105 protein-coding genes (1 of these 105 only partly in view) are annotated in these 112,718 nt (G+C 64.7%); 46 read left to right on the top strand and 59 right to left on the bottom strand.

Translation table 11 applies throughout. The features are described 5' to 3' along the window. Positions 1-4: 4 nt before the first annotated feature. Positions 5-571, top strand: a complete 567-nt coding sequence (locus HAP47_RS10190) for a c-type cytochrome (protein WP_231168828.1) — start codon at positions 5-7, stop codon at positions 569-571. Between the two features lie 12 nt (positions 572-583). On the opposite strand, the gene HAP47_RS10195 is transcribed toward HAP47_RS10190, so the two are convergent. Both HAP47_RS10195 and bla read right to left on the bottom strand, forming a co-directional pair. Continuing rightward, positions 584-1,498, bottom strand: coding sequence for an ankyrin repeat domain-containing protein (locus HAP47_RS10195; RefSeq protein WP_173638363.1), 915 nt, complete (start codon positions 1,496-1,498; stop codon positions 584-586). Between the two features lie 304 nt (positions 1,499-1,802). Then, a complete protein-coding gene (bla, locus tag HAP47_RS10200) occupies positions 1,803-2,720 on the bottom strand; it encodes a class A beta-lactamase (protein ID WP_173638362.1) in 918 nt (305 codons plus the stop codon). A 99-nt stretch (positions 2,721-2,819) separates the two neighbouring features. Here bla and HAP47_RS10205 point away from each other — a divergent pair, with 99 nt between their 5' ends. Continuing rightward, positions 2,820-3,782 (top strand): LysR family transcriptional regulator, encoded by a 963-nt coding sequence (locus HAP47_RS10205; RefSeq protein ID WP_173638361.1) that lies wholly within the window; start codon positions 2,820-2,822, stop codon positions 3,780-3,782. A 189-nt stretch (positions 3,783-3,971) separates the two neighbouring features. Here HAP47_RS10205 and HAP47_RS10210 read toward each other — a convergent pair whose 3' ends face one another. The 8 genes from HAP47_RS10210 to HAP47_RS10245 all read right to left on the bottom strand — a co-directional run bounded on the left by HAP47_RS10210 (position 3,972) and on the right by HAP47_RS10245 (position 12,855). Continuing rightward, the gene (locus HAP47_RS10210; protein WP_173638360.1) at positions 3,972-4,940 is read right to left on the bottom strand and encodes an ABC transporter ATP-binding protein; all 969 of its coding nucleotides are present in this window, start codon (positions 4,938-4,940) and stop codon (positions 3,972-3,974) included. Next, positions 4,937-5,917: an ABC transporter ATP-binding protein gene (locus HAP47_RS10215; protein ID WP_173640560.1), complete on the bottom strand. Its 981-nt coding sequence runs from the start codon at positions 5,915-5,917 to the stop codon at positions 4,937-4,939. The genes HAP47_RS10210 and HAP47_RS10215 overlap by 4 nt, the downstream gene beginning before the upstream one ends. Then, on the bottom strand, positions 5,914-6,831 hold the full coding sequence (locus tag HAP47_RS10220) for an ABC transporter permease (protein WP_173638359.1): 918 nt from the start codon (positions 6,829-6,831) through the stop codon (positions 5,914-5,916). The genes HAP47_RS10215 and HAP47_RS10220 overlap by 4 nt, the downstream gene beginning before the upstream one ends. Next, positions 6,797-7,753, bottom strand: coding sequence for an ABC transporter permease (locus HAP47_RS10225; RefSeq protein ID WP_092116606.1), 957 nt, complete (start codon positions 7,751-7,753; stop codon positions 6,797-6,799). The genes HAP47_RS10220 and HAP47_RS10225 overlap by 35 nt, the downstream gene beginning before the upstream one ends. 237 nt (positions 7,754-7,990) lie before the next feature. Next, positions 7,991-9,781 carry a peptide ABC transporter substrate-binding protein gene (locus HAP47_RS10230; protein ID WP_173638358.1) on the bottom strand — a complete coding sequence of 597 codons (1,791 nt, stop codon included), beginning with the start codon at positions 9,779-9,781 and terminating at the stop codon, positions 7,991-7,993. A 411-nt stretch (positions 9,782-10,192) separates the two neighbouring features. Beyond that, positions 10,193-11,611: a M20 family metallopeptidase gene (locus HAP47_RS10235; protein WP_173638357.1), complete on the bottom strand. Its 1,419-nt coding sequence runs from the start codon at positions 11,609-11,611 to the stop codon at positions 10,193-10,195. 489 nt (positions 11,612-12,100) lie between these two features. Beyond that, positions 12,101-12,445, bottom strand: a complete 345-nt coding sequence (locus HAP47_RS10240; protein WP_173638356.1) for a hypothetical protein — start codon at positions 12,443-12,445, stop codon at positions 12,101-12,103. A 179-nt stretch (positions 12,446-12,624) separates the two neighbouring features. Next, positions 12,625-12,855, bottom strand: coding sequence for a hypothetical protein (locus tag HAP47_RS10245; protein ID WP_173638355.1), 231 nt, complete (start codon positions 12,853-12,855; stop codon positions 12,625-12,627). Positions 12,856-13,794: 939 nt separating this feature from the next. Here HAP47_RS10245 and HAP47_RS10250 point away from each other — a divergent pair. Further along, positions 13,795-14,088 carry an HdeA/HdeB family chaperone gene (locus HAP47_RS10250; RefSeq protein WP_173638354.1) on the top strand — a complete coding sequence of 98 codons (294 nt, stop codon included), beginning with the start codon at positions 13,795-13,797 and terminating at the stop codon, positions 14,086-14,088. Positions 14,089-14,097: 9 nt separating this feature from the next. Then, the gene (locus HAP47_RS10255) at positions 14,098-14,400 is read left to right on the top strand and encodes an HdeA/HdeB family chaperone (RefSeq protein WP_173638353.1); all 303 of its coding nucleotides are present in this window, start codon (positions 14,098-14,100) and stop codon (positions 14,398-14,400) included. Between the two features lie 200 nt (positions 14,401-14,600). Here HAP47_RS10255 and HAP47_RS10260 read toward each other — a convergent pair whose 3' ends face one another. The 7 genes from HAP47_RS10260 to HAP47_RS10285 all read right to left on the bottom strand — a co-directional run bounded on the left by HAP47_RS10260 (position 14,601) and on the right by HAP47_RS10285 (position 19,985). Next, positions 14,601-14,813 (bottom strand): hypothetical protein, encoded by a 213-nt coding sequence (locus tag HAP47_RS10260; RefSeq protein ID WP_173638352.1) that lies wholly within the window; start codon positions 14,811-14,813, stop codon positions 14,601-14,603. Between the two features lie 337 nt (positions 14,814-15,150). Continuing rightward, positions 15,151-15,525: a response regulator transcription factor gene (locus tag HAP47_RS10265; protein ID WP_173638351.1), complete on the bottom strand. Its 375-nt coding sequence runs from the start codon at positions 15,523-15,525 to the stop codon at positions 15,151-15,153. Then, positions 15,522-16,388: a S1C family serine protease gene (locus HAP47_RS10270; RefSeq protein ID WP_173638350.1), complete on the bottom strand. Its 867-nt coding sequence runs from the start codon at positions 16,386-16,388 to the stop codon at positions 15,522-15,524. The genes HAP47_RS10265 and HAP47_RS10270 overlap by 4 nt, the downstream gene beginning before the upstream one ends. A gap of 104 nt (positions 16,389-16,492) precedes the next feature. Continuing rightward, positions 16,493-16,618 (bottom strand): hypothetical protein, encoded by a 126-nt coding sequence (locus HAP47_RS41295; protein WP_256460102.1) that lies wholly within the window; start codon positions 16,616-16,618, stop codon positions 16,493-16,495. Between the two features lie 86 nt (positions 16,619-16,704). Further along, complete coding sequence (locus tag HAP47_RS10275) at positions 16,705-17,418, bottom strand: response regulator (RefSeq protein WP_173638349.1); 714 nt, start codon at positions 17,416-17,418, stop codon at positions 16,705-16,707. After that, complete coding sequence (locus HAP47_RS10280; RefSeq protein ID WP_173638348.1) at positions 17,411-19,039, bottom strand: sensor histidine kinase; 1,629 nt, start codon at positions 19,037-19,039, stop codon at positions 17,411-17,413. The genes HAP47_RS10275 and HAP47_RS10280 overlap by 8 nt, the downstream gene beginning before the upstream one ends. 343 nt (positions 19,040-19,382) lie before the next feature. Further along, positions 19,383-19,985, bottom strand: coding sequence for a hypothetical protein (locus tag HAP47_RS10285; protein WP_173638347.1), 603 nt, complete (start codon positions 19,983-19,985; stop codon positions 19,383-19,385). A 418-nt stretch (positions 19,986-20,403) separates the two neighbouring features. On the opposite strand from HAP47_RS10285, the gene HAP47_RS10290 reads away from it, so the two are divergent. From HAP47_RS10290 to HAP47_RS10310, 5 genes are all read left to right on the top strand, one after another. Beyond that, positions 20,404-22,038, top strand: coding sequence for an outer membrane beta-barrel protein (locus HAP47_RS10290; RefSeq protein ID WP_173638346.1), 1,635 nt, complete (start codon positions 20,404-20,406; stop codon positions 22,036-22,038). Positions 22,039-22,099: 61 nt separating this feature from the next. After that, positions 22,100-22,843: an outer membrane protein gene (locus HAP47_RS10295; protein WP_173638345.1), complete on the top strand. Its 744-nt coding sequence runs from the start codon at positions 22,100-22,102 to the stop codon at positions 22,841-22,843. A gap of 28 nt (positions 22,844-22,871) precedes the next feature. After that, positions 22,872-23,054, top strand: a complete 183-nt coding sequence (locus HAP47_RS10300) for a hypothetical protein (RefSeq protein ID WP_173638344.1) — start codon at positions 22,872-22,874, stop codon at positions 23,052-23,054. 4 nt (positions 23,055-23,058) lie between these two features. Then, on the top strand, positions 23,059-23,688 hold the full coding sequence (locus HAP47_RS10305) for an enoyl-CoA hydratase-related protein (protein ID WP_173638343.1): 630 nt from the start codon (positions 23,059-23,061) through the stop codon (positions 23,686-23,688). Positions 23,689-24,031: 343 nt separating this feature from the next. Then, positions 24,032-24,247, top strand: coding sequence for a hypothetical protein (locus HAP47_RS10310; RefSeq protein ID WP_173638342.1), 216 nt, complete (start codon positions 24,032-24,034; stop codon positions 24,245-24,247). A 124-nt stretch (positions 24,248-24,371) separates the two neighbouring features. On the opposite strand, the gene HAP47_RS10315 is transcribed toward HAP47_RS10310, so the two are convergent. Further along, a complete protein-coding gene (locus HAP47_RS10315) occupies positions 24,372-25,400 on the bottom strand; it encodes an AraC family transcriptional regulator (protein ID WP_173638341.1) in 1,029 nt (342 codons plus the stop codon). A gap of 264 nt (positions 25,401-25,664) precedes the next feature. Between HAP47_RS10315 and HAP47_RS10320 the strand changes: the two genes are divergently transcribed. Then, complete coding sequence (locus tag HAP47_RS10320) at positions 25,665-26,114, top strand: cupin domain-containing protein (RefSeq protein ID WP_173638340.1); 450 nt, start codon at positions 25,665-25,667, stop codon at positions 26,112-26,114. A 118-nt stretch (positions 26,115-26,232) separates the two neighbouring features. After that, on the top strand, positions 26,233-27,726 hold the full coding sequence (locus HAP47_RS10325) for a flavin-containing monooxygenase (RefSeq protein ID WP_173638339.1): 1,494 nt from the start codon (positions 26,233-26,235) through the stop codon (positions 27,724-27,726). A gap of 51 nt (positions 27,727-27,777) precedes the next feature. On the opposite strand, the gene HAP47_RS10330 is transcribed toward HAP47_RS10325, so the two are convergent. Then, complete coding sequence (locus HAP47_RS10330) at positions 27,778-28,503, bottom strand: alpha/beta hydrolase (RefSeq protein WP_173638338.1); 726 nt, start codon at positions 28,501-28,503, stop codon at positions 27,778-27,780. Positions 28,504-28,657: 154 nt separating this feature from the next. Here HAP47_RS10330 and HAP47_RS10335 point away from each other — a divergent pair, with 154 nt between their 5' ends. Both HAP47_RS10335 and HAP47_RS10340 read left to right on the top strand, forming a co-directional pair. After that, positions 28,658-29,638 (top strand): helix-turn-helix domain-containing protein, encoded by a 981-nt coding sequence (locus tag HAP47_RS10335; protein ID WP_173638337.1) that lies wholly within the window; start codon positions 28,658-28,660, stop codon positions 29,636-29,638. A 20-nt stretch (positions 29,639-29,658) separates the two neighbouring features. After that, the gene (locus HAP47_RS10340) at positions 29,659-30,726 is read left to right on the top strand and encodes a maleylacetate reductase (protein ID WP_173638336.1); all 1,068 of its coding nucleotides are present in this window, start codon (positions 29,659-29,661) and stop codon (positions 30,724-30,726) included. A 1-nt stretch (position 30,727) separates the two neighbouring features. On the opposite strand, the gene HAP47_RS10345 is transcribed toward HAP47_RS10340, so the two are convergent. Continuing rightward, on the bottom strand, positions 30,728-32,182 hold the full coding sequence (locus HAP47_RS10345; protein WP_173638335.1) for a GH1 family beta-glucosidase: 1,455 nt from the start codon (positions 32,180-32,182) through the stop codon (positions 30,728-30,730). 250 nt (positions 32,183-32,432) lie between these two features. Between HAP47_RS10345 and HAP47_RS10350 the strand changes: the two genes are divergently transcribed. From HAP47_RS10350 to HAP47_RS10375, 6 genes are all read left to right on the top strand, one after another. Further along, the gene (locus HAP47_RS10350; RefSeq protein WP_173638334.1) at positions 32,433-35,096 is read left to right on the top strand and encodes a M1 family metallopeptidase; all 2,664 of its coding nucleotides are present in this window, start codon (positions 32,433-32,435) and stop codon (positions 35,094-35,096) included. Between the two features lie 78 nt (positions 35,097-35,174). Continuing rightward, positions 35,175-36,827, top strand: a complete 1,653-nt coding sequence (locus HAP47_RS10355) for an acetolactate synthase large subunit (protein ID WP_173638333.1) — start codon at positions 35,175-35,177, stop codon at positions 36,825-36,827. A gap of 137 nt (positions 36,828-36,964) precedes the next feature. Further along, complete coding sequence (pgm, locus tag HAP47_RS10360; RefSeq protein WP_173638332.1) at positions 36,965-38,605, top strand: phosphoglucomutase (alpha-D-glucose-1,6-bisphosphate-dependent); 1,641 nt, start codon at positions 36,965-36,967, stop codon at positions 38,603-38,605. Between the two features lie 21 nt (positions 38,606-38,626). Further along, positions 38,627-39,583, top strand: a complete 957-nt coding sequence (locus HAP47_RS10365; protein ID WP_173638331.1) for an NAD-dependent epimerase/dehydratase family protein — start codon at positions 38,627-38,629, stop codon at positions 39,581-39,583. Further along, a complete protein-coding gene (locus tag HAP47_RS10370) occupies positions 39,576-40,451 on the top strand; it encodes a dihydrodipicolinate synthase family protein (RefSeq protein ID WP_173638330.1) in 876 nt (291 codons plus the stop codon). Before HAP47_RS10365 ends, HAP47_RS10370 begins: the two co-directional genes overlap by 8 nt. A 111-nt stretch (positions 40,452-40,562) precedes the next feature. Further along, a complete protein-coding gene (locus HAP47_RS10375) occupies positions 40,563-42,887 on the top strand; it encodes a xanthine dehydrogenase family protein molybdopterin-binding subunit (RefSeq protein WP_173638329.1) in 2,325 nt (774 codons plus the stop codon). A gap of 248 nt (positions 42,888-43,135) precedes the next feature. Here the strand turns inward: HAP47_RS10375 and HAP47_RS10380 are convergent, their stop codons facing one another. The 3 genes from HAP47_RS10380 to HAP47_RS10390 are packed head-to-tail and all read right to left on the bottom strand — an operon-like array spanning position 43,136 to position 46,288. Beyond that, positions 43,136-44,332 carry an acyl-CoA dehydrogenase family protein gene (locus tag HAP47_RS10380; RefSeq protein WP_173638328.1) on the bottom strand — a complete coding sequence of 399 codons (1,197 nt, stop codon included), beginning with the start codon at positions 44,330-44,332 and terminating at the stop codon, positions 43,136-43,138. Between the two features lie 14 nt (positions 44,333-44,346). Next, positions 44,347-45,492, bottom strand: coding sequence for an acyl-CoA dehydrogenase family protein (locus HAP47_RS10385; protein ID WP_173638327.1), 1,146 nt, complete (start codon positions 45,490-45,492; stop codon positions 44,347-44,349). Positions 45,493-45,496: 4 nt separating this feature from the next. Next, positions 45,497-46,288: an enoyl-CoA hydratase gene (locus HAP47_RS10390; RefSeq protein ID WP_231168963.1), complete on the bottom strand. Its 792-nt coding sequence runs from the start codon at positions 46,286-46,288 to the stop codon at positions 45,497-45,499. Positions 46,289-46,512: 224 nt separating this feature from the next. Between HAP47_RS10390 and HAP47_RS10395 the strand changes: the two genes are divergently transcribed. From HAP47_RS10395 to HAP47_RS10405, 3 genes are read left to right on the top strand one after another with little or no spacing between them, the layout of a single operon-like run. Further along, entirely contained in the window at positions 46,513-47,127 is a 615-nt protein-coding gene (locus HAP47_RS10395; RefSeq protein WP_173638325.1) for a LemA family protein, read from the top strand. 22 nt (positions 47,128-47,149) lie between these two features. Further along, positions 47,150-48,034: a TPM domain-containing protein gene (locus HAP47_RS10400; RefSeq protein ID WP_173638324.1), complete on the top strand. Its 885-nt coding sequence runs from the start codon at positions 47,150-47,152 to the stop codon at positions 48,032-48,034. A 4-nt stretch (positions 48,035-48,038) separates the two neighbouring features. Then, positions 48,039-48,536, top strand: coding sequence for a TPM domain-containing protein (locus HAP47_RS10405; RefSeq protein WP_173638323.1), 498 nt, complete (start codon positions 48,039-48,041; stop codon positions 48,534-48,536). A 206-nt stretch (positions 48,537-48,742) separates the two neighbouring features. Here HAP47_RS10405 and HAP47_RS10410 read toward each other — a convergent pair whose 3' ends face one another. The 4 genes from HAP47_RS10410 to HAP47_RS10425 all read right to left on the bottom strand — a co-directional run bounded on the left by HAP47_RS10410 (position 48,743) and on the right by HAP47_RS10425 (position 52,136). Then, the gene (locus tag HAP47_RS10410; RefSeq protein WP_173638322.1) at positions 48,743-49,357 is read right to left on the bottom strand and encodes a glutathione S-transferase family protein; all 615 of its coding nucleotides are present in this window, start codon (positions 49,355-49,357) and stop codon (positions 48,743-48,745) included. 159 nt (positions 49,358-49,516) lie between these two features. Continuing rightward, positions 49,517-50,830: an MFS transporter gene (locus tag HAP47_RS10415; RefSeq protein WP_231168829.1), complete on the bottom strand. Its 1,314-nt coding sequence runs from the start codon at positions 50,828-50,830 to the stop codon at positions 49,517-49,519. Between the two features lie 125 nt (positions 50,831-50,955). After that, the gene (locus HAP47_RS10420) at positions 50,956-51,765 is read right to left on the bottom strand and encodes an MBL fold metallo-hydrolase (protein ID WP_173638321.1); all 810 of its coding nucleotides are present in this window, start codon (positions 51,763-51,765) and stop codon (positions 50,956-50,958) included. Beyond that, positions 51,762-52,136 (bottom strand): Crp/Fnr family transcriptional regulator, encoded by a 375-nt coding sequence (locus tag HAP47_RS10425; protein WP_173638320.1) that lies wholly within the window; start codon positions 52,134-52,136, stop codon positions 51,762-51,764. The genes HAP47_RS10420 and HAP47_RS10425 overlap by 4 nt, the downstream gene beginning before the upstream one ends. Positions 52,137-52,340: 204 nt before the next feature. On the opposite strand from HAP47_RS10425, the gene HAP47_RS10430 reads away from it, so the two are divergent. From HAP47_RS10430 to HAP47_RS10440, 3 genes are all read left to right on the top strand, one after another. Further along, on the top strand, positions 52,341-53,408 hold the full coding sequence (locus HAP47_RS10430; protein ID WP_173638319.1) for a hypothetical protein: 1,068 nt from the start codon (positions 52,341-52,343) through the stop codon (positions 53,406-53,408). A 90-nt stretch (positions 53,409-53,498) separates the two neighbouring features. Then, positions 53,499-55,046, top strand: a complete 1,548-nt coding sequence (locus HAP47_RS10435; RefSeq protein ID WP_173638318.1) for a hypothetical protein — start codon at positions 53,499-53,501, stop codon at positions 55,044-55,046. A gap of 100 nt (positions 55,047-55,146) precedes the next feature. Continuing rightward, positions 55,147-55,311, top strand: coding sequence for a hypothetical protein (locus tag HAP47_RS10440; RefSeq protein WP_173638317.1), 165 nt, complete (start codon positions 55,147-55,149; stop codon positions 55,309-55,311). Between the two features lie 134 nt (positions 55,312-55,445). Here HAP47_RS10440 and HAP47_RS10445 read toward each other — a convergent pair whose 3' ends face one another. Together HAP47_RS10445 and putA are read right to left on the bottom strand one after the other, a co-directional pair. Further along, complete coding sequence (locus tag HAP47_RS10445) at positions 55,446-56,651, bottom strand: CaiB/BaiF CoA transferase family protein (RefSeq protein WP_173638316.1); 1,206 nt, start codon at positions 56,649-56,651, stop codon at positions 55,446-55,448. Between the two features lie 172 nt (positions 56,652-56,823). After that, positions 56,824-59,823 (bottom strand): bifunctional proline dehydrogenase/L-glutamate gamma-semialdehyde dehydrogenase PutA, encoded by a 3,000-nt coding sequence (gene putA / locus HAP47_RS10450; RefSeq protein WP_173638315.1) that lies wholly within the window; start codon positions 59,821-59,823, stop codon positions 56,824-56,826. 145 nt (positions 59,824-59,968) lie between these two features. Between putA and HAP47_RS10455 the strand changes: the two genes are divergently transcribed. Both HAP47_RS10455 and HAP47_RS10460 read left to right on the top strand, forming a co-directional pair. Then, positions 59,969-60,433 (top strand): Lrp/AsnC ligand binding domain-containing protein, encoded by a 465-nt coding sequence (locus HAP47_RS10455; protein ID WP_173640558.1) that lies wholly within the window; start codon positions 59,969-59,971, stop codon positions 60,431-60,433. 103 nt (positions 60,434-60,536) lie between these two features. After that, positions 60,537-61,187 carry a hypothetical protein gene (locus tag HAP47_RS10460; protein WP_173638314.1) on the top strand — a complete coding sequence of 217 codons (651 nt, stop codon included), beginning with the start codon at positions 60,537-60,539 and terminating at the stop codon, positions 61,185-61,187. Positions 61,188-61,503: 316 nt separating this feature from the next. On the opposite strand, the gene HAP47_RS10465 is transcribed toward HAP47_RS10460, so the two are convergent. From HAP47_RS10465 to HAP47_RS10485, 5 genes are all read right to left on the bottom strand, one after another. Continuing rightward, positions 61,504-61,704 carry a cold-shock protein gene (locus tag HAP47_RS10465; protein WP_163149424.1) on the bottom strand — a complete coding sequence of 67 codons (201 nt, stop codon included), beginning with the start codon at positions 61,702-61,704 and terminating at the stop codon, positions 61,504-61,506. 274 nt (positions 61,705-61,978) lie between these two features. After that, a complete protein-coding gene (gene sorB, locus HAP47_RS10470; RefSeq protein WP_173638313.1) occupies positions 61,979-62,290 on the bottom strand; it encodes a SorB family sulfite dehydrogenase c-type cytochrome subunit in 312 nt (103 codons plus the stop codon). A gap of 11 nt (positions 62,291-62,301) precedes the next feature. Next, positions 62,302-63,501: a SorA family sulfite dehydrogenase catalytic subunit gene (gene sorA / locus HAP47_RS10475; protein WP_173638312.1), complete on the bottom strand. Its 1,200-nt coding sequence runs from the start codon at positions 63,499-63,501 to the stop codon at positions 62,302-62,304. 210 nt (positions 63,502-63,711) lie between these two features. Then, positions 63,712-63,939 carry a hypothetical protein gene (locus tag HAP47_RS10480; RefSeq protein WP_173638311.1) on the bottom strand — a complete coding sequence of 76 codons (228 nt, stop codon included), beginning with the start codon at positions 63,937-63,939 and terminating at the stop codon, positions 63,712-63,714. Positions 63,940-64,101: 162 nt separating this feature from the next. Next, positions 64,102-65,838 (bottom strand): adenylate/guanylate cyclase domain-containing protein, encoded by a 1,737-nt coding sequence (locus HAP47_RS10485; RefSeq protein WP_173638310.1) that lies wholly within the window; start codon positions 65,836-65,838, stop codon positions 64,102-64,104. A gap of 226 nt (positions 65,839-66,064) precedes the next feature. On the opposite strand from HAP47_RS10485, the gene HAP47_RS10490 reads away from it, so the two are divergent. Next, complete coding sequence (locus tag HAP47_RS10490) at positions 66,065-67,624, top strand: glycosyltransferase family 39 protein (RefSeq protein ID WP_231168964.1); 1,560 nt, start codon at positions 66,065-66,067, stop codon at positions 67,622-67,624. 391 nt (positions 67,625-68,015) lie between these two features. Here HAP47_RS10490 and HAP47_RS10495 read toward each other — a convergent pair whose 3' ends face one another. Continuing rightward, positions 68,016-68,381 carry a hypothetical protein gene (locus HAP47_RS10495; protein ID WP_173638309.1) on the bottom strand — a complete coding sequence of 122 codons (366 nt, stop codon included), beginning with the start codon at positions 68,379-68,381 and terminating at the stop codon, positions 68,016-68,018. Positions 68,382-68,699: 318 nt separating this feature from the next. On the opposite strand from HAP47_RS10495, the gene HAP47_RS10500 reads away from it, so the two are divergent. Further along, positions 68,700-68,930, top strand: coding sequence for a hypothetical protein (locus tag HAP47_RS10500; protein WP_173638308.1), 231 nt, complete (start codon positions 68,700-68,702; stop codon positions 68,928-68,930). Positions 68,931-69,824: 894 nt separating this feature from the next. Here HAP47_RS10500 and HAP47_RS10505 read toward each other — a convergent pair. Beyond that, entirely contained in the window at positions 69,825-70,205 is a 381-nt protein-coding gene (locus HAP47_RS10505) for a hypothetical protein (RefSeq protein ID WP_173638307.1), read from the bottom strand. 274 nt (positions 70,206-70,479) lie between these two features. Between HAP47_RS10505 and HAP47_RS41300 the strand changes: the two genes are divergently transcribed. From HAP47_RS41300 to HAP47_RS10515, 3 genes are read left to right on the top strand one after another with little or no spacing between them, the layout of a single operon-like run. Further along, a complete protein-coding gene (locus HAP47_RS41300; protein WP_256460111.1) occupies positions 70,480-70,611 on the top strand; it encodes a hypothetical protein in 132 nt (43 codons plus the stop codon). A 55-nt stretch (positions 70,612-70,666) separates the two neighbouring features. Next, the gene (locus tag HAP47_RS10510) at positions 70,667-70,924 is read left to right on the top strand and encodes a hypothetical protein (protein ID WP_173638306.1); all 258 of its coding nucleotides are present in this window, start codon (positions 70,667-70,669) and stop codon (positions 70,922-70,924) included. A gap of 33 nt (positions 70,925-70,957) precedes the next feature. After that, a complete protein-coding gene (locus HAP47_RS10515) occupies positions 70,958-73,945 on the top strand; it encodes an autotransporter family protein (RefSeq protein ID WP_231168830.1) in 2,988 nt (995 codons plus the stop codon). A gap of 415 nt (positions 73,946-74,360) precedes the next feature. Here the strand turns inward: HAP47_RS10515 and HAP47_RS10520 are convergent, their stop codons facing one another. From HAP47_RS10520 to HAP47_RS10530, 3 genes are all read right to left on the bottom strand, one after another. Continuing rightward, positions 74,361-74,930 carry a hypothetical protein gene (locus HAP47_RS10520; RefSeq protein ID WP_173638305.1) on the bottom strand — a complete coding sequence of 190 codons (570 nt, stop codon included), beginning with the start codon at positions 74,928-74,930 and terminating at the stop codon, positions 74,361-74,363. Positions 74,931-75,078: 148 nt separating this feature from the next. Then, positions 75,079-76,110 carry a YcjF family protein gene (locus HAP47_RS10525; protein ID WP_173638304.1) on the bottom strand — a complete coding sequence of 344 codons (1,032 nt, stop codon included), beginning with the start codon at positions 76,108-76,110 and terminating at the stop codon, positions 75,079-75,081. Next, positions 76,107-77,570, bottom strand: a complete 1,464-nt coding sequence (locus HAP47_RS10530) for a YcjX family protein (RefSeq protein WP_173638303.1) — start codon at positions 77,568-77,570, stop codon at positions 76,107-76,109. Before HAP47_RS10530 ends, HAP47_RS10525 begins: the two co-directional genes overlap by 4 nt. Before the next feature lie 189 nt (positions 77,571-77,759). Between HAP47_RS10530 and trhA the strand changes: the two genes are divergently transcribed. Together trhA and HAP47_RS10540 are read left to right on the top strand one after the other, a co-directional pair. Further along, on the top strand, positions 77,760-78,452 hold the full coding sequence (gene trhA / locus HAP47_RS10535; protein ID WP_173638302.1) for a PAQR family membrane homeostasis protein TrhA: 693 nt from the start codon (positions 77,760-77,762) through the stop codon (positions 78,450-78,452). A 246-nt stretch (positions 78,453-78,698) separates the two neighbouring features. Beyond that, entirely contained in the window at positions 78,699-79,493 is a 795-nt protein-coding gene (locus HAP47_RS10540) for an SDR family oxidoreductase (protein WP_173638301.1), read from the top strand. Positions 79,494-79,529: 36 nt separating this feature from the next. Here HAP47_RS10540 and HAP47_RS10545 read toward each other — a convergent pair whose 3' ends face one another. After that, the gene (locus HAP47_RS10545; protein WP_173638300.1) at positions 79,530-80,150 is read right to left on the bottom strand and encodes a TetR/AcrR family transcriptional regulator; all 621 of its coding nucleotides are present in this window, start codon (positions 80,148-80,150) and stop codon (positions 79,530-79,532) included. Positions 80,151-80,231: 81 nt separating this feature from the next. Between HAP47_RS10545 and HAP47_RS10550 the strand changes: the two genes are divergently transcribed. Further along, positions 80,232-81,776: a 4-hydroxyphenylacetate 3-hydroxylase family protein gene (locus HAP47_RS10550; protein ID WP_173638299.1), complete on the top strand. Its 1,545-nt coding sequence runs from the start codon at positions 80,232-80,234 to the stop codon at positions 81,774-81,776. 118 nt (positions 81,777-81,894) lie between these two features. Here the strand turns inward: HAP47_RS10550 and mdlC are convergent, their stop codons facing one another. The 7 genes from mdlC to HAP47_RS10585 all read right to left on the bottom strand — a co-directional run bounded on the left by mdlC (position 81,895) and on the right by HAP47_RS10585 (position 89,716). Next, on the bottom strand, positions 81,895-83,523 hold the full coding sequence (mdlC, locus tag HAP47_RS10555; protein WP_173638298.1) for a benzoylformate decarboxylase: 1,629 nt from the start codon (positions 83,521-83,523) through the stop codon (positions 81,895-81,897). 279 nt (positions 83,524-83,802) lie between these two features. Beyond that, a complete protein-coding gene (gene blaBJP, locus HAP47_RS10560; protein WP_173638297.1) occupies positions 83,803-84,690 on the bottom strand; it encodes a BJP family subclass B3 metallo-beta-lactamase in 888 nt (295 codons plus the stop codon). A gap of 129 nt (positions 84,691-84,819) precedes the next feature. Beyond that, the gene (locus HAP47_RS10565; RefSeq protein ID WP_173638296.1) at positions 84,820-85,203 is read right to left on the bottom strand and encodes a tautomerase family protein; all 384 of its coding nucleotides are present in this window, start codon (positions 85,201-85,203) and stop codon (positions 84,820-84,822) included. A 187-nt stretch (positions 85,204-85,390) separates the two neighbouring features. Then, positions 85,391-86,443 carry a histidinol-phosphate transaminase gene (gene hisC / locus HAP47_RS10570; protein ID WP_173638295.1) on the bottom strand — a complete coding sequence of 351 codons (1,053 nt, stop codon included), beginning with the start codon at positions 86,441-86,443 and terminating at the stop codon, positions 85,391-85,393. 103 nt (positions 86,444-86,546) lie between these two features. Next, on the bottom strand, positions 86,547-87,407 hold the full coding sequence (locus HAP47_RS10575; protein ID WP_173638294.1) for an FAS1-like dehydratase domain-containing protein: 861 nt from the start codon (positions 87,405-87,407) through the stop codon (positions 86,547-86,549). A 27-nt stretch (positions 87,408-87,434) separates the two neighbouring features. Continuing rightward, the gene (locus HAP47_RS10580; protein WP_173638293.1) at positions 87,435-88,535 is read right to left on the bottom strand and encodes a CaiB/BaiF CoA transferase family protein; all 1,101 of its coding nucleotides are present in this window, start codon (positions 88,533-88,535) and stop codon (positions 87,435-87,437) included. An 11-nt stretch (positions 88,536-88,546) separates the two neighbouring features. Further along, on the bottom strand, positions 88,547-89,716 hold the full coding sequence (locus HAP47_RS10585) for an acyl-CoA dehydrogenase family protein (RefSeq protein WP_173638292.1): 1,170 nt from the start codon (positions 89,714-89,716) through the stop codon (positions 88,547-88,549). Positions 89,717-89,868: 152 nt separating this feature from the next. On the opposite strand from HAP47_RS10585, the gene HAP47_RS10590 reads away from it, so the two are divergent. Beyond that, complete coding sequence (locus tag HAP47_RS10590) at positions 89,869-90,792, top strand: LysR family transcriptional regulator (protein ID WP_173638291.1); 924 nt, start codon at positions 89,869-89,871, stop codon at positions 90,790-90,792. Positions 90,793-90,805: 13 nt separating this feature from the next. On the opposite strand, the gene HAP47_RS10595 is transcribed toward HAP47_RS10590, so the two are convergent. The 4 genes from HAP47_RS10595 to HAP47_RS10610 form a co-directional block, all read right to left on the bottom strand. Continuing rightward, complete coding sequence (locus HAP47_RS10595) at positions 90,806-91,399, bottom strand: thiamine pyrophosphate-dependent enzyme (RefSeq protein WP_173638290.1); 594 nt, start codon at positions 91,397-91,399, stop codon at positions 90,806-90,808. Continuing rightward, the gene (locus tag HAP47_RS10600) at positions 91,399-91,959 is read right to left on the bottom strand and encodes a thiamine pyrophosphate-binding protein (protein WP_173638289.1); all 561 of its coding nucleotides are present in this window, start codon (positions 91,957-91,959) and stop codon (positions 91,399-91,401) included. The genes HAP47_RS10595 and HAP47_RS10600 overlap by 1 nt, the downstream gene beginning before the upstream one ends. A gap of 139 nt (positions 91,960-92,098) precedes the next feature. Continuing rightward, positions 92,099-92,902 (bottom strand): isocitrate lyase/PEP mutase family protein, encoded by an 804-nt coding sequence (locus tag HAP47_RS10605; RefSeq protein ID WP_173638288.1) that lies wholly within the window; start codon positions 92,900-92,902, stop codon positions 92,099-92,101. 65 nt (positions 92,903-92,967) lie between these two features. Then, positions 92,968-93,867 carry an alpha/beta fold hydrolase gene (locus tag HAP47_RS10610; protein ID WP_173638287.1) on the bottom strand — a complete coding sequence of 300 codons (900 nt, stop codon included), beginning with the start codon at positions 93,865-93,867 and terminating at the stop codon, positions 92,968-92,970. A gap of 108 nt (positions 93,868-93,975) precedes the next feature. On the opposite strand from HAP47_RS10610, the gene HAP47_RS10615 reads away from it, so the two are divergent. The 5 genes from HAP47_RS10615 (at position 93,976) to HAP47_RS10635 (ending at position 99,420) form a co-directional block, all read left to right on the top strand. Next, positions 93,976-94,485, top strand: coding sequence for a MarR family winged helix-turn-helix transcriptional regulator (locus HAP47_RS10615; protein ID WP_173638286.1), 510 nt, complete (start codon positions 93,976-93,978; stop codon positions 94,483-94,485). A gap of 386 nt (positions 94,486-94,871) precedes the next feature. Continuing rightward, entirely contained in the window at positions 94,872-95,174 is a 303-nt protein-coding gene (locus tag HAP47_RS10620) for a DUF485 domain-containing protein (RefSeq protein WP_173638285.1), read from the top strand. Next, positions 95,171-96,862 carry a cation acetate symporter gene (locus tag HAP47_RS10625; protein WP_173638284.1) on the top strand — a complete coding sequence of 564 codons (1,692 nt, stop codon included), beginning with the start codon at positions 95,171-95,173 and terminating at the stop codon, positions 96,860-96,862. The genes HAP47_RS10620 and HAP47_RS10625 overlap by 4 nt, the downstream gene beginning before the upstream one ends. An 82-nt stretch (positions 96,863-96,944) precedes the next feature. Further along, positions 96,945-98,747 (top strand): putative nucleotidyltransferase substrate binding domain-containing protein, encoded by a 1,803-nt coding sequence (locus HAP47_RS10630; RefSeq protein ID WP_173638283.1) that lies wholly within the window; start codon positions 96,945-96,947, stop codon positions 98,745-98,747. A gap of 1 nt (position 98,748) precedes the next feature. After that, positions 98,749-99,420, top strand: coding sequence for a 3'-5' exonuclease (locus HAP47_RS10635; RefSeq protein ID WP_173638282.1), 672 nt, complete (start codon positions 98,749-98,751; stop codon positions 99,418-99,420). A 31-nt stretch (positions 99,421-99,451) separates the two neighbouring features. Here the strand turns inward: HAP47_RS10635 and HAP47_RS10640 are convergent, their stop codons facing one another. The 4 genes from HAP47_RS10640 to HAP47_RS10655 all read right to left on the bottom strand — a co-directional run bounded on the left by HAP47_RS10640 (position 99,452) and on the right by HAP47_RS10655 (position 104,789). Next, positions 99,452-101,287, bottom strand: coding sequence for a class I SAM-dependent methyltransferase (locus HAP47_RS10640; RefSeq protein ID WP_231168832.1), 1,836 nt, complete (start codon positions 101,285-101,287; stop codon positions 99,452-99,454). Positions 101,288-101,409: 122 nt separating this feature from the next. Next, positions 101,410-102,684 carry a cytochrome P450 gene (locus HAP47_RS10645; RefSeq protein ID WP_173638281.1) on the bottom strand — a complete coding sequence of 425 codons (1,275 nt, stop codon included), beginning with the start codon at positions 102,682-102,684 and terminating at the stop codon, positions 101,410-101,412. Between the two features lie 30 nt (positions 102,685-102,714). Beyond that, complete coding sequence (locus HAP47_RS10650) at positions 102,715-103,986, bottom strand: cytochrome P450 (RefSeq protein ID WP_173638280.1); 1,272 nt, start codon at positions 103,984-103,986, stop codon at positions 102,715-102,717. A 227-nt stretch (positions 103,987-104,213) separates the two neighbouring features. After that, complete coding sequence (locus HAP47_RS10655) at positions 104,214-104,789, bottom strand: hypothetical protein (RefSeq protein ID WP_231168833.1); 576 nt, start codon at positions 104,787-104,789, stop codon at positions 104,214-104,216. Positions 104,790-104,862: 73 nt separating this feature from the next. Between HAP47_RS10655 and HAP47_RS10660 the strand changes: the two genes are divergently transcribed. From HAP47_RS10660 to HAP47_RS10670, 3 genes are read left to right on the top strand one after another with little or no spacing between them, the layout of a single operon-like run. After that, positions 104,863-106,011 (top strand): DUF898 family protein, encoded by a 1,149-nt coding sequence (locus tag HAP47_RS10660; protein WP_173640554.1) that lies wholly within the window; start codon positions 104,863-104,865, stop codon positions 106,009-106,011. Positions 106,012-106,015: 4 nt separating this feature from the next. Beyond that, positions 106,016-107,140, top strand: a complete 1,125-nt coding sequence (locus HAP47_RS10665) for a M48 family metallopeptidase (protein WP_173638279.1) — start codon at positions 106,016-106,018, stop codon at positions 107,138-107,140. Between the two features lie 30 nt (positions 107,141-107,170). Then, positions 107,171-107,416, top strand: coding sequence for a hypothetical protein (locus HAP47_RS10670; RefSeq protein WP_173638278.1), 246 nt, complete (start codon positions 107,171-107,173; stop codon positions 107,414-107,416). A gap of 109 nt (positions 107,417-107,525) precedes the next feature. Here the strand turns inward: HAP47_RS10670 and HAP47_RS10675 are convergent, their stop codons facing one another. Continuing rightward, entirely contained in the window at positions 107,526-108,674 is a 1,149-nt protein-coding gene (locus HAP47_RS10675) for an ABC transporter substrate-binding protein (protein WP_173638277.1), read from the bottom strand. Between the two features lie 384 nt (positions 108,675-109,058). Here HAP47_RS10675 and HAP47_RS10680 point away from each other — a divergent pair, with 384 nt between their 5' ends. Together HAP47_RS10680 and HAP47_RS10685 are read left to right on the top strand one after the other, a co-directional pair. Next, positions 109,059-109,271, top strand: a complete 213-nt coding sequence (locus tag HAP47_RS10680; RefSeq protein ID WP_173638276.1) for a hypothetical protein — start codon at positions 109,059-109,061, stop codon at positions 109,269-109,271. A 115-nt stretch (positions 109,272-109,386) separates the two neighbouring features. After that, positions 109,387-109,827: a hypothetical protein gene (locus HAP47_RS10685; RefSeq protein WP_173638275.1), complete on the top strand. Its 441-nt coding sequence runs from the start codon at positions 109,387-109,389 to the stop codon at positions 109,825-109,827. A gap of 19 nt (positions 109,828-109,846) precedes the next feature. Here HAP47_RS10685 and HAP47_RS10690 read toward each other — a convergent pair whose 3' ends face one another. The 3 genes from HAP47_RS10690 to HAP47_RS10700 all read right to left on the bottom strand — a co-directional run. Beyond that, positions 109,847-110,842 (bottom strand): LysR family transcriptional regulator, encoded by a 996-nt coding sequence (locus HAP47_RS10690; RefSeq protein ID WP_173638274.1) that lies wholly within the window; start codon positions 110,840-110,842, stop codon positions 109,847-109,849. A 77-nt stretch (positions 110,843-110,919) separates the two neighbouring features. Beyond that, positions 110,920-111,951: a MerR family transcriptional regulator gene (locus tag HAP47_RS10695; protein ID WP_173638273.1), complete on the bottom strand. Its 1,032-nt coding sequence runs from the start codon at positions 111,949-111,951 to the stop codon at positions 110,920-110,922. Positions 111,952-112,381: 430 nt separating this feature from the next. Continuing rightward, positions 112,382-112,718: the end of a DUF2927 domain-containing protein gene (locus HAP47_RS10700; RefSeq protein WP_173638272.1), read on the bottom strand. It continues 464 nt past the right edge of the window; only the last 337 of its 801 coding nucleotides appear in the window; its start codon lies off the right edge, out of view — the gene reads right to left on this strand; its stop codon occupies positions 112,382-112,384.

Here is a 112,718-nt window from a genome sequence, read left to right on the forward strand (position 1 = left end):
GCCAATGTTCGGTAAATTGATGATGTGCGGCGCCGCGCTGCTGCTGATGGCGGCGCAAGCGCGCGCGGAGACGATCGAGGAGAAGGTGCAGGTCTGCACCGGTTGCCACGGCGAGGATGGCAAGCCCGTCGACAAGACCATTCCGACGATCTGGGGCCAGCAGGCCGGCTACCTCTATATCCAGCTCCGCGATTTCAAGCGCGGCGATCGCAAGAGCGAGATCATGCAGCCGATCGCGACCCAGTTCGAGCGCGACGACATGCTGGCGATCGCGGAATATTTTTCGCAGAAGCAATGGCCCGATCTCGGCCAGCCGCGCGCGCCCAAGGATGTCACGGAGAAGGCGGTCAGCGCCAGCCGCTCGGTCGGCTGCCCGGCCTGCCATCTCGATCGCTTCCAGGGCGACGGCACGGTGCCGCGGCTTGCCGGGATGGGACGGGACTACCTCGCGAAAACCATCGCCGATTTCCGCACCCGCGCGCGCGGCAACAATCCCGGCATGTCCGACCTGATGCTGGCGACATCGCCGGATGACCTTGCCGCGCTGGTGGACTATCTGGCGGGACTATAGCGGCGGGCCGCCTCAGCGCGGCGTCAGCTCCTCGCGCAGCGCCGACAGGATGGTGAGATCGGCGGCGTGCTTGCCGGCCTTGTCGGCCAGCGCCGCATCGGCGCCGTGGGCGAGTAGCGCTTTCGCGATCGTCGGATGGTTGCCTTCGGCGGCGATCATCAGCGCCGTGCGACCGCGGGCGTCGCGTTCGTCGACCCTGGCGCCTGCGTCCAGGAGATAGGAGACGACCTCGAGCGCTTGTGCCTCCGGCACGGTCTCATCCGGTCCGGCCGCCCACATCAGCAGCGTCAGATCGTTGGCATAGCGCGCGTTGATGTCGATCTCGAGCCCGAGCAGCTGTTTCAGGATGCCGAGCTGGCCGCCGGCCGCCGCATACACCACCGGCGGCTTGCCGGTGTCGTCGGCCTTGCGGCCGTCGGCGCCGTGCGCCAGCAGCACGCGCACCACCATGTCCCGACCGGCATAGGCGGCGGCCGCGACCGCCGAAGCGCCGCTGCGTCCGGTGAGATTGACGTCGGCGCCGCGGTCGATCAGGCGCTGCACGATCGCGACATGGCCGCGCTCGGCGGCAAGATACAGCGCGGTCGATCCCGCGAGGTTGCGTGCATCGACCGGCGCGCCGCGGGCCAGCAGCAGATCGACCATGTCGAGATGGCCGGAGCGGGCGGCGTGGCTCAGCGGCCTTGCGCCGAGCCGGTCCCGCGCATCGACCGAGGCGCCGCCATCGAGCAGCGCGGTGGCGAGATTGATGCAATCGGCATTGGCCGCCGCAAACAAGGTCAGCGAGATTTCGACTGCGCTGAGCTGCGCCTTGTCGGTCTCGTATTTGCGGATCAGTTCGCGACACCGTGCCGGGTCGGCCGCCGCGAGGCTGCCGTGAACGTGGCCTGCAGCAAACAGCGCGGCGAGGGCGATGCGGCGATACAAGACGTGTCCTCCGTATGGCCTGCTATCAGCATCGCCATTCGGATTGAGCGTCGCATGATCCTTGGTTGATGCCAAGCCGCGCAGCCGCGCGAGAACACGATGACATTATGTGGAATAGCGAGCGCGACCGCGCTGCGCTCCCTCGCCCCGTTCTTACGGGGAAAGGGTTGGGGCGAGGGGTCTCTCAGCGCATGCGAAGCCAGACGGATGCGCGGAGGCTCCCCCTCACCCGGAACGCATCTAGCGATGCGTTCCGACCTCTCCCCGCGTGCGGGGCGAGGTGCAGCGGAGCCCGTTGCCTGCTCTAGCCGGTCTGGCCGGTGCTCGCATGCGCGACGGCGCGCGCGACATTGGCGATCACCTCGTTGCACTTCTCCATCGGAGCACTTGCCCCGGTCAGATAGACCGTCACCACGATCGGCTTGCGGCCGGGCGGCCAGAACACGCCGATATCGTTATAGGTGCCGCGCTCGCCGGTGCCGGTCTTGTCGCCGACGCGCCAGTCGCGGGGCACGCCGGCGCGCAGCCGGGCGTCGCCGGTCTTGTTGGCCACCATCCAGTCCACGAGCTTCTGGCGCGAGGCGGCCTGCAGGACGTCGCCGATCACCACGCGCTGCAGACTCTTCAGCATCGCGACAGGGCTCGTCGTGTCGCGCGGATCGCCCGGCACGGCTTCATTCAGCGCCACCTCCCAGCGATCGAGCCGGCTGACGTTGTCGCCGATGGTGCGGAAGAAGCTGGTGAAGCCGGCGGGCCCGCCGATCTCGCGCAGCAGCAGGTTGGCAGCGGTATTGTCGCTTAGGGTAATGGCGGCCTCGCAGAGTTCGGACAGTGTCATGCTCGATCCGACGTGCTGCTTGGCCACCGGCGCATAGGCCAAGATGTCCTTGGCCTCAACCTGCACGCGCTGGTCGAGGCTGGATTCGCCGCGGTCGACCCGGTGCAGCACCGCGGCCGAGGCCAGCGCCTTGAAGGTGCTGCACATCGGGAACCGCTCGTCGCCGCGCTGGCTCGCGCGCAATCCGGTCTCCATGTCGAGCGCGGCGACGCCGAGCCGGCCGCTGGTCGCAAGCTCGATGCGTGCAAACTCCTCCTGCAGCCGCCGCGCCGGTTCGCCTGGTCCTGCTGCTGCGCTCTGTCCTGCCGCGGCGCTTGGCCTCGGCAGGGTCCAGGACACCGCAAGGCCTAGCGCGCGCAATCCGAATGTCCGTCTCGTCAGCATGTCTCGTCTCCGTTGGCGGCGCGAAACTGCCCAACGGCGTGACGGCGTACAAACAATCATTTATACAACGAGGCATGAGGAAAACTTGGTCATGACGCCGTGCGCCGGCATCTCCCGCTGAACGCCCTGCGCGCCTTCGAGGCCTCCGCGCGGCTATTAAGTTTCACCCGCGCGGGAATGGAGCTGCGCGTGACGCAGACCGCGATCAGCCACCAGGTCAAGCAGCTCGAGGAACTCCTCGGCGCGAGCCTGTTCCGCCGTCTGCCGCGCGGACTGGTGCTCACCGACGAAGGGCTGGCACTGTTGCCGGTGCTGTCAGACGCGCTCGACCGGATCGGGGCTGCGATCGACCGCATCGAGGCCAAAGGCACGCGCGAGGTCGTCACCGTCGGCTGCGTCACGACGTTTGCGACCGGATGGCTGTTGCAGCGGGTCGATCGCTTCAAGCGCGCGCATCCCTATATCGACCTGCGCCTGCTCACCAACAACAACCGTGTCGATATCGCGGGCGACGGGCTCGACCTTGCGCTGCGCTTCGGCGACGGCTCCTGGCACGGCACCGAGGCGATCCATCTGCTGTCCGCGCCGCTCTCGCCGGTGTGCTGCGCTGACGTGGCGGGCCGGCTGCGCAAGCCGTCCGATCTCGCGCAAGAGTTCTTGCTGCGCTCCTACCGCGCCGAGGAATGGCCGTTGTGGTTTGCAGTGGCCGGCGCGCCATGCCCGAAAATCCAGGGACCGATCTTCGACAGTTCGGTTGCGATGGCCGAGGCGGCCGCGCGCGGTGTCGGCGTCGGGCTGGTGCCGACAGCGATGTTCAAGAACGAGCTGGCGTCGGGCCGGCTGCTGCGGCCATTCGCGGCTGAAGTCCCGGCGGGGTCGTATTGGTTGACCTGGCTGAAGTCGCGCGAGGTGACGCCAGGCATGCGCGCGTTCCGCGACTGGCTGCTCGACACGCTGCGGGCGGAGGTGAGTGAGGTGGAGGACGCCGTAGCACCTGCGCCGCGGCGGAACATCAAGGCAAAGGCCAGACCGAAGCCACGGACCAAGACCAAGGGGCGTTAACTTCCGACGACGTGATTCCAACTACCGTCGCCACAATTTCTGAATTATCGAATAATGCCGCTGATTTGCCCGGCACGTCAAGTGCCGTGTCGAATGCCCGCGGTCGCCGGCTGCTTTGCATGGGGTTGTTTTCGATATTTCTTGGAGGTGCGCCCCCGCGACGGCTGGCTATCGCATCTGGCGAAGCACCTACGCCAGATGGCACGCCACAGAATGCCCGTTGCTGCCCTGCCGCAGCTCCGGCGCGGTCTGGCGGCAGCGCTCTTCGGCGATCGGGCAGCGGGTGTGGAAGTGACAGCCTTTGGGCGGATTCATCGGGCTCGGCACGTCGCCCTTCAGGCGGATGCGCAGCTTTTTCGCCTTGGGATCCGCCACCGGCACCGCCGAGAGCAACGCCTTGGTATAGGGATGCTGCGGATTGCGGTAGAGATCGCTGGCCTTGGCGAGCTCGACGATGCGGCCGAGGTACATCACCGCGACGCGGTCGGAGATGTGTTCGACGACAGAGAGATCATGGGCGACGAACAGGTAGGTGAGGTTCAGCTCGGCCTGCAGATCCTCGAGCAGGTTGATGACCTGGGCCTGGATCGAGACGTCGAGTGCCGAGACCGGCTCGTCGCACACGATCAGCTTCGGCTCCAGCGTCAGCGCGCGGGCGATCGCGATGCGCTGGCGCTGGCCGCCGGAGAATTCATGCGGATAGCGCCGCATGTGCTCGGCCTTCAGCCCGACCTTGACCAGAAGGCGCGCGACGCGGTCCTCGCGCTCGCTGGCCGAGGTCACGAGGTTATGGATGATGAAGGGCTCGGCGAGGATCGCGCCGACCGTCATGCGCGGGTTGAGCGAGGCGAACGGGTCCTGGAAGACGAGCTGCATGTTGCGCCGCATGGCGCGCAGGTCGCCGCCGCCAAGCCCGATCACGTTTTGGCCGTCGAACACGACTTCACCCGAGGTCGGCTCGATCAGGCGCAATACGCAACGCCCGGTGGTCGACTTGCCGCAACCGGATTCGCCGACCAGCCCCAGCGTCTCGCCGCGGTTGACCGAAAACGACACGCCGTCGACCGCATAGACCTGCCCGACCTCGCGGGACAGCAGGCCGCCGAGCACCGGAAAGTGCTTCTTCAGATTGCTGACGCGCAGCAGCGGTTCGCTCATGACGCGTCTCCGAGGTGGCAGGCCATGCGGTGGCCGGGTGCGATCTCGCGCAGCCGCGGCTCCTGGTCGGTGCAGATGCTCATGGCGTGTTTGCAGCGGGAAGCAAACCGGCAGCCGGGCGGCGGGTTGATCAGGATCGGCACCGAGCCGCCGATCGCTTCCAGCCGGGTCTTGTGCTCGGCGTCGAGATCGATGCGCGGGATCGAGCGGATCAGGCCCTGGGTGTAGGGATGGCTCGGATTGCCGAACAATTCGTCGACCGGCGCTTCCTCCACCACCTTGCCGGCATACATCACGACGACGCGCTGCGCGGTCTCCGCGACCACGCCCATCGCGTGGGTGATCAGCATCACCGCCATGCCGAGGCGCTCCTTCATGTCCTGCAGCAGGTCGAGGATCTGCGCCTGGATGGTGACGTCGAGCGCGGTGGTCGGCTCGTCCGCGATGACGAGCTTGGGCCGGCAGGCCAGCGCCATCGCGATCATCACGCGCTGGCGCATGCCGCCGGAGAACTGGTGCGGATAGTGATGCACGCGGCCGGCGGCATTGGGGATCTGCACCAGCTTCAGCATCTCGACGGTGCGCTCGAGCGCCTGCTTCCTGGTCACCGCCTCGTGGCGGCGCAGGCTCTCGGCGATCTGCTCGCCGATCGTCAGCACCGGGTTGAGCGAGGTCATCGGCTCCTGGAAGATGAAGCCGATCTCCTTGGCCCTGATGTCGTCGAGCTGATGGCTGGTCAGCGGCGCCAGATCGCGGCCCTCGAACATGATCTCGCCTGCGACGATCTTGCCCGGCGGCATCGCGATCAGCTTCAGGATCGACATCGCCGTGACGGTCTTGCCGCAGCCGGATTCGCCGACCACGCACAGCGTCTCGCCGCGGTTGATGCTGATGTCGACGCCGTCGACCGCCTGGACGATGCCGTCGTCGGTGGTGAAATGGGTTTTCAGGCCCTTGATGTCGAGCAGCGCCATCAGATCACCTTGCGCGCATCGAGCGCGTCGCGCAGCCCGTCGCCGATGAAGTTGATGGCGACGACCGCGATGAAGATCGCGCCGCCAGGAAACAGCGCCCAGTGCGGGCCGATATCGAGAAAGTCCTTGGCGTCATAGAGGATGCGGCCCCAGGTCGGCGTATCCGGCGGAAAGCCGAGGCCGAGGAACGAGAGCGTCGATTCGGCGATGATCGCGGCGGCGACGTCGATCGTGCCGGCGATGATCACGGGTCCCAGCGCATTGGGCAGGATGTGGCGCACCACCTGGCGCACCGGGCTCGCGCCGAGCGCGCGCGCCGCCTCGACGAATTCCTTTTCACGTAGCGACAGGAACTGGGCGCGCACCAGGCGGGCGACCGGCATCCAGCGCAGGCCGCCGATCACAAGCACGATCAGGATGAAGATGCCGCCCTCCGGGCCGAACACAGCCTTCAACCCGTCGCGGAACAGATAGATCAGCATCAAGAGCAGCGGCAGTTGCGGCAGCGACAGGAACAGGTCGGTCAGCCACATCAGCGCATAGCCGAGCGGGCCGCGCGACATGCCGGCGAGCGCGCCGATCAGCGTGCCGACGAACACCGAGACCAGCATCGCGGCGAGGCCGACCGCGAGCGAGATGCGGCCGCCATAGATCATGCGGGCGAGCAGGTCCTGGCCGAGATCGTCGGTGCCGAACGGATGCGCCAGCGAGGGGCCCTGCATGCCCGCCACCACGTCGATGTCGCTCATCGAGACGCGCCAGATGAACGGGCCGATCACCACGGCCGCGATCAGCAGCAGCAGCAGCACGGCGCTGACCACGGCGGGCCGGTGCCGGCGGTAGCGCCGCCAGGTTTCGCGCCAGGGCGAATAGCCGCGCCGTTCAGCGGAAGGAGATGCGAGGGTCAAGCCAGCCATAGAGGACATCTGCAATCAGGTTGAAGAGCACCACGAGACACGCGAACACGAAGGTCACGGCCATCACGACCGGCGTGTCGTTGGCGAGGATGGAGGAAATCAGCAGCGAGCCGATGCCGGGAATCCGGAAGATCTGCTCGGTGACGATGGCGCCGCCGAACACGGCGGGCATTTGAAGTGCGATGAGCGTGACGACCGGGATCATCGCATTGCGCATCACATGCTTGACGATCACCTTGGCCTGCCCGAGCCCCTTGGCGCGCGCGGTGGTGACATAGTCGAGCCGGATCACGTCGAGCATCGCCGAGCGCACGAAGCGGGTCATCGACGCCGCCTGGAACAGGCCGAGCACCATCACCGGCATGATGGCCTGCCGGATCATCTCCAGCAGCCAGGGGATGCCGCTGCCCGGCACATCGGTGTAGACGAAGGGCAGCCAGTCCAGCTTCACCGAGAACACCAGGATGAACAGGATGCCGGTGAAGAAGGTCGGCAGCGAGAAGCCGATGAAGGCGAAGGTGTTGGCGAGCTGGTCGAACAGCGAATAGGGCCGGGTGGCGGCATAGACGCCGACCGGGATCGCGATCAGCAGCGCCAGCAGCTGCGCCGAGCCGATCACGTAGAGCGTGGTCGGCAGCCGCTGCAGGATCAGCGTGTCGACGTTGATCCGGCTGACAAAGGAGAAGCCCCAGTCGCCCTGCGCCATCGCCGCGAGCCAGTGCAGATAGCGGAGGTAGATCGGATCGTCGAGCCCGAACTTGGTGCGCAGCGCGGCCTGTACCTCGGGCGGCACGTTCGGATTGGTCGCGAGCTCGCTGAACGGATCGCCCGGCGCGAGCGCCAGCACGACGAACAGCACGACCGAAATCCCGAGCAGGCTCGGGATCGCGATCATCAGACGGCGCAGGATATATTGACTCATCGAGAGATCATCTAGCTGACGCTCGCACCTTGAGCACGTTGATCTTGCTTCCAGTCGAAAGGCGAGCTTCTCCTCGCCCCGCGTGCGGGGAGAGGTCGGAATTCAAGCACAGCTTAAATTCCGGGCGAGGGGGACTCTCCACGAACTCATCTCTCACGGCATTTGCGGTTGGAGCTCCTCTCCCGCAAGAACGGGGAGAGAAGATCACCCACTCAACTCCGAACCCGTCCCCGTGTCTCAGGTTTCACGATACCAGTCTTGCAGATTGTCGGTTTGGTTGGCCCAGCCGGAGAGCGCGGGCCGCACCGTGTTGGAGCAGGCTTCCACCGCAAGCCGATGCATCACGGGGATCATCACCGTGTCCTGCCACATCAGATCGTTGCACTTGATGTAGAGATCCGCGCGCTTGATCGGATCGGTCTCGGTATCGGCGGCATCGACTGCGGCGTCGAAATCCTTGTTGACCCAGCGCGGGAAGTTCGGTCCCTGCCACTTGTTTTCCTTGGTGGCGACGTTGCGCGAATGATAGCGGCGCATGTGCAGGGCCGGATCGGGTTGCGTCATCGGGATCTGGAACATCTCGATGTCGGCATAGAAATGGGAGTAGGTGTCGGGGTTGGCGACGTCGGAGGAGAAGAACACCGAGGCCACCACCGATTTCAGCTCGACGTCGATGCCGGCCTTCTGGCAGGCCTGCTTGACGATCGCCTGGGTCTTCTGCCGCGGCCCGTTGATCGAGGTCTGGTACAGCAGCTTCAGCTTCTTGCCGTCCTTCTCGCGGATGCCGTCGGAGCCCGCCTTCCAGCCGGCCTGCTCGAGCAGCGCGCTCGCCTTCTCGACCGAGAACTCCCATTTGGTGTTCTTGGAGACGAACTCCTCGGGGCCGTTGAGATAGTTGGCGGTGGTGCGGCCGGCGCGGCCGTAGATCACCTTCTTGATGGAGTCGCGGTCGACCAGCAGCGCGAGCGCCTGGCGCACGCGCGGGTCGGACAGGATCGGATGCTTGGTCTTCATCGACGAGCGTTCGCCGTCGACCTCGGTGTTGGGGTCGGTGAAATTGATGGCGATGAATTCGATGTCGCCGCCGACGGCGTAGAGCGTCTTGCCCTTGCCGCCCTTCTCCAGCCGCAGCAGCACCTCGTCCTCGACCTGGATGTTCCAGGCGAAATCATATTCGCCGGTCTGGATCACCGCGCGGGCCGCCGACACCGCGTCGCCGCCGCCCTTCATCTCGATCGTGTCGAAATAGGGCCGGTTCGCCATGTGGTAGTCCTGATTGATCTCGCCGCGGATCAGGTCGCCCGGCTTGAATTCGATGTACTTGTAGGGTCCGGTGCCGACCGGCATCAGATTGGTCGGCGCCTCGCGCGACTTGCCGCCCTTGAATTCCGCGAACAGGTGTTTCGGAATGATGCAGCCATAGGCGCCGACGAACGCGTTGGCCCAGAACGGCGTCGGATCCTTGAACTTGATACGGATCGTGAGGTCGTCGACCTTCTCCACGGTCATGCCGGCGTAGGTCGCACTCGAGACCGCTGCCGTCGCGGGGTCGCTGGCATATTCCCAGGTGAAGACGACGTCGTCGGCGCTGAACGGTTTCCCGTCATGCCATTTGACGCCGGGTTTGAGTTTCCAGACCACCGATTTGGCATCGGCGGCGAGTCCGCCGTTCTGGATCGAGGGGATCTCGGCGGCGAGGATCGGGTTGAGATGGCCGTCGACGTCCCAGCTGGCCAGCGGCTCGTAGAAGATGCGCGAGCCGTCCTGGTCCTTGGTGCCGGTGGCGAAATGCGGATTGAGCAGGGTCGGGCCCTGCCACCACAACAGCTTCAGCGGACCGCCGCCGCCGCGCTTGGTCGGCTTGTAGGGGTTGGGGCTCTGCGCCATCGCGACGCCGCCGATCGCCAGAATCTGGTTCGCCAACGGCGCGGTGAGGCCGACGGCAATCATTCGCTTGACGAAGGCGCGGCGGTCCATCCGTCCGTCCCTTACGTCGTCGATCATCCCGCGCAGATTGTTGTCGAACATTGTCCCCTCGGTCCGGCTCACGTGTGATTGCGGCGGGCCTTGGAACCGGCCGCCGTGCTGGCGGCAGATGGCACACCGAATGACCGCGAAGGTCAACGCCTCCCGAGGTTCAGCGACTAGGTCTTTTGGCTATCGCTTGTGCAGAACCGCTCCGCGCCGCACATCGGTTCGGCATTTCGGTGCCAAAGCGCGCCTGCGCGCGCCTCGCAGTGCGGAAAATTTGTTCGTTATCCTTTGTTCCGAGATGCTTTTTTGTCACGCGCGCGCGTTTTCGAGCGAAGCGGATGCCGGTTCGCGCGACGAAACCGCGTCAAAGCAAAAATCCAGAGGCCCCGCTCCGATCCAATCGGATCAGCATAGGCGCTGGCCGGGCCTCGCATCGACGCGCAGGCCCGGCTGCAGATGCGGCGGTCAGGCGACCGACATGTCCAACGGCGGTGCAACATTCGCCGGCAGCGGACTGACATAGGGCGTCCGGGTGGTCCGCTTCTTGAGGTCGGCCTTGGCGGCCGCGATCAGCTCCGGCTCCATCAGCGCCTTGACGCCGAGGCCGGCCATCGCCTTGGCGGCCTGCACCATCGCCTTGTGCGCGGCCGGCGTCTTGCCCTGCGCCACAACCTGCCAGGTGTGGAACGGGGTGCCGATTGCAACCGTCGGTGCATGGACCTGCACCGTCGGCACCACCCAGCTGACGTCACCGACATCGGTCGAGCCGATCAGCGGATTGCGCCTGGCGTCGATCGGGACCAGGAAATCGGCCAGCGGCCGGTCGGTCGGCTCCATGCCGATCGCATAGTAGACCGAGGCGATGTCCTTGTCGGTCAGGGTCGCGCGGATCTTGCCGGCGAAATCCTTGTCGGCATCGTCGAAATGCGGCGGGCCGAGATCTTCCATGATCCGGTGCAGGGTCTGCTCCAGCGGGGTGTTGGGCAGGATGTTGGAGACCGCGGAGATGATCTTCATCTCCATCCTGGTCTCGGTCATCAGGGCTGCGCCCTGCGCGATCTTGTGCACGCGCTCGACCAGCTCGTTCATGCCGGGCAGGTCGCGGGCGCGGATCGAGTAGCGCACGCGGGCATGGGCCTGCACAACATTGGGTGCAATCCCGCCGGTGTCGAGCAGCGCATAGTGCACCCGGGCATCGCTCGGCATGTGCTCGCGCATGTAGTTGACGCCGACATTCATCAATTCCACCGCATCGAGCGCGCTGCGGCCGAGATGCGGCGAGGCCGCCGCATGCGAGGTCCGGCCAGTGAAGATGAAATCGGCACGGGTGTTGGCGAGCGACGGCGTCACCGCCACCTCCCAGAAACTGTGCGGATGCCAGGTGATGGCGATGTCGGCGTCCTCGAACGCGCCACTGCGCACCATGAAAGCCTTTGCCGCGCCGCCTTCCTCGGCCGGACAGCCGTAATAGCGCACCCGGCCCGGCACCTTGTTGGCGGCGAGCCAGTCCTTCACCGCGGTGGCCGCGAGCAGCGCGGAGGAGCCGAGCAGATTGTGGCCGCAGCCATGGCCGTGGCCGCCGCTCTCGACCGGACGAGGTTCGGCAACGCCAGCCTCCTGGCTGAGGCCGGGCAGGGCGTCATATTCGCCGAGGAAGGCGATGACCGGGCCGCCCTCGCCCCATTCGCCCATCACCGCGGTCGGAATGTCGGCGAGGTTCTCGGTGATGCGAAAACCCTGGTGGCGCAGCTCGGCCAGATGTTCGGCGGATGAGCGCGCCTCGGTGTAGCAGACCTCGGGCATCGCCCAGACCCGGTCGCTCAATTCGATGAAACGCGGCTTGATGGTGTCGACGCCGCGCCAGACGTCACTACGGTTGTCCATTTGCTTCGGTCCCTTGGCTCGCTGGAGCATGATCCGGAATAGTGTGAAGCGGTCTTCCGAAAAGATCATGCCCTAACAATGAGCCAAAGTGCGATGACGATTCATCGCGCTTTGGCCAATCTGAAGCACAAAAGGCTAGCAGCTTGGCGCGCCGCCGCCTAGCGGGTGCCGGCAGACCAGCTTTTCCGTAGCGTCACGTCTAGGTGTGTAGAGAAACTTGTCTGCCGCAGAGGCCGGCTGCAACCTTGCGTGCGCATGTCTACCTTGAGCGATCAGTCCGCCTTCCTCTATGATGCGGCTCGCGAGGACGTGGTCCGACCATGCATGATGCAATTCCGTCTCTGCTGCCGAGAAAATCGGGCCACCAGTTCGTGATCTATGCCGACGCTTGCTCGGGCGTAGCGGGCGCGCTGCACGCACCTTCGTGTCGGTGAATGATGTGGTCCGCCCGCTGCATCGCCGGCCCGAATTCATGACCGCAAACGCAGTCTAACTGCAGCCGGTGATACGCCTGACGGCTTTCATGTACTTCAGATGCAACGAATTGTCGCCTCCCTGAGAAGGGGAGTTGCGACCCGTCATACGGTCCGAGTTCAAGCAAGTCTCAAGATCGAATCTGATATGTGAGCACCAGCCCAAGGCGCTCTTCTCCGCCTCTTCTTTTGAAGTACCGAACCCGACATAGGTCTGAACGTGTCCAGCCTCGGCATCGGCTGTCGATATAAGATTGATTTCCGAAATGTAGTAGGACGAGCACTGCACAGCTTGAGGATCGGCGCGAGCCTCGAACATCCCAACGAGTAGAATAATCATCATTAGCAGCGGGCGGTTCATTCTCTCCTCCTCGTGGAGCGCAACATGAAAGAACTGATCTCGTTCTGCTCGAGCGGGATCATTGAGTGTAATATGAAGAAAGCACGGAGAGCGCTTCGTCGGCCCCTCAAGCGCACCCCGCTTCGAACTGCGAGTCGCAACGGGGTGCGAGCAACCAGAGTATCATCCAACCCGCATCGTCAGGAACTACCCATCGTCCATTGCGACCTCTCGTAAGATCGCCGCAGCAGGGCCAACAAACTACCTCCCGTGAATGCACCGAGGATGTAAACGAAAATCGCGAGTATGGCGAGACGCGTGGATCCCTTGAAGCCAAGGAAAGACACGGTAACGACTTCGAGATTTTGCATCGCGAAGATCAAAGTCACGAGGGCGAATAGAACAATCACGGCCAAATAGATCCAGCGCATGGCCTTTCTCCCTTCAAATAGTTCCTTCTCATTCTGTACGCTGTCTCGCCAATGCCACGAGAATTACTCGGCTACGTCGATCGTTGCTTTCGGATTGCTCGCCGCATTGGGCTGCGATGAATCGCAGCCGTCGCGAACTTCACTCACACTGGGCGCAAGCAACTGCAGCGCCACCAGCCGACCATTGTGACGGGAAAGTCAACCGCTCGATCAACAGTCTGGTCCAGACTACTTCGACCCGGCGGGCGCGGTCCCAGTCGGCGCCGGTTCGCCTCCACCACGCCGAGTCTCACGCCTCTCATGGCGTCGGGTACGCCTCGATTCGCGACGTTCGTGCCGACCTGCGCGCCGTTCTTGGCGGCGCTCCATCCCCACGGTCTGAGCCTCCGCTTCTGATGCAGATAGCACCATCGCCGGGACCATAGCGCTCAGCGCAGCGGTAAGTCCAAGCAGCGAAATTGCACCGCGGCGCGAAATCATCCCAGACTGATTATTCATGTGAGCCTCCTTAGTTCTGGCCAATAACGATCCCAGCTCACCCGAGCGTGAGCTTGACTCTAATCAACACTCTTCGAGTGAAAATTTTCGCCTTTTGGACAGCGGCGCTGCCCTATCGGCATCTGGTCAGCCAGCACGCGGCGCTGCCGCACCCTGGCCACCCTCGCGGTGGCCTACGCTTGGCCATTGATCCTAAATTGACCGACGGCAGGTCGCGCCGCTGACGGTTATGGAATACTGGGTGGTGGAAAAGAGGGATACAACGTCAATGTCTTCGGGATAGGGGCAGAGATTCTAGCAAAATGGTTCCCTCTCGAAAAATCGTCGCCGGTCTTGATCTGCATCAACGAACAACCTCGGAGGAACCCCGTAACTTGCTCCCGAGGGACGCCGGATTGCGCCCGGCGTAGTCGCGACAATTGTATTGGTGGGGCTTAGTTCATGAAAATATTCGCATTCTGCCTGACGGCGGCGACAATGTATTCGTCGATCGCGCAAGCACAGGTCATGATCGATATGTCACGCGTCACCTGTGCTGAGTATCTGGCCCTGCCCGAGTCGCAATCGGCAAGTTTCTCCGCCTGGATGAGCGGCTGGTTCAATCAGAAGAAAGGTTACACGTGGATCGATGTGGACGCGTACCGGCGCAACGTCTCGAACGTGAAATCATGGTGCGCAGTTAATCCCACCCAAACGGTCATGGCGGGTCTGCAGCGCGCAACGACCGGGCAGTAGAGGGTAAAAATGCTGAGAAGACTGAATTTTATAGCGGTACTCTGTTGGTGCGTCGTGCTCTTGCCGGCTGGTCCTGCGAGAGCGCAAGTTGTATTGGACATGTCTCTCATCACCTGCAAGCAGTTGCTCGAAGCCGACCTCGACAGGCAGGTTCTGATTGGCTCCTGGATGGGCGGTTACTTCAGCGCGTCGAAGAATCTAAACATGCTCGATTTTCGATACGTCGAACGAAATCGAAAGGTCGTCGGCAACTATTGCAAATCGCACAAAAGCGAAACCGTTATGAGCGCTATGCAGAGGACCTGGCACTAAGCGGCGGATGACAATTCGTCCGACGCCCGCTTTCGCGGTCATGCGAGGTCGCCAGATCATGCGGCTGCATGAAGGCCGATGAAGTGGCGATCCCATGGTGTCGTTAGTGTCCCTGGGGAAAAATCGGTATTGCCCTCACCGACCCAAGCATTTCCGCTTGGCCTTGAGGCCGAACTTCTGCGCGTTGACGCGTGCAGACCCTAGTCAGGCTCTTTCGGCTTTGCGCGTTCCGCGCTTTTCAATTCGCGATCGATCAGCGTGCAAACCCGCCGCTGCGCCAGCAGGCCGAGCCGCGCGCGCGTGGTGCCCTGCCTCATCTTGCCGTTAATTTCGAATGACCAGCTCCAGAGGTCGGGTTCGATGTTGGTGAGCGTGTATTGAATGTCCCGGTGACGATCGATCAGCTTCTTCATGCCGCTTCTTCTTGTTGGCTGAAGATTGCATAACCAGATCGAGGAGGCGTCTGTATCCGGACGACTACCTACACAATTGGTCCAGGCGTCCGCATCACGGAATCTTCTGCAATCACCGAGTTGGGGGTCGTTGTCCAGTGGTTGCGCGATCCTTGAATCGAGAACCATCCTCATCGTCGTCCTGGCGAAAGCCAGGACCCATTACCCCAAATCTCAATTGGTGTGCGACGCTGGGGCCACAGTTCGGTTCAGCATCGAATGCGGTGCTCCTTGCTTTCGCCAGGACGACGGAGGGATAGGTCTCAATCCGCCCGAATCAACCTTGTACGTCCCGACCTCACAAATTGATCACCCCGCGCCGGGCCGCATGCGCGACGGCGTCGGTGCGGCCGGTGGCGTCGAGCTTGTCGAGCAGGGAGCCGACATGAAACTTGGCGGTGTGGACCGAAATTCCGAGCCGTTGCGCGATCATCTTGTTGGATGCGCCTTCGGCCAGCAGCACCAGCACGTCCAGCTCGCGCGGCGTCAGCTCGAAGTCACTGCCGCCCGCGGTGTCCCGGTTGCGTGCGACGATCGTCGCCGTCGCCTGTTCGCCCGGCGCGGCAAGCCGCAGGCCTGCGATGCTGCCGAGCAGCGTCGCCAGCCGGTCGGCGAGGGCGGGGTCGTCGATCTCGAGTGCGATGATGATGTCGGAGGCAGGCTCACTGCTCACGTCTCGGGCCTTTCGCAGACCGTCACCTTGAAGTTCAACGGCTCGCCGCCGCGATGGACGGTGAGCTCGACGACGCTGCCGACGCTCTGCGGCCCAAGGCCGCGCGACAGCGCCCGCACGCCCGACAGCCTCTCGCCGTTGACGGCAATGATCACGTCGCCCTGGCGGATGCCGGCGGCGGCTGCGGGGCCGGCCTTGTCGACATTCATCACCATTGCGCCGAGGCCGTCGTCGAGACGGACCGGCTGCAGCCCGACGCCGAGATATCCGCGCGCGATGCGGCCGCTCTTCTCGAGCTGGGCTGCGACCCGCTCGATGGTCGCGGCAGGGATCGTCAGCACGCGGCGCGGGCCGAGCACCGCCATGCCGAACGGCACGCCCGCGGCATTCAGCGCCAGCCCGCCCTGCTGGCTGTGCCGCAGCCGGACGTCGAGCTCGATCCGCGCGTCGATCTCGCCGCCGCGCAGGCTGCGCCATGCGGCGCCGGACCGGGAGACCATGCCGAGCCGCGCGATCGGCGCGCCGCGGTCGGCCGCGACGACCACCGCGAGCGATCCGAGCGCGGGGATTTCGCTCGACAGCCTGATCGGCGCGACGTCGCCCTCGACGCGCAGCAGCGCGACGTCGGTGGTGTGGTCGCGTCCGGCGACGGTGGCTTGCCTGCGGCTGCCGTCGGCAAACTGGATTTCGATCTCGCCCTCGTCGGCGAGCGCTTCGTCCGCAGTGACGATCAGGCCGGTCTTCCAGACAAAGCCGGAGGCGCGCGCGCGATGCGAATGCACGGAGACGATCGCAGGCGCAGCGCGTGCAATAGTCTCGGAAAGGGCTGACGACAGCGAGGCGAGTGGGGTCGGTTCGGTCATGGGAAACTCCGTTGGCTTCCCCCAATCTGGGATGTTGCGGCCGGCGGTGAAACTGGCCGGATGGGCAGGGCCGGGACGCGGAACGTCCGCGGAGCCCGGACCGCTCAGCTCCGGTCGCGGGTTCTCCAGCCGAGCAGGGCGAAGCCGGCGACGAGCGCGACCACGATCAGCATCCAGTTCTGACCCTCGAAGCCGAGGAAGTGAAACGGTTGAACCAGGAACTGCACCACGTGCCCCTTTTCCCGGCACGCTAAGGCTTTCTCGGTCGGAAATATATTATTTTTGTATATACGCCGGCCGGCGGGCGTTGGAGACGTTAGCCCGCCACGCTGGTCTCCAGGCGGTTTTCCAGCCGATAGCCTACCCCGGACTCCGTTACCAGCAGGCGAGGCTGGTTGGGGTCGACCTCGATCTTCTGGCGCAGCTTGCGCACCAGGATGCGCAGATACTGGATATTGTCGCGCTGGTTGCCGGTCCAGATCTCTTTCAGCAGCTGATCGTGCGTCACCACCAGGCCGATATGTACGGCAAGTACGTGCAACAGGCGGTACTCCTTCCGCGTCAGCTTGATCCTGGCCTGGTTGAGCGAGACGGTCCGGCTGACGAGATCGACCGACAGCGGCCCGGCGACGACGACCGGATTCTCGGTGGCGCTCTTGAAATAGCGGCGCAACGCCGCGTCGCTGCGCGCCAGCAACTCGGCCATGCCGAACGGCTTGACGACATAGTCATCGGCACCGGCCTGCAGCAGGCGGACCTTCTCGTCCTCGTTGGATTCGACGGAGAGCACGATCACCGGAACGTTGGACCAGGAACGCAGCCGCTCCAGCGTCTCGCTGCCATGCAGGTCCGGCAGACCGAGATCGAGGATCACAAGGTCGGGCGCATTGAAGGTCGCGATCTTCAACCCGTCGGCGGCGTTCTCGGCCTCGACCACGGAGAAGCCGTGAATCTCGAAGCCGGCGCGCAGGAAGCGGCGGATCTTTGGTTCGTCATCGATCAGCAGGACGAGGTTACGCGGCTTACTCATCGTCGCAGGTCACCAAATCTGAATCCGTGGTCTGCCGTGCCGGTAGCAAGATCGATGCCGTCGTCCCAAGGCCGTGGCCGCGGCTCGCGACTTCGACGGTGCCGTCATGTGCCCTGACGAAGGTCGATGCGATCCAGAAGCCGAGCCCGGAGCCGGGGACGCTCGCCTGGTGCCGCGGGCTGCGGAACGACTTGCGGCCGAGGTGGCGCTGTTCGTCCGGCGTGACGCCAACCCCCTGGTCGATGATCGACATCACGACACGCCCGGCGACGTGCCGGGTTTGCACCGAGATCGTCGACCCGGACGGGGAGTATTTGGCGGCGTTCTCGAGCAGCTGGCCACAGGCCTCCGCGACCAGGCCGGAATCGACGTTGAGCAGTGGGAGATCGTCGTCAAATCCGATCTCGACGCGGTGCGCCGCCAGCCGCGGCGCACGCGCCTTGACGGCGGCGTTGACGATGTCGCGCGGGTCCGACCATTCGAGACGAGGTGTCAGCCCGCCGGCCGTGACGCGCGTCGCATTCAGGAGATTGCGGATGTGGCCGTCGAGCCGCGCGACCTCGTCCGAAACCACCTCGACCAGCGAACGCAGCCGTTCGTCGGCGCTGACGGCCGGCATCGCGTGCATGACGCTCACCGATCCCTGGATGGCGGCGAGCGGCGAGCAGAGTTCATGCGAGAGTGTGCCATGGAAGGCGTCCCGCAACAGTTCGGCCTGCAGATGCATCCTGGCGTCGTCCATCGCCTTGCCGATGTCGAGCCGTTGCAGCGTCAGCGAGACCTCCTCCAGCACCGCCTCGATCCGGCGTGTGCGCATCCTGATCGCCTCGTGCGTACCGCGTCCGGCATTGATGGCGATGACGCCGTGCACCACGGTCTTCGATCCGACGGCACGGAGCAGCCACACCTCCTGGGTCGATTCATCGATGACGCTGCGATCTGTTATGCCGACCGTCGCCGTCATCGCCGCCACGCTCTCCTGCACGGCCGGCGGAGCGGCTCCCAATTCCGGCGGGGATTCGAAATGACCTCCCGCGGACGCGACAAACAATGCAGCCCGCTGGCCGAGCGTATGGGCCAGATAGTGACTGACGGCGTCGATCAGATCGGAGATGGTGAAGCAGGCGGCCAGGCGTTTGGAGAATTCGTAGAGGTGCTGGATCTCCCGCTCGCGGCGCCGCAGCCGTTCGGTCTCCTGTTGCAGGCGCGACGCCAGATTGCTGCTCACCAGTGCGACGACGAGGAAGACGAGGAGATCGATCGCCTCCTGCGGACTGTCGACCCGAAGGCTGTAGAGCGGTGTGAAAAAGAAGAAGTCGGCTGCGGCGATCGCGGTCAGCGATGCCAGCGTGCCCGACCAGATCCCCCATCGGGTGGCCGCATAGATGATGGGGATCAGATAGGCGATTGGCACCAGGTTCGCGGCGATGGGCTCATTGAGCGCAAACAGCAGCGCTGTGACGACGCCGATCGATCCGACCGACCACAGCAGGGGCAGGACGTCGGTCCACATGACCAATTGCGGCTTCGCTTCGAACCCCGGCGCGAACACGTGCTCCGCTTCCGCGCGGCGCGCATGGATATCCGCGAGCCGTTGAAACAGGGGCAGGGAATAGATCAAGGATTTTGCCTTCGCAGAGCACGACACCGGAAGATCCTCGTCACGGCCGCTTCGGCCTGTACGAAATCCGCCCCCGCAACATCCGATGTGAGCGCTGAAGACACGGGGCAGGCGCCGTCAGGACGGCGTGTGCCCTCGCGAATGCTTCAACGTTCGACCGTCGGCTGCTGCTCCGATGTCACCAACTACCCAGCGATCCGAGCATTGCCCAAGAACGGATAGAAAATCCATGTTGTTGATGCGGGCGAGAAATATAAAAGAAATAGTCGAAACGCGAGACCCGCGATTGCCGTCGCCGCCGCATGGATCGAATAGCAGTACAAGACGGCGGCGCGAAGCACCTTCAGTGCTGCTCAAGCAGGGCGGCATCATCCGATTTCTGCAACATCTCGCTGACATAGCCGAGCGCCAGCCGCTCTCCGGCAAGCTCCGGCTTCGACGTGCGGTAGAGGCTGAATTCGCCCGTCTGGTTCGTCCGCGGCGGGGTCAGCTTGGCGATCGCGGCCGAACTGACATATTTCGGCGGGTAGAGATAAAAATCCATCAGCGGCGTCTGCGAGCCGCCGGATTGCCGCTTCAGGACCGCATGCGCGCTCGCACCGGCCTCCGGATAGAGTGCGGTCCAGCCCGCAAAGCTGCTTGCCAGAATCTCCAGCGACAGGATCGCCGTCGCGATCTCGACGAAACCCTGGTTGGACTTCTTGGCGCTTCGGGTCGTCGAAGCCTTGCGCAGCCGCTGCCTGAACTCGTGATGCCGCTCGATGAACGGCCCGAGCCGGGCTCGCCACAGCATGTCCGGCAGGCAGGCGTAGCCATGAATGTCGTGATAGCTCTCGATCAGGTTGCGGCACTGTGCCGTGAGATCGACCGGCAGAAAGCCAAGATCGACGTCGTTGATCTCGCCGGTGAGAGCGACGCCGTTCGCACTATTCGTCACATTCGCCACGACGCGCAGCGCTCCATTGCACTCGATGCGAAGGATTCGCTCGATGCAGAGAGCTTAGCCACGAGGCGCGTATATCTTCGATCTCGATCCAGGGCGATCCGCATAGCAATAAAATAGCGCGCAGTTCGGATGCTGGCAGAGCTATGGCGGAAATGACACAGAGTTTTGGAAATCTATCGCAATGCAACGAGCGAATGTCGCAAAACGTCAAGATTTCCGCCGGGTCCTTGAGCCGGTGCGCGAGCAATTGATGCTTCTGCGAGCAAACGACGCGGCGACGAATGTTTCGGATATTTTATCTTAATGAAAGCGCGAGGAGACCCGTATCGCCTTTTTCTCAACGCCCCACGAATGATGACGCAGACGTTACACGCGACAACGCTCGAAGCGTCGGTAGCAATATCCTGGGGCAAAAATCATGAAGAGACTGTTTTTGGCGGGCGTATCGTTGGCGGCGGTGAGCCTGTTCAACGCGGCCCACGCAGCGGACGCCAATCCGCCGCTGTTGAAGGCGCCCGCCGCCGCCTGCGATCCTTACAAAAATTATTCGTGCCTCGACGGTTATCTCGGCAGCGACTTCTTCTCGCGCTTCGTCAACTATTATCGGCTCGAGTGGGGCCACGACGCCGCGCCGTCGGATCCGAAAGCGCCGCCGTCCCGCCGCGACGGCTGGCCGACGACCCCACAGAGCACACCGCCAATGCCGTTCACGGAATGGCCGTATGGCGGCTCGACCAGCATCGGCGTGACGAGGCCGAGCTCGATCGACAGTCCCTTGATGGCGGCGCTCGGCAACACGCCTGCCGGACAGTGGATGAACGATGCGCACATCCAGGTCTATGGCTGGATCAATGCCGGCGGCAATCTGAGCTCCAACACGGTTCGCGGCGGCAACGCGCCGGCCGCCTACGACTATAACCCGAACACGGTCCAGCTCGACCAGGCAGTCGTCTACATCGAGCGCCTGCCCGACACCGTCCAGAAGGATCACGTCGACTGGGGCTTCCGTCTCGCGCCGATCTACGGCGAGAACTATCGCTACACGACCGCCTATGGTCTCTGGAGCAATCAGCTCCTGAACCAGAACAAGAACTACGGCTACGACCTGCCGATGGCCTACGGCGAAGTCTTCATTCCGCAGATCGCGGAAGGCCTCCTGCTGCGGTTCGGCCGCTTCATCTCGATCCCCGACATCGAGGCGCAGCTCGCGCCGAACAACTACATGTATACGCACTCGATGACGTATACGTTCGACAACTACACCAACACGGGTCTGCAGAGCACGCTCGCGGTCACCAAGAACTGGATGCTGCAGCTGGGCGTGTCGGTCGGCAGCGACACCATGCCGTGGAACGCCGGCGCCAAAATCGCCAACCCGTTCCCAAATCCGCTGTTCCCCGGCACCACCATGCTGAAGGACCCGGGCGCGATACCGAGCGTCACCGGCGGCGTGCGCTGGACCAGCGATTCCGGCAACGACAGCGTCTACGTCGTCGCCGACGCGATCAACAGCGGCACCTGGGGCTACAACAACCTGCAATGGTACGGCCTGACGGCGTATCACAAGTTCAACGACCAGTGGCACATCTCGTTCGAGACCTACAATCTGCATCAGAACAATGTGCTGAATGCCAACAATCCGGCTGCGATGGCCGCGTTCGCCGCGGGCGGCACGCCGTTTTCGCCGCAATACCTGCCGTTCAATGCGCCTGGCCTCGCCCAGTGCAGCAGCGCGACGGTGTTCGCCTGCACGGCGTCGGTGCAGACCTATCTCGCTTACCTGAACTACAAGGCGTCGCCGCTCGACAACATCTCGTATCGCATCGAGTTCTACGACGACAAGCAGGGTCAGCGTACCGGCGTGAAGACGCGTTACGTCGAGACCGGCATCGGCTGGCAGCACTGGTTCTCGCCGCAGATCGAGATCCGGCCCGAGGTCTCCTACTACAGGTCGCTGGATGCGAATGCGTTCAACGGCAATTCCAATCTCGGCATCGCCCCGACCAAGAATTTCGCGCTGATCGGTTCGGCCGACATCATCATTCACTTCTGATCCGCAGGCGGCGCCACAAGGAGATCGCGTGGCGTCCTCATCAGAAACCAGGAGATTCACAATGAAGCACGTTCTGTTCACCACCGCAGCGCTCGGAGCGCTGCTGCTCGCCTCTCCGGCAAGGAGTGCGGACCTGCCGCTCTACACCAAGGCGCCTGCGATCGCGGCGCCGGAATACGACTGGTCCGGCTTCTATGTCGGCGTGTTCGGTGGCGGGGGGTACGGCAACCACAATCTCAACAACGCAATCGGGCCGGCCGGCTTTGCCAACTACACGATCAACTATTCCTCCACTGGAGGCATCGCGGGCGGCGAGATAGGCTACAACGTCCAGAGCGGGAGTATCGTGGTCGGCGTGGAAGCCGACGGCTTCTGGTCCGGCATCAAGGGCAGCGATGTCGACCAGTTCAACGCCGGCACCTTGCCGATCGGCTCGGTTGATGCGACCAGTCTCCGCGACGGCTTCACCCTCCGGGCGCGCGGCGGCATTGCGGTCGACCGCTTGCTGCTTTTCTTCACCGGCGGCTGGGCTTATGGCGAGCTCCAGCACACCAACACCGATCCGGTGTTCGGTGTCGATCAGTTCAACGCCAACCGAAGCGGTCTGACCGCGGGCGGCGGTATCGCCTATGCGATCACCAACAACCTGATCGGCAAGTTCGAGTATCGCTATTACGACTTCGGCCGGTACGAGCGCGCTGCGCCGCTGAACGGCCAGATTCCCTACTCCGTCGACAGCACGTTTTCCGTCGTGACGGTAGGTCTCGACTACAAGTTCGGCGGGCCAGTCGTCGCGAAGTACTGAAGCAGCGCGAGAGCGTGAGGAGGATGCTGTGACGATCTCGACATCTAGACAGCTGCTGCTGCGCGTCGTTGTGCTCGCCGGCGTCTGCGCCACGGTCGCTGGCTGTGTCAGCGACATCACGCCGCCGACGGGGGACACCGTCGGTGGCTCTCAAATGCGCTACTACGGCGGCCCGAAATCTCCGATGTGGCGTGCACCGGCGGAGAATTGACCCGGTGGCCGGACGCGTCGTGGTCAGCGAGGAAGCAGCGGTGCGGACGATTGCGGTGTTGCGCCCGGAAGGGATCAACGCGCGCGCGGATGACTTGTGTCTCGCCATGACGAAGGCCATCGAATCGGCGCAGCGCAATCCTGCCATCCGCTGCATCGTCGTCGCCGGCGGGTTCGATGGCTTCGGGGCAGGCAGCGAGGCCGCAGAACACCGTGCTGTCGGTGGCGCCGGGTCGGAAGGATTTCTGTTGCCGAGCGTGACCGGCCTCCTGCACACGCTCGCCAGCAATGCAAAACCGATCATCGCCGCCGTCGAGGGAGCGGCGGCAGGCATCGGTACGGCCATTGTGTTCTATTGCGACGAGGTCATCGCTGCCACATCCACGACGTTTGCCTCGCCCCTCGAATCTCATGATCTGGTCCCGGACGGCGCGATGAGCCTGCTCATTCCTCGACGGCTTGCTCAGCACCGTGCCTTTGCGATGCTCGTTCCCGGACGTTCGATGCGCGCGGAGCGAGCCTATGAAGCGGGCTTGATCGACATGATCGTTCCGCCGGGATATGCCGCGGTCGAAGCGGAGCGGATGGCGCGGGAGCTCTGCCGCCTGCCGACGGAAGAGATCTCTGCTATTTGAAACCTGACGCGACCGTCGGTGCAGGATGTACTGCCGCGGGTGCGGCGGGAGACGACCGTCGCCGCATTGCGTCTGAAGGGACGGCAGGGCGGAGCAGGTGACGCGAACGCTGGAGCCCGCACCGTCCGCAAGTTGCATTGCACCGCAATCGGCTGGTCATCGTCGGGTGCCGCTTTCCTGGCCGACGCGGCCGCTTGTCCAAAAATTCGGCAACTGATGATTATTGTTGCGATTCACAGAAATTGGGACCAGCATTCCGCATCGTCAACAAGACGCCGAGCAGAGGCGTCGATCGGAAACGCCTGTTGCTGTTCGGACGTGTCTCAGCCTCTTGGAGGGTGCGATGCTGAAGTCCCTTGCCACAATGATCAGTGCCCTTGCGATTGCCGTGTTGATGGCACCGGCCGCGCAAGGCGGCGCGTCCGCCAGCGCACCAACAAAATACGCCCAGCGTTCGCAGCAGGTGACGAGCGTGCATATGGTCAGGCAGACCAAGCGGATCGAACCACCAACTACGGATTTTTCAGCCCAGGCGAAGACAGCGCCATTTCACCGCTAGAGCGTTTTCGAGCGAAGTGGACACCGGTTCGCGTGAAGAAACCGCGTCAAGACAAGTATCTAGAGCTTCGGTTCTGATTCAATCAGAACCGAAGCTCTAGCCGCGGGTCGTTACCCGGGTCGGTTCAGCTCAACCGATGCAGGGTCGCCTTCGGGCTTTCGCCGAACTTGGCGCGGTAGGCGCTCGCCATCCGGCTCAGGTGCGTGAAGCCGAGATCGAACGCAATATCGACGATGCGTTCGCCCGGCCGCGCCGTCTTGAGGCGGGCGTTGAGATGGGCGAGGCGGATGTCGAGCAGCATCTCGGAGACGGTGGTGCCGAAGTGACGGCGGAAGCCGAGTTGCAGCGCGCGGACGCCGGTGCCAGCGATCTCGGCAAGCTCGGCGAGATCCAGTGGCTCGGTCGCGCGGGTCTCGAGATAAGCCCGCACGCGTTTCAGCGCCGCCGGCTGGGCCTCGGTGCGGCCGTTGAAGACATCGATCGCCGAGCTCAGGCTGTGCCGCTGCTCGTTGAGCAAAACATTGAGAAACGACTCGCGCCAATCGGCCGCCGCGACCGCGGACAAGCTCTTGTGCGGCCCGATCTGCTCGGCTGTCGTCACGACCTGCTCGATCCTGGCCGAGAGCATCTGCCCGAGTGGCCCGCTCAGTGCGACGGCCGGATCGAACTCGATCGGCCGGACCGCCACCCCGCCAAGCGCTGCGGCGCGATGCTCGACCAGCTTGCGGTCGAGCAGCACGATGAGCTGTGCGCAGTCGTCGCGCCAGGTCATCTCGGTCGGAATGGTCGGCGACAGCAGCGAGGCACGGTGTTGCGGCCCGGTGGTGAGCTCGCGCGCGGCGGTCCGCACCACGGCCGAGCCGGACAGCGGCATCTGCAACAGGAAGAAGCGGTCGAGGCAGCCCGGATTGATCGCGACCGATCCGCCATAGGCGACATAGTTGACCGAGAACCCGTCGAACCCGGCGCAATTGTGGTGCGCGGAGAAATCGCGCTCCGAACGATCGACCGGCGTCAGATCGTGCGGACAGAAGATGCGCCCGATCGCTTCAGCCGCGTCGTCGACACGCGCGGTCGCGACGCGCGCGAAATCCTTCAGCCTTGCGCTTGTCGAACTGGCCCTTGCCGAAACCTCGTTGCCAACAGCAGTCACGCCGGCCGTCCGGAGTTGTTTGAGGTCTAAAACATCATGCAGCCTAGTGCATCCGTCGGCAAAGGGGAACGCCGTTTCGTCGCGCAAACTGCCCGATCGGCGCGCAGGCGGATGCGGCGGCATTGGGCAGAGGCTTCCGGGCTCGACGCTGCCGCATTGCAGCATGGTCGCGCCGGCTGCGGATTCGTTTATCGGCTAGACAGCCGCACCGGCTGGCGACAGGCTCGGTATCGGCAATACGCATCCAAAACTGGAGAGGCTGACATGGGCGCGCTCGAAAAAGGCATTACCCGAACCGGCACCGGCTACGGCGGCAAAACCTGGAATATCCTGGGCCAGGTCTACTATCCGAAGGCGGTCACCGACTCGACCTTCGCGTTCGAGACCAACAGCGATCCCGGCCAGTTCGTGCCGGTGCACATCCACCCGACCCAGGACGAGTTCATCCTGGTGCAGGAGGGCGTGCTCGACCTCAAGCTCGACGGCGTCTGGGTGCAGGCCAAGGCCGGCGACCTGGTGCGCATGCCGCGCGGCATTCCGCACGGCTATTTCAACAAATCCGATAAGCCGGCGCGGGCGCTGTTCTGGGTATCGCCGATGCAGAAGCTCGAGGCGCTGTTCGAGAAGCTGCACAATCTGCAGGACCCCGTCGAAGTGGTGCGCATTTCCGCCGAGCACGAGGTGGACTTCCTGCCGCCGGAAGCCAACGAGTAGGCCGGCGGCCAGCAGACAATACGCACGCGAGGCGGCAATCGCCGGAGCAGGCTCCGGCGATCGCGGAGATGCGCGCACTTACGAAATTGCACCTGTTCATTCATCGCGGAGACGTTTCATGGTCAAGCAGAAGCATGTGTGCGTCATCGGCGCCGGCATTTCAGGGCTCGCCGCCGGAAAAGCCTTTGCCGGTCGCGGTCACAAGGTGACCATCATCGAGCGCAGCGGCGATCTCGGCGGGGTCTGGGAGCCGGCGCGCTCCTATCCCGACGTGCAGACCCAAAGCCCGAAGGAGCTCTATCGCTACACCGACAAGGCGATGCCGGAGTCCTATCCGGAGTGGCCGAAGGGTCCGCAGGTCCATGCTTATCTGCGTGACTATGCTCGCAGCCATGGGCTCGACGGTGCGATGCGGTTCGACACCAGGGTCGAGAGCATGATGCGCCGCGCGGACGGCAGGCCGGGCTGGACGCTCGCGCTGCGCTCGACCGACGGCGCGACCGGCCATGAGGATTTCGACTTCGTCGCGGTCTGTACCGGGCAATTCAACGAGCCAAAGTCGCTGCCGCTGCCCGGCGAGGACGGCTTCAAGGCGCAGGGCGGCCAGATCCTGCATTCGTCGCAATACGGCGAACCCGATCTCGCCAAGGGCCGCAAGGTGGTCGTGCTCGGCGGTTCGAAATCGGCGACCGACATCGCCGTGAATGCGGTCAATTCAGGCGCCAGCGAAGTCACCATCGTGTTTCGCGAGCCGGTCTGGCGGATTCCCTATTTCGTCGGCGGTCTCGTCAACTTCAAGCGCATCCTCTACATCCGCGCCCAGGAGCAGATGTTTGCGAGCTGGGGCATCGGGCCGATGGCACGCCTCGCGCATGTCGTGGCAAAGCCGTTCGTCTGGGCGAACTGGCGCGGGCTCGAGAGCATGCTGAAGATGCAGCTCAAGCTGAAGCAGTGCGGCATGGTGCCGAAGGAGCGGATCGAGGACGGCGTCAACTGCTCGGTGCCGATTGCGACCCCCGGCTTCTATCCGATGGTTGCCGATGGCCGGATCAAGGCGGTGCAGGGCACCTTCGATCATTACGACGGCAAGACCATCGTGATGAGCGGCGGCCAGCGTGTCGCGGCCGATGTCGCAGTGCTTGCGATCGGCTACAAGCTCGGCGTGCCGTTCCTCCCTAAGGAGTATCAGGAGAAGCTGGTCGAACCCGACGGGCAGTATCGGCTCTATCGGCTGATCGCCAACCCCGATCTGCCCGACATGGGATTTGTCGGGTTCAATTCGAGCTTCTGCACCGTGCTGTGCGCGGATCTCGCCGCGAACTGGCTGGTGCGCTATGCCGACGGCCAGCTCGCGCGGCAGCCGAGCGCGGCCGAGATGCGTGACAACATCGCGATGATGCTGAACTTCAAGCGCGTCGAGCGGCCGGCGGCGGGCGTCTATGGTGGGCTCTGCGTCGCGCCCTATCACTTCAAGCATTTCGACGAACTGCTGGCGGACATCGGCACCAAGGCGTCGCGCCGCAACCCGCTCGTCGAAAAATTCACGCCGCCGGATGCGGACGCCTATGCGCGCTTCCTTGCGACCGCGCCTGAATACAAGGCGGTGGCATGATCCGGAAAAGTGCGAAGCGGTTTTCCGAAAGGATCATGCTCAAACAACCGATCAGTCGCGGCCGGCGTCGAGGAAGGCTTGCGCCAGGCGCTCCGGATTGGAGAAGCATAGCTCATGGCTGCCCGGCAGCTGGACCAGGCGGAACAGCCCGAGCTTCTCCGACAGCCGCGGGTGCCAGGGCAGGCCGTGCGGCATCGCGGTATCCTCGGTGCAGTTGACGTAGGACTTCGCGATCGGCATCTCGGCCGGATTGGTCCGCAGCGCGATCTTGTCCTGGAAGGTCTTGAGCGGGTGCGGGTTGAGCCTGTCATAGGCCCGCTGCGCCGTCTCGAGGTCGGCGTCGTTGATGAAGGCCTCGCGCCAGATCGGGAACGGCAACACCACCGAGCCGTCGCCGCGCTCGGCATGGATGGCATCGAACAGGCCGACATAGTGCGACGGCACCATGTCGTTGAGGCTCTCGCCATGGTTCGGCACGAACGCATTCCAGTACACCAGCCGGCGGATGCGATCGGCGGCGGCATCGGCAACACCCGTGATGACCATGCCGCCATAGCTGTGGCCGACCAGCACGATGTCATTCAAATTGTGCTCGGCGAGATAATCCACGATCGACTGGATGGCCTCGGCAAGGCCGGAGTCCTTGCGGTCGCCGGGGCGGTTGCCCTTGATGGTCGGGGTGTGGACGACGTGGCCGGCCTTGCGGATGGCGGCCGCAACCGGCTCGAACTCGGCGCCGGTATGCCAGGCGCCATGGACGAGAACATAGGTCGACATGTTGTACCTCCCTGTGTGGTTTGGTCAGATCAATTGCGCGGTTCGGACGGCCGGGGATATCGCGCTGATATCATGCGGTTCCTGATGGATATTGACCCGGGGCCACGGAACGCGCTTGGCTGTAACCGAACCGGACTGGGCTCGGAGTGAACTGATGCAGCAAATCGCCGCCGCGGATCGCTCGCGCAGGCTGAGCTGGAATACCGCGGACACACGTCCGGGCGAGCAGTTTGCCTATTATCGCGAGGCGATCTGCCAGGCCTTCATGAACCTGACGCCGGAGCCGCCGGCGACGCCGGGTTTCGTCGCGCGGGTCGAGACCGTTGGGCTCGGCGACGGTGCGGTCAACCGGGTCAGCTTCCCTGAGCATATCGTGCGGCGCTCGGCGGCCGACATCGCCGCGTCCAGCCGGCGCTGCTACTACCTCAATCTCAAGCTCGCCGGCCGCTGCCGCATCCAGCAGGCCGGGCGCGAGATCAGCCTGTCGCCGGGGCAGGTCGGAATCTTCGACAGCGGGCAGCGCTTCGCGCTGCTGCACGACCGCGGCCCTGCGCTGCAGGTCGCCTCGTTCTGGGTGCCGGCCGAGGCGCTCGATGAACGGCTGCCGTCGGCGCCGGAGGTCGCACCGGCGCGGGTCTCCGACGATCCCTTCGTCGGCCATCTCATCGCCGAGACGGCGCAGGTGCTGAACAATTCGGCGCTCCGGGCGTCCGATACGGACAACGCGCGGCTGTTCGGCGTGCTGCTCGACCTGGTCGCACTCAGCCTGTCGCGGTCCGGTCGCGAAGGCGTTGCCGAGAGCGCGAGCCTTGCCGATGCGACCTGGCTCGCGCTGCGCCGCGCCGTCGACCGCAGGCTGCGCGAGCCGGGGCTCGCCGTTGCCGCCATCGCCGCCGCGATCGGCATCAGCGAGCGCTATGTCCACAAACTGTTCGAGCGCGCCGGGACGACATTCGCGAGCTACGTGATGGACCGCCGCCTCGACGGTGCGGCGCGCGACCTGAAGGATCCCGCGATCGCCGGGCGCGCGATCGGCGACATCGCGTTCGACTGGGGCTTCTCCGATCTGTCGCATTTCACGCGGCGATTCAGGCATCGCTTCGGCTGCACGCCGCGCGACTGGCGCCGCGGCTAACGCAATTTTCGGAAATCACGATGTCACAATCATTCATCTATCAAGTCAGTCCGATGCGGGTCGTGTTCGGGACCGGCACCGTCGCGCAGCTGGCGGACGAACTCGGCCGGCTCGGAATCAGCCGCGCGCTGGTGCTCGCAAGCCGGCGGCAGCAGGCCGAGCTCGGCGATCTCTCGGGCTTGACCGGCGGCCGCATGGCTGGCCCGTTCGACGGCGCTGTCGTGCACACGCCGGTCGCAGTCACCGAACGCGCGATGCAGATGGTCCGCGAGTTGAAGCCCGATGGCGTGGTTGCGATCGGCGCGGGTGCCGCGACCGGCTTGAGCAAGGCGATCGCGCTGCGCACCGACCTGCCGCAGCTGATCGTCCCCACCAGCTATGCCGGCTCCGAGATGACGCCGGTGCTCGGCGAAACCGTCGACGGCGTCAAGACCAGGCAATCCTCGCCCGCGATATTGCCCGAAGCCGTGATCTACGATGTCAACCTGACGATCTCGATGCCGGCAACGTTCTCCGCGATATCAGGCCTCAACGCGATCGCGCATGCGGCGGAGGCGCTGTATGCGCGGGACGGCAATCCGATCACCTCGCTGATGGCGGAAGAGGCGATTGCGAAACTTGCGTCATCGCTGCCGGATGTGATCGCGCGGCCGCGCGATCTCGATGCGCGTTCCGACGCGCTGTATGGCGCGTGGCTGTGCGCGGTCTGTCTCGGCACCGTCGGCATGGCGCTGCACCACAAGCTCTGCCACACCGTCGGCGCGCTGTTCGACCTGCCGCATGCCGAGACCCATGCGGTGCTGCTGCCGCATACCATCGCCTACAACACGCCGGCCGCGCGCGATGCGATCGGCCGCGCCGCACGGGCGCTCGGGGTTGCCGATGCGGCCGACGGCCTGTTCGATCTGTCGGCAAGGCTCGGCGCGCCGCGTTCGCTGGCCGAGATCGGAATGCCCCAAGACGGCATCGCAAACGCGGCCGCGCTCGCCACCAAAAATCCTTACTGGAATCCGCGGCCGATCGAAGAGCGCGGCATCAGCGAGTTGCTCCGGCGCGCGTGGTCGGGCGCACGGCCGCGGGCCGGATAGATCAAACCCCGATCGCGTTGCGCGCGATCACGTCGCGGTAGAACGCCGCGCTCAGTTTCGGCACCCGCGCCTGGGTTTCGAAATCCACGCGATAGAGGCCGAAGCGCTTCGCGTAGCCGAAGATCCATTCGAAATTGTCCATCAGGCTCCACAGGAAGTAGCCGTGGACCGGCACACCGTCGGCGGTCGCGCGCTGCAGTTGGGCGAGGTAGTTGCGCAGGAACATGATGCGGTCGAGGTCGTAGATTTGCCCGTCCGGCTGCACCTTGTCCTCGCCGGAGGTGCCGTTCTCGCTGATATAGATGCTCTTGATGTTCCAGAGCTTGGCGGCAATCCGCGGTGCCCAGTAGATCGTCTCCGGCGCGATCCGCAGCCAATCCGAACTCATGTGCGGGAACGAGCCCGGCATCGGCAGCGGCTTCCAGCCGGGGGCTTGGTCGGTGGCGAGGACATAGCAGTGCGGCGCGTAGATGTTGAGCCCGACGAAATCGTTGGGCTGCGCGATGATCTTCAGCTCGTCCGCGGTGAATTTGGGCGCATCGGCGCCGGCATATTGCAGGAAGCCTTCGGTGTACTTGCCTTCGAGAAGGACGCCGAGGAAACCTGCATTGAGCTCGCGCGTCGCGATCTCGGTGGCGCGGATGTGCTCCGGCGTGTTGATCGCGGGCACGCAGGCGGTGATGTTTTCCGCGGGGCCGACCCGCGTGCCGGGGCGGCCCTTGGCGCGGATCGCCTGCACCGCGAGGCCGTGCGCCAGCGCGACATGATGGCGCGCCTGGTTCACCTCGGCCGGCGGCAGCGTCAGCCCCGGCGCGTCGACGCCGAGCGCATAGCCGAAGGGGAGGAAACGCCCGACCTCGTTGAGGGTGAAGATGTTCTTCACCCGGTCGGTCAATCGCTGCGCCACGTAGCCGGCGTAGTCGCCGAACGCCTTCGACGTCTCCCGTGAGCGCCAGCCGCCGACGCGGTCCTGCAATGCCTGCGGCAAGTCCCAGTGATAGAGCGTGGCGTAGGGCTCGATGCCGTTCGCAAGCAACTCGTCGACCAGGCGGTTGTAGAAGTCGAGGCCCTTCGGATTCGGCGTGCCGGTGCCATCAGGGAACACCCGCGGCCAGGCGATCGAAAAGCGATAGGCCCTGGCGCCGAGCTCCTTGATGAGCCGGATATCGTCCTTGTAGCGGTGATAGTGGTCGTTGGCGCGGTCGCCGGTCGAGCCGTCCTCGATCTTGCCCGATGTGTGGGTGAATGTGTCCCAGATCGACGGGCCCCGGCCGTCCTCATTGACCGCGCCTTCGACCTGGTAGGACGAGGTCGCGGTGCCCCAGACAAAGCCGGCCGGAAAGTTCGCGCCGTCGGGCCGCGGAGCGTGGTTTGCGGCCTGACCCGGGGCCGACAGGCCGAGCGCCGAGAGGCCCGCAAGGCCCGCAAACTGCCGGCGCGAGAACTTACCGAACATTATTGTCTCCCGTGGCCGGACGCTGTGGCTGGAATGCCAGCCGCAGGTTAACCTTCCACCCTGCCGTTGAGCAACAACGGCCGAGAGGCCGAGGCGCGGTAGCGAGCGGCGCACCAATCGATGCAAACCGTTGCGATGTCAGATGTCGCGGAGTTGTCAGTTTTATGGCGACATGTTCTCTACTAGATTGCCTGCTACGTCCTTCCGCAATGACATCCGAAAATCCCGAGATCCCGGTGAGCTGCGCGCGATGAACAAGCCTGCGACCCATGTCCGAACCGCGCTGCTGCGTCGTCTTGCCACGGCAATCGGCTTGCTGCTGGCGACGGCCGCTGCAGCTCAGGCAGAGCAGACATTTTCGTTCGACGGCACACCCGGAAAGCTGCCGAAGACGGTCGTCCCGTTGAGCTACGCGATCGAGCTGACGCCTGATATCACGAGCCTGGCGCTGCCGGGCGTCGAGACCGCCGACATCGAGGTGCGTGAGGCCACGGCGCAACTGACGCTGAATGCGATCAACACGACGTTCGCCGAGGCCACGATCGATGATGGCGCGCAACGCGCGGAGGTGACGACCGACGCCACCGCGCAGACGGCGACGCTGACCTTCGTCAAGCCGCTTGCAGTGGGCCGGCACAAGCTCCGCATTGTCTTCACGGCGCAGATCAACAAATTCGGCACCGGGCTGTTTGCGGTCGATTATCCGACCCCGGCCGGGATCAAGCGACTGATCTCCAGCAAGCTGGAGCCGGCCGACGCAAGGCGGATCTTCCCGTGCTGGGACGAGCCGTCGTTCAAGGCGAGCTTCGCGCTGAGTGTCGTGATCCCGCGCAATCTGCTCGCGGTCGGCAATATGCCGGTGACGAGCGAGGCGCCGGTCACCGACGATCTCAAGAAGGTCACGTTCGCGCCGACACCGAAGATGTCGAGCTATCTGTTCGTGCTCACGGTCGGCGAGCTCGAGCGCGTCGCTGCGGATGCCGGCGGCGTCACCATCGGCGTGGTGACGACGGAGGGCAAGAGCGGGCAGGGCCGGTTCGCGCTCGACAGCGCAGTGAAGCTGCTCGCCTATTACAACGACTATTTCGGCGTCAAATATCCGCTGCCGAAGCTCGATTTGATAGCCGTCCCCGGCGGGTTCGGCGGTGCGATGGAGAACTGGGGCGGCATCACCTTCTTCGAGAGCCGGCTGCTGTTCGATCCCGCAACCAATGCGGAGACCGCCAAGCGCGGCATCTTCGCCATCATCGCGCACGAGATGGCGCATATGTGGTTCGGCGATCTCGTCACCATGGCTTGGTGGGACAATCTCTGGCTCAACGAGGGCTTTGCCAGCTGGATGGCGACCAAGGCCTCGGAGCAGTTCTATCCGCAATGGCAGAACTGGCTGAACGGCAACAGTGCGAAGCAGTTCGCCATGGCGCTCGATGCGCGCCGCACCTCGCATCCGGTGCAGCAGCCGATCGCCGATCACAGCGAAGCGGTCACGGCGTTCGATGCCATCACCTACAACAAGGGCCAGGCGCTGATCCGCATGCTCGAGACCTATCTTGGTGAGCAGGCGTTCCGCGACGGTATCCGCAAATACATGGCCGCGCATGCCTACAGCAATTCCACCACCGCCGATCTCTGGCAGGCGCTCGAGACGTCCGGCGGCAAGGCGATCACCGGCATCGCCGCCTCATTCACCGAGCAGGATGGCGTGCCGCTGGTGGTGGCCGAGACGGCCTGCGATGGTGCCGCGCAACGCCTGACGTTGCGGCAGGACCGTTTCGTGATCGCGCCGGCCAACGATCCGCCGCTGCCGGCCCACAGCTGGCAGATCCCGGTTGCGATCGGGCCGGCGCAAGGCAAGCCGTTTGACGAGATCCTGCTGAAGGGTAGTACAGATATTCCGGCCGGCGCATGCGGCGATGCGATCAAGGTCAATCTCGGCGATGTCGGCTACTTCAGGGTCGAATACGGCCCCAAGAACCGTGCGGCATTGCTGAACGCCTTCCCGCAGATGCAGGTCGTTGACCGGCTCAATGTCGTCACCGACAGCTGGGCGCTGGTGCAGGCGGGCCGCGCCGAGGCGCCATCCTATCTCGCGCTGCTCGATGCGCTCGATGCCGGCGATCATCGCGCGGTGTGGGACCAGGTGATCGCGACATTCGCTGCGCTCAACCGCCTGTCGCGCGACCGCAGCGAACGGCCGGTGATCCAGGCCTATGCCCGCGCCAGGCTGCGCCCGGTGTTCGACCGGATCGGATGGGATGGCACCTCGGGCGACGACGACACCGCGCTGTTGCGCGCGAGCCTGATCTCGACGCTTGGCGACCTCGGCGACGCGGCAATCGTCGCAGAGGCGAAGCGGCGCTTTGCGGCGTTTCTCGATGATCCAAAATCGCTGCCGACCACGCTGCGCGACGCGGTCACCCATGTCGTCGGCATCACGGCCGATCGGACGACATATGGCAGACTGCTGGCGCTCGCGCGCAACAGCACGGCGACCAGTGAGCGGCTGCGCTATTATTTCGCGGCGGCCAGCGCCCGCGATACGGAGCTGGCGCGCGCGACGCTGGCGTTGACGCTGACCGACGAATTGCCCGACACGATCGTCACCGGGATGATCAACGCGGTTGCATCCGCAGGCGAGCAGCCGCAGCTTGCCTGGGATTTCGTCCAGGCGAATTTCGAGACGTTGCTGGCGAAGCAGGGCCCGAGCTTCCGCGACCAGTTCGTGCCGAACTTCATGATCAATTTTACCGATCAGGGCCACGCGGCAGAGCTGGCCGCGTTCGCCCCGTCGCAATCCACCAGCGGCGGGCGGGTGACGGTGGCGCGCTCCTTGCAGGCGATCGCGATCTCGGCCGATCTCGCCGCGCGTGTGCTCCCCGCCGCCGATGCCTGGATCAGGGCGCACAAGCCGTGAGATCGCAAGAGAGTTTCCGGCGGCGCGCGATGCGGCTATGCTCCGTGCGCGGCATGCAATCAACGATGCGAGGCTGACATGGTCAAAGGTTCCGACTTGCTGGTCGCGGCCCTCGAGAATGAGGGCGTGGAACGGGTGTTCGGCGTTCCCGGCGAGGAGAATCTCGACGTCGTCGAGAGCCTGCGCAAATCCTCGATCAAGCTGATCGTGACTCGCCACGAGCAGGCGGCGGCGTTCATGGCGGCGACCTATGGCCGGCTGACCGGAAAGCCCGGTGTCTGCATGACGACGCTCGGCCCCGGCGCGCTCAACCTGACCACCGGTGCGGCCTATGCGTTGCTCGGCGCGATGCCGATGGTGATGCTGACGGGGCAGAAGGGCATCTTGAGCAGCCGGCAGGCCAAGTTCCAGATCGTCGACATCGTCAACACATTCCGTCCGCTGACCAAGCTGTCGCTGCAGATCGTCAGCGGCGCGACCATTCCGACGCTGGTGCGCGACGCCTTCCGGATCGCGACGCAGGAACGGCCGGGGCCGGTGCTGCTCGAACTGCCGGAGGATATCGCGCGCGAGGAGATTGCCCCGGTCGAGATCGTGCCGCCGCATCCGATCGAAATTCCGATCGCGCATGCGGCCGCCCTCGACCGCGCCGCCGACATGATCCTGAAGGCGCAGCGCCCGCTGATCATGCTCGGTGCTGCGGCATCACGGCCGCGTAGTACCGCGGGGATCGGCGACTTCGTGCGGCGCACCAAGATTCCGTTCTTCACCACCCAGATGGGCAAGGGCACGGTATCAGGTGGCACCAATCAGTATATGGGGACGGCCGCGCTGAGCGAGCGCGACTATGTGCATGAGGCGATCGACCGCGCCGACCTGATCATCGCGATCGGCCACGACACGATCGAAAAGCCGCCGTTCATCATGGGGCCGAAGGGGCCGCAGGTGATCCATGTCAGCTACACGGCGGCGAATGTTGAGCAGGTCTACTTCCCGCAATGCGAGGTGATCGGCGACGTCGGGCCGAGCCTCGAATTGCTGGCCGATCGGGTCGCGGGAAAGCTGCCGTCTGCCAGCGCGCTGCTCAGCCTGCGCGAAGGAATCCTGGCGAGGATCACCGATCGCGCCACCGAAGGCCGCTGGCCGCCGACGCCGCAGCGCATCGTGCACGATGTGCGGCAGGTTATTCCCGAGGACGGCATCGTCGCGCTCGACAATGGCATGTACAAGATCTGGTTCGCGCGCAACTACCGCACGCTGCTTGCGAACTCGCTGCTGCTCGACAACGCGCTCGCCACCATGGGCGCCGGCCTGCCGTCGGCGATGATGGCGGCGATGCTGTATCCGAAGAACCGCGTGCTCGCGGTCTGCGGCGACGGCGGCTTCATGATGAACTCGCAGGAGATGGAGACGGCGGTCCGACTCAAGCTCAATCTGGTGATCCTGATCCTGGAGGATTCTGCCTACGGCATGATCCGCTGGAAGCAGGCGGTCGACAACTTCCCGGATTTTGGCCTGACCTTCGGCAATCCGGATTTCGTCAAATATGCGGAAAGCTACGGCGCCAAGGGTTCGCGGATCGAGAGCACGGAGGCGATCGTCCCGACCCTGGAGCGGGCCTTCTCCGGCGGCGGCGTGCATCTCGTGGTGGTGCCGATCGACTATACCGAGAACAAGCGGGTGCTGGTCGACGAACTGCGCGAGAAGGTACAGCAGATCGACGTCGAATAGCGGATTGCCGCCGACGGCACGGAACGAAATGCCCTCGGCTTGATTGAACGTAAGCCGCCATGGTAGCACGCCCAGCGATCAAGCCACGGCATCACTCGTTGTGCTGATGGTCGGCGATACCAGATCTGAGAGGTCACGTGACTGCACCAAATCCTGCCGCCGGCAAGCCCATCGATCCCGCCGCCCTTGCCAATGTGCCGCGGCTGGTCACGGCCTATTTTGCCGGCAAGCCCGACGCCGGCGATCCTGCCCAGCGGGTTGCTTTCGGCACCTCTGGCCATCGCGGCTCGTCGCTGAAGAATTCCTTCAACGAGGACCATATCCTCGCCACCACCCAGGCGATCTGCGACTACCGGCGTGAGAAGGGCCTCACCGGGCCGCTGTTCATCGGTATCGATACCCATGCGCTCGCCGAGCCGGCGCTGGCCAGCGCGGTGGAAGTGTTCGCGGCCAACGGCGTCGAGATCATGATCGACGCGCAGAGTGGCTACACTCCGACGCCGGTGATCTCGCACGCGATCCTGAGCTACAACAAGGGCCGCAGCACAGGGCTTGCCGACGGCGTCGTCATCACCCCGTCACACAATCCGCCGGAGGATGGCGGCTACAAATACAATCCGCCGCATGGCGGCCCGGCCGACACGGATGTCACGGCCGTGGTCGAGAAGAACGCCAACCGCTATATCGAGGCCGTCCTCAAGGGCGTCGCGCGAATGCCGTATGATCGCGCGCGCAAGGCCGCGACCACGCATCTGCACGACTACATCACGCCCTACGTTGCCGATCTCGGCAACACGGTCGATCTGGCGCTGATCAAGACCGCCGGCGTCAGGATCGGCATCGATCCGCTCGGCGGCGCGGCCGTGCATTACTGGCAGCCGATCATCGCGCGCTACGGCATCAACGCCACCGTGGTCAACAATGCGGTCGATCCGACCTTCCGCTTCATGACCGCGGATTGGGACGGCAAGATCCGGATGGACTGCTCGTCGCCTTACGCGATGGCGAGCCTGATCGGGATGCGCGACCGGTTCGACGTCGCCTTTGCCAACGATACCGATGCCGACCGCCATGGCATCGTGACCCGCTCGAACGGGCTGATGAACCCGAACCACTTTCTCGCCACCGCGATCGCCTATCTGTTCGCGCACCGGCCGCAATGGAGCAAGGACGCCGCGATCGGCAAGACCATCGTGTCGAGCTCCATCATCGATCGCGTAGCGAAAAAGCTCGGTCGCAAGCTGGTCGAGACGCCGGTCGGCTTCAAATGGTTCGTCGAAGGGCTCGGCAGCGGCGGCTTCGGCTTCGCTGGCGAGGAAAGCGCCGGCGCGTCGTTCCTGAAGCGTGACGGCTCGGTATGGACCACGGACAAGGACGGCATCATCCTCGGCCTGCTGGCGGCAGAGATCATCGCCAAGACCGGTCGTGACCCCAGCGAATTGTTCAACGAGTTGACGGCCGAATTGGGTGTTCCCTATTACGAGCGGATCGATGTCGCGGCGACGCCGAAGCAGAAGAACGCGCTGAAGGCGCTCGGGCCTGAGCAACTCAACATGACCGAGCTCGCGGGCGATCCCGTGCGCGCGGTCAGGACCAAGGCGCCGGGGAACGATCAGCCGTTCGGCGGTATCAAGGTCGAGAGCGAGGCCGGCTGGTTTGCCGCGCGTCCTTCCGGCACAGAGGATGTCTACAAGATCTACGCCGAGAGCTTCCGCGGGCCGGATCATCTAAAGAAGATCCAGGGTGACGCGCAGGCCGCGATCGCCAAGGTGTTCTGAGGCACGGGCCCGGCGGAATTCATGCGCGTATTGTTGACCGGCTCCTCCGGCTGGCTCGGCCGCTTCCTCGCGCCGCGGCTTCGACAGGCCGGCCATGACGTGACCGGCCTCGACGTCGTTGCGGGCGAGGCGACCAATGTGATCGGCTCCGTGGCCGACCGATCGGCGGTCGATCGCGTCTTCGCCGATCACGGCATCGAGGCCGTGATCCATGGCGGCGCGCTACACAAGCCTGACATCGCGCGGTTCTCGCCGCAGGCCTTTGTCGACGTCAACGTGTCAGGCACGCTCAATCTGCTGCAGGCGGCGGCCGCCGCGGGCCACGACCGCTTCGTCTTCACCTCGACGACGTCCCTGATGATCTCGCAGGCGATCCGCGACGATGAAGGCCATGCGGCGGTGTGGCTCGACGAGAGCTCGGGGCCACTGGAGCCGCGCAACATCTACGGCGTTACAAAGCTCGCCGCCGAGGGGTTGTGCCGGCTCTACAGCCGCGAGCATGGGCTGAACTGCGCGGTGCTGCGCACCAGCCGTTTCTTCCCCGAGGACGACGACACCATCCGCGACATCCATGGCGAGAACCTGAAGGCAACCGAGCTGCTGTACCGCCGCCTGACGGTCGAGGATGCCGCCGACGCCCATGTCGTGGCGCTGGAGAAGATCCGCGGCTTCGAGGTGTTCGTGATCAGCGCGCCGACGCCGTTTGCGCGCAGCGACGTCGCTGATCTGAAGACGGACGCCGCCGGCGTGATCGCGCGCATTTTCCCCGATGCGCCGGCGCTGTTCGCGCGCCGGGGCTGGCATTTGCCGAAATCGATCGGCCGGATCTACGACGCGAGCAAGGCCGAACGCCTGCTTGGTTTCCGCGCGGTCACCGACTTTGCAGCGGTGCTCGGCGCCCTGCGCAGCGGCGAGCCGCTTCCCTTTGCGCACGATCCCGACTATGTCTCGCCGTCAACGAGGCTCGCAAATGGCTGATTTCCACGGCGTCTTTCCCTATCTGGTGTCCCCGATCGATCCCGCCGGCCATGTCCGCACCGAGGTGCTGGGCCGGCTCTGCGACGATCTGATCAAGGCCGGCGTCCACGGCCTGACGCCGCTCGGCTCGACCGGCGAGTTCGCCTATCTCAACAATGCGCAGCGCATGCAGGTGGTGGCGACCACGATCGAGGCCGCGCAGGCTCGCGTGCCCGTGGTTGCCGGCGTCGCCTCGACCTCGACGGCGGATGCGGTGGCGCAGGCCAGGGCCTATCAGAAGCGCGGTGCTGCCGGTATTCTCGCTATCTTGGAGGCGTATTTTCCGCTCAGTGACGCCCAGGTGGAATCCTATTTTCGCGCCATCGCCGACGCCGTCGACATTCCGGTCGTGATCTACACCAATCCGAATTTCCAGCGCTCCGACCTCACGCTCGACGTCATCGCGCGGCTCGCCGCGCATCCGCGCATCGGCTACATCAAGGACGCCTCGACCAATACCGGCCGGCTGCTGTCGATCATGAACCGCTGCGGCGACAGCCTGAAAGTGTTCTCGGCTTCCGCCCATATTCCGGCCGCGGTGATGCTGATCGGCGGCCATGGCTGGATGGCGGGACCTGCCTGCATGATCCCGCGGCAAAGCGTCGAGCTCTACAATCTGTGCCGCCGTGCCCGCTGGGACGAGGCGATGTCCCTGCAGCGCAAGCTCTGGCGCATCAACGAGGCGTTCGCCCGCTTCAACCTCGCCGCCTGCATCAAGGCCGGGCTGGCGAGCCAGGGCTACGATGTCGGTGACCCCGTGCCGCCGCAGGCGCCGCTCACCGCCGAGCACCGCAAGGTGGTCGAGGCCGCGTTGCGCGATCTCAACTGAACCTGGCTTGCGCGTTGCATAAGGCGCATTGCGTCGTCTTTCTTGGGCGTGTTGTCTCGCGCCGAAAATCCGCTAAAACCCGCCGAAATTTCTGAAATCAAGGACCCTCCGATGAACATTCTTCCCGGCAATATGCGTTTTGGTGCGGGCCAGCCGGTCAAGCGTCTGGAAGACCAGCGGCTGCTCACCGGGAAGGGGCATTTCATCGACGACAAGCCACAGGACGGCGCGCTCTGGCTGCACGTGCTGCGTTCGCCGCATGCCCACGCCAACATCAAATCGATCGACGTCAAGGCGGCGCTCGAGATGCCCGGCGTCAAGGCGGTCTATACTGGCGCTGACCTCGTGAAGGACGATATCGGCACGCTGCCGACGCTCGCGATCTTCAAGCGCCCCGACGGCTCGCCGATGACCGTGCCGCCGCGGCGCCTGCTGGCGCATGAGGTGGTGCGCTACGCGGGCGAGGGCGTTGCGGCTGTGGTCGCGACCTCGCGCGTGCTGGCGCAGACCGCGGCCGAAGCGATCGAGGTCGATTACGAGGTGCTGCCCTCGGTGGTCGATCCGGTCGAGGCGATCAAGCCCGGTGCGCCGGCGGTCTGGCCGGAGGCGCCCGACAACATCGTGGCCGCGATGAGCTATGGCGACGCCGCCAAGGTCGAGGAAGCCTTCGCCAGCGCCGCGCACAAGGTGTCGCTCGATCTGGTCAGCCAGCGCCTGGTGCCGTCGGCGATGGAGCCGCGTTCGACCATTGCCGAGATTGAGAAGAAGACCGGCCGGCTCATTCTCCACGTGCAGTCGCAGACCCCGGGCTCGACCCGCGATCTGCTGGCGGAATCGATCCTGAAGCGGCCGAAGGACAGCGTGCGTGTGCTGGTCGGCGATATCGGCGGCGGCTTCGGCCAGAAGACCAGCCTCTACCCCGAAGACGGCATCGTCGCCTATGCCGCGACCAAGCTGAATGAGAAGATCCGCTGGCGCGGCGACCGCACCGACGAGTTCGTCGGCGGCACCCACGGCCGCGACCTCACTTCGACCGGCGAGTTCGCGCTCGACGCCAAAGGCCGCGTGCTGGCTTACCGCGTGCGCTCGATCGGCGGCACCGGAGCGTACTCGTCGGGCACCGCCAACATCATTCCGCTGGTGCTCGGCCCGTTCGTGCAGACCGGCGTCTACGATCTGCCGCTGGTGCATTTCGAGGTGAAGTCGGTGATGACCAACACCGCGCCGGTCGGCGCCTATCGGGGCGCCGGCAGGCCGGAGGCGGTGTTCATCGTCGAGCGGCTGTTCGATGCCGCAGCGCGCCAGATCGGCATGGACCCGCGCACCATCCGCAAGGTCAACTACATCAAGCCGGCGCAACTGCCCTACACGAACGCGGTCGGACAGGTGTATGACTCCGGCGCCTTCGCCCACATGCTGGAGCGCGCGTCTGACTTGGCCGACTGGAACGGCTTTGCCGCGCGCAAGAAGGTGGCGAAGAAGAAGGGCCTGCTCTACGGCCGTGGCCTGACGAGCTACATCGAATGGACCGGCGGCCGCGCCCACACCGAAAACGTCTCGCTGCATGCGACCGCAGAAGGCCGCGTCATCCTGCATTCCGGCACCATGGCGATGGGGCAGGGCCTCGCCACCACCTACACCCAGATGATCGCCGATACGCTCGGCATTGCCATGGACAAGATCGACGTCGTCCAGGGCGACACCGATCTCGCCACCGGCTTCGGCAGCGTCGGCTCGCGTTCGCTGTTCGTCGGCGGCACCGCGGTAGCGGTCTCTACCAACGACATGATCAACAAGGCGCGCGACAAGGCGTCCCACCTGCTCGAAGCCTCCGTCGGGGACATCGAGTATCGCGACGGCTTCCTCACCGTGGTCGGCACCGACAGGCGCATCAGCCTGTTCGAGATCGCGGCCAAGGAAAGCGGCGCTAAGCTCTCGGTCGAGAGCGAGGGCAATGTCGACGGGCCGAGCTGGCCGAACGGCACCCACATCTGCGAGGTCGAGATCGATCCCGAGACCGGCGTCACGCGGGTGGTGCGCTACACCACGGTCGACGACGTCGGCGTCGCGGTCAATCCGATGCTGGTGACGGGGCAAGTGCATGGCGGCGTTGTCCAGGGCATCGGCCAGGCCCTGTACGAAGGCGTGGCCTACAGCGAGGAAGGTCAGCTTCTGACCGCGAGCTATCAGGACTATTGCATCCCGCGCGCCTCGGACATTCCGCCGATCACCGTGACGCTCGATCCCTCCGCGCCCTGCAAGACCAATCCGCTGGGCGCCAAAGGCTGCGGTGAGTCGGGCGCGATCGGCGGCCCGCCCTGCATTACCAACGGCGTGATGGATGCGCTGAGCGAGCTCGGCATCACCCAGCTGAACACGCCGTTGACGCCGGTGAAGATCTGGCAGGCGATAAGGGACGCGAAGGCGGGGGCGTAGCCCGCCAGCGTCGCCACCCTCGGACGAGGAGGGCACTTACAGGACGGCGCTTGCACGATTTCGGGATATTGGAAATATATCCCCGATTTGCCCGACGTGTCAAGTTGCCTGGTCGAACGCCGGCAGCCGCCAGCTCCTTTGCATGGGGTTGTTTTCGATATTTTGGCGGCGCGCACTTGGCGAGAAGTTCCTCCACCGTCACCTCTCTCCAGGCGAGGGTGACGGGAAGGCGAGCGCGTCCCGGCGCGCTACAGCCCCAGCACCATCTTCGCGATGATGTCGCGCTGGATCTCGGACGACCCGCCGAAGATCGTGTAGGCGCGCCCGTTGAGATATTCCGGCACCACCGGCAACAGCTCTTCCGGGATCGCCGGCTCGTGGTTGAGCCGGTAGAACGGCCGCGCCGGCTCGACGGCGAGACCGTCATTGCCGATCACGTCGACGCCAAGCCGCGTTACCGCCTGGCGGATCTCGCTGACCCTGAGCTTGATCAGCGACGACACCGCGCCGGGATTCTGCCCGGTCTGCAGCGCCGACAGCACCCGAAGCTCGGTCATCTCGAGCGCATCGATATCGACCTCGACTTCCGACATCCGCATCGCGATGTCGGGGTCCTCGATGGCGCGGCCGGTGACCTCGGAGCCGGCGAGATCGGAGATCGTCCTCAGCGCCTCGCGCAGCTTGGCGGAGGCGATGCCGGAGCCGCGCTCGAATTCGAGCAGGTATTTGCCGTAGGTCCAGCCCTTGCCTTCCTCGCCGACCCGGTTGGCGACGGGCACGCGGACGTCGTCGAAGAACACCTGGTTGACCTCGTGATCGCCGCCGATGGTCAGGATTGGACGCGTGGTGATGCCCGGCGTCTTCATGTCAATCAGGATGAAGCTGATGCCGTCCTGCTGTCGCTCGCCCTCATTGGTGCGCACCAATGCGAACATGCGGTTGGCGTGATGCGCATGCGTGGTCCAGATCTTGGTGCCGTTGATGATGTAGTCGTCGCCATCGCGCACCGCGCGGGTCTTCAGCGACGAAAGATCGGAGCCCGAACCCGGCTCGGAATAACCCTGGCACCAGTAGTCTTCACCTGAGAGGATTCGCGGCAGGTAAAAGTTCTTTTGCTCGGGCGAGCCGAAGCCGATGATGACGGGGCCGACCATCTTCACGCCCATCACGTTGACATTCGGCACGCCGGCCCGCGCGCATTCGGCCTCGAAGATCCAGCGCTGCGCCGGCGTCCAGTCCGGCCCGCCATGCTCAACCGGCCAGCCCGGCGCGCCCCAGCCCTTCTTGTGCAGCGCGCGCTGCCAGGCCATGCCGATGTCGGGGTCGGAGAACACCGACGGCGTCAGCGCGGTGGCGCGCTTCATTTCCGGCGTCAGGCTCGCGGCGATGTAGTCGCGGACTTCCTTTTCGAAGGCGCGTTCCTCGGCACTGAAGGTGAGATCCATGGTGCGCTCTCCGTTTACGCGTGGGCGCGGCCGCTCAACGCGGCGTGGCGGCGATAATGATGGGCACTACCGCCGAACAGCGTATCGAAGGCGAGCAGCCGCTTGAAATAGGCGCCGATGTCGAGCTCCTCGGTGACGCCCATGGCGCCGTGCAACTGGACTGCCTGCTCGGCGACGAAGCGCGCGCATTTGCCGATCTTCGCCTTGGCCCCGGACGCCGCGCGGCCGCGGGCCACCGGCTCGGCATTGGCCATCAGCGCAGCGCGCAGCGCCATTGACCGGGCTTCGTCGACCTGCATCGCGACGTCGGCGAGGCGGTGGCGGATCACCTGGTTGGCCGACAGCGGCCGCCCGAACTGTTTTCGAATCTTGGTGTATTCGAGCGTGGTGTCGAGCAGCGTCTGCATGATGCCGACCGCCTCGGCGCCGAGCGCGGTCATCGCGCGGTCGACCACGGTTTCGATCGCGGGCAGCGCATCCTGGCCGTCGCCAAGCAACGCGTCGGCGGGCAATTGCACGTCCTTCAGATCGAGATTGCAGCCGCGCCCGCCGCCGAGCCGCGCGTAGTCGCGCAGGGCAAGGCCGGGCGCACCAGCCGGCACCAGGAACAGGCCGAGCTTGCCGGATGCGCCATTGGCATTGGCAGTGCGGGCGGAGACGATGATCTGGTTGGCCGATGCGCCGTCCAGCACCGCGATCTTGCTGCCGTTCAGCCGCCAGCCGTCGGCCGTTTTCTTCGCCGTCGTGTCGACATGGCCGAGATCGAACCGTGCGGTGCGCTCCGAATGCGCGAAGGCGAGCGTGAGCGCGCCCTCGGCGACCTTGGGCAGGATCGCTCGCTGTTGCGCCTCGGTGCCGCATTCGGCGACCAGCGCAGCGCCGATCACGACGGTGGAGAGGAACGGCTCGGACACCAGTCCGCGGCCGAACGCTTCCATCAATAGCCCGATCTCGATCGCGCCGCCGCCAAGCCCGCCATGGGCTTCGCTGATCGGTAGCGCTAGCCAGCCGAGCTCGGCGAACTGCTTCCAGATCGCGGGCGAATAGCCCAGCGGATCATTCGCCGCCTTCTTGCGATGGTCTGATGTGAAGGTTTCCGCCACGAAGCGGTCGGCACTTTCGCGCAGCAAGCGCTGCTCGTCGCTGAGAGTGAGGTCCATCTGGTCACTTCACGTTGGCGGTTTTCTTGACGGAGGGATGCAGGCCTGCCGGGTCCACCACCATTCCGAACTCCTGCAGATTGTGCGCGTGGCAGAGCTGATGCAGCGCGAAGGCCTGATCGATCGCCGCAGGCTGCCCCATGATGTCGATCGAGCGGTTCACCGCCTCCTTGGACAGCTTCAACGCGAACGCGGGTTTTGCTGCGATCCGCCGGGCCAGCGCCAACGTAAAGGAGGAGAGATCGCCGCGCGGCACCACGTGATTGACCATGCCGAGGCGATGCGCCTCGTCGGCGCTCCAGACGTCGGCGGTGAACAGCATCTCCTTGGCCTTGCGCGCGCCGAGTTCCCAGGGATGCACGAACCATTCGACGCCGCAGACGCCCATCGTCACCACGGGATCGCAGAACTCGGCGTCACTGCTCGCGACGATCAGATCGCAGGCCCAGGCCAGCATCAGCCCGCCGGCGATGCACTTGCCATGCACCTCCGCAATCGTCGGCTTGGCCAGATTGCGCCAGCGCCTTGTGATCTGCAGGTAGATCTCCTGCTCTCGCGCGAAGCGGCCGTGCGTGTTGGGTTCGGCGAAGCCGCCCCAATTTCCGACTGGCGGGAAATCGACGCCTGCCTGGTTCTTGCCGGCCGGCCTGAGATCGTGACCGGCCGAGAAATGCGGACCGTTGCCGGCGAGGATGATGACCTTGATCGCGTCGTCCTGCACCGCCTGGTCGAAGGCGGCATTGAGGTCGTAGGTCATCTGCAGGTTCTGGGCGTTGCGAGCCTCGGGGCGGTTCATCACGATCCGCGCAATCGCAGGATCCGGCCGCTCGACGACAATCGTCTCGAATTGTTCAGACGCCAATGGATCCTCCCGGGATCGATTTTCTCGGCATGATGAACGGCGCAGGGAGGGATAGGCAAGGGCCATCATCGGCAAAATCCGCCGCGAATCCCGCCACGCGGGATTGTCGGGCGAAAATCTGTTACTCTGATCGAGAATCCACCGGGAGGACCTTCTTCATGCGCAAGCTTTGGACCGTGCTGGCAGCGCTGGCGACATTGAGCCTGACCAACTGCGGCTACAACGCGATCCAGACCAATGACGAGACGGTCAAGTCGAGCTGGTCGGAGGTGGTGAACCAGTACCAGCGGCGCGCCGATCTGGTGCCGAACCTCGTCAATTCGGTGAAGGGCTTTGCGCAGCAGGAGAAGGACGTTCTGCTCGGCGTCACCAACGCGCGCGCCAAGGTCGGCAGCATCCAGGCGACGCCCGAAGTTCTTAACGATCCGGCCGCGTTCCAGAAGTTCACGCAGGCGCAGGGTGAACTGACCAGTGCGCTGTCGCGGCTCCTGGTCGTGACGGAAAACTACCCGCAGCTGAAATCGGATGCGCTGTTCCGCGACCTGATGGCGCAGCTCGAGGGCACCGAGAACCGCATCACCGTGGCACGCAACCGCTATATCAAGGCAGTGCAGGACTATAACGTCGGCATCCGGACCTTCCCGAACAATCTGACTGCGATGGCGTTTGGCTACAAGGAGAAGCCCAACTTCACGGTCGACAACGAGAAGGAGATTTCGACCGCGCCGAAGGTCGATTTCAATCCGGCGCCGTCGCCCGCGCCGTCGAAATAGCGCCGGCGTGCCTAGCAACGCGATGATAGCCGCACGCGTCTTCCTACTGGCCTTCCTGCTGGGCTTCGTATGCCCGGCGTGGGCCGAGGTCGCGGTGCCTCAGCTCACCGGCCGCGTTGTCGATCAGACCGGGACGCTGTCGGCGAGCGATGTTGCGTCGCTGAACGACAGGCTGAACGATCTGGAGACCCGCAAGGGCAGCCAGGTTGCGGTCCTGATCGTGCCGACCACCGGAGAGGAAACGATCGAGCAGTTCTCGATCCGCGTTGCCGAGGCCTGGAAGATCGGGCGCAAGAAGGTCGACGACGGCGCGCTGCTCGTCGTCGCCAAGAACGACCGGCATTTGCGCATCGAGGTCGGCTACGGCCTTGAAGGCGTGCTGAGCGACGTCGTCACCCACCGCATCATCGACGAGGACATCACGCCGAAATTCAAGGCCGGCGATTTCGCCGGCGGCATTTCGGCCGGCGTCGACCGCATGATCCGCCTGATCAATGGCGAGCAGCTGCCGGCGCCGGAGCCCGAGCATTGGCAGGGCCCCAATCTCGTCGATCTCGCCAATCCGGTGACGATCTTTGTCGTCATCATCGTGGCGAGCGTGTTGCGCGCGATGCTGGGGCGGCTCTTGGGCTCGGCCGCGACCGGCGGCATCGTCGGCGTCTTCGCCTGGATGGTAGCCGGCTCGCTCGCCACTGCCCTGGTGGTCGGCCTGTTCGCTGCCGTCGCGGCGCTGATCTTCGGCGGATTGAATTTTGGCGGTCCGGCGGCCGGCGCGGGACCATACCGGCGCGGCGGGGGCTGGTCCGGTGGTGGCGGCTGGAGCAGCGGCTCGAGTTCGGGCAGCAGCGGCGGCTTCAGCGGCGGAGGCGGCAGCTTTGGCGGTGGCGGCGCCTCGGGGAGCTGGTAGGCATATGGGCATCAAGCGTATCGGCAAGCATCTGATCGAACACCGCTGGCGCGTGCGACGCGAGTTTCCGCCGCGCGTGCTCGACGCGATCGAGAAGGCGATCAAGGCGGGGGAGGCGACCCATTCCGGCCAGATCCGCTTCGTCGTCGAGGGCGCGCTCGACGGCGTGCCACTGTTCCGCGACCAGCCGGCGCGGGAGCGGGCGCTTGACGTGTTCGCGCACTTGCGGATCTGGGACACCCATCACAACAACGGTGTCCTGATTTATCTCTTGCTCGCCGACCGCGACGTCGAGATCGTCGCCGATCGCGGCATCGACGCCAAGGTCGGCCACGCCGGTTGGGAAGTGATCTGCCGCGCGATGGAAACCGACTTTCGGGCCGGCCGGTTCGAGCAGGGCGTGATCAAGGGGATCGAGGCGGTGTCGCGGGAGCTCGCGCGGTATTTCCCGCATGTCGCCGGAGACCCGAACGAGCTGCCGGACAAGCCGGTGGTGATTTGAGCGACCAACGATTTGGTCCGGTGCTCTTCATCCTCCCCTGGAGGGGGAGGATCGACGCGAATGCAATGAGCGGCGAGGTGGGGTGAAGGTCTCTCCGCGTGAACGCTGCCCGAGTGGAGAGATCACCCCACCTCGGTTCGCATTGCGCTGCGCTTCATGCAAACCGATCCTCCCCCTCCAGTGGAGGATAAGAATAAGAAAGACCCCTACGCCTTCACCGAAGGCCGCGCGCCGACGCGGTTGAACCAGGCCACGATGTTGGCGTTCGACTGGTCCAGCGGCTGGCCGACCTGGTTGCCGAAATCGAGCCAGCAATAGAGCAGCATGTCGGCGAGCGTGAAGCGCTTGCCGCAGATGTACTCGCGGCCGTCGGCCATCTGGTTATCAAGCCATTTGATGCGGTTGGCGGCGATCATCTTCAGCCCGGGCGAGGCCTCGGGCGCGACCGGAATGCGCTTCTCGAAGAACTTCAGCGCCTCGCCGAAGCGGTAGCCGTTGGCGAGCGGCTCGGCGATGTTGAGATCGACGCGGCGCGTCCACATCCGACACTCCGCGCGCTCTTCCGGCGTCGTGCCGATCATCGCGGGCGAGGGGTGCTTCTCCTCGAGATATTCGCAGATCGCCGTGATCTCCGAGAGGTAGTTGCCGCAGTCGAGCTCGAGCGCCGGCATCTGGCCGTGCGGATTGCGCTTCAGATGCGCTTCCTCGCGGTTCTCCCCCTTGCGCAGGTCGACGGTCTCCTTGGGGATCTCGATGCCCTTCTCCGCCATGAACATGCGCACGATGCGCGGATTGGGTCCGATCGAGTCGTAAAGCTTCATGGTTCTCGCTCCCTGTTCTTCAGCGTTGTTGTTGCCATTGTTGAACAGGCCATGCGCGGATTTGTCAAATGAAGCGTCACATGTGCGGTCGCGCACGCGTCAGTCGTCGTACCGGTCGCGTACCGACCGCATGGTCTGCCTGTCGTCTGCCGACGGAGGTCATTGCGCCGGTCGAGGTGCGATTTCCGTCGCGGACGGTCGCCCGCGATAGACCGCCAGGCCGACGAGACCGACCGCCGCGGCGAACAGGATGTAGTAGACGGGAGCCGCCTTGTCGCCCGTCATCTGGACCAGCCAGATGTTGATGAACGGCGCCAGCCCGCCGAACAGCATCACGGCGAGATTGTACACCAGCGATGCTCCGGTCGAGCGCACGCCGACCGGAAATATCTCGGTCATGAAGGCCGGCATCGGCCCGGCCAAGGCCCCGAGCAGGACCGCGACGATCTGCAACTGCCAAAGGTTCGCGGTGGTCGGGGCGGCGACGAGCCGCTGCAGGATCACATAGAACAGCAGGCTGTAGACGATCAGCGCCGGAGCGAGCACCGCGCGACGACCGATCCGGTCGGAGAGCGCGCCGCAGGCCACCGCCACCGCCGCGTTGATGACGCTGACGACGAGCAGGCCCAGCTGTGCATTCAGGATCGGCAGCTTCAGCTCGGCGACCGCGTAGGTCGGCAGAAAGATCGCATTGACATAGTTGATCGCCGTACCGGCCGCGATCAGGCAGAACGAGGCGATCAACTCGCGTGGGTGCTCGGAGAATAACTGGCCGAGCGTGGTCTGCCTGCTCGGCCGCACTGTGGCGGCCTTCTCGGCGAGATACGCCTGGAATTCAGGCGACTCGTCGCACCTGCGGCGCAGATACCATCCGGTCGGCCCGATCAGAATGCCGAGGATGAACGGCACGCGCCAACCCCAGCTCGCGAAGGCATCGGGCGACAGGCCGAGATTGAGACCGATCGCCATCGCGGCACCGAGGCCGAACGCCAGCCATTGCGACACCATCTGGAACGAGCCGTAGAAGCCGCGCCGGCCAGGCGGCGCGAACTCGATCAGCATCGCGCTGGCGCTGCCGAACTCGCCGCCGGCGGAAAAGCCCTGGATCAGCCGCGCGAGCAGCAGCAACAGCGGTGCCGCGATTCCGATCGCGCCATAGGTCGGCAACAGGCCGAGCAGGCCGGTGCCGACAGCCATCAGCGATATCATCACGACCAGCGCTTTCTTGCGGCCGTGCTTGTCGGAATAGAGCCCGAACACCAGGCCACCCAACGGCCGGGCTGCAAAGGCGATCCCGAATGTCGCGAAGGTCAGCAGCAGCGAGGAATGCGGATTGTCCGCCGGAAAGAACAGCTTGCTGAGGATGCCGGCGAACAGGCCAAAAACGGTGAAGTCGAACCATTCCAGCGCATTGCCGATCGTGGAGGAGATCACCACCCGGCGGCGCATCTGCGCCATCGTGTCAGCCTGCATTCGTTTCGTCTCCCCGCTGTCGGCAACGGCTTGCATCGCCGAGCCCATGATTTTTATCGTTGCGAGCCGATCCTAAAGCAAAGTCATGGCGGGCCACAACGGGCCCCCTTGGCTGGGTCCTGGCGTCAATCGTCGAGCTTGTTGAGGTCGCGCACCGACTGCATGATCGGCTCGAAATTCGAGCGTGCATCGAGCGCGTCGAACAATTGCGCGGTGTCCTCGAGCAGGGCATGCGAGCGTTGCAGCGCGATCCGCACGTCGTCCTGCGGCGTGTCGGACAGCCGGCCATGACCCGACAGCAGGATCTTCGAATTGAGGCCCTTCAGCCGCTCCAGCGACTGGATGTAATCGGCGATCGAGCCGGAGCCGAACACGCCGCCCATCACGCCGCCGGGCATCAGCGTGTCGGCGGCGAACAGCAGCCCCTTGTCCTGATCGAACAGCGAGATGCAGGCCGAGGTATGGCCCGGCGTGTACATCACGCTAAGGCGGAAATTGCCGAGGTCGATCAAATTGCCTTCCTCGAGCCAGATGTCGATGTCGATCGGCACGTTCGGCTCGTTGAACATCTTGCGCAGCATCGAGAAGTCGTCGCGCAGCATGATCTTGTTGGCGGCGAGCCGGTGCGCGGCGATGTAGGCGCTGCCGTGGAAATGATAGGCCGCGCCGATATGATCGAGATGCTCGTGGCTCAGCACCACCATGTCGATCATCTCGGGCGTGATGCCGAGATGGTTGAGGCAGGCAACCAGCGACGGATAGTTGGTCGACAGCCCGACGTCGATCATGATGGTCCGCTTGCTGCCGCGCACGAGATAGGCGTTCGCCGCACGGTTCTTGAAGCGGATCTGGTAGACGTCGTCGGCCGCCTGGATCAGCGTCGCGACGTCGGCGTCGAACAGCGTCTTGAACGGGCTCGGCTTACGGTCGCTCATGGTGCGCCTGCCGCTCGGTAAGTGACGGCGTTGGACGCGCGCAGGCGTTTCGAGAGCGCATCCATCACCATCAGCGCGAACGCCGGCTGCTGGCTGACCAGATAGACGAAGCGGGCGTGGTTGATCCGCATCACCCGCGTCGCGGTCGCGGAGGCGATCGCGGTTGCCGAGCGCGCCGAGCCGTCGATCACGGCCATCTCGCCGAAGAACTCGCCCTTGCCGAGGCTGACGATGACCGTCCTGTGTCCGCCATCGATCTTGGCGATGTCGACGGTGCCGTCGAGCACGACGAACAGCTCGCGACCGGTCGAGCCTTCCTCAAAAATGACGTCATCGACATCAAATTCATTGATGCACTTCTCGATCGTCATGGCGCTCTCCTGCCTTCTGGCTGGAAGACGGCGGTATGTTAATCGGGAAAACGCCGCGCGCAAACGGAGCCGACGCAGATTGCCGCATGGCAACATCGCCCAAATCCGGCCCGGAAAACTCCCTAAAATTTAGGTAATGGCGGAGCGGGGTAACCATTTCGCAAGCAATAAAAGTTACCGAATTGTCAACCCAGTCTGGAGACTTTGAACGTGAGTGAGCAGCAGAGCGAGCCGATCAGCGGTCAAGCCGGCGCCGAGATGGCGGCGAAGAGCGGGCCCGCGATGGTCGCGGCCGGCGTCGAGGCTGCCAGGCTTGCGCCCGAGCAGGAAGAGACGTCGCCAAAGGCCGACGCGCCCAGGATGGACGCGCCGAAGGTTGAATCCCCCAAGGTTGAGCCGTCCCGGCTCGATCCCATCATCGAGGCCAAGATCGACGCGAAGATCGAGCCGATCAACATGGACGTGCCCAAGGTCGAGACCGGCGAGCGTGAAGAGCCGCGTTTCCCGGGCAAGCTGATGATCATGGCGCCCGGTGACCGGACCTGGGACCACGAAGCGACCGCCTCCAAGCCGGGCGCCGAGCAGGCGGCCAAGGCAGCAGGCAAGCCGGCAGGCACGCGCCGGTTCGGGGCGATGGCCGCCGTGATTGCGCTGGCGACCGTGGCAGGGGCCATCGGTGGCGCACTCGCGACCGCCGGGCTTGGCCATCTCGCCGCCCCCGCCGCTGCCTCCGTCAGGGATGTGGCTGCCAAGGACGCAGCCAAGGATGCCGCCGCCAAGGAAGCGGCCGACGCCTCCTTCGCCCGGATCGAATCCGAAATCGCCGCGCTGAAGGCGAGCGTGGAGCAGACCGCCAAGGCCGGCCAGGCCCAGTTCAGCAGGGCCAGCGACCGGATCGAGAAGGTCGAGAAGGCCCAGGCCGAGCCGCTGGCCAAGCTCAACAAGCTCAGCGAGACCGTCGACAAGCTCCGCGCCCCGCAGACGACCGTCGCCGCTGCGACGCCCGCCCGCGAGGTCACGGGCTCGGTCACCCCGGCGGCTGCCGCGGCAACACCTGCGGCCCCAAGGCCCGAGGTCGGCCGCCTTCCGGTGGTCGACGGCTGGGCGCTGCGCGACGTCGGCAATGGCGGCGCATTGATCGAGGGCCGCGGCGGCATCTACGAGGTTTATGCCGGCGATCCCGTCCCGGGTCTCGGCCGCGTCGACGCGATCCGCAAGCAGGATGGCCGTTGGGTGGTCGTCACCAGCAAGGGTCTGATCGTCTCGCGCTGATCGACAAAACGCGACGATACCAAGGCGCTTCACCGCGATGTGAAGCGCCTTTTTTCTTGAATAGGGTTTGCGGTGCGGTGTTAGTGGGGCATGAGCCGCGCGCTGAAATGCCTCCTGGTGATGTCCGTTCTGCTCGTTGGCGCCGTGCCGGCACGCGCCGCGGAGGATCGCGCGCTCGAGCGCGGCGCGGCGGTGATCGATCCCGCGATCCTGCGCGAACTCGATCATGGCCGCCTCAGTCTCGGCCGGATGCTCGCGCCGGAGCGTTCCGCCGACACGCCGCTGTCGAACCGCGATCTGTTCGGATTGCCTGCGATGGTGCCGGTGCGCGAGGCGCTCGATCGCGAATTCGATCGTTATGTCGGAAAGCATAGGGCAAGCCTGCCGAACGAGAGCATCGGGGTCGGCGACGGCTTCGCGTTTCAGCTGTTCGACCGCGCGCTGTTTGGATCCCCTGACGTTCGCTTCGTGCTGTCGGGCATCGTCAACCGCATGGACCGCGCCTATGTCGCGCCGACGGACTGCGGCGAGATACGGCTGATCTACCGGCTGACCCGCACCGACGTGCCGCTGATCGGCGAGAACGCGGTCTCGCAGCGGCTGCCGATGACGCTGAACCTGGTGCTGAAGGCGAAGGGCGGCGGCAACGATGCATTGCTCAGCTGCCGCGAGATCGCGCGGCGCTGGCTCGCGACCGGCCGTGCACCGCCGATGATGGACAAGCTGTTCGGCAAGGACGGGCCGCTCGGCCTGATCGACGCGCGGAACATCGATCGCATCGAGACCAATCTGCAGATCGCGCACGCGCCGAAATCCGCGGTGCGCGACTTCCGCACCGACTATCTCCTGAAGGTGTTCGACTATGACGGCGCGACGAGACGCTTTGTCGAGGCGCCGCTGGAGAACCAGGTCGATCGCGATCGCATTCTGGCCGACGAGGCGCTGAAGCGCGACTTCAAGACATGGCTGCTCGATCCCGGGCATTTTGCCGAGCTCGATCGCGGCACCCTGCTGATCCCCGATCGCTTCCTCGCAACCGGTGCGGTGGCGCCGACGCCGACCGGTTTCGACGTCAGCGACCAGGAGCCGGAGTTCGGGATGGTGCAGGGCGAGGGGACGGCCGGGCCGGCGGTGTTCTCGGAAGGTGACGTGGTCGGCGCGTTGCAGAAGGCCGCGGCGGACGGAACGAAGCTGCAAAACATCCAGTCGCTGGCCGGCTTCGAGCGGCGCCTCAACGACGTCACCTGCGCGGGCTGTCACCAGACCCGCGGCATTGGCGGCTTCCATTTCCCCGGCGTCGACTGGATGGCGGCAAAACCGTCGAACTCCACCGTGGTGCCGGCCTCGCCGCATTTCTTCGGCGACCAACCTCGGCGCCGCGATATTCTCGCAAGCTTCCGCGACGGCAAGGCGCCGGACTTCTCGCGCGGCTTCTCCAACCGGCCGCAACTGCGCAGCAGCACCGAGCTTGCCGGCACCGAATACAGCGATGGCTGGGGCGCGCATTGCTATCTGCCGGGCGCCAGGCCGGCCGAGACCGACCGCAGCTTTCGCGGCTGGACCTGCGCTGAAGGCCTCGCCTGCCAGGTCGCGGGGAAGACCTCACGGATGGGCATGTGCTTCGTGAAGGGTCGGTGATTTCAGCTGGAACCGAAGCGCCTGCGCGTCATTATTCGGTGCTACATTCCGCCTTGCGACCACGACCCGAACAGCCCAGCCCTTGAGCGGAGACCGGCCGATGAGTGCTCCCGAGCAGGACAAGCAGCGCAACCGCGAGATCGCGGCCAACGAGGCCGAGCGTCAGGCGGTGAGCGCCGTCCGCGTCAGCAGCTGGGCGATCGGGCTTGCGGTCGTCATCGGCATTATTGCCGTGGCCCTGGTCTGGTCCTGGCTGAAAAGATAGTCACTCACACGTAATGCTTCAGGCGCGGCCGCGATCCGGGTCAGGAGTACAGGTCTCACCTGCATCTCTGTGCTCCCGGGGAAGCCCGTCTCCCCGCATGAGCGGGGCGACGGAGGAGCAGCATCAGTTCGACCTCAGGCAACCGCGCCCGACGCGCGCAGCTTCTGGATCGTGGCCTCGTCGTAGCCGGCCTGGCGCAGGATCTCGTCGGAATGCTCACCGACCTCGGGCGGTTTGCGCGGCTGCACCTTCCTGGCGCCGTCGATGAAGATCGGGCTGTTGACGGTCAGCATGGTGTCGTTCTCGAAGCGCACCAGCACCTCGTTCTCGATCATCTGCTTGTCGTTCGGGATGTCGTCGAGGATGCCGACGACGCCGAACACCAGGCCGTTGCCGTCGAGGATCTTGCGCCATTCGGCGAGATCCTTGCCGGCGAACACCTCGTCGAAGATCTTGATCAGCTCGACCGAGCGCGCATGGCGGTCCGCCTTGGTGGCAAAGCGCGCGTCGGCGACGAGGTCCTCGCGGCCCATGCAGCGCGCCAGGGTCGGCCATTGCCGGTCCTCGTTGAGCAGCGACAGGATCAGCCAGCGGCCGTCCTTGCACTTGTAGTGGTTGGTGACGGCGTTGAGCGCCTCTTCGCGCGGCTTGCGCTTCTTGAACTTGGCGCCGGCGAGCTTGGCCTGCGCCAGCACGCCGTTGGCCCAGACGCCGTTGGCCATCAAATTGGTCGAGACATGCGAGCCCTTGCCGGTCTTCTCGCGCTGGAACAGCGCGGTGACGATCGCGCCGTAGAACGCCATCGCGCAGGGGTGATCGCCCATGCCGGCGACCGAGCGGGCCGGCGTGGTGTCCTCGTCGGCGCGCACCAGATCCATCAGGCCGGAGCGGGCCCAGTAGGCGTTGGAGTCGAAGCCGGGCTTGTTGGCCTCTTCGCCCTTCTCGCCGTAACCGGTGAAGGAGGCATAGATCAGCCGGTCGTTGAGATGCGCAAGATGATCGTAGGTGATGCCGAGCTTCGCCCGCACCTGCGGCGGCATGTTGGTGATGAACACGTCGGCCTCGGCGACGAGCTTGTAGAGCACTTCGCGCGCGTCCGGTTTGGTGAGGTCGAGCGCGAGGCTCTTCTTGTTGCGGGCTTCCAGCATCCACGCGAAATTGTGCTCGCTCGCGGGATAGCCGGGCAAATTGGGGAGATTGCGGTAGGGGTCGCCGGCGCCCGGTGGCTCGATCTTGATGACGTCGGCGCCGAAGTCGGACAGCACGGTGGCGGCCGCGGGCGCCGCGATGAAGCTCGCGCAGTCCAGGACCTTGAGCCCGTCAAAAATGCCTTTTTCCATCGTGCCGTCGCTCCCGTGGCGCTTGTTGGTGTTTTTCCGGTAGCTGGAATTATCGTGTGCGATGATCCCGATCGGACCGCCATTTGACCCATCTCGGGGGCACGATGCAACGGGAGTCATTCCGGGCCCGGCGCTCATGCACCATGTCGGAATGACACGTCGGTGAGGAGCTTTATTCCACCCCCGCCATCAGCGCCGCATTGCCGCCCGCGGCGGCGGTGTTGATCGTGACCGTCTGCTCGGTGGCGAAGCGCGTGAGGTAGTGCGGCCCGCCGGCCTTGGGGCCGGTGCCGGAGAGGCCGCTGCCACCGAACGGCTGCACGCCGACGACCGCACCGATCATGTTGCGGTTGACATAGACGTTCCCGACCTGGAGACGGTCGATCACGTGCTCGATCGTGTCGTCGATGCGGGAATGGATGCCGAGCGTCAGCCCAAATCCAGTTGCCTCGATCGCGGCCAGCACGTCGCCGAGCCGTTCGGCGCGGTAACGGACGACATGCAGGATCGGGCCGAACACCTCCTCACGCAGCTGGCTCGCCGCCGACAGTTCGAAGATATGCGGCGCGACGAAATTGCCTGCCGGGGCATCGCCGGCGAGATGCACCCGCGCCTCCTGCTTCATCCGCGCGATATGCGCGTCGAGCCGCTGCTTGGCCTCGGCATCGATCACGGGTCCGATATGCGTCGACGGTGCGGAGGGATCGCCGATCTTCAGTTCGCGCGCGGCGCCGGCGATCATCTCGATCATCCGGTCGGCGACGTCGTCCTGCACGAACAGCAGCCGCAGCGCCGAGCAGCGCTGGCCGGCGGAGCGGAACGCCGAGGTCACGACGTCGTCGGCGACCTGCTCGGGCAGCGCGGTGGCGTCGACGATCATTGCATTGATGCCGCCGGTCTCGGCGATCAGCGGCACGATCGGGCCGTCCTTGGCCGCAAGGGTCCGGTTGATCGCGCGCGCCACCTCGGTCGAGCCGGTGAAGACCACGCCGGCAATGCCGGGATGGCTGACCAGCGCGGCACCGACCGCGCCGTCGCCCTGGACCAGATGCAGGGCCGATCCCGGCACGCCCGCTTCGTGCAGCAGCGCGACGGCCTCAGCCGCGATGCGCGGCGTCTGCTCGGCCGGCTTTGCGATCACCGTATTGCCGGCCATCAGCGCCGCCGTCACCTGGCCGAGGAAGATCGCGAGCGGGAAATTCCATGGCGAGATCGCGACGAATGCGCCGCGGCCGCGCAATTCCAGCGTGTTGCTCTCGCCGGTCGGCCCCGGCATCGCCTCCCCCTGCCCGAACAGCTTCCGGCCGAGTGCCGCGTAGTAGCGGCAGAAGTCGATCGCCTCGCGCACCTCCGAGAGTGCGTCGTCGAGTGTCTTGCCGCCTTCGCTCTGCAGCAAGGCGAGGAAGTGCGCGCGGCGCTGCCCGAGCAGGTCCGCGGCCTTGTCGAGGATCGCCGCACGTTGGGTGGCCGGCGTGCCGTTCCAGACCTTGAAGCCACCGCGGGCGGCGGCGACCGCGGCATTCGCCTGTTCGACCGTCGATGTCGCAACCATGCCGGGCGCGGCCTTGGGTTGGACGGCAATCGAAGACGTCAACGCGTCGAGCGCCTTTCGCTCGCCGAACTCGATGCCGTGCGAATTCTCGCGCTGCGGCCGATAGAGATCGGCCGGCAACGGAATTCCGGAGTGAGCAGCATTGTTGTCGGCACCGATGATCTCGGCCGGGCGGCGCAACAGGTCCACGATGGAGACGCGATTGTCCGCCGCCAGTGCCACGAAGGACGAGTTGGCGCCGTTCTCGAGCAGCCGGCGCACCAGATAGGCGAGCAGATCGCGGTGGCTGCCGACCGGCGCATAGGTGCGATGGGCGATCTCCGGCCTGTCGTCGCCGAGCTGTGCGTAGAGCGCTTCGCCCATGCCGTGCAGCCGCTGAAATTCGAAGCTCGTGGGATCGTCTGACAGTTCGAGGATGGTCGCGACCGTCAGCGCGTTATGGGTGGCGAATTGGGGAAACAGCCGCGGCCGCAGCGCGAGCAGCTTTCGCGCGCAGGCGACATAGTTCAGATCGGTCATCGCCTTGCGGGTGAACACCGGATAGCCGTCGAGCCCGCGTTCCTGCGCGCGCTTGATCTCGGTGTCCCAATAGGCGCCCTTGACCAGGCGCACCATCATCCTGCGGTCGAGCGCGCGCGTGAGTGCATCGATATAGTCGATCACCTCAGTGGCGCGCTTCTGATAGGCCTGGATCGCAAGCCCAAAGCCGCTCCAGCCGGCGAACGACGGATCGGCGAAGGCAGCGGCGATGACGTCGAGCGAGAGCTCCAGCCGGTCGGCTTCCTCGGCATCGACGGTGAAGTTGAGGTCGAACGCCTTGGCGCGGCGCGCCAGATCGATGAGCTGCGGCACCAGCTCGGTCATCACCCGCGCGTGGCTGACGGCCTCGAAGCGCGGATGCAGCGCGGAGAGTTTGACGGAGATTCCGGGCCGGTCGGGCAGGGCCTGATCGCCGGCTGCCTTGCCGATCGCCTCGATCGCGCGGGCGTAGGATTCGAAATAGCGATGGGCGTCGTCGGCGGTGCGCGCGCCCTCGCCGAGCATGTCGAAGGAATAGCGCGAGCCGCGCGCGGTGTGCGATTGGGCACGCGCCAGCGCCGCCTCGATGGTCTCGCCAAGCACGAAATGGCTGCCCATCAGCCGCATCGCCTGCCGTGTCGCTGCGCGCACCGCCGGCGCGCCGAGACGCTTGGTCAGCCGCCCGATCGTGCCCTGCGGCGTTTCGCCGGGCTGGATCACGCGGGCCGACATGCCGAGCGCCCAGGCCGAGGCGTTGACCATGAAGGCGCTCGATCTGGTCTCGTGGTTGACGAAGTCGCCCTGGCCGAGCTTGTCCTCGATGAACTGGTCGGCAGTGCGCGCGTCGGGCACCCGCAACAGCGCCTCCGCCAGCACCATCAGCGCCAGGCCCTCCTTGGTCGATAGCGCGAACTCGCGCAGCATGTCCTCGACCCCACCGAGCGGATCGTCGTTGGCCCTGATCGCCTCGATGAGGCGCCGCGCGGTGCGGTCGACCCCGGCCTCCTGGTCTGCGCCAAGCCTGGCGTCCCCGCGCAGGCGGCCGGCGATCGCGGTGTCATCGGGGGCGTAGGGCGCGCTGAACGGGAGCGGGTCTGGCATGATGGTTCCTTGGCGGTCCTTGCCGGTTCCTGGCGATTCCTTGGGGTTGCACGGGAACACCTACGCGCGGTCGCACCGTAGTTCGATAGACAAATTAGCAGATTTGCCTTAGAAAATCCGGACCATTTCAGATATTGCCGTGGATATGACAGAGATAGACAAGACAGACCGCAAAATCCTCTCGATCCTGCAAGGGGATGGCCGGATTGCCAATGTGGAACTGGCCGAGAGGATCGGGCTGTCGCCGACCTCGGTCGGCGAGCGGTTGAAGCGGCTGCAGCGCGACGGCTTCGTCGAGGGTTACGGCGCGAGGCTCAATCCGCACCGGCTCGGGCTCAGCCTCCTGGTGTTTGTCGAGGTGCTGCTCGACAAGACCACGCCCGATGTGTTCGCGCGCTTCGCCAAGGCAGTCCAGGCCGCGCCGGAAGTGCTGGAGTGTCACATGGTGGCCGGCGGCTTCGACTATCTGGTCAAGGCGCGCGTCGCCAACATGACCGCCTATCGCAGGTTTCTGGGCGAGACCCTGCTGGCGCTGCCGGGCGTGCGCGAGACCCGAACCTACGCGGTGATGGAGGAAGTCAAGCGCGACGCGCCGCTGCCGGTCGGTTGATAGGCTCCGGATCTGATCCACAGCCATGCGCAGGATGTACGCGGGATGTCTTGGCATCGCGACGCACCCGCGATAATTCTGCCCCTCAGTTGGGGGCCGCGACATGGACGATGCCAATCAGCCGATAGGTGCGAAGCGAGCCGGGGTTGCCGGCGCGTTATGTGCAGCCGTCTTGTCCCTGTTCGCGACGTCGCCGTCGCGCGCGGCCGAGTTCAGCTCCGGCATCATGCAGCTCTATACATCGGTCTCGATCTATCCGCCATCGGCCTCGGCGATGACGGTGTGCTACGGCTTCGTCTGCCGGCGCCGGGAGATGCTCGACTTCAGCGCGGCCGACCGGGCGGCTCTGAGCAGGATCATGGCCACGGGCCGCGCCAACGCCGCCGCCGAACGCGCGGCCGTGCAAAAGGCCGTGATCTGGTTCGACCGGCGGATGGGGCCGATCCTCGGCACCGACAAGCGCGTGGCGAAAGCGGACTTCCGCGCCAATGACGACAAGCACAATTACGATTGCTGGGACACCACCCGCAACACGACCAGCCTGATGCTGGTGATGCAATCGTGGAACCTGTTCAAGTTCCACGACGTCGGGGATCCCCACTATCGCGGATTTTCGTTTGCGCAAACGCCGCACAACACCGCCGTTCTGCTCGAACGCGCCACCAAGGTGGAATGGGCCGTCGATCTCTGGCCCCGCGGCTATCTGCAACCGCCTGACGTCATGACCGTCGCCAAATGGGTGACGGAAGATTGAACGGCTGAACGTTCCTGCCGCGCGCGTTCCGTTCACGGCGCAGCATTTTCCGTCACGACCCGGGCATGATGCAGAGAGACACATCCCGCGATTGTCGGTGAGGCTCACGTGCGGCGGGCCACAGCAATTGGTCGGTGCCGGATATGACGGTCAAATGGCCAATAGCGGCACGCGATCGGTGGTGGCCGAAAAAAGTTCAACGCCGTGGCGCGAGGGCGCCGTGCCCGCTCCGCCTAACGTCACGTCGTGTGAGGTTGGATCGGCCTTCACTCCCGGATCGTGTCCGAGAGTGCGCCGCTGGATCTCGCGCGGTGCGCTAGACCTTGAGGTTCTCGGCTGACGTCTTGCCGCGATTGGCGATCTCTTCGTATTCAACGGACTGGCCTTCGTTGAGGCTCTGAAGACCGGCCTTCTGAACTGCTGAAATATGAACGAAAATGTCCTTACCGCCCGATGCGGGCTGGATGAATCCATAACCCTTGGTCGGGTTGAACCACTTCACTGTACCTTTGGGCATTCCAGTCGTCTCCGCGGAATCAATCGAAAACAGACCAGTCGGTCCCCGCACAAACCGGCTTGTCCGTACCGCACAGGATAGCAGTTTGAAAAAAGCTGGGTAGATCAAACCACGGTGTGATTTTGTCCGGAAACAACCCGCTTTGCAGGGTTTTGGTGGCGGATTGCCTGTTTCGTGGTCAATTGATGCGCTGCAAAAAGATCGGTCCCACTTGGATCGATAGCCCCGCGCGCGGGCTTTCCGCTAGCGCGCGGGGGAATGGATCGGCCGCGTCTTAATAGGTCGCGGAGAGGTACTCGACGATCTTGCCGACGTCGGCCTGGTCGATCGGCGCGCCGTAGACCTTGATCATCTTGGTCACCTCGGCCTGCCAGAAGTCCTTCTTGAACTTCTCGCCCTGCGGCTGGGTCTTGATGTAGTCGGCCGAGTGGCAGGCGGTGCAGTTGTTCTGCACCACCTCGAGGTTGGGACCGGGCCTGAAGGCCGCAGTCTCCTCGGGAAGCGTGTAGTTGACGGGCGCGGCCATCGTAGCCCCGATCGACAGCATGGCGATCGCGGCGAGGGCGGGAAGCAGCTTGCTGGTCATGATGCTTCTCCTCACGCCGCGGTGACGCGCACGGTTTCGACGACGTTGCGCAGATAGCCGGCGGGATTCCACAGCGGATCCATCGGCTGGGTGTCGCCGGCATTGTTGGTGGCGCGCACTTTCAGATCCGAGGCACCGGCGGGAAGCGCTACTTTCAGCTTCCATTCGCGGAAGGCGTATTTGCCGAGATCCTTGCCAAGCTTGGCCGGCGTCCAGCTCTTGCCGCCGTCGATCGAGACCGCGACCTCCTTGATGCCCTTGCCGCCGTCGAAGGCGATGCCGCGCAGCGTGGTGCGGCCGGCCTTCAGCCTGGCGCCGTCGGCAACGCTGGTGATGAATGAACGCACCGTGAAGCGGTTGATCGGGATCGTTGCCTTTGGCGCGGTGCCGGGCTCGACCGCATTGTTCGGCGTGTCCGGAATCCGGTAGGCCGACTTCATCCAGAAGCCCTCGAACACATTGTCGATCACGGTGATCTCATTGAGGTGCTTCACCCAATAGGTGCCGTAATAGCCGGGCACCACGAGGCGGAGCGGGAAGCCGTTGAGGAATGGCAGGTCCTCGCCGTTCATGCCCCAGGCCAGCATCACTTCGCCGTCCCGCGCATGGTCGATGTCGAGCGCCTTCACGAAGTCAGGCGTCGTATCCATCACCGGACCGTCCATGCCATTGAAGGTGACCTGCTTGGCGCCGGTCTGCACGCCGGCCATGTCCAGCACGGTCTTCAGCGGCACGCCGTGCCAGCGTGCGCAGCCCATCGCGCCGTTGCCGAGCTGACCGCCGGCGACGCGCGGATTGAACAAGCCGCGGCTGTTGCCGGAGCACTGGTTGACGGCGACGAGCTCGACAGCCTTCAGCTTCCGGATGTCCCTTAGCGACAGCCTCACGGGCTTGTCGACCTTGCCCTTGATCTCGAGCGTGAACTTGTCCGGATCCAGATCGTAGGGGATGCCGGCGAGGTGATAGCGGACGAAGAACGCGTTGTTCGGCGTGAGCGGCCCGTCGTTGAAGATCGCAAACGGCGTTTCCAGCTGCGGCGGCCGGCTGGTCTGGCCGATCATCGGGCGCTTCTGCGGGTAGTGCACCAGCGGCCGTTCGCCATTGCCGAAGGGGAGCGTCACGGTGTCGAGGGCGAATGCGCCCCTTGATCCCAGCCCCGTCACCAAAGCGGCCAACCCGGCGCGCTTCATCAAGTCTCGTCGATCGAGCATTCCGCTTCCTCCGAAGCTGTTCTGTCGTGAGCTGGTCATCACCAGGCTCACCTTGCCTTGCGCGCGTTCGCATCACGGAATGCGCGCGGCGACAAATGTCGCACCTGACAACTGCAAGTCAATTGAGCTTTCGCAGCGTTGCGTCGCAACAACGAGAAGCCCCGGTCGCATGCGGCGACCGGGGCATTTCCATCCAAGTCGAAGGCTCGATCAGTAGCAGACGTTCACGGTGCGATAGCGATAGCCGTAGGGCGTCAGCACCAGGCGGGTGACGTAGCAGCCGGAATCGACGAAGCCGACGGAGATGCCCGGGCCGCCCCAGAAGTGATGGTGATACGGATGCCAGAAGAACGGCTTGGCCGAAGCCGAGGTCGGTGTCAGCGCGGCGGCAGCAAGTGTTGCGGCAGTCGCGAGAGCAAGCGTGACTTTGCGAAGCATGGTCGTCTCCTTCAGATGCGCGTTGAACTCTGTCGCGGCGCGGTTGCAGTGTTACCCATCGCCAGTCAGTCGCATCCGGCACCGGGCGCGTTCGAGCATCTCTGCTCAACGCAGCTTCGGATGTGCGGCAGGTCACATTCGGTGAAGGGGGAGATGAACCGGTCAGGCCGCGACGGCGTGCCGGTCGTCGACCAGCGCGGACAGGACGCGCGTCGCCTCGACGGTGCGCACGGTCATCGGCTCGTTGCGGCCGCGGATCGCGACCTCCTGCGCCGGCAGGGTATCGTCGGCAAGGCCGGCGGTGACGCGCACCTCGTCGGAGATGACCGCCTCGCAAGCCAGCGCCTTCGTCATGTCCTGCAGCCGTGCCGCGACGTTGACGGCGTCGCCGAGCGCGGTGAACACCATGTGGTCGCGATAGCCGATATCGCCCACGATCACCTCGCCGCCATGGATGCCGATGCCGAAGCGGATCGGCTCGCGCAAATCGTGACCGAGAAACTGGTTCAGCTCGTCGATATTGGCTGCGATCAGCGCCGCCGCGCGCAGTGCCTGGCGGCAGGCCACCTGCCGGTCGGTGGTGAGCCCGAACAGCGCCAACATGCCGTCGCCGATGAACTGGTTGGGCCGCCCGCCGGCTTCCAGCACCGCCTGCGACACCGCGCCGAGGAAGCGGTTGACGATGAACACGGTGTCGAACGGCAGCCGCTTCTCGGCAAGCTGCGTCGAGCCGCGCATGTCGACGAACATGCTGACGAGATAGCGCTCCTGGCCGACCCGTGTCGGATTGGCGGCGTGCCCGTTCGCCGACATCGTGTGCGGCAGGAACAGCTGGAAGAAGGCCAGGTCGCCGGTCGGCCGCAACTGGCAGGCCAGCCGGATCGACGGATCGTCGGTACCGACCCGGTGCAGCACGAAGGCTTCGCGCGGGGAAGGCTCGGGGAGGGCGGCGTGATCGCCGATGATCCGGATGCGGCAGGTCGAGCAGCGCGCACGGCCGCCGCAGACGCTCGCATGCGGCACGTTGTAGCGCAGGCTCGCTTCCAGCACGCTCAATCCCCTCGGCACCCGGAGCGTGCGGCCGTTGCCGTAGGACAGCGCGATCATGCCGCCGCGGCGTTCCAGCAGAGCACGCGCGCCGCGCGCCAGCAGCACGAGGCCGAGCAGGCCGAGATAGCCGATCGTCAGGTCATCCGTGATCTTCTCGAGCGTGGTCCCTTGGGCCGCCGCCCCGAGCTTCTGCACCGAGAGCTCCTCGCGCCGCCAGTCGGAATCCTGGTAGTCGGCGATGGTGGCGCGGCCGGCCTGATAGATGCCGAGTATCGCCAGCGTCGGGATCAGCACGGCCGTGGCGAGCAGGAACGGCGCGGCGCGCGTAAAGAACGCACGCAGCCGCAGCCAGAAATACAGGCCGATGCAGCCATGCACCCAGGCGATCAGCAGTACCGCCAGCATCAGCCACAGCCGGTTCGGCGAGGCGATGAAGAACGTGTACAGCTCCTGCGGGTAGAGCTTCTCGTGTCCGTACAGGGTCTTGCCGAGCCGCACACCGACGACGTGCGCGACGATCAGCATCGGGATGCTGAGGCCAAGCGTGAGCTGCAGCGGCTCGATCGCCTTCCAGTGGAACTCGCGGCGCTGATACAGCGCCCAGATCCCGAGCCCGGTATGTACCAGGCAGGCGCCATAGAACACGATCGCGACCGGCAGGAACTGCCAGAATTCGGTGTGGTAATGCACCCCGATCGCCATCGCCTCCGTCGAGATATTGCCGAGCGCGTGGTTGAGGAAATGGCTGATCAGGTAGGCGAACATGATCGCCCCCGTGACCAGGCGAACCTGCCGCTGGCCGATGCCGCGGGCCATTTCCTGCAAATGTTCGCGCGAGGGGGAGGCCATGTGATTCATATCGGCAATTCTAGTGATTAATTCCCGCGCTGAACACCATCGCGGGTCCGGATGGGTCGCGGTAGCGGGCCGTGCAGCACGTTGACACTCCGTTAATAGTCGAACAAAAGGCGCCGTGACGAAAGCCCAAGCCCAATCCGGAGCCGATAACATCAGCGTTAAGCCGGCCCGCTCGCGCGCGCCGGATTGGCGCGGCGTCATCGCCGTTATCGTCGCCATGACCGCGATGCGGCTGGTCTATGCCCATGCGCTCGATCTGCGCACCGACGAGGCCTATTACTGGACCTGGTCGAAGGAAAACGTGCTGTCGTTCCTCGACCATCCGCCGATGGTCGCCTGGTTCATCCGTTTTGGCACAGCGATCCTCGGCGACACCAATCTCGGCGTCCGCCTCGGTGGCATCGTGGCGATGCTGGCCACCCAACTCCTGCTCGCGGACATTGTCCGCCGCGTGACATCGAACAATGTCCGTGCCGTGATGCTGGCGCTGCTGCTGCCGGAGGCGGCGCTGTATTACGGATTATTAATGGCCAAGGTCGCACCCGACACCGCGCTGATCCCGTTTTCGGTCGCGATGCTGTGGTCGCTGGTGCGGCTCGCGCAGAGCAATGACGGGCGCTGGTGGCTCGCCGCGGGGCTGTTTGCCGGGCTGTCGCTGCTGTCGAAATTCACCGCGATCATGTTCGCGCCGGCGGTGCTCGCCTTTGCGCTGGTGTCGGACTGGCGCTGGCGCTGGCTGCGCAGTCCGTATCCCTACCTCGCCGCGCTGATCGCGATCGTCGTGTTCTCGCCGGTGCTGATCTGGAATGCGGAGCATGACTGGGCCTCGTTCCGCTTCCAGGCGGTGCGCGCCACCGCCGAGCGCGATCTGACGTTCCGTACGCTCGGCGAGTTCATCGGCATGCAGTTCGGCCTGGTCGGCTTCGTGCTGCTGCCGGTGACGCTGTTCGGGACAGTGCTGACGGCATGGCGCGGTTATGTCAGGCGCGAGCCGGTCGCGATCCTGCTTGCAACCGCGGTGCTGGTGCCGTTCGCCTATTTCCTCTGGAAGTCGCTGACCTTGCGGGTCGGCGACACCTGGCCGATGTTCCTGTGGCCGGCGGGCTTTGCGGCGGTTGCCATCAACGTCACGCGGATGCCGTTCGAGGGCTGGTCGATCGGGCTCGTCAAATCGACCGTGTGCTGGGCGCGGACTGCGATCACATCGGGCATCGTCTTCGTCGTCTGCGTCTTCCTCTATTACATGTTCGCGCCGTGGAATCTGATCGGCCGCACCGATCCGATCGGCACCGAGGCAGGCTATGATGTGGTGGCTGCGCATACTCTGGCGCAGGTGCAGGCGACCGGCGCGACCTGGGTCGCGACCACGGACTATCGCACCTATGCGATGCTACGCTGGATGCTGCGCGGGCGGGTGCCGGTGATTGAGGTCAATGAGCGCGGCCGCTTCCAGGGCTTTGCCGATCCGGGCATCAGCTTGATCAGGGATCACGTCGGCATCTATGTGGGGCGCGAGCCCGAGAACAACCTGCCGCTATGGAGCGAGACATCAGCGGTGCGCCAGCCGCTGGAGCGCGTGACGCGGAGCTGGCGCGGCATGGTGATGGACACCTATGCGCTGGAGAAGATCAGCGGCTGGACACCCGATCTGTCGCCGCCGCCGGACACCACGTTCTTCCGCTGGCGCGTGCTGGCGATGCGTATTCCTTCCTTCTCCCCTTGTGAGAGAATTTCGGGAGAGCGTCTAAAAAATTACATATGTTTCTCAATGGGATAATCGAACAGCGGTTCCCGTCTGTGTCCCTGTTTGTGTACTTTTCATAAGGCCCTCAGAGTGCGCAGGGACGCGCGCTGATGCGTCCTCGCGCCGACTATACCCGAATGCGTCGAACAGCCCAGACCCGCACCACGCGCGTCCCCTGCGGGTCTGCTGACGCGATCGGGATCGAAGTCGGGACGACGCGATGCTGTGATGCCGCGCCTGTCCGTGGCGTGATGCTGACCCAACCATGCGCACTGCCCGGCAGATCGCGGCGCGAGGCTGCTGGATGCGATGACCGCGCTTGCCCGCTGTCCTGATGCCGGGTGCGCAGGACCCGGTCCCGCCCCGGCGCGCTTCCGGTAGGCTATGGACGAGCCGTCGCCTGCCGCGCGACCCGTCGCCTCTCCTATTTGAGTATCGTCAGCTTGTCTCGTTCGACCCAAACCGTGCCGTGGTCGTCAAAGTGGACGAGTGCTTTGTCTTTCTGGGTTTGCAAAACTAAACCCCACCATTCGGCGCGCGAGAAGTTGTCGAGCGTCTGATAGAGCACGCGGCGGCCCTTGGTTATCTCAGGCTTGAACATAAGCCCTTCGGGATGCTTGGTCAGGGACGACTTCAAGACCCATATTTTCTCGCCGCCATCGAAGCGCACTTGGCACCTGTATTTGCTGATGACGTATACCGTGCCGTGCTCGTTGTTCCTCTCCGCAGAGATGACGCGCTCGTATTTTTTGAACTCGATCAACGCGCGGTCCGGCGGTACCCGATCCATGAGTGTTCGCCTCCTGCCCGCCGGTAGGATGCCGTGTCGCGCGGCGTTTGCCAACCATGAGTGGGGGCTGATGCGCGACGGCTGTCGATGGTGACGCGGTGGTCCGTCGCGGCGGACAGATCAGCGGTTGTGGTCGCGAGTGCATGGCGATGCTTGATACGCTGTGGATAGCAGCAAACAGCCCGCACCCCGCCAACGAACAGGTCGACGCTGTCGCGGGCCTGAGTTTCCGGGAGGGGCGAGATGGAGTTCGAGCTTAAGGGCGCGCTGAAAAAGTATCGTCGGATGCGATCATGGCGGCGCGCTGGAACGACAATCATGGCAATCGGCGCGATCTGCGCACCGTGGCTCCTCAATCTGGATCGGACTGACACGCTGATCTGCTGGCTCGGCGCGTTCACGCTGTCGATGACCAGCGAACTCGAAATGCGATTGAAGACGATCCAGATCAGACTTGCTGGCATGAGCGATGAACTGAATGAACTTAGCCGCAGGGACCCCGATCAGGGTCCCGATGCCGATTTGATCCTCGAACTCAACGACTGGTGAAGGCTCGATATGCGATTAAGATTGGTCTTTCCAAAGAATGGGGCCGCACTGTTGCTCTTGGCTGGATTTGTCTGGTTCCCGAGAGAGGTGGTTGCTCAAGAACAAATCCCGGCGGCAAGAGAACTCATCTCTATCGCGGTGCGACCTGATTTCGATTTCACGAAACCGGGCCGCGCAAAGTTTGTTCGATTACTTTCCGCTTATTGTCGGGAAATTTTGCGCAGGCTTCCGACAAATACTCCTTCCGAAGATGCTTGGGTGGCATCCGAAGGAAAGACCAGCGACATGGCTAAGGTGCGTCGTCTAACCTCATCGCGGGAATTCAGTCGCAAGGAGTTGAAGGACACCTTTTCGGCATGCGAGCAGACAACAGACAAGTTGATCAAGCGCGATGGTTTGTCCGTCGCATATGAAGCAGCTAACCTTGTCAGCTTGGCAGTCACCTTCAATGACGATGGTGATATTGCGATCTATGCGCCGAAAGCGGAGGTGAACCCAAAAGAGCTTGGGTTCGATTTTCTCCGCACCATGCGGCGATCACTTTTGGTAGCAGCACTTAGGACACTGGAAAATAAAATAGCGCGCGTCAAACGCGCCTTGGTCCCGCTCTCCCTCTCATGCAATGCGGTCCCTGTGCGCGCCACCTGCTGCTTCCCGTTGCACCCGGTCGCCGTCATCGTCGATCGCGATGACGCTTGCGATCGTGACGTGATGCGATTGCGCGCAACGCGGAGACACGCCCCGAGATGTCTCAAGCAATGTCCCAGTGATCGCCCCGTTCGGGCGTGGGGTACTGTGAAGCTCAGCCTCCTCCGGGGGGACCGCGCGACGGCAAGATGTCAACATATTTGCAATTTTGGTTTCCCAGATTGCGTTGCGGAGGCGGCCTGCGGTTTATTTGAGCGGTGCTTCCGAAAACCCGGAAGTTTCTGCCGCCTTTTTCGGGCGCGCCGATCGCATGAGAAGCGCGATGTCGGCCTGCGAAATGGCGAAGCTGGCCGGATCGACCGGCGCGGCGAGCGGGGGTTCGATCAGCCGCCGCATGAGCCATTCGCGGAATTGTTGCCGATCGAGGCGCAGCGCCGCCTTCAGGCCCGCTTGGAAAAACCGCTCGCGCTGCTGCGGTTTGAGCCGCGCCCAGCCCTGCATCGTGGCCTCGAACAGATCAGCGCGCGGCGGCATTTCGCGAGCCCTTTGAAAAGCGTTCAGCAAATGAACCTCAAAAAACAAAAATTGCAAACATGCGAAAGGGGTGCGGTCGCGCCATTGCCCCATAGGACAATGCTCCTCGGGACAATTACATAGATCGATCGTCCGCAGTAGCAAAAGGCCGGGGACGCAACCAAAGGAGCGTCATGTGCCAATCAGCGAAAAACGCGAATTAGAAATTGAGCGGGAACTCTCTGCCATTGTGCGTGAACTCGATCGCCATCTTCCGGTGGAGAACGCAGTACCCAAGACGCCCAAGCAAACGGTTCGGCATCCGTGGGCACCCCCGCTCCTATTTGAAGAGTAAGCCGGGCCGTCGCACATACCGCTGGCCTGATCGTTGAAGACCGGCTGCAAATCCGGCAGCGGGGCATCGACGTACAGGCGCACCATGTGGCGCATGTCGACCAGTCAGGCGCTGATCTTCATCGCGGCGGTGATCGTCGCGGTCACGGTGCTGCTGTTGGCGTGAGCGCAACTCGCGGTGTCCCGGCGCTACCGCGAGTTTACTGGTCGAGGGAGGCGACATGCCAGATCGGGAGAACTCACCGGCTTTCCGGATGCTGCCCCGGAGCGCGCGGCGGGTGTTCGGTGCGATCGAGCGGGCCATCGGCAACGGCAGCAGCGCGAGCGTGAGCTACACTGACTTCAGGGCGGATCACCACATCGGACGGCAGTCCATCTCGCCATCGCTGAAGCTGCTCGACCATCTCGGCCTGATCGACATCGAGCCGGGACCGCGCCTCGTCAACGTGTTCAGGTTCTCGAACCGCTGGCGCACCTGATCGCGGCATTCTGCCCTTCGCTAAAGAGGCCGAATGGGCCACTTGCTGGCTTCGCGGTCAGCATTGCGTGGCCGGAGAGCAACAGCCATCAGAAAAGGTAAAGTTGCATTCGTCATCGTCACAATTGCGGCAATCGAGGTGACGATTGTGACTTCGCTTATTCGCAAGCTCAGTTTGTGCGTCGGGCTGTGGCGGCCCAGTATCGGGCTGTGGCGGCCCAGTAATTGTCAGCATTGCCGATTGATTGGGGCTGATATGGGGTGCGGACCACTGTCGTCCATCGGACCGCGCCGGGGCACGACGTCACCGGCACCCGCCGGCGGCAAATTTGCCTCCTCCAGATTGCTGGCGGCAATCGCGCTTTTCGCAGTATCGACAGTTTCGACACACGCCCAGACCAACTGGACCGGACGGCTCTCCTCTGAATGGTTCTCGATCGGCAACTGGTCCCCCTCCTTTCCCGGGCAGTTGACCGACGCAAACATCAATACCGTGACGCCGAATGCGACTGAGGTTGCGAGCCCGGGCGCATTAGCCCGGAACCTGACCGTCGGCGCAAACGGGACAGGAATGCTCACGATCCTGGCCGGCGGGACATTGACCAATCAGTTTGGGACGATCGGCGATCTACCTGGCGGGGTGGGCACGGTGATCGTGACCGGCGCGGGCTCCAGCTGGACGAATGTTAACGATGTGGTGGTCGGCGGCTTGGGTACGGGCACGCTTATCATTCAAGACGGCGGCTCGGCTCAGGACGGCACCACGGTGGGCACTACGGGCGGCTCGATCGGAAAGGCCGCCGGCTCGATGGGGACGGTGATAGTGACCGGCCCGGGCTCCAGCTGGATCAACGGACCAAGCGGCGGGCTCAATATCGGCAGTTTTGGCACCGGCACCCTCATGATCTCAAATGGCGGGAGCGTCATCGATATCACCCCCCTCGTCAGCAACATCGGCAACGGTGCAGGTTCGCTCGGTACCGTGACGGTGACCGGCGCGGGCTCCCTTTGGACCGACATTGCGGGGATTAATATTGGCAGGTCGGGCACCGGCACGCTCACGATCGCGGACGGCGGCAATGTCATCGCGCCTACCGTCACGATCGCGGCAAACGCCAGTGCGACTGGAACACTGAACATCGGCGCCGGTGCGGGCGCTCCGGCGGCCGCACCCGGCACGCTCACGGCGCCGAGCGTCGCATTTGGCGCTGGCACCGGTACGATCAACTTCAATCACACGTCCACCGACTACGTGTTTGCGCCCGCGATCAGCGGCGTCGGGACTGTCAATGTACTTGCGGGAACCACCACGCTCACCGCTGCCAACAGCTACGGCGGCCCGACGAACGTCAACGGGGGCACGTTGCGCGCCGGCGCGCTGAACACGTTCAGCCCAAATTCGCCCGTGGCGGTCGTGAGCGGCGGAACGCTCGATCTCAACGGCTTCAACCAGACCGTCCCCGGCGTCACCAATGCCGGCTTGGTGAACATGGGCATGGGCGCCGCCCCGGGCACGGTCTTGACGACGACCAACTACATTGGGAATGGCGGAACGATCGCGTTGAACACCTTCTTGGGGAGCGACGGTTCGCCGTCGGATAAGCTCATCATCAACGGCGGCACTGCGACCGGCAATTCGTTCTTGCGTATTACCAATGCGGGCGGTCGCGGTGCCGAGACGGTGGCGAATGGCATTCCGGTGGTGCAGGCGATCAACGGCGGCACGACGGTGCCCGGTGCCTTCGCGCTCGCCGGCGAGGTGCGCGGCGGCGCCTTCGACTACGATCTGTTCCGGGGTGGCCTCAGCGGCAGCAGTCCCAACGATTGGTTCCTCCGCTCGACCTTCACTGTCGGACCGCCGATCATTCCGCCGGTCGAGCCGACCGAGCCGCCGATCTTGCCGCCGGAACCGCCGGTGACTGGGCCGCTGCCGCCGGGTGTCTTCCCGATCATCGGGCCAGAGATCGCGACCTACGGCGTGGTCCAGCCGATCGCCCGGCAATTGGGGATGACGACGCTCGGCACCCTGCATGAGCGCATCGGCGATACTTCGCTCGCAAATGTGGGGACGCCATGCCCAGCCGATGGCGGCACACCGGACGGGATGTTCCGCAAGGCGCCGGCGAAAGCGCCGGCGGCCGATTGCCCGAACGCCGGCTGGGGGCCCTCGATTTGGGGCCGGGTCCTCGGCCAGCAGATCGACAACCATTACCGGGCGTTTGCCGATCCGCGCGCCTCCGGCCAGTTGCTGGGCTTTCAGAGCGGCATCGATCTGTGGCGTGGCGAATGGATCCCGGGCCATCGCGATGCCGCCGGCATTTATGTCGGATATGCCAATGCCAATGTCGATGTGAGCGGCCTCGTCACCAACGAGGCGGCAACCGGCTATGTGCTTCGCCACACCGGCGGCCTCAATCTCGATGCCTGGTCGGGCGGCGCTTATTGGACGCATTACGGCCCGAGCGACTGGTACCTCGACGCGGTGGCGCAGGCGACGCACTATCAAGGCGCGGCGTCTACGCAATTCGCCAGACTTGATACCTCCGGCTTCGGCGTCCTCACATCGCTGGAGACGGGCTATCCGATCCGGATGCCGCTGTTCGGGCCCGGCTTCGTGCTGGAGCCGCAGGCGCAGATCGTCTGGCAGCGTGTGTCGTTCGACGACGCCAATGACGGCTTGGGTCAGGTCGGGCTGGGCACCACGTCGGGCGCAAGCGGGCGGATCGGCCTGCGCGGCAAATGGACCATCGTCAGCGACGGCGGGCAGGTGTGGCAGCCTTATGTGCGCGCCAATCTGTGGCGTGACTGGGGGGCGCAGGCGACCACGACATATTCCGGCGTCGATCTGGTGCCGCTACTGGAACAGGCCACGCGCCTGCAACTGGGCGGTGGCCTGAGCGTGAAGGTGAACACGAATGTCAGCTTCTACGCCAATGCCGACTATCAGTTTGCCGTCGGCAACACCGACGGCGGCAGGCGCGACGGCGTCCGGGGAGCCGCCGGGGTGCGATATACGTGGTGAAATTGACTGGCGTCTGAACCTTCGCCCGACATCCGATGAAGACCTTGGCTACTCAAGGTGAAAAACCCGGAGAGCGATGCGGTCAGACGCGAGCGCGCGGAGGATTGGCGATAATCGCCCCTCGAAACGCGCTTTTCCGTTGCCGTGTCAAAGGTTTGCTGAAGCGACCTATAATTCCCCGCGCTCGCCCAGCGAGGCGGGCCGGATGTCCCCCATGCGCCAGCAAGGGAAGCATCCGGCCCTACGCGACGGCTCGCCGCCAGTGAGGCCCGTCGCCGTTTGGTCGGCGCTGCCAGTGGTTCTCGACAGCGCGATCGTCATATTGGTGGCGGCGAGGACGCTCACGGAAAGACATCCCCGCCGCCCGTGCGATGTCGGAGTGGCAGGCAACCCTCCCGACTTCGCACGATCGGTGTCACCGCCGTCCGCCGCCCGGCTGCATGATGTCGTAGGCATGCTCCGGCGACGATGGCGGCGGTGCCCCGCGCGAGACGGTGCGAAGGGCCACGCCCAACACTGCCTGTGGCGATGTCGTCGGGCGAAAATCAGTAATTTCGCCGCGCGCAGCAGCGCCCCAAATCAAGCTGCACTCGGCGCGTTCCGCAGAAAGACGGTCTGCGGCGATAGTCGCGAGCATTTCGGCGCGCTGCCGCTCGTCGAGCGCATTTTTTGGGTCGCCAATCTCACGAAAACCGGCGCTGGTTTTTTCCAAAAGCTCTTTGCCGAGCAGCCAACAGATGAGCCCAACAGCATCTTCGGCCTCGATGAAGGCGACGGCTCCCGGCTGCGCATTGTGTACCAGCCCCGACAGCCGTGTCTTAGCAAAGGTGATCGACAGCCCGTGTTCAATTGCGTTTTCCAGGTGGGGCCTGCCAGCGTCCGCGCGCCTCGCGATCAACTCTCTCGCATCGGCTTCGCCAACCGAAATCGGCCACTGCTGTGAGTTCACCCGGTGCGCGTCGGCATCAAGCTCCCTCAGCCGCAATCTTGCGTTGCTGGAACGACGAGCCCCGTTCACAAAATCCGCTGCGGCGTATGCGTCCCTGCTTTCGCAGGGACGACAGCTGTGTTTGTCGCGAGCACGACGTGGATGGCGGGCACGGCGCAAACGTGCCTTTGTCCCCCCTACGCCGCTATTCCTCTTCCTCGCGCTTGCGGATCAGGTCCTTCGCCAGATCGGTCAGCGCCGGGCGCGGCAGTGCGTTGAAGGGAAGCGGGCGGGTGACGTCGATCGCGGCGAGGCCGAGGCGGGCGGTCAACAGGCCGTTGAGCATCCCTTCGCCGAGCCGCTGCGAGAGTTTTGCCGCGATGCCGTGGCCGAGCATTTGCTGGATCAGGCTGTCGCTCGCGGCCATGCCGCCGGTGATCGCCAGATGCGCGATGACGTGACGCAGCAGGCGGATCATTCCGAGCGCGCCGGGCCGGCCGCCATAGAGCCGCGCCAGCTGCCGGATCATCCGCAAGCTCGCCACGAACACGAACAGCACGTCGATCATCGCGCGCGGGCTGACTGCGGTGACGACCGAGACGCGCTGTGCGGCCGTCGACACCAGCCGCCGCGCCTCCTCGTCGAGCGGCGTCATCAATTCACGCTCGGCGAGGCGGATCATGTCGGCGCCGTCGATGATGTCGTCGGTGTGGCTCTGCAACGCGCTGCGGGCGCGGGCGAGCTGCGGGGTCTGGTGTGCGAGCTTGAGCAGGTCGACGACAACAGCCCGGCTCGCGGCGCGGTCGTCGCTGATCAGCACTTCCGCGGCGCGCAGATGCAGCTTCTCGATGGTCGCAAGCCGCGCCAGGCCGACCAACTCGCGCGTGGTCACGACGGCCAGCGCCACCGTGGCGATGACCGCGAGCCCGAGCCCGAGGACGCCGAGGCCTTCATTGCGCGCGAACAGATCCTCGACCAGGTTGATCACGCCAAGCCCGGTGCCGAGCACCACAAGGCCCGCAACTGCGCTCCAGAACAGCGTGCCCCAGCGGAAGCCGCGGCGCGCCGGCAGCAGCGGCGTATCGACCGGCACCGGGAGCTGCGCGGGCTCGGCCTCGGGCACGATCTGGATCGTGCCGCGGCTGAGGCGGCCGCTGTCGTCGGGATCCATCACGACCACGCCGGGATCGTCGAGCTTGAACGTCGCCGGCCGCCGCGGGGGCGTCTTCTCGTTCATTGCAGTTTGTCTCCGATCAGGAACTGGAGAGCGCGGTCAAGGCGGATGTGAGGCAACGCCGGCTCCGCATCGCCGCTGCGTTCCAGCTTCGGCGGGCGGAAGCGCAGGAAACGATAATCGGCCGCGTTGGTGTCGCCGCTGGAAAGGCCGCGGAAGCCGCCGTTGAACAGCTCCTCCGGGTTGTCGGGCAGGTCGCCCGGAAAGGTCGCGACCTCCGTCTCGCCATCAAGCCGCTCGCCATTGGCGACTTCGCCCGGCGCCGGTGTGCCGAGGATCGAGGGCAGCTTGTCCCGGCCGCGCTGGACCTGCGCCTCGCGGGTGGCGCGCACCGCGGCGAGCGCGACGACGTCGATCTCGGCGCCGGCATATTCGGCGCGCTCGGCGGCCCTCGCCACGATCCGCCGCAGCACGGCTTCGAGCCGGTCGTGGCTCTGGTGATGCAGATGGTCGGCCTTGGTTGCCGCGAACAGGATGCGGTCGATGCGCGGCCGGAACAGCGCGCTCAGGATCGTGCTGCGGCCGATCCGGAAGCAGTCGAGGATGCCGGCGAGCGCGGCCTCGAGATCGTGCAGCGCCTCGGGGCCGGCATTGAATGCGGAGAGCGCATCGGCCAGCACGACCTGGCGGTCGAGCCGCGCGAAATGATCGCGGAAGAACGGCCGCACCACGACGTCCTTGTAGGCCTCGTAACGCCGCCGCATCATCGCCCACAGCGAGCCGTCGGGCGCGCCGCCGTCCACCGGCACGTCGAGCGGCGCAAAGGTCAGCGCCGGCGTGTTGGCGAGATTGCCCGGCATCAGGAAGCGGCCGGGCGGCAAGAGGCTCATCGCGAAGCGCTCGTCGCGGCAGGCGCGCAAATAATCGGTGAACAATCTTGCTTCGGTGAGTGCGGCCTGCTCGTCCTCCTTGGCCTCAGGCTTCAGCGTTGCCAGATGGGCGTGCCAGGGCGCCGCGAGCTTTGCGCGCAGCAGCTCGCGCGACAACGCGAGGCTCTCCGCAGACCATTGCTCGTAGCTCTTGTTGAGCAGCGGCAGGTCGAGCAGCCACTCGCCGGGATAGTCGACGATGTCGAGGGTCAGCGTGCGGTCCGCGCCATTTTGCCGCTGATACTCGATCACGAGGCGGAGTTCGGAGATGTCAGTGGTCGAACTCGGCCAGGTCCGCTCCTCGATCAGGGTGCGGACATGATTCTCATAGGCGAAGCGCGGCACCGCATCGTCGGGCTGCGGGGCGAGATAGGCGCGCGCGATCCGCCCCGAGGCATAGGCCTCGAACACCGGGAAGCGGCCGCCACGGGTCAGGCCGTGCACCAGCGCGGTGATGAACACGGTCTTGCCCGCCCGCGACAGGCCGGTGACGCCGAGCCGCACCGTCGGCTTGAAAAGGCCCTCGCTATAGTCGAGCAGCGCCCGCGCCGACAGACGCGCTTCCTCGACGATATCAGAGAAGCGGGGGGGCATGGAGGGTTAACGAAAGGACCCGGCAGGAGGAGCCAAAAAGGCGGGCGATCACCCGCAAGGTGGCGATTATCGGGCCAAAATCAAGCTTCACATTTCCGGCGCCTTTGCGGGCGAGGGATTGCGAGGGGAATTGAACGCGTCACACCATTCACGTTACCCATAGTCCATCGGCCCACAGGGAAGCCCTGCATGACGGTCTTTCGCCTGAAGCAAATCTCGACCTCGATCCACGCGGCCGGCGCCGCGCTGTGGAACTACGACCGTGCCGAACTGATCGCCGACGGCGTCGTCCATCTCGTCGGCGTCTGTTTCGGGCTGGTTGCCGCCACCGCGCTGATCGTGCTGACCGCGGTCTATGCCGGTCCGTTCGATATTGCGGTGGTCTCGGTCTATGTCGCGGGCCTGCTCGCGATGCTGACGCTGTCGGCGACCTATAACCTCTGGCCGGTTTCGCGCGCCAAATGGGTGCTACGGCGCTTCGATCATTCCGCGATCTATTTGTTGATCGCCGCGACCTACACGCCGTTCATCTTGGAATTGAAGGACAGCACTTTCGCGATCGCGCTGCTGGTCGGCGTGTGGTGTGTCGCGATCGTCGGGATCTGGCTGAAGCTCGCCTATCCCGGCCGCTTCGACCGGCTCGCGGTCGGGCTTTATCTTGCGATGGGCTGGAGCGGCATCATGCTCTACGACGCCGTCGTGAAGGCATTGCCGGCGAAGGCGCTCGGCTTCGTGCTGGCGGGCGGGATTCTCTACAGCATCGGGGTGATCTTCCACTCCTGGCGGCGGCTGCGCTTCCAGAACGCGATCTGGCACGGCTTCGTGCTGCTCGGGGCCGTCTGTCATTATACGGCGGTGTTCGACGTGGTGCTGGCGAGCTGAAGTTCTCGCCATCCGCGGCGGATGGGTTATCATAAGCCCGTAGGCCCGTCCTGCTCTCTCCCGTCACCCCCGCGCAACGGCTTTGCCGTTGTCGCTGGAGGAGCGCGGCACGCGCGTCTCGAAGGGTCGACGCCACCAGCCGGGCCGGCATCCTTCGAGACGCGCTCCGCGCTCCTCAGGATGACGGGATAGATAGATGGGTGAGCAACGTGACAGCGTTCAAGCAAATATATCGGGAGGATAGCCATGCAGGTGGCAGGTAAAGTCGTGGTGGTCACCGGCGGTGGCAACGGCATCGGCAGGGCGCTGTGCGAGGCGTTCCACGCGGCGGGCGCATCCAAGGTCGTGGTGGTCGACCTCGATCATGCGGCGGCCGAGCAGGTCGCGGCGTCGGTCGGCGGCGCCGCGTTCAAATGCGATGTCGGGCAGGAGAAGAACATCCTGCACGTGATCGACGAGACCGAGCGCATGTTCGGCCCGATTGCGCTGTTCTGCTCCAACGCCGGCATCGGCGGCGGCTTCGATCCACTGTCGAAAAATGCCGGCGGCACCTCGGACGAGCCGTGGTCGCGAAGCTGGGCGATCCATGTGATGGCGCATGTCTATGCCGCGCGGCATCTGGTGCCGCGCATGAAGGCGCGCGGCGGCGGTTACTTCCTCAACACGATCTCGGCCGCGGGCCTGTTGTCGCAGGTCGGCAGCCCGGCCTATTCGACCACCAAGCACGCCGCGGTCGGCTTTGCCGAAAACCTCGCGATCTCGCACCGCGCCGACAACATCAAGGTCTCGATCCTCTGCCCGCAGGGCGTCGACACCAACATGCTGCGCTCGATCCCGAAGGGGCCGCAATCCGGCGACGGCGATCTCTCCGCCGAGCAGGTCGCGCAGGATGCGCTCAAGGGCATCGAGCAGGAGACGTTCCTGATCCTGCCGCACCCGCAGGTGCTCGGCTACATGCGCAAGAAGACCGAGAACTACGACCGCTGGATCGGCGGCATGGCCAAGATCCAGGCCAAGATGCGGGAAGCGCAGGGGAAGTGAGACCTGTAGCCCGGATGAAGCGAAGCGTAATCCGGGTCACACCTTGCCGAGTTGCGCGATCCGGTCGCGCAGATACGTGTCCATCAGATCGGGCGCGGACGCGCCGAACATCCTGATGCGGCCGGTGTGCAGCAACAGCAGCAGGCCGGTCGCGTGGGCGAAGCAGTCCACCATCACGGTGTTTGCCTTCTGCCTGGACGCGCCGAGCGCCTCGGCGGCTTCGGCGATCGGATGCAGCGCGGCTTCCAGCGCGGCGTTCAGTTCGTGGTCGCGATCATGGCCGAGCCCGGCCGGCTTCATGCCGCCGCGGAACAGATAGAAGCCGAGATCGAGGTCGCGCGGATGATCCGCGTAATAGCGGAAGAAGCCCATGCCGGCGGCGTGCAGCCTCTGTCTGGCGCCGCGCGTCGTCGCAACCGCCGCGCTGACGGCTTCGCCGAGCGAGGCCAGCGATTGGCGCAGCACCTCGGCATAGATCGCCTCCTTGGAATCGAAGTGGAAATACAGCGCCGCCGGGGTGTAGCCAGCCCGCGTCGCGATCGCCCGCAGGCTCGCGCCCTCGAGGCCTTCCTCGGCGAACACGCTACGCGCCGCATCGAGGATCAGCTCTCGCTTATGGCGGCTGACCGCTTCCTTCCTGCTCTCGCGCATCTGCATCGGCGACTCGGTTCTTGACTCAATTCTTACAGCGTCAGATAATCTAACAATGTTAAAATAAATGAGCAAGGGAGAAGCGTCATGCTGATGACGGCCGCGGACTACCTGGAATCCCTGCGCCGCTACAAGCCCAGGGTGTTCGTCAATGGCGAGGCGATAGCGAGCGTCGCCGACGAGCCGTTGCTGGCGCCGGGCGTGGCGGGTGTCGGCGTGACCTACGATTTCGCCCATCGCGCCGAGCACGCGCCGATCATGACGGCGCGGCAGGGCAGTTCGGGCAAGACCGTCAACCGGATGCTCCACATCAATGAGAGCTCGCAGGACCTGCTCTACAAGCTCGAGGCGGTGCGGCTGGTGTGCAGGACGTCGGGCTGCGCCCAGCGCTACCTCACCCACGATGCCCTGAACGGCCTCTATCAGGCGACGAAGCTGACCGACGATCGCCACGGCACGGACTACAGCCAGCGCTTCCGCACTTATCTGCACGAGGTGCAGGACCAGGACCTGACGCTCGGCATCGCCATGACCGATGCGAAGGGCGACCGCTCCAAGCGTCCGGGCCTGCAGTCCAATCCGGACGTCTATGTCCACATCAAGGAGCGCCGCCCCGACGGCATCGTGATCCGCGGTACCAAGGCGATCGTGACCGGCGCGCCCTACATGCACGAATTCCTGGTCATGCCCTGCCGCACCCATGTGCCCGATGACAGGGATTTCGCGGTCTGTTGCGCCGTGCCCGTCGATGCGCCCGGCGTCACCATCGTCGCGCGCCCGGCGGGCCGGCCCGGCGATGCATCGGCGAAATTTTCGGCGAAGTATGGCCAGTCGGTCGGCGTCGTGATGTTCGACAACGTGTTCGTGCCGCATGACCGTGTCTTCCTCGCCGGCGAGACCGAGGAGGGCGGCTTCCTCACCACGTCCTACGCCACGCATCACCGTCATTCCTGCATCGGCGCGCGTGCCGGCTTCGGCGATCTGCTGATCGGCGCCAGCGCGCTGATGATCGAAGCCAACGGGCTCGATGCCGAGAAGCACGCCCATATCCGCGAAGCGATGGTCGAGCTGATCACCATCACCGAGAGCTTCTATGCCTGCGGCGTCGCGTCCTCGGTCTATTGCACGAAGGATCCGGCCGGCTCGGTGATGCCGGATGCGGTATTCTCCAACATCGGCAAGCTGCTGCTGGCAACCAAGATCTACGACATGCATCGCGTCGCACATTACGTCTCCGGCGGGCTGATCGTTGCGCTGCCGGGTCCCGACGAGGACCACAATCCGGAGACGCGAGCCTCGCTCGCCGCTGTCATGGGCGGGCGGCCCGATATTCCGGCCGAGCAGCGCGCCGAGGTGGCGCGGCTGATCGAGGACCTCACGGTGTCGCACGAAGCGGGTTGGTATTCCGTGATCTCGCTGCACGGCGGCGGTTCGCCGGAGGCGATGAAGCGCGAGATCTGGCGCAACTATCCGGTCATGGAGAAGGCCGAGCTGGTCGAGAATTTGCTCGGCCGCGGCCTTGTCGACGAAGGACAGCGGGTGTCGAAGCAGCCCGGCCGCTGCTGCGCCACCGGCTGCGAGGTGCCGGCGCCGTCAGCGGCGGCGTTGGAGCAGGAGCCAGTGCCTTCGTAGTAAGAGCCGTGAGTAGATACAACCGTCATTGCGAGGAGCGACAGCGACGAAGCGATCCATATTTCCGCTTGCTGGAAGCTGGATTGCTTCGCTTCGCTCGCAATGACGTGACCCTACTTCACCCCTTCTGCGTGTAGAGCAGCGGCACTGCGGAATCCACCATCACCTCGATCAGGCTGGCGCCCTGATGCGAGAGGGCGCGCTTGTAGGCGCCCGGAAGCTCGGCCGATTTCGTCACCCGCACCGCATCGCAGCCCATGCCTTCGGCGAGCTTGACGAAATCGATGCCGGGCAGGTCGAGGCCCGGCACGTTGCGCACCTGCATCACCTGGCTGAACGATCGCATCGCGCCGTAGCCGGAATTGTTCATCACGACGACCGTCAGCGGCAGCTTGCGTTGCGCGGCGGTCCACAGCGCCTGGATCGAATACATCGCCGAGCCGTCGCCGATCAGGCAGACCGTGCGCCCCGTGCTGCGGCCGAGCGCCATGCCGACCGCGGCCGGCAGGCTGTAGCCGAGGCCGCCGCTCGCCATGGTGTAGAAACTGTCCTGGCCGCGCATCGGCATCGCCTTCTGCATCAGCGGGCGATGCGACGGCACCTCCTCGACCAGCGCGTCCTGCGGTCCCATCGCGGCCGAGAGCGCATGCAGCGCGTATTCGGCGGGGATCGGGTCGCCGGCCGCGGGCGCCGGCGGCAGGATGCGGCCCGGCGATGCGGTGCGCCTGCTCTCGGGCAGCATCTCGAGCAGCGCCGTCAGCGCCGGCTTCATGGTGGCGACGATACTGTGGCCCGTGGGCGTCATCGCGGCGGCATCGGGATCGTCGGTGATCTGGAAGATCGTGGTCGTGCCGTCGAAGATCGCGGCATGGCCCTCGACATGGAAGGTGAAAACCGGCGCGCCGACCACGACGACGAGATCGTGATCGCGCAAGGCATCGGAGAGCTGGCCCGGTGCGGCATGCAGGAAGCCGGCAAATTGCGGGTGCCGCTCTGGGAACGAGCAGCGCGCCGAGAACGGGCTGGCCCAGACCGCGGCCTTGGTCTTCTCGGCGACCTTCACCATGAGATCGACGGCTTGCGCGCGATCGACAGCGGGGCCGACGACGAGGGCGGGGCGCTTGGCCTCACCGAGCGCGGCCACCAGCGCCTGCATCGCGGCCGCATCAGGGCCGACCTCGCGGCTGACCTGGCGCGCGTCGAGCGGCTGCGTCGCATGCGCCCAGTCGTCGATCGGCACCGAGACGAAGGTCGGCCCGCAGGGCGGCTGCATCGCGACATAATAGGCGCGTGCGATCGCCGCCGGCACGTCCTCGGCGCGCGCCGGCTCGACCGCAAATTTCACGTAAGGCCGCGGGAATTCGGAGGCGCGCTCGGCATAGAGGAACGCCTGCAGCGGCATGATGGAGCGCGCCTGCTGGCCAGCGGTGATCACGAGCGGGGTCTGGTTGCGATAGGCGTTGTAGATGTTGCCGAGCGCGTTGCCGACGCCCGCCGCCGAATGCAAATTGACGAAACCGGCATTGCGCGTCGCCAGTGCGTAGCCGTCGGCCATGCCGACCACGGAGGCTTCCTGCAGGCCGAGCACGTAGTCGATGTCGTCGGGCCAGTCGCTCAGGAACGGCAGCTCGGTCGAGCCGGGATTGCCGAATACCTTCTTGATGCCCCACGCGCGCAGGAGGCCGAAGGTGGCGTCCTTGACGGTGACGGTCTTGCCCTTGCTGGCGGCGGGTTTGCGGGACGACATCGGGCGGTTCCCATTGCTGTCTTGTTACGTTCCGTCATTGCCTGGAGCAAAAGCGGAAAGGCAATCCACCTCTCGATGGATTGCCTGACGATGTCAAGCCGCTGCCCCATAGTTGCCGCGGCAACGGCTGAAAATTGCCAGGGCGCCTATCCCGTCATCCTGAGGAGCGCGCTCTTGCGCGCGTCTCGAAGGATCGACGGCCAACGGCCGGGCCGTCGATCCTTCGAGACGCCGCTTCGCGGCTCCTCAGGATGACGGGACGACATTTCGCAGTGGCTGCTAATTGGCCTTCTGCAGCGCAGCGGTCTGCTTGGCGAGCTGCTTGTCGAAATCCTGCTCCAGCCCCGCCACATAGCTGGCGTTTTCGCCCGGTTTGACGAACGGGTTCGGCGCGCCGTCCTTCATCTCCGCGCGCTTGGCCTGCATGTCGTAGACTTCCGGATGCGGTCCGAGCAGCACGTCGACCTTCATCGCCTTGACCTTGGCGAAGGTCGAGCGGTAGTCGTCGACGATGCCGGGATAGGTCGGGCGGCCGACCAGCCGGTTCAGCGCCACCGTTCCGCTGCAGAAGAACAGCACGTTGCGCTGCCGGTTGCCGTCTTTCACTGTCATCTCCCAGCTGGTGCAGCCGGGCGAATGGCCGGGTGTCGTGTGTGCAGTCAGCGTCACGTCGCCGAGCGTCACCTTGTCGCCTTCCTTGACGATGCGGTCGACCTTGACCGGCGTAAAGGCAAGATCGGCGTTGTTCTCGTCGCCCGGATAGTAGCCGCCCTCTAGCAGGGGCTTGTCGCGCTCGCCGGCGATCAGCTGCGCGCCGGTCTCCTGCTTGATCTCGGCAAAGCCGCCGGTGTGGTCGAGATGGGCGTGGGTGTTGAGGATATATTTGATGTCGGCGACCTTGAAGCCGAGCTTGGCGATGTTGTCCTTGATCATGCCGGTCGACTGCTGCATCGCCGTGTCCATCAGGATCAGCCCTTGCGACGTCTTGATGATATAGACCGCGATCCCTTCAGTGCCCACGTAGTAGATATTGTCGACCAGCTGGAACGGTTCGAACGGTGCGGTCCATTTCTTCATGACAACAGCCATGAAATCCTTGAGCGTCTGTGCCTGCGCCCCGGTTGTGATCAGCGCGAGCGCGCACAGCGCGGCTGCGATCGTCCTCATGGTTGCCTCCCCATTTGTTGTTGTTTGTGCACGGAGGCGCACTATGCGTGCCGGCAACGCCGATCGCAAGCCGCGGACAGTAAGCAGCCGGACATGCCACCGCCTGTCCGGCGCATGCCTGTTCCGCGCTCAGCTCGCGTATTGTGCGATGCCGTTGCCGAACGACCAGTTTTCCTTGGCGACCTCGACCAGGTTGATGAAGATATCGTCCGGTCGTCCCTGCAACTGGCTCTGGAAATCATCCACGATCCGCTTGTAGAACGCCTTCTTCATCTCGACCGTACGCCCGGCATTCAGCGTGACCTGGATGAAGATGAGATCGTCGCTGTAGGTATTGCCGAGATAGTTTTCGGCATAATTCAGGTCGCCGCGATCGTGCTCGGTGATGACCTGAAACTTGTCGTTCTCGGGCACGTTGATCACCTCTCGCATTGCCTTGTAGACGATCTCGCCCAGGGTCTTGCGATATTCGGCGGACTTGCCGCGCTTCAGATCGATACGAACGAATGGCATGGTGGTCTCCGTTTGTTATGCGGGGCTCGGCCGGATCGGGCCCGTGTGATCGAGACGCTGCGACGGTGCGAATGCTCTCGCGTCGTCCGCTTGCGCCGGCGGCGTCGGGTGTTTCGGCGGGGCGCCTTGAAGGCCTCCCATCGCGCTCTCTTTGATATTTGTCGCTGGCGTCGTCGCTGATGCCGGATCAGACCATCTGACGCAGCAGGCCGATCAGGCGGCCGCATTCATCGTCCGTGCCGACCGTGATGCGCAGGAAATCCTCGATCCGCGGCTTCTGGAAATGCCGCACCAGGACGCCGCGCTCGCGCAGCTTCGCGGCGAGATCCGCGCCGCGATGGTCGCCGTGGCGGGCGAACAAGAAATTCGCATGCGACGGCAGCACTTCGAAGCCCAATTCGGTGAGGCCGCGGGCGAGCGCCTCGCGGCTCCTGATGATGCGTTGCCGGGTCTCCTCAAACCATGCGTCGTCCTCGATCGAGGCGACTGCACCCGCGATCGCGAAGCAATCCAGCGGATAGGAGTTGAAGCTGTCCTTGACGCGCTCCAGCGCCTCGATCAGCGGGCGCTGGCCGATGGCGAAGCCGACCCGCAATCCCGCCAGCGCGCGCGACTTCGAGAGCGTCTGGATCACGAGCAGATTGTCGTGGCGCGCGACCAGCGGCACGGCGCTTTCGGCGCCGAAGTCGACATAGGCCTCGTCGACCACCACCAGCCGGTCGGGATGCTCGGTGACCAGCGCCTCGATCGCGGCGCGCGGCAGCGCGATGCCGGTCGGTGCGTTGGGATTGCACAGCAGGATGGCGCTGCCCGGCCGCCGGTAGTCCGCAAGCTGTATCCGCATCGCGGAATCGAGCGGGACTGTCTCGTAGCCGACGCCATACAGGCGGCAATAGACCGGGTAGAAGCTGTAGGTAATGTCGGGGAATAGGAGCGGCGCGTCGTGCTTCAAAAGCGCCGGAAAGGCGTGGGCCAGCACCTCGTCCGAGCCGTTGCCGACGAACACTTCGTCAGACGTGACGCCGTAGCGCGCCGCGATTGCCTCGCGCAGGGCGGTTGCGCGCGGATCCGGATAGAGCCGCAGGCGATCCGTGGTCGCGGTGATCGCCGCGATCGCGCGCGGCGACGGCGGGTAGGGATTCTCGTTGGTATTGAGCTTGATGAGGCCGTCGATCTTCGGCTGCTCGCCGGGCACGTATGGCGACAGATTGTGGACGATGGGACTCCAGAAGCGGCTCATGATCTGCGATCCAGGGATGAATGCGATCACCATAGGGAATACGAGGCGCCGATGAAAGCGCCTCTTTATTCCCAAGCATTCTGATGTGGGTCGCGCTTGCGAGCTACCAGCTCGCCGTGCCCTTCATGGTCGGCTGGCCCTCGGCGTTCGCGGTCCACAGCTCCATGCCGCTGTCGTTCGCGTTGGCGTTGATCGAGAACTCGCTGCCCTCGAACAGCGGCTGCACGCCGCGATAGGTGAGCTTCTTCGGCGGCTTGCCGCCGCGCAGCTTGGCGGCGAATTCGACGATGAAGGAGGCCTGCAGCGGGCCGTGGAAGATCAGGCCCGGATAGCCCTCGACCTTGGTGACGTAGTCGCGATCGTAGTGGATGCGGTGGCCGTTGAAGGTCAGCGCCGAGTAACGAAACAGCAGCACCGGATCGGAGACGTGGCTCTCGCGATGCTGCGCGGCCGGGGGAGGCGGCGGCGCCTTGGCGGACGCTGCGGCGGCGGCGGGCGTGCTCGTCATCTCGCGATAGACGATGTCCTGCCGCTCGCGCACTGCAAGCCCGCGCGAGGTCGTCACCTCGTGATGGACCGAGACGAAGCACAGCGTGCCGGTCGAGCCTGATTTCACCGTGACGTCGGCGATGCGCGAGGTCCGCTTGGCGTCGTCGCCGATGCGCAACGCGTCGAAGAATTCGAGCTCGCCGCCGGCCCACATCCGGCGCGGCAGCGGCACCGGCGGCAGGAAGCCGCCGCGGGTCGGGTGGCCGTCCTGGCTCAATTGCGACATCGGAAACACCGGCTGCGCCAGGCACCAATGCGTGGTCCACGGCGCGGCGTCGCCGGCCTTCGGCTCGCCGATCTTCTGGAACAGCGTCGCGCGCAGTCCCATCACGAGATATTTGGTGACGACGTCGGAGGCCTCCTGGGAGCGGCCGATCCACTGGCGGAGATGATCGAGGTCGAGTTTATCGGTCATGATTGTGTTGCCCGGTCAGGAGGGATCTCAGGATCGTTTGGTGCGCTCGCCGATTGCGGGCACCTTGCCGTAGTGCCTGTCCTCGCCGACGACGACCGCGGCCGGTGCCGGATAGCTGACCTTGCCGTTCGGCGTGTCGACCTCGATGCGGCGAAGATGCGGATGCTTGGCAAGGTCGTCCATGCTGTTGACCTCGGCGAATGCGATGTCGGCCTCGGCGAGCTTCGCCAGCAAGTCTTCGCGCGTGAGCTTGCCGAAGCTGTCGCTGACGATCCCATCGGTCAACGCGCGGTTGCGCACGCGCTCGACCATGTTGGCAAAGCGCGGATCGTCGGGCAGGCCGGGCTGGCCCAGCACCTTGGCGCACAGCGTCTTCCACTCGCGCTCGCTCTGGATCGAGATCAGGATCTCCTTGCCGTCCTTCGAGCGGAACACGCCGTAAGGTGCGATCGAAGGATGGGCGAGGCCGATCCGCTTCGGCGACTTGCCGTCCTCGGCATTGAGCAGCGGCACGGTGAGCCAGTCGGCCATCACGTCGAACATCGAGATGCGGATATCGGCGCCCTGGCCGGTGCGGCCGCGGCCGATCAGCGCCTCGAGGATCGAAGCATGCGCGGTAGCACCGGTCGCGACATCGACGATCGACATGCCGACTCGCGAGGCGCCCTCGGGGCCTCCGGTGATCGAGGCGAGGCCGCTTTCGGCCTGGATCAAGAGATCATAGGCCTTGCGATCGGCGTACGGACCGGTGTCGCCGTATCCCGTGATGGTGCACATGATCAGCTTGGGATAGTCCTTGCGCAGCCGCTCGCGCGAGAAGCCGAGCTTGTCCATCGAGCCCGGCTTGAGGTTCTGCAGCAGCACGTCGGCGCCCGCGATTAGCTCCTCGAGCTGCGCGCGGCCCTCCTTGGTGGCGAGATCGACCACGGCGGAATCCTTACCGCGGTTGAGCCAGACGAAATAGCTGCTCTGGCCCTTTGCCGCGGCGTCGTAGCCGCGGGCGAAATCGCCCTCAGGGCGCTCGATCTTGATGACATGAGCGCCGGCATCGGCCAGGCGTGACGAGCAGAACGGCGCGGCGACCGCCTGTTCGACGGCGATGACGGTCAATCCCTCAAGCGGCAGCATGATCGAGAAACTCAGTAGGAGCGGGGCATGCCGAGCACGTGCTCGGCGACGAACGATAGGATCAGGTTGGTCGAGATCGGCGCCACCTGGTAGAGCCGGGTCTCGCGGAACTTGCGCTCGACGTCGTATTCCTCGGCGAAGCCGAAGCCGCCATGGGTCTGCACGCAGGCGTTGGCCGCTTCCCAGGAGGCGTCCGCCGCCAGCATCTTGGCCATGTTGGCTTCCGCGCCGCAATCGAGCCCGGCCTCGTATTTGCGGGTCGCTTCCTTCACCATCAATTCGGCCGCGCGCATCGAGGCATAGGCCTTCGCGATCGGGAACTGGATGCCCTGGTTCTGGCCGATCGGCCGGCCGAACACGCTACGCTCCTTGGCGTAGTTGCTGGCCTTGGCGATGAACCACTTGGCGTCGCCGACGCACTCGGCGGCGATCAGGATGCGCTCGGCGTTCATGCCGGAGAGGATATAGCGGAAACCCTTGCCTTCCTCGCCGATCAGGTTCTCGGCCGGCACCTTCATGTCGGTGAAGAACACTTCGGTCGTGGCGTGGTTCATCATGGTGCGGATAGGGCGGATCTCCAGCCCGTTGCCCTTGACCTCGCGCATGTCGACGATGAACACCGAGAGGCCGTCTGTGCGCTTCTTCGACTGCTCCTTCGGCGTGGTGCGCGCGAGCAGGATCATCAGGTCGGAATATTCGGCGCGGCTGGTCCAGATCTTCTGGCCGTTGACGACGTAGTGGTCACCCTCGCGGCGCGCGAAAGTCTTCAGCGACGAGGTATCGGTGCCGCTGGTCGGCTCGGTGACGCCGAACGCCTGCAGCCGCAATTCGCCGGTCGCGACCTTCGGCAGATATTTCGCCTTCTGCGCGTCGTTGCCGTGCCGCAGCACGGTGCCCATCGTGTACATCTGGGCGTGGCAGCCGCCGCCGTTGCAGCCGGCGCGCTGGATCTCTTCCAGGATCGCCGCCGCCGCCGACAGCTTCAGGCCCGCGCCGCCATATTCCTCGGGGATCAGCACCGAGAGATAGCCGGCTTCCGTCAGCGCATCGACGAACTCCTTCGGATAGGCCATCTGGCGATCGAGCTTGCGCCAGTATTCGCCGGGAAACTGCGCGCAGAGTTTTGCGACGGCGTCGCGGATGTCGGTGTGGTCGTCGGTGTGCTGATCGTGTGCGGTCATGATTTCGTTTTGCCGAGAGGTTGCGCCGGAGCGTTGTCGAGCGAAGCGGAAACCGGTTCGCGTGAGGAAAACGCCCGCTGTTGTGGGGTCCCGGTAAACTCCCTATGCTGTTTTGTTATAGCGTATGAACCTGCCTTCCAGGATTGGCAAGTATGGATTTCCGCCAGCTTAGGACCTTTGCGTGCGTCGCGGAACTCGGGAGTCTGAGCAAGGCATCCGATACCCTGCGGGTCGCGCAGCCGGCGCTGAGCCGGCAGATCAAGCTGCTCGAGCACGAGCTGCGCACCGAACTGTTCACGCGCAACGGCCGCGGCATGGTGCTGACCGATGCCGGCCGTCTGCTGCTGGCGCGCACCGGCGGTATCGTGCGGCAGATCGACCAGATCCGGGACGACATCCAGTCCGCGGGCGGCGCGCCGTCCGGGCGCGTCGTGCTCGGGCTGGTGCCGACGGTGAGCTGCGTGATCTCGGCGCGGCTGGCGCGGCGCACGGTGGAACGCTATCCCGGCATCTCGCTCTGCATCGTCGAAAGCTACAGCGGCCACCTGATCGAGTGGCTGCATCGCGGCGAGATGGACCTTGCGGTGATCTACGGCCCGTCGGTCGATCTGCATCTGGCGGTGCAGAGCCTCGGCCGCGACTCGATCGTCGCGGTCGGCCCGCGCGGCAGCGGGCTGAAGCAGAAGAAGCAGGTCGATATCGGCTGGCTGCTGCGCCAGCGCCTGGTGCTGCCAAGTCATTCGCACGGGCTCCGCGCCATGATCGAGCATGCGGCGGCGAAGAAGAAGGTCACGCTCGACGTCAAGCTCGAGGCGGATTCGTTCCGGGTGCTGACGAGCCTGGTCGAGGAGGGGCTCGGATACACCATGCTGCCGCCGTCCTCGGTGCGCGGCGAGGTCGCGGAAGGCCGGCTGGAGACCGCGCCGCTAGCGCGGCCGGCGCCGCGGCGCGAGCTGACCCTGGCCTCGCCGGTCGAGCATCCCGGCTCCAATGCCATCACGCTGATCGCCAAATTGCTGCGCGACGAGGTCGCCGCGTGCCGCGCCGAGGGGCTCTGGGATATCCAGCTCGCCTGAACGCGGCTTCGCATCACTTCACCTGGAAGCCAAGATGACCGCGGAAGCGGTTCTTCAGGTACGTGCCGTCGCGTGGCGGCAGCGCGCGCTCGACTTCGCCGGCCGCGATGCGGATGCGCGCCAGCCGTGGACCGCCAGCGAGATCGCGCAGGCTCGCGCGGAAGCGTTCGATGCCGGCCATGTCGGCGATGTCGGAGACATTGCCGATGCCCGCGCCGCTCGCGATCACCTCGAGCCTGGCCCCTAAGCCGGAATGGCTGAGCTGCATCCCGGTCTCGCCGAAATGGCCGTTGTCGAGCACCGCGATCGAGAGATTGCCGGGCTGCTTGGTGGCAATGGTCAGCAGGCTGCCGATCCCCATCAGTTGCTCGCCGTCACCGGTGATAACAAGCACCGGGCGCTTCGGCTGCGCCAGCGCCAGCCCGAGCCCGACCATCGCGGCGCCGCCCATCGCGCCCCAGAGATAGAAATTGCTCGCGTGCTCGCCGGCGTCGAACACGTCATAGGACGAAGAGCCGAGCCCGGAGATCACGAGCAGGTCGCCGCGCTCAGTGAGCAACGCCTTCACGGCGGCGCGGCGGTCGAGAGTACCTGTTGGCGCTGACATCAATGCGTCTCCCTGGTCCACTTCTTGCGGCCGATCATCCGCTGCGAGATCAAGACCGCGACCTGCTGGTCGCCGTCATAGGCGAGCGAGGCGGCGGCCGAGATCACTTCCTCGGCGTCATCGGGGTTCTCCAGCCGCAGCACGGTGGTGCCCATGATCTCGAAGGCCTGCGGCGTCGCCCGGCCCATCGGGATCTGCCAGGGATTGAACTCGGCCCATTCGCCGCGCATCGTCACCAGCGTGAGCAGCGGGAAGCGGCAGCTCGCCATCAGCGACAGCATGTTGACGCAATTGCCGACGCCGCTCGATTGCATCAGCAGCACCGCGCGGTCGCCGCCGAGCCAGGCGCCGGCGGACAATGCCACGCCTTCCTCCTCGGTCGTCAGCACCGTGGTCTTGATGTCGGCATCGGCGTGCGACAGCTTGATCAGCTTCGAGTGTCCGGCATCAGGGACGTAGGACACCTGCGCCACGCCAAAATTCTTCAGCGTGCGGTAGATCGCAACCGGCCAGTCGGTGCCGGTGGCGTTGTCCTGGTGAACGGCAATCTGGTCCATCATGGCCTCGGCTAGGGGCGCGCAGTGGCGCGTCCTCACCGAAGCCCTTTACCGCGCGAGCAGCCTTAATCCCCTTCGCATCTGGCTCGCGCAGCTATACCGGATTTGTATATCCCCGTCAGCGCAGCCGGGACCCTCGAACTCAGGCGTTCGGCTGCAGAAACGTGCCGTATTGCCTGCTCGTGACGACCGCGGCGGCGGCCTCTCCGATGACGCGTATCGCCGCCATCATCGGCCATGGCCCAAGGCTGACCCGGCGCACGCCGGCGCGGGCAAGCTCCGGGATTTCGGGAACGCCCCGCGTCACCATGATGTTGACCGGCAGCGGCGTCAGCTGGACGAGCCGCTCGATCAGCGGAAGGTCGGTGAGGCCCGGCACAAAAATGCCGTCGGCGCCGGCATCGGCATAGAGCTTCGCGCGGCGTGCCGCTTCATTCAGGCTTTGCTCCGGCGAGCCGAACTTCAGCAGAAACGGATCGGTTCGCGCATTGATGAAGAGGTGAATGCCGAGCTGTTGCGCGGTGTCCCGCACCGCCCTGATCTTGGCGGCAGGCAGCTCGGGACTGGCGAGCTGCCGCTTGCCGCCCAAAAGCCCGTCCTCGATATTGATGCCGATCGCGCCGGCCTTCAGGATCCTCGCCGCCGAATGCGCGGCGGCTTCCGCGGTGTCGCCATATCCGGCCTCCAGATCGATCGATACCGGAACCGGGACCGAAGCGGTCATCCGCGAGACCAGACCTTCCACGATGTCGAGCGGGGCATTTTCGCCGTCGGCAAAGCCGAGCGCGGACGCCACCGCGCCGCTGCTGGTCGCCACCGCCGGCGAACTCTTCGCGATCGCCTTGGCGGTGGCGACGTCCCAGGCATTGAACAGGATGAGCGGGTCGTCCGTCCTGTGAAGAGCATGAAATGCTTCGGCGTATTGCTGCTGTGTCGTGGCGTCCATTGCGCGCACTCCTGGTTGGAGAGAATTCGAAAGGCTGCCGTGGCCGCTGGTTGCGGCGTGCCTATTCAGCTGGCGGCGTGGGTCTTGAACCAGTCCATGATCAGACCGGTGACCTCGGCCTCACGCTCGAGGTGCGGGAAGTGCCCGACATCGGGCAGGACAACGCGCTGATGTGGCCCCTTGAAGAGCGGCTCTTCCTTCATCGAATATCGCGCTGTCGGATCGTTGCCGCCATAAATCGTCAGCGTCGGCGTATGCATGTCGCTGATCGGCAGGCGCCCCGCAACTCCCGCATCGACCAGGCCATTGTAGTATTTCAGCGCCGCCTTCATGGTGCCGGGAGAGCTGAGCGTCTCCTTGACCGAGCGGAGATGCTCGTCGTGCTCCAGGGTTGGCGACCACAGCTTCCAAAGGTAGTCGACGAAGGGAAGTCCCTCGATGTTGACCGCCGAGTGAGCGCCAGGCACCGTAAAGAAATAGACATGGAAGACCGATCGAACGGCATCGGGATCGCTCCTGAGGCTCGCGATTGTGATCGGGTGCGCGGTGTTCATGACCACCGCGGCCTTGATCGCCGACGGCGCCGTGGCCAGCACCTGGAACGTCGACGTGCCGCCCCAATCCATGCCGACGACGCGCGCCTGTCCGTCGTCGCTGAGCGCGGCGATCAGCGCTTCGAGATCCTGGCCCAGCGCGATCGGATCGAAGATGCCGTCGGCCGGAATCTCCGTCGGCGCATAGCCGCGCAGGAACGGCGCGACCGCGCGATACCCGGCATCAGCGAACACCTGCAGCTGCTTGCGATACGACCAGGCGTTGTCGGGAAAGCCGTGCATGAACATGACAAGCGGCCCGCTGCCCTGTTCGAGATAGGCAAATCGCACGCCGTTGGCCTGCACGTATTTCAACGTGGGTTCGCTGCCGGCGGCGTCAGGCGTTGCCAGTGCGGTGCTTCGGATCGTCATCGCTCTCTCTCCATCTTTCCGTCGTTGGTGCTTTCCTGGCAAATATGTGCGTAGCGCACATATATGGTCAAGTTGTTTTTTGTGCGCAGCGCACATATTATTTCCCCTATGGAAAACGGAATCGCCAATCTGCTGGGCGCGCTGTCGCTCGCCGTCATCGACCGTATCGAGCAGGGCGCGCGCGAGGTCGTCGGCCGCGGCGGCGAGACGCCCGCGGCCCTCATCGTCATCGGCTATGGCCAGGGCATGACCAACGACAAGCTGAGGCGAATCCTCGGCCTGTCGCATTCCGGAACGGTTCGGCTGGTGGATCGTCTGGTTTCGGATCGGCTCGTCGAACGCCGTCCTGGCAAGGACGGCCGCGAGGTCGCCTTGCATCTGACGGCGACCGGCGCCGCGTCCCGGAACGAACTGCTGGCGTCGCGGATTTCGGCCGTGACGTCATTGCTCGATGTGCTGTCGTCGTCTGAGCGGAAGCAGCTAGGAACCTTGATCCGGGAGCTGCTGGCTAGGCAGGACACGTCCGAGATGGATCGCTTCACGATCTGCCGGATGTGCGATGACCGCGTCTGTACCAATTGCCCGTTGCCGACAAACAAGGGCCAGCACCTTCGCTAGTCCGGCGGTGCCTTGCTGGCGCGGGGCAACTGGCGAGGGCTACGGCCCAGCCGTCCGGCTTGGAGTCCGGCGCGCGCGTGAAAATCTCCTGCGCGGGGTGCCGGCAAATCCGGCCATGATGTTGACGCGCGCTTCCAGGGACCGCCGGAAAGCGCCTCGCCAGGACGCTGCTTCAGGCCACTTGAGCGGGAAAAGCGAGGGATAGCCGGCTTCGCCGGCAAGTCGTGGCCGTTGTCCCCGTGGCCGCCTGACCTGCACGATGTCTATCTCGGGTCGCATTTTTGATCTGGATCATAGAGCCGGTCGATCGACGCAATACAGACTAGCTGAACCCTCGCCATACAAGGGGGACGTCTCAACCGGAAGAACCCCAAGGGATCATTGATGTGATTAATCTCGCAAGGATTGAACGCGATCCGAACTACCAGGAACTCGTGCGTCGACGGTCGTCGCTGGGTTGGAGGTTGTCGCTGATCATGCTTGTCGTCTATTTCGGCTTCATCCTGCTGGTGGCCTACGCTCCCAAGTTTCTGGGCATGCCACTGGGCAGCGGCGTGATGACGATCGGCATTCCGATCGGCTTGTCCGTCATCGTGCTCGCCTTCGTGCTGACGGGCATCTACGTGCGCCAGGCGAATTCCAGCTACGACGTCCTCGTTCGCAAGATTGTCGAGGAGAACCGCCCATGAAAAAGGTCTCCTGGCTCCTGACGCTTCTCCTCGTCGGCATGCCGACGTTCGCGCTTGCCGCAGGTACCATTGATGGCGGCTCAAAGCAGGCGATCAATTGGTCGGCGATCGGCATGTTCGTAGGCTTCGTCATGCTGACGCTCGTCATCACCTATTGGGCCGCAAAACGGACCGCGTCGGCTGCGGACTTCTACTCGGCCGGCGGTGGAATCACCGGCTTCCAGAACGGGCTGGCGATCGCCGGCGACTACATGTCGGCGGCCTCCTTCCTCGGCATCTCGGGCCTCGTCTACACCTCCGGTTATGATGGCTTGATCTATTCGGTGGGCTGGCTCGTGGGCTGGCCGATCGTCACGTTCCTGATTGCCGAGCAGCTGCGCAACCTCGGCAAGTTCACCTTCGCCGACGTCACGTCGTTCCGGCTCGGACAGACCGACATCCGCATCCTGGCGGCGTGCGGCTCGCTGGTCACCGTTGCGTTCTATTTGATCGCCCAGATGGTCGGGGCCGGCAAGCTGATCCAGTTGCTGTTCGGTCTCGACTACTGGATCGCGGTCGTCCTGGTCGGCGGTCTGATGATGATCTACGTGACCTTCGGGGGAATGAAAGCAACAACCTGGGTGCAGATCATCAAGGCCGTGTTGCTGCTTGCGGGCGCGACGTTCATGGCCGGAGCCGTTCTCTACAAATTCGGGTTCAGCCCGGAAGCGCTGTTCGCCAAGGCGACCGAGGTGCATCCCAAGAAGATCGCAATCATGGAGCCCGGCAGTCTGATCTCCAATCCATTGTCGGCGATCTCGCTCGGCCTCGCGCTGATGTTCGGAACAGCCGGCCTGCCGCACATCCTGATGCGCTTCTTCACGGTGAAGGACGCCCAGGCTGCCCGCAAGTCGGTGTTCTATGCCACGGGCTTCATCGGCTATTTCTACGTTCTGACCTTCATCATCGGCTTTGGCGCGATCACGCTGGTGTCCACCGATGCGACGTTCCTGGACGCCTCCATCCTGGAGAAGACCAAGAGCGGCATCGCGGCCATCAAGGGCGGCTCGAACATGGCGGCTATCCATCTCGCGAACGCGGTGGGCGGCAACCTGTTTCTCGGCTTCATCTCGGCGGTCGCCTTTGCCACGATCCTGGCGGTGGTGTCCGGTCTGGCGCTGGCCGGTGCATCATCCATCAGTCATGACCTCTACGGCATGGTGATCAAACGCGGTGCCGCCAACGAGCAGGACGAGATCCGGGTCTCGAAAATTGCGACGCTGGTGCTGGGCGTGCTCGCGATCTTCCTGGGCATCGTGTTCGAGAATCAGAACGTCGCGTTCATGGTCGGCCTTGCGTTCGCCATCGCCGCTTCCTGCAATTTCCCGGTGCTGGTGATGTCGATCTTCTGGAAGGGGTTGACGACGCGGGGCGCGCTGATCGGCGGCTTCCTCGGTCTTATCAGCGCCGTGGTCGGTGTCGTTCTATCGCCGGCCGTGTGGGAGGCGACTCTGGGCTACGCCAAGGGTTCGGCGCCGATCAAGCTGGACAATCCCGCCCTGTTTTCGATCGCGATCGCCTTCGCCGGGATCTGGTTGTTTTCGATCCTGGATCGCAGCAAGCGGGCGGCGATCGACCGCGACGGCTTTGATGCGCAGTTTGTCAGGAGCCAGACTGGTATCGGGGCTGCCTCTGCCACGACGCACTGAAAGAGCTTCCAGGACAGTGCTTCGGTACCGGCCGGGTTCACGAACCAGCCGGTACACCTCTCAGCCGGCCATCAGGACCGACATGCCCAAGGCGTTCGACATCAGCAATGCACCGTTCGATCGCCTGACGCCGGGCGAAGCCGAGATGCTGCGGGCTTCGCTGGATGTGGCATATTTCCGTCCCGGCGACGTGATCCTCGGAAAGGGCGCGCCCGCGGATGCGCTTCACGTCATCATCAAGGGCACGGTCGAGGAGCGCGACGAATCCGGGTTGGTGGCCCTGCTCGGCAACAAGGACACTTTCGACAGCCGCGCACTCGTCCACGACCAGAACGGGCACGCGTTTCTGGCACGCGATGAGACGCTTTGTTACACCATTCCCAGGAAGGTTGCGCTCGACCTGATCAAGGCGAACCCGCGCTTTGCCGCGTTCTTCTACCGCGAGATATCGCAGAAGCTGGACGAACTCGCCAATGACGAGGAGGCGAAACGTTTCGGTTCGCTGATGTATGCCAAGGTAGGCGAACTCTTCCTGCACCCTCCGGCGTTTCTGGTTGCAGAGGATACGATCGAGACCGCCGGTCGCCTGATGCGCCAGATCGACAGCAATGCGCTGTTTGTCCGCGACGGTGAGCGGGTCGGCATGATCACGGGAATGAGCCTGTCGAAGGCGGTGGTGCTGCGGCGCGAGTCCGTCGAGATTCCGGTTGGTCTGCTCGCGAACTTCGACATCGTGTCGGTCCAACGAACCGATTTCGTGTCCTCGGCGCTCCTGCTCATGACTAAACACAACAAGCGGCGGCTCGCGGTGAAGGACGGCGAACGGTTCGTCGGCATTCTGGAGGAGATCGACCTGCTGGGATTTCTGGCAGGAAGCGCTCAAGTTACCGCCGGCCGGATCGATCGAGCTTCGAGCCAGCAGGATTTGGCCATAGCGGCACGCGAGATCGAAGCTCAAACACGGGTGCTGCGGCGACAAGGCGTCAAGGTGGAAGTGATCGCCGAGATCGTCTCCGACCTCAACAGACGCCTGCTGTCCCGATTGTTTGAAATGGTTGCGCCGGCCAACATGCGCAGCGACAGCTGCCTGATCGTGATGGGCAGCGAAGGGCGCGGCGAGCAGACCATGCGCACCGATCAGGACAACGGCCTCATCCTGTCCGCCCCTGTCGATGTCGAGATTCTTCAATCGTTCCGGAGCGCGTTCTCCGGTGCGCTGCAGGGTTTCGGTTTCCCGCCCTGTCCCGGCAACGTCATGGTAAGCAATCCGGCATGGTCCAAGCCGCTGGCTGACTACCTTGCGGATTTCCGTCGATGGGTTGCGCTCCCCGACGAGGCCGCGCACATGAATGTCGCCATCATCTATGATGCGCAGGCGATTGCCGGCAATTTGCAGCTGCTGGACAGCGCCAAAGCGGAGCTGATCGACCTGATGCGGGGCGAGCAGGCCTTTCTGGCCCGTTTCGCGCGCGCGATCGATGCGTTCGCAACGCCCATTGGCTTGTTCAACAACCTGATCACGTCGGAGGGCACCGGGGACGCGCTCGACCTCAAGAAAGGCGGCATCTTTCCCATCGTCCACGGCGTTCGCAGCCTCGCGCTCGAGCAGGGTCTGCACGAGACCTCCACCGACAAGCGGATATCCCGGCTGTGCGACCTGGGCATATTGCGTACCGAATTTGGACGCGACTTGAAGCAGGCCTTCCGATTCATGCTGATGCTTCGGCTCGACGAACAGCTGGCTGCGTCTGCCGGCACGTCGGGCACTCTGGTGAGACCGGCGCATTTGTCCAGCATGGAACGCCATCTGCTGCGCGACGCGCTTCAGGTGGTGAAACAGTTTCGTGAAATCATTCGTCACCACTTCAAGCTGGCGATATTCTAGAATGCTTCCGCGTGCGATCAAGCGATTGCTCCACCAGGCGACCCTGAGCGATCAGTCGTACCGTTTCATGTTCGATCGCCCCCCGGACGACGACCTCGTCGCCATTGACTGCGAGACGACCGGGCTCAACGTGCGGAAAGACGACGTTGTCACCATTGCCGCCATCAAGATCCGCGGCAATCGAATCCTGACCAGCGAGCATTTCGAAGCAGTCGTGCACCCCGACAGCGAGATGAAGACGGAGGCGATCAAGATCCACCGCTTGCGTCAGTCCGATGTCGAGGCTGCGCCAATCGTCTGGAAGGTGCTGCCGAGTTTTCTGCGCTTCATCGGTTCGCGTCCCCTGATTGGCTATTACGTCGACTTCGACGTCGCCATGCTGGACAAGTACATCCTTCCGCTGGTGGGCATAGAACTGCCGAACGAGCGGATAGAAGTCTCACGGCTCTACTACGAGCGCAAATACGCCGACGCGCCGCCCAGCACGTCGGTTGACCTCTCGTTTTCCGCAATCCTCAAGGACCTCCGTATTCCCTCGCTCAATCAGCATGATGCGTTCGACGACGCATTGATGACGGCGATGATGTTCGTTCAGTTGCGTGACCTTGCCCAGCGCGGTAGGCGGATCGCGCGCCAGCGCACCAGCCCCGTTTTCAATCCGACCGGGGCATGATCGAGCCCTGGTCCGGTAGAGCCGAAACGTTTCAGCGCACGTTCTTGCCGGCCGTGAAGACGTACATGTCCCAGAACGTCTCGGGGTGCTCGACCTCGAAGCGGTGCCACTGGTCGAGATTGGTCTCGTCGGCCGTGCCTGGAAACTGTTTGCGGAATTGCTCGAGCACCGCCGGATCGTCAAACGGCTCGAAACCCCCGAACGACAGGCCGTGCTCGTTCAGGAATGCCGCGATCTCGGGAATCGTCAGGCGATGTTCCATGACATTGAACAGCAGATCGCGGCAGCCGCTCATGCTGTAGAAATCCTTGGCGCTGATCAGCGGCTTCCATTGTTCGGCTTCGCGAAAAATGTCCTGGCGGCACCGTCTAATGTCGTCGGCGGTTGTGCGATAATTGCGCGTGGCGATGCGGGCGCGGGCCTCCACGATGACGCGGCGGGCCGGATCGCTGTACAGGCCGATGCGCATCGTGCCGCCCGACCGCAGCAGCGAGACCAGTACGCGCCAACCGGCAAAAGGCTCGGCCAGATGGTGCAGCACGCCGACCGATTCGATGCTGTCGAAGGTGCGACCGATCGCGTCCAATTCCAGGATATCCGCCTGCGCATATTCGATGTTGTGCAAGCCCAGCTCCCGCGTCTTGCGGCGCGCATAGGCAAGGCTGGTCATGCTGATGTCAACCGCGAGCACGCGGGCATTCGGATAAACCTGCGCGGTCTGGATCGCGTGCGAGCCGGTGCCGCAACCCGCGATCAGGATGTCCAGCCTGGCTTGCTGTTCTTCGGTCGCGACGATTCGTCCTCGCGCTCGATCGGCAGCGAATGCCGTCAGCGGGTTGATGGTCCAGCGCGGGTAGGGATTTTCCTCGTATTGGCGCATCACTTCGACGGATACATCGTTCTTGATCGGGGTGAGCGTCGCAATGGCGCCGCGCTCTTCCGCCTCCTCGCGTGGCTCGCGAAGCTGTACCTTTAACAGGCCGGCTACGGCCTTGGGCCAGTCCCGCCGCAGCAGCGCGTCCGTCCCAGGCAGGGCATGAAGCGGAAAATAGGCCGCCACCACCGCCAGCGTGATCGGCGCGATCGCGGCCGCCGATGCGAGGTCTTGCAGCAATCGATCGCGCAATGCGCCGGCGAGTTCGCCTTCCGCCTGGCTCTGTCCGCAGGCATACTCGTTGATGAAGCATTGCCGGGCGAGCGCGCAGGCAAAGCCGACGATCTCGTCGTCCGCTGCGTCCTGATCGCTCGCGCGCCGCAACAGCTCGGCCCGTGCATAGCCCAGCAGCACCTCGAGTTGCATGCTTGCCAGCGTCGTCGCTTCCATCGCGGCGCGCAGGAACAGGTCGCGAGCAAGCAGGCCGACGCTGTCAGTGCCGAACAATTCGGTGCTCGTGACTGGCAGCGGCCATTTGCCGGCGATCCGCCCGATATAGGCGGTGACGGTCGGGCTCTGGATGATGAAGCCGACAGCCTTCGTATCCATGCCGAGCGCCAGCGCCTTGGCGAAATGTGCGGCCGCCTTGGCGCGATTGCCCAGCGCCTGGTACGAATTGCCGGCATTGTAGTGGCAGGCGGCGTTCACCTCGTCGGAGGCGATCGCTTTCGCGAACATCTTCGCGGCAGCCCGGTGATCGCCGGCTGCCTGCGCCATCAGGCCGAGAAGATTGAGGCTCTGCACATGGGTGGGCTCGCGCGCGAGAATGTGCCGGCAGATCTCCTGCGCTTCGTTGAAGCGGCGCATCCCGTAGAAGCGGCTTGCCTCGGCAGCAAGGTCGGCAATGCTGACGCTGGCGGAGCCGAACGCGGGTGCGCTTTTGCCGGACTCGTCCCGTCGCTTACCGGCCGCCCGCCGTTCCTTTCGGTTCATGTTCCGTCAACTGGCCCAAGCTGCAAGATACTGCCGCACCGGCCGGCCAGCAGCCGCGCATCGACAGTCACGTCAGGCAGACATAGGGCCGAACGTACTTGCAGCCAAGGATATTCTAAGGCTCAGCCCGGAATCCGCACCGGCAGGTTCTCGATGCCGCGCACGAAGCTGGAATAGACCCGCTTCGGCTCGCCGACCACCTCGATGCGGTCGAAGCGCTTCAGCATCTCCTGCCAGACGATCTTGAGCTGCAGCTCGGCGAGCCGCATGCCGACGCAGCGGTGGATGCCGAAGCCGAACGACAGATGGATGCGCGGCCGGGCACGATCGATGATGAACTCGTCGGGGCGGTCGATCACCTCGTCGTCGCGGTTGCCGGAGACGTACCACATCACGACGCGGTCGCCCTTCCTGATCGTCTTGCCGCCGATTTCGGTGTCCTGGAGCGCGGTGCGCCGCATGTGCGCGAGCGGCGTCTGCCAGCGGATCACCTCCGGCACCATGGTGTCGATCAGCGCGGGGTTCTCCTTCAGCTTCCTGAACTGGTCGGGATGCTCGTGCAGCGCCAGCACCGAGCCGCTCATGGTGTTGCGCGTGGTGTCGTTGCCGCCGACGATGAGCAGAATGATGTTGCCCATCAGATTGTCGGGGTCCATGTGCCTGGTGGCGTCGCTGTGCGCCATCATCGACAGCAGGTCGTTCCTCGGCGGCGCGTTGACGCGCTCATTCCACAGCTTTGAGAAATACGCGTAGCACTCGTCCATTTCCTGCCGCCGCTGTTCCGGGGAATCGACGATGCCGCTCTTCGGCAGCGCGGTCGAGACGTCGGACCAGCGCGTCAGCTTGCGCCGCTCTTCCCAGGGGAAGTCGAACAATGTCGCCAGCATCTGGGTGGTCAATTCGATCGAGACGCGTTCGACGAAATTGAAGGTCTCGTTGCGCGGCAGATTGTCGAGCACGCTGGCCGAGCGCTGGCGGATCAGCTTCGCCAGCTCGTCGAGATGCGTCGGCGTGAACATCGGCGACACGGTCTTGCGCTGATGGGCGTGCTTGGGCTGGTCCATCGCGATGAAGCTTGGATAATCGTAGCCGGGCGGCACGTCGCGGATCGAGATGCCGCCGAGCGTGGAGTCGGAGGAGAAGATGCCGTGGCTGGTGTCGACATGCATGATGTCGTTGTACTTCACGACAGACCAATACGGCTCGATCGGCGCATTGGTGCAGTAGTGCACCGGCTCTTCCTTGCGCAGCCGCTCGAACCACGGCCACAACGTGTCGTTCTGGAATAGTTTTGGCGCGCCGGGGTGAAAATCCCTGAGGGGCGTCGCATTGGCTTCCTCGCGCGCCTGGCGCAGCAACTCGGCCCGGTCGGCGCGGATGGCGGTCTGGACGTTCATGGTTCTTGATCCCGGTTGGCTCGCGATGCGTCAGGCGGCAATGCGCACGGGCAACGTCTCGTAGCCCTTGATGAAGCTGGAATACACCCGCTGCGGCTCCTCCACCACCTCGATCGTGTCGAAGCGCTTGAGGATTTCCTCCCAGATGATCTTGAGCTGCAGCTCGGCGAGACGCAGCCCGACGCAGCGGTGGATGCCGAAGCCGAAGGAGATGTGGGTGCGCGGCCGGGCGCGGTCGATCAGGAACTCGTAGGGCTTCTCGATCGTCTCTTCGTCGCGGTTGCCCGAGACGTACCACATCACGACCTTGTCGCCCTTCTTGATCTGGCGGCCGCGGAACTCGAAGTCGGCGAGCGCGGTGCGCCGCATATGGGCGAGCGGCGTCTGCCAGCGGATCACTTCGGGCACGAAACTGTCGATCAGCGCCGGGTTCTCCTTGAGCTTGCGGTATTGCTCCGGATGCTTGCTCAGCGCGTAGATGCTGCCGGACAGCGTATTGCGTGTGGTGTCGTTGCCGCCGACGATCAGCAGGATCAGGTTGCCGAGGAAATTCTTCGGGTCCATGTTCCGCGTGGCGTCGCTGTGCGCCATCATCGAGAGCAGGTCGCTCTTCGGCGGCTGGTTGCTGCGCTCCTTCCAGAGCCTTGCGAAATAGCTCGCGCATTCCATCAGTTCGGCCTGCCGCTCGTCCTCGGTGGCGACGAGGCCGCCGGCGCCGGGCAGCGTGGTCGCAACGTCGGACCAGCGGGTCAGCTTGCGGCGGTCCTCCCACGGGAAGTCGAACAGCACCGCGAGCATCTGCGTGGTCAGCTCGATCGAGACCTTGTCGACCCAATCGAACACCTCGCCGCGCGGCAGATTGTCGAGGCATTCGGTCGAGCGGTTGCGGATATTGATCGCGAGCTCGTCGAGGTGCGTCGGCGTGAACATCGGCGCCACGGTCTTGCGCTGCGCCGAATGGCGCGGCTGGTCCATCGCGATGAAGCTTTCGCGGCGCAGGTCCGGCGGCACGTCGCGGATGGTGATGCCGCCGAGCGAGGCGGCCGAGGAGAACACCGCGTGGTTGGTCTCGATGTCCATGATGTCGTTGTAGCGGGTGATCGACCAGTACGGACCGAACATCGAATCCTTGCAGTAGTGCACCGGATCCTCGCGGCGCAGCCGGTCGAAATACGGCCAGAAGGTATCGGTCTTGAACAGCTCGGGATGGCCGGGATCGTAGTCCGCGAGCGCAAGCGTGTTGGCGCGTTCGCGTGCGGCATCCAGATTGGTGTCGTCGACCAGATCGATGGTCCCGTGCATGAGCGGCTCCTCAACCGTTTCGCGGCCGGGGCATCGCCGGCGCGGTATGTTTTACCGAATTACATTCTCATTCCGCGGTTTGCGCAAGGGCTCTCAACGCGCATTTGGCTGCATTGATGTCAGGTCAAAGCGGCCGAATCCGGGCTTTTCGCCGGTGGAGGGGGCGAGGCGGCGACCAACGCTGTTTGAAACGGCGTTTGATATTGGTCGGGCTGCGAGGGTGGCGTCTATTGGGTGCCGGGCTTTTCGCAGGGGTAGGTGTCCTGCATGCCCCAGAGCAGCAGGAGAGCGACCGCCATCTCGCCTTTCGCGGACCGCTTGTCGGCCGACTTGAGCATGATCTCTTCGGTTTGCTCGCTGGTCAGCGCGAGGGTGTCGGGCATGCAGAACAGCAATTGGCCGCCATGCCGTTTCAACCAGGCATTGGAAGCCATCAGGCCGCCCCTGACGCCGTCCAGGTACATATGATTGAAGATGCGAAAGTTCTCATTCTTCGGATTGCGATAGGAATCCAGCCGCACGTCGACGGCAGCCGCGGAAGCCACCGTGAGCGCCAAAAAGCACGCCGCCAAGATCCATCTGTTCATTGCCAAGGTTTCCTCGCGCTTGGGGCGGCGTCTTTGCCGTTCGGCTTGTCGGCTAAGTCGGCAAATTCCCGCTTTGGGTTCGACGCTCGTGACCTCGGGGTGGGAAAAAGGGCGGCAGCTCGGCTTGCGGCCGATCTCCAGCAGTCCCGTTAAGGCAAAGCCAACCCCACCCAGCCAAAAGCGGCCCGCGCTCTCGACCTCCTGTGAAACCTGCATCACACTCGGAGCGACCAACCTGTGCTTTTGATGCGCAGAGATTGTCCCGTCCTGGAGCTATCCCGTGAACGACATGAGCTGGACCCCGCCGGGGCCGCCGCAGCCGCCACCGCAACCGGTTCCGCCTCCGATGCCGGTGGCGTTTTCCGGGAGCCGGAAAGAGTTCTTCCGCCTGGTCGCGCGCGGCGCCGGGCTCGAGCTCGTCACGCTCGGCTTCTACCGGTTCTGGCTCACCACCGACATCCGCCGTCACCTCTGGTCGAACACCCTGATCGACGGCGATGCGCCGGAATATACCGGCCGCGGCAAGGAGCTCCTGATCGGCTTCCTGGTCGCGCTGGCGATCCTGATGCCGATCTATCTCGGATATTTCCTGATCGGCATCGAGGCCGAGCATCTCAAGGCGTTCGCCTCGTTGCCGCTGGTCGCCTTCTTCTATCTGTTCGGCCAGTTTGCGATCTACCGGGCGCGGCGCTATCGGCTGACCCGCACGGTGTGGCGCGGCGTCCGCTTCTGGATGAGTGGCTCGGGCTGGATCTATGCGCTCAAGGCCTCGCTGTGGGGCCTGCTGGTCGTGATCACGCTCGGCCTGGCGCTGCCCTGGCGCGAGGCGGCGCTCGAACGCTACAAGATGCGGCATTCCTATTACGGCGATCTGCAGGGCTCGTTCGAGGGCCGCGGCTGGGATTTCTTCAAGCGGGGCTGGTGGCTCTGGCTCTTGATGCCGTTCGCGCTGGTCTCTGTCTTCGGCCCGTTCGCCTATGCCGCGTTCAAGGCGATCGAGTGGCGCTGGTGGCTGTCGGGCATCCGCTTCGGTGGGGTCAGGCTGGAATCCACCATGCGTCGCAGCGAGCTGATCGGCCTGTACTGGAAGGTGATCGGCTGGGCCGTGCTGCTCGGCGCGCTGTTCTCGGCCTATCTCGCGCTCTGCATCTTCCTGGCCGCGAGCATGGACGGCTCCTCGATCGCGGACTTCTTCAGGACCGAGGCGTTCGCCAGGAGCATTCCCCTGATGGTCCTGCTCGGCATCGGCTATCTTGCCCTTGCGCTGGCGATGAACGTGGTGATGCGGGTCTACCTGATGCGCGATCTCTGGGTCCGGGTGCTGTCGTCGACCATCGTGCACAACATCGAGGCGGCGGCCAACGTCACCGCGCGCGGCGAGCTCGCCAATGCGCTCGGCGAAGGCTTTGCCGACGGCCTCGACGTCGCAGGATTCTAGCGCCATGGAAGCCGATGTCAGCCAGGCCAATTCCGCGGCGCCGCCGGTTCCGGGCGCCGTGTTCTTCGACGGTGCATCGAACCGCCGGCGGATCGTCGCGCTCAAGCTGTCCGATGCGCTGGAGATCAGGGAAGGCGGCGAACTGCTCGCACGCTGGGCGTTTGCCGACATCCGCCGCGCCGACAGCCCGGCCGGCCTGCTGCGGCTGAGCTGCCTGACCGCGCCGGCTCTGGCGCGGCTTGAAATCCGCGACGCGCAGCTGACGGCCGCGCTGGTCGCGCGCTGCGACAGGCTCGAGCAGGACCTGCCGAACCGCAAGGGCGTCGCCGGGATCGTCGGCTGGTCGCTCGCGGCCGCGGTGTCGATCATGCTGGTGGTGCTGTTCGGCGTGCCGCTCGCCGCCGAGCGGCTGACGCCGCTGGTGCCCGATTCCTTCGAGCGGCGTCTCGGCGACGTCGCGGAAGCGCAGGTCATGGTGGTGTTCGACGGCAAGCCGTGCAGCAACGCGGCCGGCCAGGCGGCATTCGAGAAGCTGGTCGGCAAGCTGCGGGAGACCGCGGGCCTCGACAATTCAGTGCAGTCGGGCGTGCTGGCGACGTCGGTGCCGAACGCCTTCGCGCTGCCGGGCGGCAAGGTCTATCTGTTCGAGGGGCTATTGGAGAAGGCCGAAAATCCCGACGAGATCGCCGGCGTATTGGCGCATGAGCTCGGTCATCTCCGTCATCGCGATAGCATGCGCGAGCTGATCCACAATGGCGGCACCTCGTTCCTGATCGGGCTGCTGTTCGGCGACATCACCGGGTCCGGCGCGCTGCTCTTCGCCTCGCGCTCGCTGGTGACGTCATCCTATTCGCGCGACGCCGAGACCAATGCCGACAGCTTTGCGATCGAGACCATGCACAAGCTCGGCCGTCCGGCGAAGCCGATGGGCGAACTGATGTTCCGCGTCACCGGCAAGGAAGGCGGCAAGGGACTCTCGCTCGTCTCCAGCCATCCGCTGACCGAGGATCGCCTCGCGCGCATGGACAAAGCCGATGCCGCCGGCCCGGCCAACGGCCAGCCGCTGCTGTCGCCGGCCGAATGGCAGGCGCTGAAGGGCATCTGCGGATCGGGCAAGGGCAAGGTGTGAAGCAGGGGATTTCGAGACTGGAGCAGTCCCATGCCGCGTGACGTCGGATACTGGTTTCCCGCCAAGCGCTACGGCTGGGGCTGGGGACCTCCGAACAACTGGCAAGGCTGGGCGGTTCTCGCGGGCTTTGTCGCGCTGATCGCCGTCGGCGCAGCGACGATCCTGCCGCATTCTCCGGCACGCTTCATCGCCTATGTCGTCGTGCTCAGCGTCCTGCTCACCGGCGTGTGCTGGTGGAAGGGCGAGCCGCCGCGCTGGCGCTGGGGCGGCGACTAGAGCGTTTTCGAGCGAAGTGGATACCGGTTCGCGTGAAGAAAACGCGTCAAACAAGAATCTAGAGCCCCGTTCCGATTCAATCGGAACGGGATAGACTCTAGCCCAACCGCTACTTCACCAGCCTGAACTTGCCTGCCTCGACCTTGATCAGGAACGCCGAGCGTTCGTCATAGCCATTGTGGTCGGTCGGGCTCATCGTCGAGAGGCCGTTGTTCAGATAGACGTCCTTGCCGCGCTCGAGCTCGTCGCGCAGCGCGGCGCGGAATTCCGGCGTGCCGGGCTTTGCCGTCTTCAGCGCGCTTGCCGCCGCCCGCTTGAACAGCGTGACGGCGTCCCACAGATGCGCGCCAAAAATGTTCGGCTTCTGCCCGTTGACCTTCTCGTAGGACGTCACGAACGCGTCGCGCGCCTGGCGGAACGGATCGCTCGCCGGCAGATCGTCGGCGATCGTGAAGGCCTCGCCGGTGAAGATTGCGCCCTCGACATTGGCGCCGCCGAGCTTGATGAATTCCTCCGACGCAACGCCGTGGGTCTGGAAGATTTTGCCGGCATAGCCGCGGCTGCGCAGCGCCTCCTGCGGCAGCACGGCCGGCGTGCCGGCGGAGGCGATGAACACCGCCTCCGGGTTGGTCGCGATCACCTTCAGCGCCTGGCCCATCGCGCTGGTGTCCGCGCGCGCATAGACCTCATGCGTCGTGACGGTGACCCCGAGCTGGGGGGCCAGCCGTGACACCTCATTGTAGTAGCCTTCGCCATAGCCGTCGGACACGCCGATATAGCCCAGCGTCTTGATGCCGGATTTCGCGATGTATTTCAGGATCGCCGCCGCCATCAGATCGTCATTGGGGACCACCTTGAACGCCCAGCGGCGGCGGTCGTCCATCGGCCGCGCGATCGCGGTCGCCGCCGCCAGCGAGATGATCGGCGTCTTGGATTCGAAGGCGACGTCGAGCATCGGCATGGTCACTGGGGTCAGCGAGGAGCCGATCAGGATATCGACGCCGTCCTGGATCACGAGGCGGCGGGCATTCTGCGTGCCCTTGGTCGGGTCGGACTCGTCGTCGAGCGCGATATAGACCACCTTCTCGCCGCCGATCTCCTTCGGCAGCGCCGCAATGGTGCGCATCTGCGGCTGGCCGAGCGCCGAGCCCGGCCCGGATGCGGACACCACGACGCCGACCTTGATGTCGGCACGCGCGTCCGGCGCGATCAGGAGCGCGCCCGCGAGTACCCAGAGTCCGGCCATGGCCAGCTTCATTGCAAATCCTCCCCAGCAGGTTCTTTTTCTGTAGTGCGCCGGCGATGATAGCCGACCGGCTTCCGGTTCGGCATCTTATTGATTCCACCGGATGCGTCTGTCCCCCTGATTGGGGACACAAGGGAGGGTTGGTGATCCGGCTGCGACCCGGTCCTGAAACCTCGCGTTTACCACTTCCTTAAAGGTCGCGAGAACCAGTTTCCCTAATCAGGCAGCAACGACCTGCTGCTATTGAAAGATCAGAAGAGGGAGTACGAACCATGCTCAGCATTGTTCGGATCCTGGTTTTGATCGCATGTGCGCATGCGGGATCCGCGTACGCGGAAATGCCGTCTGACGGCTCGCGGCCTTTGCAAGCAGTTTACGTCCAGGCAGTCCACGTCGATGAGTGAGCATCATCCGATCGCGCCCGAGCACGCGCGCGCCATCTGCGAGGAGATCGGCGAGCGGCTGCGCTACGCCCTGCGCGGCGATTACGCCGATCTGCCGCCAAGGCTGCAAGAGCTCGTGGATGAGCTCGCTCGGCAGGATTGTCAGGCGCCATCGCTGGTGCCGACGATGGCGGACATGACGAGACCGCTGGTCGTCGCAGCCTAGGTCTCGGTTCACGACGACCTACCGATCTGCCGATTGGAAATGTCCGGCGGTTGAATGTGTGCTAGCCTGCATCCCGGTATGGAATTGTCGTCCGGCATCTTGGGAGGACCTGGCTATGAAAGGCCCGTCGTTCTTCTTCACGAATCTCGCTGCCACCGTCTTGTCGATCGCGCCGCTGCTGTGCGGATCGAGCGGCCCGGCTCGGTCGCAGCCCAGCCCGCTGCCCAACATTTCGGTCGAAGCGCCGAGGCATGTCGGCGTGCAACCAAGGCCGAAGCAGCACGCGGCGGCTCGCAGCACCGCGTCTTCGTCGCCGCATGCGGCTGCGACCTCGGTGTTTTGCATCGGCGGTTGCATGACGAGCATGAAGTCAGGTGACCGCCCCTGGATCGGATGCTCCTGGTCTGCCGGCGCGTCCGCCTATACCGGATGCCGAAACATCGGCCCCGGCGGCGTGCCTTTCAAGAGCTACAATCAGTGCACGGAAACCGGATTGAATAACGGTTGGAGAAGCGGTGAAGTTTCCGCGTATTGCACCAGCCTGGCGTTGAAGTAGGTTGGCGCAAGTCCGCCGCTTACACGTTCTTCGCGACCTTCCGCGTTCGCGTCGGGCCGGCGCCGGCGATCGCCGGCTTGATATTCCACACCGCGCGCACGGCCGCGAAGGCGTGGGCGACCACCGGCTCCTGGCGGCGGGCGGCGAGGCAGGCGAACGAGAGGTCGCAGCTGAGCTTCACTTTGTCGGAGACCACGAACTGATGCGGGCGCGCCATCCGCGGCGCCAGCACGCTGTCGCGCGCGAGGCTGAGGCAGAGGCCGGATTCGACGAAGTCGATCATCGCCTCTTCCTGATCGGTGTAGCCGACCCGCTTCGGCAAGGCGCCGAGCGGACGGAAGATGTCGTCGAGCAGCCGCCGGTGGCCGGAATGCGGCGGTGTCGCGAGCCAGGGCAGCTCGGCAAGCTCCGCCCAGTCCTTGCCGATCACCCGGTCCCGCCAGCCGATCGGCGCGATCACGCGGTAGTGGTAGCTGAGCAGCGGCGCCAGCTGGTAGCGGCCGTCGGCGATGGTCCGCTCAGTGAAGCTGTGATGGTTGAGCTGCTCCGGCGGCGTGGCGTCGACATAATAGCCGACGTCGAGCTCGCCCCGGCCGACCTGCGCCAGCACGTCGTCGCTGACGCCATGGCGCAGAAACACTTCGGTGCGCTGCGAGGACATCGCAAGGCTGCGTACGAACGGCCCCAGCCGGGTGAATTCGGGGTCGAGGATGGTGCCGACGCGCAGCGTGCCGCGCTGCGCCTCGTTCAGCGAGTCCGCCATCGCCTTGAAGTCGGATGCTGCGGCCACCGCGCGGTGCGCCAGCGGCAGCAGCGCGGCGCCGGCCTCGGTCAGCGTGAAGCCGCTGGGTGTGCGGTTGAACAGCTGCAATCCGGTGCTTTCCTCCAGCGCCTTGAGTTGCAGGCTGACCGCCGGCTGGGTCAGTTTCAGCATCGCTGCGGCGCGCGATACAGTGCCCTCACGGGCAACCGTGATGAAGCAACGCAAGGCCTGGGTACGGGGAAGCTCGGTCATTGTGTGAGCTTATAGCACAGTTTTCCTGCCGTGCATCCGACCTTGTCGCGTGATTATAATACAACCAATGCGAGAAATCAGGATGGCCGCCACGCAACCATGCCTGCGGTGCGCGCCCGCACCTCCGGCGAGGCGAGGCAGGTCGCGACCGCTTCATAGCCGGGAGCACCGGGCACGGGCGTGACGCAGATCGGCCGGCTGTGATTGGCGGGGCACAGGATGATCGCTTCATCGTCGCCGACCGCGTCGAGGTCCAGGATCGCGTTGGAGCGTGTGAGGAAGAACAGCGGCCGCGCCTCGGGCCCGCGGCGGCGCAGATGCGCGATCACGGCTTCCTGGCTGGCCGCATCGAGCCCTTGCTCGAGCATGTCGATCACCAGGATCGTGTCGCCATTGGCCTCGAGAGCGGCGAGCAGGGCGGTCAGTGCGGGTGAGTCCACCGCGCCGTCGGCGAGGAGGACGGCAAGGCTCGCCTCGACCCTCGCCTTATGGGCCGGATCGGCATCGAGCCGCGCACGAACGGCCGTGCCGCCGTCGGCGGTGCGATCCGGCCCCACGAAGCTGGCGTCGGGCAGCACTTCAGCGAGCCGCTGCGCGAGGCGCGTCTTGCCGCTGCCGAGCGGCCCGACGATGTAGTTCAGCAGCTTGATGTCGCGCAGTTCGAAGCGCTCGCCGCCCCACGGCCACGGCAGATCGAACGCGACGCCGATCGCGGGCCGTACCCTGACCGCACCGATGAGATCGCACGTCGCGGGCATCCTGCCGCGGCCGAGGTCGGCGCGCAGCCGGCGCACCCTGGCGATGCTGTCGCCGCTCTGGCGGATGCGTGCTTCGAGCGTGGCCTCGTGCGCGGCTAGCACGCGATCCAGGATGACGGCGTCGCCGCTCAGGATCCGCGTCACTTCATTGATGCTGAGGCCGAGCGCGCGCAGCGCGACGATTTCGGCGCCGCGCGCCATCTCGGCCGCACCATAGGCGCGCCATCCCGCCGGCGTGCGGCCAGGCGCGAGCAGGCCGCGCTCCTCATAGAGGCGCAGCGCTTTCGCCGAGATCCCGAGCTGCCTTGCAGCTTCGGACGGACTGAGGAAACGGGCAGCAGGAGCATTCATCGAATCACCTCGCGTCGTCTGACCGCGCTTCTATGGAGGCGGCCGCAGGGGCAAGGTCAAGCGGGCAGGGTGGCCGTCCCCAGGTCGCGGAATGACAGTGAGGTGAGCATGCCGTTTGTTGCACGGGACCCATGGGCGCAATCGGCACCCGGCTTTCCCTGCATCCTCTGTTCGAGGAGAGGGCGGAACGAGATGCAGAACTCGGGCAAAGGATGTCGCGAGAATGCGGAAGTATGGCTCGCAAGCGGCACCACAAACTCAGTGTCGTCCCGGCGAACGCCGGGACCCATTACCACTGAAGGCGATTGTTGCGCGACGCTGGGGCCACAGCCTTCCTCACCAAGCCAATCCTGTGGTTATGGGTCCCGGCGTTCGCCGGGACGACAGTTCTATGTGTTGCGGCATCCCTGCCTGTTGCGGCGGCCCGCCCTCACTCCAGATGGTTCACCTTCGCCACCCAGGCGCGGACGTCGGTGAGGACTTCGGGCAGCGCGACCTTGACCTCCTGCACGTTCATGCCGGGCTTGATGCGGGGGTCGTAGAGCAGATTGAGCAGGTATTGGTCGTAGACGTCGAAAAAGCCCATCGAGACGCTGTCGTTGAACATGGTCCACGGCACGGTCGCAGTGTCGTTGATCGGGCCGAGCGACTGCAACAGCTCCTCATAGGCGCAGTCGAGGAAGACGAAATCGCCATTGTCGACGGTGAGGATGACGTCGGAATGCTCGATCTCGTAATTCTCGTTCTTGCGGAAGCCGGACAGGCAT

This window comes from Bradyrhizobium sp. 41S5, from assembly GCF_011516665.3.
GTDB classification, from domain to species: Bacteria; Pseudomonadota; Alphaproteobacteria; order Rhizobiales; family Xanthobacteraceae; genus Bradyrhizobium; species Bradyrhizobium quebecense.

Bases quoted from the DNA above. Each gene is read 5' to 3' on its own strand.
- HAP47_RS10190 (WP_231168828.1), top strand. From the start codon at position 5: ATGTTCGGTAAATTGATGATGTGCGGCGCCGCGCTGCTGCTGATGGCG.
- bla (WP_173638362.1), bottom strand. From the start codon at position 2,720: ATGCTGACGAGACGGACATTCGGATTGCGCGCGCTAGGCCTTGCGGTG.
- HAP47_RS10210 (WP_173638360.1), bottom strand. From the start codon at position 4,940: ATGAGCGAACCGCTGCTGCGCGTCAGCAATCTGAAGAAGCACTTTCCG.
- HAP47_RS10220 (WP_173638359.1), bottom strand. From the start codon at position 6,831: ATGGCTGGCTTGACCCTCGCATCTCCTTCCGCTGAACGGCGCGGCTAT.
- HAP47_RS10225 (WP_092116606.1), bottom strand. From the start codon at position 7,753: ATGAGTCAATATATCCTGCGCCGTCTGATGATCGCGATCCCGAGCCTG.
- HAP47_RS10230 (WP_173638358.1), bottom strand. From the start codon at position 9,781: ATGTTCGACAACAATCTGCGCGGGATGATCGACGACGTAAGGGACGGA.
- HAP47_RS10235 (WP_173638357.1), bottom strand. From the start codon at position 11,611: ATGGACAACCGTAGTGACGTCTGGCGCGGCGTCGACACCATCAAGCCG.
- HAP47_RS10240 (WP_173638356.1), bottom strand. From the start codon at position 12,445: ATGAACCGCCCGCTGCTAATGATGATTATTCTACTCGTTGGGATGTTC.
- HAP47_RS10245 (WP_173638355.1), bottom strand. From the start codon at position 12,855: ATGCGCTGGATCTATTTGGCCGTGATTGTTCTATTCGCCCTCGTGACT.
- HAP47_RS10250 (WP_173638354.1), top strand. From the start codon at position 13,795: ATGAAAATATTCGCATTCTGCCTGACGGCGGCGACAATGTATTCGTCG.
- HAP47_RS10255 (WP_173638353.1), top strand. From the start codon at position 14,098: ATGCTGAGAAGACTGAATTTTATAGCGGTACTCTGTTGGTGCGTCGTG.
- HAP47_RS10260 (WP_173638352.1), bottom strand. From the start codon at position 14,813: ATGAAGAAGCTGATCGATCGTCACCGGGACATTCAATACACGCTCACC.
- HAP47_RS10270 (WP_173638350.1), bottom strand. From the start codon at position 16,388: ATGACCGAACCGACCCCACTCGCCTCGCTGTCGTCAGCCCTTTCCGAG.
- HAP47_RS10275 (WP_173638349.1), bottom strand. From the start codon at position 17,418: ATGAGTAAGCCGCGTAACCTCGTCCTGCTGATCGATGACGAACCAAAG.
- HAP47_RS10290 (WP_173638346.1), top strand. From the start codon at position 20,404: ATGAAGAGACTGTTTTTGGCGGGCGTATCGTTGGCGGCGGTGAGCCTG.
- HAP47_RS10295 (WP_173638345.1), top strand. From the start codon at position 22,100: ATGAAGCACGTTCTGTTCACCACCGCAGCGCTCGGAGCGCTGCTGCTC.
- HAP47_RS10310 (WP_173638342.1), top strand. From the start codon at position 24,032: ATGCTGAAGTCCCTTGCCACAATGATCAGTGCCCTTGCGATTGCCGTG.
- HAP47_RS10320 (WP_173638340.1), top strand. From the start codon at position 25,665: ATGGGCGCGCTCGAAAAAGGCATTACCCGAACCGGCACCGGCTACGGC.
- HAP47_RS10325 (WP_173638339.1), top strand. From the start codon at position 26,233: ATGGTCAAGCAGAAGCATGTGTGCGTCATCGGCGCCGGCATTTCAGGG.
- HAP47_RS10330 (WP_173638338.1), bottom strand. From the start codon at position 28,503: ATGTCGACCTATGTTCTCGTCCATGGCGCCTGGCATACCGGCGCCGAG.
- HAP47_RS10335 (WP_173638337.1), top strand. From the start codon at position 28,658: ATGCAGCAAATCGCCGCCGCGGATCGCTCGCGCAGGCTGAGCTGGAAT.
- HAP47_RS10340 (WP_173638336.1), top strand. From the start codon at position 29,659: ATGTCACAATCATTCATCTATCAAGTCAGTCCGATGCGGGTCGTGTTC.
- HAP47_RS10345 (WP_173638335.1), bottom strand. From the start codon at position 32,182: ATGTTCGGTAAGTTCTCGCGCCGGCAGTTTGCGGGCCTTGCGGGCCTC.
- HAP47_RS10350 (WP_173638334.1), top strand. From the start codon at position 32,433: ATGAACAAGCCTGCGACCCATGTCCGAACCGCGCTGCTGCGTCGTCTT.
- HAP47_RS10355 (WP_173638333.1), top strand. From the start codon at position 35,175: ATGGTCAAAGGTTCCGACTTGCTGGTCGCGGCCCTCGAGAATGAGGGC.
- HAP47_RS10365 (WP_173638331.1), top strand. From the start codon at position 38,627: ATGCGCGTATTGTTGACCGGCTCCTCCGGCTGGCTCGGCCGCTTCCTC.
- HAP47_RS10370 (WP_173638330.1), top strand. From the start codon at position 39,576: ATGGCTGATTTCCACGGCGTCTTTCCCTATCTGGTGTCCCCGATCGAT.
- HAP47_RS10375 (WP_173638329.1), top strand. From the start codon at position 40,563: ATGAACATTCTTCCCGGCAATATGCGTTTTGGTGCGGGCCAGCCGGTC.
- HAP47_RS10380 (WP_173638328.1), bottom strand. From the start codon at position 44,332: ATGGATCTCACCTTCAGTGCCGAGGAACGCGCCTTCGAAAAGGAAGTC.
- HAP47_RS10385 (WP_173638327.1), bottom strand. From the start codon at position 45,492: ATGGACCTCACTCTCAGCGACGAGCAGCGCTTGCTGCGCGAAAGTGCC.
- HAP47_RS10390 (WP_231168963.1), bottom strand. From the start codon at position 46,288: ATGAACCGCCCCGAGGCTCGCAACGCCCAGAACCTGCAGATGACCTAC.
- HAP47_RS10395 (WP_173638325.1), top strand. From the start codon at position 46,513: ATGCGCAAGCTTTGGACCGTGCTGGCAGCGCTGGCGACATTGAGCCTG.
- HAP47_RS10400 (WP_173638324.1), top strand. From the start codon at position 47,150: ATGATAGCCGCACGCGTCTTCCTACTGGCCTTCCTGCTGGGCTTCGTA.
- HAP47_RS10405 (WP_173638323.1), top strand. From the start codon at position 48,039: ATGGGCATCAAGCGTATCGGCAAGCATCTGATCGAACACCGCTGGCGC.
- HAP47_RS10410 (WP_173638322.1), bottom strand. From the start codon at position 49,357: ATGAAGCTTTACGACTCGATCGGACCCAATCCGCGCATCGTGCGCATG.
- HAP47_RS10415 (WP_231168829.1), bottom strand. From the start codon at position 50,830: ATGCAGGCTGACACGATGGCGCAGATGCGCCGCCGGGTGGTGATCTCC.
- HAP47_RS10420 (WP_173638321.1), bottom strand. From the start codon at position 51,765: ATGAGCGACCGTAAGCCGAGCCCGTTCAAGACGCTGTTCGACGCCGAC.
- HAP47_RS10425 (WP_173638320.1), bottom strand. From the start codon at position 52,136: ATGACGATCGAGAAGTGCATCAATGAATTTGATGTCGATGACGTCATT.
- HAP47_RS10435 (WP_173638318.1), top strand. From the start codon at position 53,499: ATGAGCCGCGCGCTGAAATGCCTCCTGGTGATGTCCGTTCTGCTCGTT.
- HAP47_RS10440 (WP_173638317.1), top strand. From the start codon at position 55,147: ATGAGTGCTCCCGAGCAGGACAAGCAGCGCAACCGCGAGATCGCGGCC.
- HAP47_RS10445 (WP_173638316.1), bottom strand. From the start codon at position 56,651: ATGGAAAAAGGCATTTTTGACGGGCTCAAGGTCCTGGACTGCGCGAGC.
- putA (WP_173638315.1), bottom strand. From the start codon at position 59,823: ATGCCAGACCCGCTCCCGTTCAGCGCGCCCTACGCCCCCGATGACACC.
- HAP47_RS10455 (WP_173640558.1), top strand. From the start codon at position 59,969: ATGACAGAGATAGACAAGACAGACCGCAAAATCCTCTCGATCCTGCAA.
- HAP47_RS10460 (WP_173638314.1), top strand. From the start codon at position 60,537: ATGGACGATGCCAATCAGCCGATAGGTGCGAAGCGAGCCGGGGTTGCC.
- HAP47_RS10465 (WP_163149424.1), bottom strand. From the start codon at position 61,704: ATGCCCAAAGGTACAGTGAAGTGGTTCAACCCGACCAAGGGTTATGGA.
- sorB (WP_173638313.1), bottom strand. From the start codon at position 62,290: ATGACCAGCAAGCTGCTTCCCGCCCTCGCCGCGATCGCCATGCTGTCG.
- sorA (WP_173638312.1), bottom strand. From the start codon at position 63,501: ATGCTCGATCGACGAGACTTGATGAAGCGCGCCGGGTTGGCCGCTTTG.
- HAP47_RS10480 (WP_173638311.1), bottom strand. From the start codon at position 63,939: ATGCTTCGCAAAGTCACGCTTGCTCTCGCGACTGCCGCAACACTTGCT.
- HAP47_RS10485 (WP_173638310.1), bottom strand. From the start codon at position 65,838: ATGGCCTCCCCCTCGCGCGAACATTTGCAGGAAATGGCCCGCGGCATC.
- HAP47_RS10490 (WP_231168964.1), top strand. From the start codon at position 66,065: ATGACCGCGATGCGGCTGGTCTATGCCCATGCGCTCGATCTGCGCACC.
- HAP47_RS10495 (WP_173638309.1), bottom strand. From the start codon at position 68,381: ATGGATCGGGTACCGCCGGACCGCGCGTTGATCGAGTTCAAAAAATAC.
- HAP47_RS10500 (WP_173638308.1), top strand. From the start codon at position 68,700: ATGGCAATCGGCGCGATCTGCGCACCGTGGCTCCTCAATCTGGATCGG.
- HAP47_RS10505 (WP_173638307.1), bottom strand. From the start codon at position 70,205: ATGGGGCAATGGCGCGACCGCACCCCTTTCGCATGTTTGCAATTTTTG.
- HAP47_RS10510 (WP_173638306.1), top strand. From the start codon at position 70,667: ATGCCAGATCGGGAGAACTCACCGGCTTTCCGGATGCTGCCCCGGAGC.
- HAP47_RS10515 (WP_231168830.1), top strand. From the start codon at position 70,958: ATGGGCCACTTGCTGGCTTCGCGGTCAGCATTGCGTGGCCGGAGAGCA.
- HAP47_RS10525 (WP_173638304.1), bottom strand. From the start codon at position 76,110: ATGAACGAGAAGACGCCCCCGCGGCGGCCGGCGACGTTCAAGCTCGAC.
- HAP47_RS10530 (WP_173638303.1), bottom strand. From the start codon at position 77,570: ATGCCCCCCCGCTTCTCTGATATCGTCGAGGAAGCGCGTCTGTCGGCG.
- trhA (WP_173638302.1), top strand. From the start codon at position 77,760: ATGACGGTCTTTCGCCTGAAGCAAATCTCGACCTCGATCCACGCGGCC.
- HAP47_RS10540 (WP_173638301.1), top strand. From the start codon at position 78,699: ATGCAGGTGGCAGGTAAAGTCGTGGTGGTCACCGGCGGTGGCAACGGC.
- HAP47_RS10545 (WP_173638300.1), bottom strand. From the start codon at position 80,150: ATGCAGATGCGCGAGAGCAGGAAGGAAGCGGTCAGCCGCCATAAGCGA.
- HAP47_RS10550 (WP_173638299.1), top strand. From the start codon at position 80,232: ATGCTGATGACGGCCGCGGACTACCTGGAATCCCTGCGCCGCTACAAG.
- mdlC (WP_173638298.1), bottom strand. From the start codon at position 83,523: ATGTCGTCCCGCAAACCCGCCGCCAGCAAGGGCAAGACCGTCACCGTC.
- blaBJP (WP_173638297.1), bottom strand. From the start codon at position 84,690: ATGAGGACGATCGCAGCCGCGCTGTGCGCGCTCGCGCTGATCACAACC.
- HAP47_RS10565 (WP_173638296.1), bottom strand. From the start codon at position 85,203: ATGCCATTCGTTCGTATCGATCTGAAGCGCGGCAAGTCCGCCGAATAT.
- hisC (WP_173638295.1), bottom strand. From the start codon at position 86,443: ATGAGCCGCTTCTGGAGTCCCATCGTCCACAATCTGTCGCCATACGTG.
- HAP47_RS10575 (WP_173638294.1), bottom strand. From the start codon at position 87,407: ATGACCGATAAACTCGACCTCGATCATCTCCGCCAGTGGATCGGCCGC.
- HAP47_RS10580 (WP_173638293.1), bottom strand. From the start codon at position 88,535: ATGCTGCCGCTTGAGGGATTGACCGTCATCGCCGTCGAACAGGCGGTC.
- HAP47_RS10585 (WP_173638292.1), bottom strand. From the start codon at position 89,716: ATGACCGCACACGATCAGCACACCGACGACCACACCGACATCCGCGAC.
- HAP47_RS10590 (WP_173638291.1), top strand. From the start codon at position 89,869: ATGGATTTCCGCCAGCTTAGGACCTTTGCGTGCGTCGCGGAACTCGGG.
- HAP47_RS10595 (WP_173638290.1), bottom strand. From the start codon at position 91,399: ATGTCAGCGCCAACAGGTACTCTCGACCGCCGCGCCGCCGTGAAGGCG.
- HAP47_RS10600 (WP_173638289.1), bottom strand. From the start codon at position 91,959: ATGATGGACCAGATTGCCGTTCACCAGGACAACGCCACCGGCACCGAC.
- HAP47_RS10605 (WP_173638288.1), bottom strand. From the start codon at position 92,902: ATGGACGCCACGACACAGCAGCAATACGCCGAAGCATTTCATGCTCTT.
- HAP47_RS10610 (WP_173638287.1), bottom strand. From the start codon at position 93,867: ATGACGATCCGAAGCACCGCACTGGCAACGCCTGACGCCGCCGGCAGC.
- HAP47_RS10615 (WP_173638286.1), top strand. From the start codon at position 93,976: ATGGAAAACGGAATCGCCAATCTGCTGGGCGCGCTGTCGCTCGCCGTC.
- HAP47_RS10625 (WP_173638284.1), top strand. From the start codon at position 95,171: ATGAAAAAGGTCTCCTGGCTCCTGACGCTTCTCCTCGTCGGCATGCCG.
- HAP47_RS10630 (WP_173638283.1), top strand. From the start codon at position 96,945: ATGCCCAAGGCGTTCGACATCAGCAATGCACCGTTCGATCGCCTGACG.
- HAP47_RS10635 (WP_173638282.1), top strand. From the start codon at position 98,749: ATGCTTCCGCGTGCGATCAAGCGATTGCTCCACCAGGCGACCCTGAGC.
- HAP47_RS10640 (WP_231168832.1), bottom strand. From the start codon at position 101,287: ATGAACCGAAAGGAACGGCGGGCGGCCGGTAAGCGACGGGACGAGTCC.
- HAP47_RS10645 (WP_173638281.1), bottom strand. From the start codon at position 102,684: ATGAACGTCCAGACCGCCATCCGCGCCGACCGGGCCGAGTTGCTGCGC.
- HAP47_RS10650 (WP_173638280.1), bottom strand. From the start codon at position 103,986: ATGCACGGGACCATCGATCTGGTCGACGACACCAATCTGGATGCCGCA.
- HAP47_RS10655 (WP_231168833.1), bottom strand. From the start codon at position 104,789: ATGCAGGTTTCACAGGAGGTCGAGAGCGCGGGCCGCTTTTGGCTGGGT.
- HAP47_RS10660 (WP_173640554.1), top strand. From the start codon at position 104,863: ATGAGCTGGACCCCGCCGGGGCCGCCGCAGCCGCCACCGCAACCGGTT.
- HAP47_RS10665 (WP_173638279.1), top strand. From the start codon at position 106,016: ATGGAAGCCGATGTCAGCCAGGCCAATTCCGCGGCGCCGCCGGTTCCG.
- HAP47_RS10670 (WP_173638278.1), top strand. From the start codon at position 107,171: ATGCCGCGTGACGTCGGATACTGGTTTCCCGCCAAGCGCTACGGCTGG.
- HAP47_RS10675 (WP_173638277.1), bottom strand. From the start codon at position 108,674: ATGAAGCTGGCCATGGCCGGACTCTGGGTACTCGCGGGCGCGCTCCTG.
- HAP47_RS10680 (WP_173638276.1), top strand. From the start codon at position 109,059: ATGAGTGAGCATCATCCGATCGCGCCCGAGCACGCGCGCGCCATCTGC.
- HAP47_RS10685 (WP_173638275.1), top strand. From the start codon at position 109,387: ATGAAAGGCCCGTCGTTCTTCTTCACGAATCTCGCTGCCACCGTCTTG.
- HAP47_RS10690 (WP_173638274.1), bottom strand. From the start codon at position 110,842: ATGACCGAGCTTCCCCGTACCCAGGCCTTGCGTTGCTTCATCACGGTT.
- HAP47_RS10695 (WP_173638273.1), bottom strand. From the start codon at position 111,951: ATGAATGCTCCTGCTGCCCGTTTCCTCAGTCCGTCCGAAGCTGCAAGG.